The 105,091-nt window shown below is 70.4% G+C and carries 68 protein-coding genes, 1 tRNA gene, 2 rRNA genes and 4 pseudogenes (2 of these 75 cut by a window edge); 27 read left to right on the top strand and 48 right to left on the bottom strand.

Translation table 11 applies throughout. The features are described from left to right. The 3 genes from AS594_RS05590 to AS594_RS05580 form a co-directional block, all read left to right on the top strand. Positions 1-2,211, top strand: a 23S ribosomal RNA gene (locus AS594_RS05590) (it extends 914 nt beyond the left edge of the window). A gap of 74 nt (positions 2,212-2,285) precedes the next feature. After that, positions 2,286-2,402 (top strand): 5S ribosomal RNA (gene rrf / locus AS594_RS05585). 115 nt (positions 2,403-2,517) lie between these two features. Next, the gene (locus tag AS594_RS05580; RefSeq protein WP_069933376.1) at positions 2,518-3,483 is read left to right on the top strand and encodes a YihY/virulence factor BrkB family protein; all 966 of its coding nucleotides are present in this window, start codon (positions 2,518-2,520) and stop codon (positions 3,481-3,483) included. 81 nt (positions 3,484-3,564) lie between these two features. Here AS594_RS05580 and AS594_RS05575 read toward each other — a convergent pair whose 3' ends face one another. Next, positions 3,565-4,488, bottom strand: a complete 924-nt coding sequence (locus AS594_RS05575; protein ID WP_069933377.1) for a TetR/AcrR family transcriptional regulator — start codon at positions 4,486-4,488, stop codon at positions 3,565-3,567. Positions 4,489-4,767: 279 nt separating this feature from the next. Here AS594_RS05575 and AS594_RS05570 point away from each other — a divergent pair, with 279 nt between their 5' ends. After that, the gene (locus AS594_RS05570; RefSeq protein ID WP_141747152.1) at positions 4,768-5,868 is read left to right on the top strand and encodes a terpene synthase family protein; all 1,101 of its coding nucleotides are present in this window, start codon (positions 4,768-4,770) and stop codon (positions 5,866-5,868) included. On the opposite strand, the gene AS594_RS05565 is transcribed toward AS594_RS05570, so the two are convergent. From AS594_RS05565 to AS594_RS05540, 6 genes are all read right to left on the bottom strand, one after another. Continuing rightward, positions 5,843-7,390 carry a cytochrome P450 gene (locus AS594_RS05565; protein ID WP_069933379.1) on the bottom strand — a complete coding sequence of 516 codons (1,548 nt, stop codon included), beginning with the start codon at positions 7,388-7,390 and terminating at the stop codon, positions 5,843-5,845. The genes AS594_RS05570 and AS594_RS05565 overlap by 26 nt on opposite strands. Positions 7,391-7,420: 30 nt before the next feature. After that, a complete protein-coding gene (locus AS594_RS05560) occupies positions 7,421-8,026 on the bottom strand; it encodes a GTP-binding protein (protein ID WP_069933380.1) in 606 nt (201 codons plus the stop codon). Continuing rightward, entirely contained in the window at positions 8,007-8,372 is a 366-nt protein-coding gene (locus AS594_RS05555) for a DUF742 domain-containing protein (RefSeq protein ID WP_069925954.1), read from the bottom strand. Before AS594_RS05555 ends, AS594_RS05560 begins: the two co-directional genes overlap by 20 nt. Next, positions 8,369-8,776 carry a roadblock/LC7 domain-containing protein gene (locus AS594_RS05550; RefSeq protein ID WP_069925953.1) on the bottom strand — a complete coding sequence of 136 codons (408 nt, stop codon included), beginning with the start codon at positions 8,774-8,776 and terminating at the stop codon, positions 8,369-8,371. Before AS594_RS05550 ends, AS594_RS05555 begins: the two co-directional genes overlap by 4 nt. Further along, entirely contained in the window at positions 8,773-10,356 is a 1,584-nt protein-coding gene (locus AS594_RS05545; RefSeq protein ID WP_069933381.1) for an ATP-binding protein, read from the bottom strand. The genes AS594_RS05550 and AS594_RS05545 overlap by 4 nt, the downstream gene beginning before the upstream one ends. A gap of 320 nt (positions 10,357-10,676) precedes the next feature. Next, positions 10,677-11,099: a DUF350 domain-containing protein gene (locus AS594_RS05540; RefSeq protein ID WP_069925951.1), complete on the bottom strand. Its 423-nt coding sequence runs from the start codon at positions 11,097-11,099 to the stop codon at positions 10,677-10,679. Positions 11,100-11,234: 135 nt separating this feature from the next. Here AS594_RS05540 and AS594_RS05535 point away from each other — a divergent pair, with 135 nt between their 5' ends. Beyond that, entirely contained in the window at positions 11,235-11,546 is a 312-nt protein-coding gene (locus AS594_RS05535) for a hypothetical protein (RefSeq protein WP_069933382.1), read from the top strand. An 84-nt stretch (positions 11,547-11,630) separates the two neighbouring features. Here the strand turns inward: AS594_RS05535 and AS594_RS05530 are convergent, their stop codons facing one another. Continuing rightward, positions 11,631-13,172, bottom strand: coding sequence for an RNA polymerase sigma factor (locus AS594_RS05530; protein WP_069934974.1), 1,542 nt, complete (start codon positions 13,170-13,172; stop codon positions 11,631-11,633). A gap of 176 nt (positions 13,173-13,348) precedes the next feature. On the opposite strand from AS594_RS05530, the gene AS594_RS05525 reads away from it, so the two are divergent. After that, positions 13,349-14,134, top strand: coding sequence for a cobalt-precorrin-6A reductase (locus AS594_RS05525; RefSeq protein WP_069933384.1), 786 nt, complete (start codon positions 13,349-13,351; stop codon positions 14,132-14,134). Here AS594_RS05525 and cobF read toward each other — a convergent pair. Further along, positions 14,103-14,867: a precorrin-6A synthase (deacetylating) gene (gene cobF / locus AS594_RS05520; protein WP_069925947.1), complete on the bottom strand. Its 765-nt coding sequence runs from the start codon at positions 14,865-14,867 to the stop codon at positions 14,103-14,105. The two genes, AS594_RS05525 and cobF, sit on opposite strands and share 32 nt — an antisense overlap. Beyond that, positions 14,864-15,406: a DUF309 domain-containing protein gene (locus AS594_RS05515; RefSeq protein ID WP_069933385.1), complete on the bottom strand. Its 543-nt coding sequence runs from the start codon at positions 15,404-15,406 to the stop codon at positions 14,864-14,866. The genes cobF and AS594_RS05515 overlap by 4 nt, the downstream gene beginning before the upstream one ends. 147 nt (positions 15,407-15,553) lie before the next feature. Between AS594_RS05515 and AS594_RS05510 the strand changes: the two genes are divergently transcribed. Continuing rightward, a tRNA-Pro gene (locus tag AS594_RS05510) sits at positions 15,554-15,630 on the top strand. 95 nt (positions 15,631-15,725) lie between these two features. Here AS594_RS05510 and AS594_RS05505 read toward each other — a convergent pair. From AS594_RS05505 to AS594_RS05490, 4 genes are all read right to left on the bottom strand, one after another. Further along, positions 15,726-18,194, bottom strand: coding sequence for a SpoIIE family protein phosphatase (locus tag AS594_RS05505; RefSeq protein ID WP_069933386.1), 2,469 nt, complete (start codon positions 18,192-18,194; stop codon positions 15,726-15,728). Beyond that, on the bottom strand, positions 18,191-20,752 hold the full coding sequence (locus AS594_RS05500) for a SpoIIE family protein phosphatase (protein WP_079148275.1): 2,562 nt from the start codon (positions 20,750-20,752) through the stop codon (positions 18,191-18,193). The genes AS594_RS05505 and AS594_RS05500 overlap by 4 nt, the downstream gene beginning before the upstream one ends. A 7-nt stretch (positions 20,753-20,759) precedes the next feature. Continuing rightward, on the bottom strand, positions 20,760-23,690 hold the full coding sequence (locus tag AS594_RS05495) for a helix-turn-helix transcriptional regulator (protein ID WP_069933388.1): 2,931 nt from the start codon (positions 23,688-23,690) through the stop codon (positions 20,760-20,762). Between the two features lie 178 nt (positions 23,691-23,868). Beyond that, complete coding sequence (locus AS594_RS05490) at positions 23,869-25,668, bottom strand: S8 family serine peptidase (protein ID WP_240508946.1); 1,800 nt, start codon at positions 25,666-25,668, stop codon at positions 23,869-23,871. 365 nt (positions 25,669-26,033) lie between these two features. Between AS594_RS05490 and AS594_RS05480 the strand changes: the two genes are divergently transcribed. Both AS594_RS05480 and AS594_RS05475 read left to right on the top strand, forming a co-directional pair. Beyond that, complete coding sequence (locus AS594_RS05480) at positions 26,034-26,840, top strand: sulfite exporter TauE/SafE family protein (protein ID WP_069933390.1); 807 nt, start codon at positions 26,034-26,036, stop codon at positions 26,838-26,840. Between the two features lie 97 nt (positions 26,841-26,937). Next, positions 26,938-27,468, top strand: coding sequence for a DoxX family protein (locus AS594_RS05475; RefSeq protein WP_069925940.1), 531 nt, complete (start codon positions 26,938-26,940; stop codon positions 27,466-27,468). 127 nt (positions 27,469-27,595) lie between these two features. On the opposite strand, the gene AS594_RS05470 is transcribed toward AS594_RS05475, so the two are convergent. Continuing rightward, positions 27,596-28,495: an oxygenase MpaB family protein gene (locus AS594_RS05470; RefSeq protein WP_069933391.1), complete on the bottom strand. Its 900-nt coding sequence runs from the start codon at positions 28,493-28,495 to the stop codon at positions 27,596-27,598. 330 nt (positions 28,496-28,825) lie between these two features. On the opposite strand from AS594_RS05470, the gene AS594_RS05465 reads away from it, so the two are divergent. Both AS594_RS05465 and AS594_RS05460 read left to right on the top strand, forming a co-directional pair. Continuing rightward, complete coding sequence (locus tag AS594_RS05465; protein ID WP_069933392.1) at positions 28,826-30,610, top strand: N-acetylglutaminylglutamine amidotransferase; 1,785 nt, start codon at positions 28,826-28,828, stop codon at positions 30,608-30,610. Further along, positions 30,583-32,769, top strand: coding sequence for a S9 family peptidase (locus tag AS594_RS05460; protein ID WP_069934973.1), 2,187 nt, complete (start codon positions 30,583-30,585; stop codon positions 32,767-32,769). Before AS594_RS05465 ends, AS594_RS05460 begins: the two co-directional genes overlap by 28 nt. Positions 32,770-32,842: 73 nt before the next feature. On the opposite strand, the gene AS594_RS05455 is transcribed toward AS594_RS05460, so the two are convergent. Then, positions 32,843-33,799 (bottom strand): GlxA family transcriptional regulator, encoded by a 957-nt coding sequence (locus AS594_RS05455; protein ID WP_069933394.1) that lies wholly within the window; start codon positions 33,797-33,799, stop codon positions 32,843-32,845. A 110-nt stretch (positions 33,800-33,909) separates the two neighbouring features. Here AS594_RS05455 and AS594_RS05450 point away from each other — a divergent pair, with 110 nt between their 5' ends. From AS594_RS05450 to AS594_RS05440, 3 genes are all read left to right on the top strand, one after another. Further along, a complete protein-coding gene (locus AS594_RS05450; RefSeq protein ID WP_069933980.1) occupies positions 33,910-34,842 on the top strand; it encodes an NADP-dependent oxidoreductase in 933 nt (310 codons plus the stop codon). Positions 34,843-34,858: 16 nt separating this feature from the next. After that, on the top strand, positions 34,859-35,533 hold the full coding sequence (locus tag AS594_RS05445; RefSeq protein WP_069933395.1) for an alpha/beta fold hydrolase: 675 nt from the start codon (positions 34,859-34,861) through the stop codon (positions 35,531-35,533). A 148-nt stretch (positions 35,534-35,681) separates the two neighbouring features. Further along, positions 35,682-35,930 carry an SCO4226 family nickel-binding protein gene (locus AS594_RS05440; RefSeq protein WP_069933396.1) on the top strand — a complete coding sequence of 83 codons (249 nt, stop codon included), beginning with the start codon at positions 35,682-35,684 and terminating at the stop codon, positions 35,928-35,930. 201 nt (positions 35,931-36,131) lie between these two features. Here the strand turns inward: AS594_RS05440 and AS594_RS05435 are convergent, their stop codons facing one another. Further along, positions 36,132-36,743 (bottom strand): hypothetical protein, encoded by a 612-nt coding sequence (locus AS594_RS05435; protein ID WP_069933397.1) that lies wholly within the window; start codon positions 36,741-36,743, stop codon positions 36,132-36,134. Positions 36,744-37,972: 1,229 nt separating this feature from the next. Between AS594_RS05435 and AS594_RS05430 the strand changes: the two genes are divergently transcribed. Next, positions 37,973-38,896: an LLM class flavin-dependent oxidoreductase gene (locus tag AS594_RS05430; protein WP_240508945.1), complete on the top strand. Its 924-nt coding sequence runs from the start codon at positions 37,973-37,975 to the stop codon at positions 38,894-38,896. A gap of 72 nt (positions 38,897-38,968) precedes the next feature. Here the strand turns inward: AS594_RS05430 and car are convergent, their stop codons facing one another. Beyond that, the gene (gene car, locus AS594_RS05425) at positions 38,969-42,487 is read right to left on the bottom strand and encodes a carboxylic acid reductase (RefSeq protein ID WP_069934972.1); all 3,519 of its coding nucleotides are present in this window, start codon (positions 42,485-42,487) and stop codon (positions 38,969-38,971) included. Positions 42,488-42,559: 72 nt separating this feature from the next. After that, entirely contained in the window at positions 42,560-43,951 is a 1,392-nt protein-coding gene (locus AS594_RS05420; protein WP_069934971.1) for an MFS transporter, read from the bottom strand. Positions 43,952-44,376: 425 nt separating this feature from the next. Between AS594_RS05420 and AS594_RS40865 the strand changes: the two genes are divergently transcribed. Next, positions 44,377-44,829: a hypothetical protein gene (locus AS594_RS40865; RefSeq protein WP_240508944.1), complete on the top strand. Its 453-nt coding sequence runs from the start codon at positions 44,377-44,379 to the stop codon at positions 44,827-44,829. A 6-nt stretch (positions 44,830-44,835) separates the two neighbouring features. Then, positions 44,836-46,188, top strand: a complete 1,353-nt coding sequence (locus AS594_RS05415; RefSeq protein WP_069933400.1) for a hypothetical protein — start codon at positions 44,836-44,838, stop codon at positions 46,186-46,188. Positions 46,189-46,282: 94 nt separating this feature from the next. Here AS594_RS05415 and AS594_RS05410 read toward each other — a convergent pair whose 3' ends face one another. The 3 genes from AS594_RS05410 to AS594_RS05400 form a co-directional block, all read right to left on the bottom strand. Continuing rightward, positions 46,283-48,976 (bottom strand): helix-turn-helix transcriptional regulator, encoded by a 2,694-nt coding sequence (locus tag AS594_RS05410; protein WP_167367984.1) that lies wholly within the window; start codon positions 48,974-48,976, stop codon positions 46,283-46,285. Further along, entirely contained in the window at positions 48,973-50,415 is a 1,443-nt protein-coding gene (locus AS594_RS05405; protein ID WP_069933402.1) for an aminopeptidase P family protein, read from the bottom strand. Before AS594_RS05405 ends, AS594_RS05410 begins: the two co-directional genes overlap by 4 nt. A 134-nt stretch (positions 50,416-50,549) precedes the next feature. Then, positions 50,550-51,986, bottom strand: coding sequence for an aminopeptidase P family protein (locus tag AS594_RS05400; RefSeq protein WP_107357976.1), 1,437 nt, complete (start codon positions 51,984-51,986; stop codon positions 50,550-50,552). A 534-nt stretch (positions 51,987-52,520) separates the two neighbouring features. On the opposite strand from AS594_RS05400, the gene AS594_RS05395 reads away from it, so the two are divergent. Beyond that, positions 52,521-53,114 carry a hypothetical protein gene (locus AS594_RS05395; protein WP_240508942.1) on the top strand — a complete coding sequence of 198 codons (594 nt, stop codon included), beginning with the start codon at positions 52,521-52,523 and terminating at the stop codon, positions 53,112-53,114. 212 nt (positions 53,115-53,326) lie between these two features. Here AS594_RS05395 and AS594_RS05390 read toward each other — a convergent pair whose 3' ends face one another. Continuing rightward, complete coding sequence (locus AS594_RS05390; protein WP_069774122.1) at positions 53,327-53,719, bottom strand: hypothetical protein; 393 nt, start codon at positions 53,717-53,719, stop codon at positions 53,327-53,329. An 83-nt stretch (positions 53,720-53,802) separates the two neighbouring features. After that, positions 53,803-54,240 carry a hypothetical protein gene (locus AS594_RS05385; RefSeq protein ID WP_069933404.1) on the bottom strand — a complete coding sequence of 146 codons (438 nt, stop codon included), beginning with the start codon at positions 54,238-54,240 and terminating at the stop codon, positions 53,803-53,805. Between the two features lie 679 nt (positions 54,241-54,919). Here AS594_RS05385 and AS594_RS05380 point away from each other — a divergent pair. The 3 genes from AS594_RS05380 (at position 54,920) to AS594_RS05370 (ending at position 58,070) form a co-directional block, all read left to right on the top strand. Continuing rightward, positions 54,920-56,125, top strand: a complete 1,206-nt coding sequence (locus tag AS594_RS05380; RefSeq protein ID WP_240508941.1) for a PP2C family protein-serine/threonine phosphatase — start codon at positions 54,920-54,922, stop codon at positions 56,123-56,125. A 296-nt stretch (positions 56,126-56,421) separates the two neighbouring features. Further along, complete coding sequence (locus AS594_RS05375; protein WP_069933406.1) at positions 56,422-56,922, top strand: MarR family winged helix-turn-helix transcriptional regulator; 501 nt, start codon at positions 56,422-56,424, stop codon at positions 56,920-56,922. 239 nt (positions 56,923-57,161) lie between these two features. Further along, on the top strand, positions 57,162-58,070 hold the full coding sequence (locus tag AS594_RS05370; protein WP_069934970.1) for a helix-turn-helix domain-containing protein: 909 nt from the start codon (positions 57,162-57,164) through the stop codon (positions 58,068-58,070). Between the two features lie 137 nt (positions 58,071-58,207). Here the strand turns inward: AS594_RS05370 and AS594_RS05365 are convergent. Next, a pseudogene (locus tag AS594_RS05365) lies at positions 58,208-58,879 on the bottom strand (ABC transporter ATP-binding protein); the annotation flags it as partial. Beyond that, positions 58,876-59,964 carry an ABC transporter permease gene (locus AS594_RS05360; protein WP_069933408.1) on the bottom strand — a complete coding sequence of 363 codons (1,089 nt, stop codon included), beginning with the start codon at positions 59,962-59,964 and terminating at the stop codon, positions 58,876-58,878. The pseudogene AS594_RS05365 and the gene AS594_RS05360, both read right to left, overlap by 4 nt. 181 nt (positions 59,965-60,145) lie before the next feature. Between AS594_RS05360 and AS594_RS47200 the strand changes: the two are divergent. Together AS594_RS47200 and AS594_RS05350 are read left to right on the top strand one after the other, a co-directional pair. Next, positions 60,146-61,363, top strand: a pseudogene (locus AS594_RS47200) (sensor histidine kinase); the annotation flags it as partial. 10 nt (positions 61,364-61,373) lie between these two features. Next, complete coding sequence (locus AS594_RS05350; RefSeq protein WP_069933410.1) at positions 61,374-62,012, top strand: response regulator; 639 nt, start codon at positions 61,374-61,376, stop codon at positions 62,010-62,012. A 342-nt stretch (positions 62,013-62,354) separates the two neighbouring features. Here the strand turns inward: AS594_RS05350 and cimA are convergent. The 9 genes and pseudogenes from cimA to AS594_RS05305 all read right to left on the bottom strand — a co-directional run. Further along, positions 62,355-63,923, bottom strand: a pseudogene (cimA, locus tag AS594_RS05345) (citramalate synthase); the annotation flags it as partial. Positions 63,924-64,270: 347 nt separating this feature from the next. After that, positions 64,271-65,278: a 2,3-diaminopropionate biosynthesis protein SbnA gene (gene sbnA, locus AS594_RS05340; protein WP_069933411.1), complete on the bottom strand. Its 1,008-nt coding sequence runs from the start codon at positions 65,276-65,278 to the stop codon at positions 64,271-64,273. 97 nt (positions 65,279-65,375) lie between these two features. After that, positions 65,376-66,446 (bottom strand): 2,3-diaminopropionate biosynthesis protein SbnB, encoded by a 1,071-nt coding sequence (gene sbnB, locus AS594_RS05335; RefSeq protein WP_069933412.1) that lies wholly within the window; start codon positions 66,444-66,446, stop codon positions 65,376-65,378. Next, positions 66,443-67,462: a TauD/TfdA family dioxygenase gene (locus AS594_RS05330; protein ID WP_069933413.1), complete on the bottom strand. Its 1,020-nt coding sequence runs from the start codon at positions 67,460-67,462 to the stop codon at positions 66,443-66,445. Before AS594_RS05330 ends, sbnB begins: the two co-directional genes overlap by 4 nt. A gap of 12 nt (positions 67,463-67,474) precedes the next feature. Further along, positions 67,475-70,804 carry a non-ribosomal peptide synthetase gene (locus AS594_RS05325; protein WP_069933414.1) on the bottom strand — a complete coding sequence of 1,110 codons (3,330 nt, stop codon included), beginning with the start codon at positions 70,802-70,804 and terminating at the stop codon, positions 67,475-67,477. A gap of 17 nt (positions 70,805-70,821) precedes the next feature. Beyond that, positions 70,822-73,374: a Pls/PosA family non-ribosomal peptide synthetase gene (locus AS594_RS05320; RefSeq protein ID WP_079148277.1), complete on the bottom strand. Its 2,553-nt coding sequence runs from the start codon at positions 73,372-73,374 to the stop codon at positions 70,822-70,824. 255 nt (positions 73,375-73,629) lie between these two features. After that, positions 73,630-75,138, bottom strand: a complete 1,509-nt coding sequence (locus AS594_RS05315) for a glutamate synthase subunit beta (protein WP_069933415.1) — start codon at positions 75,136-75,138, stop codon at positions 73,630-73,632. Between the two features lie 354 nt (positions 75,139-75,492). Continuing rightward, entirely contained in the window at positions 75,493-75,762 is a 270-nt protein-coding gene (locus tag AS594_RS05310) for a hypothetical protein (protein ID WP_069933416.1), read from the bottom strand. 97 nt (positions 75,763-75,859) lie between these two features. Continuing rightward, a complete protein-coding gene (locus tag AS594_RS05305) occupies positions 75,860-76,489 on the bottom strand; it encodes a hypothetical protein (RefSeq protein WP_069933417.1) in 630 nt (209 codons plus the stop codon). Between the two features lie 265 nt (positions 76,490-76,754). Between AS594_RS05305 and mscL the strand changes: the two genes are divergently transcribed. Continuing rightward, the gene (gene mscL / locus AS594_RS05300; protein WP_079148483.1) at positions 76,755-77,228 is read left to right on the top strand and encodes a large conductance mechanosensitive channel protein MscL; all 474 of its coding nucleotides are present in this window, start codon (positions 76,755-76,757) and stop codon (positions 77,226-77,228) included. A 301-nt stretch (positions 77,229-77,529) separates the two neighbouring features. Beyond that, positions 77,530-79,182 (top strand): N-6 DNA methylase, encoded by a 1,653-nt coding sequence (locus AS594_RS05295; RefSeq protein WP_069933418.1) that lies wholly within the window; start codon positions 77,530-77,532, stop codon positions 79,180-79,182. 9 nt (positions 79,183-79,191) lie between these two features. Here the strand turns inward: AS594_RS05295 and AS594_RS05290 are convergent, their stop codons facing one another. From AS594_RS05290 to AS594_RS05250, 9 genes are all read right to left on the bottom strand, one after another. Further along, positions 79,192-81,348, bottom strand: coding sequence for a UvrD-helicase domain-containing protein (locus AS594_RS05290; protein WP_069933419.1), 2,157 nt, complete (start codon positions 81,346-81,348; stop codon positions 79,192-79,194). 40 nt (positions 81,349-81,388) lie between these two features. Beyond that, entirely contained in the window at positions 81,389-82,633 is a 1,245-nt protein-coding gene (locus AS594_RS05285; RefSeq protein WP_079148278.1) for an McrC family protein, read from the bottom strand. Continuing rightward, positions 82,630-84,477, bottom strand: coding sequence for a DUF4357 domain-containing protein (locus AS594_RS05280; protein WP_240508940.1), 1,848 nt, complete (start codon positions 84,475-84,477; stop codon positions 82,630-82,632). The genes AS594_RS05285 and AS594_RS05280 overlap by 4 nt, the downstream gene beginning before the upstream one ends. 104 nt (positions 84,478-84,581) lie before the next feature. Beyond that, the gene (locus AS594_RS05275; protein ID WP_141747150.1) at positions 84,582-86,234 is read right to left on the bottom strand and encodes a hypothetical protein; all 1,653 of its coding nucleotides are present in this window, start codon (positions 86,232-86,234) and stop codon (positions 84,582-84,584) included. Positions 86,235-86,259: 25 nt separating this feature from the next. Continuing rightward, positions 86,260-86,655 carry a hypothetical protein gene (locus tag AS594_RS05270; RefSeq protein WP_069933420.1) on the bottom strand — a complete coding sequence of 132 codons (396 nt, stop codon included), beginning with the start codon at positions 86,653-86,655 and terminating at the stop codon, positions 86,260-86,262. Further along, the gene (locus AS594_RS05265; RefSeq protein ID WP_240508939.1) at positions 86,652-88,913 is read right to left on the bottom strand and encodes an AAA family ATPase; all 2,262 of its coding nucleotides are present in this window, start codon (positions 88,911-88,913) and stop codon (positions 86,652-86,654) included. Before AS594_RS05265 ends, AS594_RS05270 begins: the two co-directional genes overlap by 4 nt. Positions 88,914-89,322: 409 nt before the next feature. Continuing rightward, the gene (locus tag AS594_RS05260) at positions 89,323-90,570 is read right to left on the bottom strand and encodes an McrC family protein (protein WP_069933422.1); all 1,248 of its coding nucleotides are present in this window, start codon (positions 90,568-90,570) and stop codon (positions 89,323-89,325) included. Continuing rightward, complete coding sequence (locus AS594_RS05255; RefSeq protein ID WP_240508938.1) at positions 90,563-92,674, bottom strand: AAA family ATPase; 2,112 nt, start codon at positions 92,672-92,674, stop codon at positions 90,563-90,565. Before AS594_RS05255 ends, AS594_RS05260 begins: the two co-directional genes overlap by 8 nt. 210 nt (positions 92,675-92,884) lie before the next feature. Then, on the bottom strand, positions 92,885-93,346 hold the full coding sequence (locus AS594_RS05250) for an ATP-binding protein (RefSeq protein ID WP_069933424.1): 462 nt from the start codon (positions 93,344-93,346) through the stop codon (positions 92,885-92,887). Between the two features lie 167 nt (positions 93,347-93,513). On the opposite strand from AS594_RS05250, the gene AS594_RS05245 reads away from it, so the two are divergent. Both AS594_RS05245 and AS594_RS05240 read left to right on the top strand, forming a co-directional pair. Next, positions 93,514-94,365: a helix-turn-helix domain-containing protein gene (locus AS594_RS05245; protein ID WP_069933425.1), complete on the top strand. Its 852-nt coding sequence runs from the start codon at positions 93,514-93,516 to the stop codon at positions 94,363-94,365. Continuing rightward, positions 94,362-94,547 carry a DUF397 domain-containing protein gene (locus AS594_RS05240; RefSeq protein ID WP_069933426.1) on the top strand — a complete coding sequence of 62 codons (186 nt, stop codon included), beginning with the start codon at positions 94,362-94,364 and terminating at the stop codon, positions 94,545-94,547. Before AS594_RS05245 ends, AS594_RS05240 begins: the two co-directional genes overlap by 4 nt. A gap of 32 nt (positions 94,548-94,579) precedes the next feature. Here AS594_RS05240 and AS594_RS05235 read toward each other — a convergent pair whose 3' ends face one another. The 4 genes and pseudogenes from AS594_RS05235 to AS594_RS05220 form a co-directional block, all read right to left on the bottom strand. After that, on the bottom strand, positions 94,580-95,722 hold the full coding sequence (locus AS594_RS05235) for an EcsC family protein (protein ID WP_069934968.1): 1,143 nt from the start codon (positions 95,720-95,722) through the stop codon (positions 94,580-94,582). 68 nt (positions 95,723-95,790) lie between these two features. Then, positions 95,791-99,827: pseudogene (locus tag AS594_RS47875) on the bottom strand (Eco57I restriction-modification methylase domain-containing protein). Continuing rightward, positions 99,827-102,775, bottom strand: a complete 2,949-nt coding sequence (locus tag AS594_RS05225) for a helicase-related protein (protein ID WP_069933429.1) — start codon at positions 102,773-102,775, stop codon at positions 99,827-99,829. Before AS594_RS05225 ends, AS594_RS47875 begins: the two are co-directional and overlap by 1 nt. 48 nt (positions 102,776-102,823) lie before the next feature. Next, positions 102,824-105,091, bottom strand: the end of a protein-coding gene (locus AS594_RS05220; protein WP_079148280.1) for a protein kinase domain-containing protein. 4,023 nt of this gene lie beyond the right edge of the window; only the last 2,268 of its 6,291 coding nucleotides appear in the window; its start codon lies beyond the right edge, outside the window — the gene reads right to left on this strand; it ends in the stop codon at positions 102,824-102,826.

Genomic DNA, 105,091 nt, shown 5'->3' with positions numbered 1-105,091 from the left:
TTCTCCCCGAAATGCATTTAGGTGCAGCGTCGTGTGTTTCTTGCCGGAGGTAGAGCACTGGATAGGCGATGGGCCCTACCGGGTTACTGACCTTAGCCAAACTCCGAATGCCGGTAAGTGAGAGCACGGCAGTGAGACTGTGGGGGATAAGCTCCATGGTCGAGAGGGAAACAGCCCAGAGCATCGACTAAGGCCCCTAAGCGTACGCTAAGTGGGAAAGGATGTGGAGTCGCAGAGACAACCAGGAGGTTGGCTTAGAAGCAGCCACCCTTGAAAGAGTGCGTAATAGCTCACTGGTCAAGTGATTCCGCGCCGACAATGTAGCGGGGCTCAAGCGTACCGCCGAAGTCGTGTCATTCCAGCATTAAGGGCCAACGCCCGCTGGGATGGGTAGGGGAGCGTCGTGTGCCGGGTGAAGCAGCCGCGGAAGCGAGTTGTGGACGGTTCACGAGTGAGAATGCAGGCATGAGTAGCGATACACACGTGAGAAACGTGTGCGCCGATTGACTAAGGGTTCCTGGGTCAAGCTGATCTGCCCAGGGTAAGTCGGGACCTAAGGCGAGGCCGACAGGCGTAGTCGATGGACAACCGGTTGATATTCCGGTACCCGCTTTGAAACGCCCAGTATCGAATCCATTGATGCTAAGGCCGTGAAGCCGTCCTGGAGCCTTCGGGCAAAGGGAAGTGGTGGAGCCGCCGGTCCAAGGTGGTAGTAGGTAAGCGATGGGGTGACGCAGGAAGGTAGTCCAGCCCGGGCGGTGGTTGTCCCGGGGTAAGGGTGTAGGCCGAGGGGTAGGTAAATCCGTCCCTCGTTAAGGCTGAGACCTGATGCCGAGCCGATTGTGGTGAAGTGGATGATCCTATGCTGTCGAGAAAAGCCTCTAGCGAGTTTCATGGCGGCCCGTACCCTAAACCGACTCAGGTGGTCAGGTAGAGAATACCGAGGCGTTCGGGTGAACTATGGTTAAGGAACTCGGCAAAATGCCCCCGTAACTTCGGGAGAAGGGGGGCCATCACTGGTGATCGGATTTACTCCGTGAGCTGGGGGTGGCCGCAGAGACCAGCGAGAAGCGACTGTTTACTAAAAACACAGGTCCGTGCGAAGCCGTAAGGCGATGTATACGGACTGACGCCTGCCCGGTGCTGGAACGTTAAGGGGACCGGTTAGTGCGCTTTCGGGCGTGCGAAGCTGAGAACTTAAGCGCCAGTAAACGGCGGTGGTAACTATAACCATCCTAAGGTAGCGAAATTCCTTGTCGGGTAAGTTCCGACCTGCACGAATGGCGTAACGACTTCTCGACTGTCTCAACCATAGGCCCGGTGAAATTGCACTACGAGTAAAGATGCTCGTTTCGCGCAGAAGGACGGAAAGACCCCGGGACCTTTACTACAGTTTGATATTGGTGTTCGGTTCGGCTTGTGTAGGATAGGTGGGAGACTTTGAAGCATGCACGCCAGTGTGTGTGGAGTCAATCTTGAAATACCACTCTGGTCGTGCTGGATGTCTAACCTCGGTCCGTGATCCGGATCAGGGACAGTGTCTGATGGGTAGTTTAACTGGGGCGGTTGCCTCCTAAAGAGTAACGGAGGCGCCCAAAGGTTCCCTCAGCCTGGTTGGCAATCAGGTGTTGAGTGTAAGTGCACAAGGGAGCTTGACTGTGAGACCGACGGGTCGAGCAGGGACGAAAGTCGGGACTAGTGATCCGGCAGTGGCTTGTGGAAGCGCTGTCGCTCAACGGATAAAAGGTACCCCGGGGATAACAGGCTGATCTTCCCCAAGAGTCCATATCGACGGGATGGTTTGGCACCTCGATGTCGGCTCGTCGCATCCTGGGGCTGGAGTCGGTCCCAAGGGTTGGGCTGTTCGCCCATTAAAGCGGTACGCGAGCTGGGTTTAGAACGTCGTGAGACAGTTCGGTCCCTATCCTCTGCGCGCGTAGGAATATTGAGAAGGGCTGTCCCTAGTACGAGAGGACCGGGACGGACGAACCTCTGGTGTGCCAGTTGTCCTGCCAAGGGCATGGCTGGTTGGCTACGTTCGGAAAGGATAACCGCTGAAAGCATCTAAGCGGGAAGCCTGCTTCGAGATGAGTATTCCCACCCCCTTTGAGGGGTTAAGGCTCCCAGTAGACGACTGGGTTGATAGGCCAGATGTGGAAGCCCGGTAACGGGTGGAGCTGACTGGTACTAATAGGCCGAGGGCTTGTCCTCAGTTGCTCGCGTCCACTGTGTTAGTTCTGAAGTAACGAACTGTGCCGATTCCGGTTTGTTCAACTTCATAGAGTTTCGGTGGTCATAGCGTTAGGGAAACGCCCGGTTACATTCCGAACCCGGAAGCTAAGCCTTTCAGCGCCGATGGTACTGCAGGGGGGACCCTGTGGGAGAGTAGGACACCGCCGAACAATTTTTACGCCCCGGCCCCCGGACTTATGTCCGGGGGCCGGGGCTTTTTTGCGTCCAAAATGCTCGTAGTCTCTGTGCGGACAACAAACAGGTTCGAATGAAAGCTGGCGTCCGATGGGAACTGTGGTGCATGTCCCCCAGACTCGGGACATGATCGGGGAGGAACTCTCCGGCGACGAAGCCCTCACCGCTCTACGGCACTACGGGGGACGCAAGCTCTTCCTCGATGCCTTTGCGCGGTTCCGGTACGCCGACGGGTTCAGCCACGCTCGGTCGTTGGCCTTCCAAGTCGTGCTGGGTACTGTGCCGTTCGCCATCGCCATGGTGGGCGTCGCCGCGAGTGTGCACACCGAGAGCGTGGGGCGCGTCGTCGAGCTGACCCTGGGACACATCGTGCCCGGGGCGAGCACCGAGCTGGTCCAGGAGGCACTCGCGGACACCCGGCGCAGCGCCGGCGGCAGTACCTCGATAGCGGTCGCGATGTGGCTCGGCCTGGCCTTCGCCGTACTGAACCTCACTTCTGCCATGGGGCAGATCGAGCGCGGCAGCAACCGCATCTACGGGATAGAGAGAGACCGTCCCTTCCTCGCGAAGTACGGACGGAGCCTGCTGCTGGCTCTGGGCGCCGGGATCCCCATGGTGCTGGGCTTCCTCGTGCTCATCGCCGGAGAAGCGGTGGGGGACGCGCTGGTGGAGGCTCTCCGGTGGCCCGAGTCGCTGCTCGACCTGTGGGGTCCGTTGCAGATTCCGGTGGGTGTCCTCCTCGCCCTGCTGGCGTCCGCGGTGATCTTCCGCTGGGCACCGCGGCGTGACCAGCCCGGTTACACCTGGCTCGCTGTCGGATCCGCCGTCCACCTGGTGCTCTGGGTGGTGGCTACCTGGCTGCTCGCCCTGTACGTCGCCGAGAGCGGCTCCTTCGGCGCGGTGTACGGACCGCTCACCGCCTTCGTCGCCCTGATGCTCTGGGCGAACCTCACCGGCATAGCGCTTTTCCTGGGCGTCGCGTTCGCCGCCCAGCTCGAAGCCGCCCGCGCGGGGCTGCGCGAGCCGGTGAGGCCCGATCCCGGTCCGGGAGCCTGAGCGTCACACGGCGGTGATCGAACGACCCACCCAGGTCGGCGGTGAGGCTGACGATGCCGGTGCCGGTCTCCTCGATCTGCCCTACGACCGCGCGGCAGAGCCGCGGGACGGGCCCGGTGCGGTCAAGGTGACGTCCACGTAGGCGAGCAGCGCCGCCCGCATGTCCGCGGGGCTCGTGCCGGCCGTCGCGCCCGGTGCGACGGCCAGGACCTGGGCGGCCAGGCCGTCGATCAGCGCCGTCAGCCGCAGCGCGTCGGCGTCCGGGTCCGTGGTCGGACGGAAGACGCCCTGGCCGACGCCGCGCCGCAGGACGTCGGTGACCGTGGCCCGCCACTGCCGGTGGTAGGCGTTGTGCAGCCGGCCGACGGCGGTGCCGCGGGCGGCTTCCGCCCACAGGTCGAGCCAGACGCTCCACTGCCGGCGCCGCTGCGCGGTGTACGGCGTCCGGAGCTCGATGAGCCGGCGCAGCTCGTCGGCCGCGTCACCGGCGTCGGCGATCCCCGCCGCCCGCCGGGCTGTGTCCTCGTCCATGCACCAGCGCACCGCCGCTTCCAGCAGTTCGTCCCGGCCTGGGAAGTGGTAGTGGACGGCGGCCGTACTGGTGGCGCACGCCTCGGCGATGTCGGCGACCCGTACCGCGTGGAATCCGCGCTCCGCGATCAGCCGTACGGTCTCCCGGACGATCTGGAGCGGCCTGCCGCCCTCGGGGGGCGCGGCGGCGGCGCCGGGGCGGCCGCGGCGTACGGCGGAGGGCTTCGCGGAAGTTCCGCCGGGGGAGCCGAGCAGCCATCCGACGTCCACTTCGGCCGTAGCGGCGATGCGGACCAATTCGGCCACGGTGAACCGGCGCACACCACTGAGCGAACGTGACAGTTTTGACGCATCCATGGCGACCCGTCGGGCGAACTCGCGCTGGCTCACTCCGGTGGCGCCGATTACCCGGCGCACCCGCTCGGCGACCTGACCGCCGGAGTCACCGACTCGGCTTCCGGGTTCTGGCTGCATGGTCGGCGACCGTACCGATGCGTTGAGAGGAACACAACACACGGGACCGCGATGACCAGGCACCGCAACGAAAATGGACCGTTGTTGAGACCCTGACTGATGGATCAGTCAGCTTTATAGCCGTGAAAACCCCCGGCACAGCGGTGATAGTGGCCTTCTGCGACTTTGGGCAACTGCCGATCAACTCAGCTCAGGCAATGGCCAGTTGCATTGTTATTGATGGTCGGACATGGGCATATACGCCCCAGCGTACGCGGGGTATCCAAGGGGAGGCCGAACATGACCGTAATCTCGCCACATCGACTGGGTCAGCAACTACCGATCGTGCCGTTCTACTGCCCGGTGCCGTCCGTCGTTCACCCGGCGGCCGAGGCACTCAACGACGTGACGGTCCGGTGGATGCTCCAGCAGAGTCTCGACGCGGACGAGCATCAGCGCGGCCGGCTCGCCCTCTGCGACTTCGGCGGACTGACGGCGTCCACCATGGCGTACGGGCAGCTCGAACCGCTCACCCTGATGGCCAAGTTCCACGCCGTGCTCTTCTCGCTCGACGACGGCGTGTGCGACGAGTCCTACGTCACCGCGGACGTGCTCGCTCAGGAGACGTCCCGGATCATGCGCGCCATTGAGGCCCCTTCCGCACGCCGGCCGGACGACTCGCCGCACACGGCGGCGCTGCGCTTACTGCGCATCGAGCTGGAGCGGTACGCCTCCCGGCAGCAGATCCGCCGCTGGACCGATGCCATGCGCGTCTACACCTCGGGGCTGGTCTGGGAGGCGGCCTGGCGCCGCAGCCCGGAACTGCCCTCGCTGAACGACTACGTCACGCTGTGGATGCGCGCGATAGGGATGGCCCCCTCCACCGCGATGATCGAGATCGTCGCCGGATACTCCGTACCCGACAACGACCTGGAGGACCCGCGGGTGCGGGCCCTCACCGAGATCACCTGGACCCTGGTCAGCTGGGACAACGACCTCTACTCCCGCAACAAGGAGCTGCTGCGGGCGGACGACAACCTCAACCTGATCGACGTCCTGTGCCAGGAACTCGGCTGCGACCCGCACCACGCACTCCAGGAGGCGGTGGAGATGCGGGACCGCGTCATGGTGCTCTTCCTCCGGTTGCGCGACCAGGTGCTCAGGGACGCGGGAGGTGCTCTGCGCAGGTACGTACAGGGGCTCGGCCAGTTCATCCGCGGACACCTCGACTGGGCCTCCGCCTGCCCGCGTTACAAGGTGCCCTCGGCCCCGACGGACATGCCGGACGAGGGGTGGTGGAAGCAGCGTCCGGCCGACGACAGCTTCGAGCCGCTTCCCCTCCCCACGATCGCCTGGTGGTGGGACCAGCTGTCGGTCAGTGACCGCGCCACCATCGGGTGACCGCCTGCCACATCCGCTTGGGTGCCACCGGCCTGCGCTGCGAGGGGATCACGACCGGCGTCCGCATCGCGGCCGGCTGCGGCAACGCGTGTCCCGGCGACTGGGCGGGCTGCGGGGAGGGCGACGGTACCCGGGCGGGGGGCGGGGCGCTCGATCCCCCCGGCGAGTCCACCTGCCAGTCCGGCTGCGGTGTGGTGCGTGACGCCGTGGTCAGGGGGCCGACGGTGTCGGCCTCGGGCGGTCGCGCAGCGAACTTCACCGGAAGCGCGGTCAGATGCCTCGACATGAGGGCGCTGCGGTACCGCAACTCGTCCTCCTCGACCGCCAGTTGTACGTCCGGAAGTCGCATCAGCAGCGCGTCGATGCCGGTGTCCGCGATGGCGCGCCCGATGTCCTGCCCCGGGCACTCGTGCGGCCCGCCGCTGAAGGCGAGGTGGGCGCGGTTGCCCTGCATCGATGCGTGCGGGTCGGGACGCACCACCGGGTCCACATTGGCGGCGGCGATGCCGACGATCAGGGCGTCGCCCTTCTTGATCTGCTGGCCGCCGAACTCCGTGTCGCCGACGGCCCAGCGGCCGAGGATCGTGGTGAACGGGGGCTCGTCCCAGAGGGTCTGCTCGACCGCCTCGGGCAGTGTCATGTGGCCGCCGCTGAGCTGGGCGCGGAAGCGCGGATCGGTGAGCACCATGCGCAGTACGTTGGCGATCAGATTCGCGGTGGTCTCGTACGCCGCGATCAGCACCAGCCGCAGATGCTGGCTGACCTCGTCGTCGGTGAGACCGGCCCGGTGCTCGACGAGCCAGGTGGTGAAGTCCTCCTGGGGGGCGGCCCGCCGCTTGGCCACATGCCGGTTCAGTACGCCCATCACATAGGCGTTGCTGGCGTTCGCCGTCGCCGTGCCCTTGATCATGTCGCGGGCGGACTGCACCATCCGCTCGTTGTACTCCTCCGCCATGCCGAGGATCTGGCACATCACCATCATCGGCAGGTGCTCGGCGAACCGGCTCACCAGGTCGGCCTTGCCGTCCTGGCAGAAGCTGTTGACGAGCCGGTTGCTGTACCGGTTGATGTGGCGGCGTACACCGCGGGTGTCGATGCGCGCGATGCTGTCGGTGACCGCGCCGCGCAGCCGCTCGTGGTCCCGGCCGTCGGCGAAGACGCAGATGGGCTGCCAGGTGAAGACGGGGGCCAGCGAATGGTCCGGGGGCACGGTGCCGTCGGCGACCAGGCGCCAGCGGCGGGAGTCGCGGGAGAACTGCGACGGCGTACGGGTCATGTGCAGGTTCTCGGTGTGGCCGAGCACCAGCCAGGCCGGTACGTCGTCGTTCAGCAGCACCGGGGCCACCGGGCCGTGCTCCGCGCGCAGCTTCTCGTACACGGCCATCGGGTCGTTCTCGTGTTCCGGCCCGTACAGCCGGCGCAGGCCGCCCGGGCCCGTACCGGTGGTGGCGTGGGCCGGGCATCCCGGCGGCGGAACGGCCCCGCCGTCCGCTCCGGGCAGATGGTGGAAGGGGGTTGTCACGGTCACTCCAGGGATGGGGAGGTCGGGCGATCAGGCCGTCAGGGACAAGGAGTGCAGATAGCGCATCAGCGTCAGCAGCACGTCGCGGCAGGACCCGCGCCCTCGCGCGTCGCAGTCCACTATCGGTACTTCCGGGGGCAGGTCGAGGGCGCTGCGCAGGGCGTCGACGGGATGCCGGGGCGCGTCGGGGAACGTGTTGATCGCGACGACGAACGGCACGCCACGCTCCTCCAGGCGCCCGATCACGTCGAAGCTCACTTCGAGGCGGCGGGTGTCGATCAGTACCACCGCGCCGAGGGCGCCCTCGAAGAGGCCGTTCCACAGGAACCAGAAGCGCTCCTGGCCGGGGGTGCCGAAGAGGTACAGGATCAGTTCCTCACTGATGCTGATCCGGCCGAAGTCCATGGCGACGGTGGTGGCGGTCTTGCCCTCCAGGTTGTCGTCGACGCCGACCCCGGCCTGGGTCATGGTCTCTTCGGTGGTCAGCGGGCGGATCTCGCTCACCGAGCCCACCATCGTCGTCTTGCCCACACCGAACCCGCCCACGATGACGATCTTCACCGCGGCCGTGGCCGTGTCGGGGAGAACGTCCTCGCTGCGCGGGCCGGTGACCGTGTCAGAGCTTCTGAAGTCCATGCATCACCGCTTCGAGGAGGGACCGGTCCGGCAGGGCGGCGCGGACGATGGGCGCCCGCGATTCGATCAGTTCGGTGGCGAGCAGATCGGTCAGTAACGCCGTCACGACGCTGAAGGGCAGGCTGAGGTACGCCGAGACCTCTGCAACGGACAACGGGGCCCGGCACAGCCGCAGGATGGCGGCCTGTTCGGGCTGGACCGTCGGTGACGGTTCGGTGCGGGAGACGACCATCGTGACCAGGTCGAGCGGGGCGCGCTCGGCTCCGTCCGGGCCGCCGGTGAGCACGTACAGCCGCTCCGGGTCCTTCGTCCCGGGTTGTCGCCGTTCTCGTTGGGGGGGACTCATACGGTCTGCCCGTCATGGCGCGGAGGGCTCGTCAGATGGGCGCCGATACGGATGACCAGGTCGCGCATGCGGGTTCCCATGAGGCCCGCGTCCACCGTGTCGTCGGCGAGCACGGCGAGGTACGCCCCGGTCCCGGCCGCCATCAGGTAGAAGAGGCCGCCGTCGACTTCGATGACGACGAGCCGCATCTTGCCCTCGCTGTACGGGATTTCCGCCGCGACGGCCCCGGCGAGGCTCTGGAGCCCCGCGCAGGCGGCGGCGAGCCGGTCGGCGGCGTCGGGGTCGCCGCCGTGCCGGGCGATCCGCAGTCCGTCCGCGGACAGGACGACGATTTGCTGGACCTGCGGAACCCCGTCGGCCAGCTCCTTGAGCATCCAGTCGAAATTTGCCCGTTGCTGGATCACTTGAGATCTCCCTTGTCCAACGCGTCGTCAGGTTCGTCATCGGCGGACGGGTCCGGCGCCGTGCCGTTGAACCCCTTGGTGAAGGCTTCGAGCCAGAGCCCCGGCTCCGGCTCCTCCTTGGCCGGGCCGTTCGGCCGACCGTTGGCCTGGCCGTTGGCGTACCCGTTCGGCTGCCCGTTGAGCGGTGGGCGCTGCTCGGGCGGCAGGTTGTGGGAGCCGAGCGGCGCCCGGCCCCTGCTGCGGCGCTGCGGGAGCCCCTGCGACGTCCATTCGGTCACCTCGGGGACGTCCTCCTCCCTGGCGACCGGTACGTGCACCGGCCGCTTCGGCTGGGCGACCGGCCGCGGCTTGCGCCGGGGGACACGCGCCTCTTCAGCCTCGGACAGGCCGGACGGGCCCTGCCGGGGAACCGCGGTGGCGCCGATGCCGTGGGCGATGCCGGGGGCGGGGCCGGTGGTGATCACTTCGCGCGGCACGATGAGCACCGCGCGGACGCCGCCGTACGCGGACTGGCGCAGGGAGACCTTCAGGTCGTACATCTGCGAGAGCCGGCCCACCACGGCCATGCCCAGGCGCGGGGTCTCGCCGAGGTCGTTGAGGTCGATGCCCGCCTGGGCCTGGGCCAGCATGCGTTCGGCCCGGCCCCTGGCCTCCTCGCTGAGGCTGACGCCGCCGTCCTCGATCTCGATGGCGATGCCGGTCTGGACCTCGACCGCGGTGACGTGCACCCGGGTCTGCGGGGGCGAGTAGCGGGTGGCGTTGTCGAGGAGCTCCGCGCAGGCGTGGATGAGCGGTTCGACGGCCGTGCCGATGATGGCGACCTTGGCGATCGAGTGCAGATCGACCCGCTGGTACTCCAGGATCCGGGACATCGCGCCGCGCAGCACGCTGAACAGCGGTACGGGCTCGGGCCATTGACGTCCGGGGCGCCCACCGCCGAGTACGGCGATGGAGTCGGCGAGGCGGCCGATCAGCGAGGTGCCGTGGTCCAGACGCAGCAGGTCGTCGAAGACCGCAGGGTTGCGCCCGTGGTCCTCCTCCATCAACCGCAGCTCGCTGGACTGCTGGTGGACGATGGCCTGCACGCGGCGCGCGATGTTCACGAAGGCGCGCTGCGCGGAGTCGCGCATCGCCTCCTCGTTGTCGACGATTTCGAGGACCGAGCGCACCAGGGCGCGCTCCGGCTCCGGAAGGTCGCGGTACGTCGGGTCCGCGTCGACCATGTCCCGCATCACCTCGGCGGGCGACTGGCCCTTCCGCAGGCGGCGGATGGTGGCCGGCAGCAGCTCGTTGCTGAGGCGCAGGGTCTGCCGGTCGTGCCCGGTGACGCGCTGGTCGAGGAGGGCCAGGCGCTGTGCGTACTCGGCGCGCAGCGCGCGCATGGCCCGCCCGCGGCGGACGACCTGGGCGGTGACGACGACGGTCGCCAGGACGCCGAAACAGGCGACCGGTATCCGGGCGGAGCCCGGCACGACGACGAAGGCGACGGCGGTGGCCGCGGCCATCAGGAGGACGGGTGGCACGAGCGCGCGGAAAAGGGCGGATTCTCGGTCAGTCGGAGGCGATTCAACGCGAACCATGTAAACCCTCTGGCGGTCGATTCGGGGATTTCTTCGAACTATCGGACACTTGCGAACAAGTGCGTGATTTCATATCAACTCGGCGCGCTTCGAGCGAGCTTAGCCAGAACGGATCAGTGCGGTGGCATATTCGCGTAACCCTCTGCACGGGCCTTCCCGGCCGGTTTAGACTCGCCAATTTTGCACACTGGGCTCACGCGTGTGCGCAAGGAGTAACCGATCGGGTGACGTATGGGCCTTGTGTACGCACAAAGGCCGCTCCCGCGCTAGCGGAAGCGGCCTCGGCCGTGTGTGGCGTGCTCTGTGCTCGCCCCCCCGGGTCAGGCGATGGACGCCGAAATGATCGCCGCCACCGCGACGTTGCACGACGCGGTCACCCACACTGCCGGGTGCGGTTCCTCCTGGACGAGCGTCTCGCCCAGCTTCCCCGGCGTCACCACGTCGACGACCCAGAACGCCACGGCCATCATCACGAGCCCCAGCAGGCCGAACGCGGCCGTCGACGCGAGTCCCTTGCCGAAGTCGGTGTACGTCGTCCAGATCGACGTGAAGACGATGCCGCCGATCCCCAGCAGCGCCGAACTCAGCAGCAGCGCCGCGTTGCGGTTGCGCTCCTGCCAGATCTGCCGGCCGAGCTTGCCCGGCGTCAGGGCGTCCACCAGGAATATGCCGAGCGTCAGCAGCACCACGCCCAGTGCGCCGTAGGCGGCGGAGCGGCCAAGTCCGTTGACGATGTCTTCCATTGGTCTGTGTCTCCGCGCGTGAAGTGGGTCGTGGTCAAGGAGAGGCAAAACCTATCGCACGGGTGTCCCGCGGCGGGTGGACGGGCTCCGGGGCGGCGCAACGGCGTCGTGGGTGAGCGATTACGATCCGAACTCATGAGCGCATCTGACCAGGAACAGGCAGTGACCGAACCGTCGTCCGTGCAGGCCGGCGGTACAACGCCGCGTCAGGCCAGACGGATGCGCGTCGCCGCCGCGTCGGTACTGATGGTGGCCGTGGCGGCGGTCCTCGTCGTGCGGCTGGCGAGCCGGTCGTCCGTTCTCGTGGTCGGTGTGTACGGCCTGGCCCTGATCCTGTGCGGGATCGTGATCGAGCTCAGCCGGCGCGGCCGCACCCGCCTGGGCACCTGGCTGCTGGGCGCGGGCCTCGCGGCGGCGGTGGCGGCCGACGCGTTCCTGATCCCGTGACCGGAACGCGGCTCGGCGCCACGGGCGAGTGATCCGCCCGAGGCGCCGAAGCCGGTGACCGGGGGCCCCAGGGGCCCGGACCTCTTAGTCGAGGTAGTCGCGCAGGACCTGCGAGCGCGAGGGGTGGCGCAGCTTCGACATGGTCTTCGACTCGATCTGGCGGATGCGCTCACGCGTCACGCCGTAGACCTTGCCGATCTCGTCCAGCGTCTTCGGCTGACCGTCGGCCAGACCGAACCGCATCGAGACCACGCCCGCCTCGCGCTCCGAGAGGGTGTCGAGCACCGAGTGCAGCTGCTCCTGGAGGAAGGTGAACGAGACCGCGTCGGCAGGGACGACCGCCTCGGAGTCCTCGATGAGGTCACCGAACTCGCTGTCGCCCTCCTCGCCCAGCGGGGTGTGCAGCGAGATCGGCTCGCGGCCGTACTTCTGGACCTCGATGACCTTCTCGGGGGTCATGTCGAGTTCCTTGGCCAGCTCCTCCGGGGTGGGCTCGCGGCCCAGGTCCTGGAGCATCTGGCGCTGCACGCGCGCGAGCTTGTTGATGACCTCGACCATGTGCACCGGGATACGGATGGTGCGGGCCTGGTCGGCCATCGCGCGGGTGATCGCCTGCCGGATCCACCACGTGGCGTACGTCGAGAACTTGAAGCCCTTGGTGTAGTCGAACTTCTCCACGGCGCGGATCAGACCGACGTTGCCTTCCTGGATCAGGTCCAGGAAGAGCATGCCGCGGCCGGTGTAGCGCTTGGCCAGTGAGACCACGAGACGGAGGTTGGCCTCCAGCAGGTGGTTCTTGGCGCGGCGGCCGTCCTCGACGAGGATCTCCAGCTCCCGGCGGAAGACAGGGTCCTGCTCGTCCTCCTCCTCCAGCTTGTGCTCGGAGAAGAGACCCGCCTCGATGCGCTTGGCCAGCTCGACCTCCTGCTCGGCGTTGAGCAGCGGCACCTTGCCGATCAGCTTCAGGTAGTCCTTGACGGGGTCGGCGGTGGCGCCGGCGACCATCACCTGCTGCGCGGGCGCGTCGTCCTCGTCCTCGTCGGACAGGACGTAGCCGTCGCCCTGCTGCGGCTGCTTCACCGGCTTCTCGTCCGCCTCGTCGGCGGCGACCGACTCGTCGGCCCAGGCGTCGCCCTGCGGCTCCTCGGGGGCCGCGGCGGCCTTCTTGGCGGCGGTCTTCTTCGCGGTCGTCTTCTTCGCGGCACGCTTCGCCGGGGCCGCGGGGGCGTCGGCGCCGTCGGTGGAGTCCATTACCGATATTGACGCGGGAGCCGCCTGCGACGTCGCCGAAGCGGTCTTCTTGACGGTCTTCTTGACTGCGGCCTTCTTGGTCGCCGGACGCTTTTCCTCGTCCCTCGCGACGGTCTTGCGCGCACGCTTGACGGGCGCCTTGGCCGGAGCCTTGGGCGCCGTGACCATAAGGGTCACGCCCTCTTCGTCGAGGACCTGGTTGAGGCTGCGCAGCACCCGCTTGAGCTGGTCCGCGGGAATGCTGTCCGCCTCGAAGGCGTGGCGTACGTCGTCGCCGTTGATGTGACCCTGCTCCTTGCCACGCTCGATGAGCGCGACCAGGGAAGGGGATTCCGCAATCTCCTGTGGGAACGGGCGGGACGGACTGACCGACACGAGGAGCCTCTCGTAGCAAAAATGATGACTAGGCGAGGTCGCATGACGTAAGGGGCAGCGCGACGACACCTGTGGGTTCATCGCACGCTCGCGCCATTTCGTTACGCCTTGAATAGAGTGACCTGAACCACTTTTCCGAAACGGCCCGCTCGGGGCCCCTCCGGTAGCGTGACGGCATGATCACCGGCACTGGCCATGTACTGATACTCGGCGGTACGACGGAGGCCAGGCAGCTCGCGCGGACACTGGCTCCGGTCCCCTCCCTGCGTGTGACGACCTCGCTCGCAGGACGGGTGACACAACCAAGGATGCCTGATGGTGAGATTCGCGTCGGAGGCTTCGGCGGCCCGGGGCCGATGGCGGCCTGGCTCAGCGAGCACCGGGTCGCCGCGGTGATCGACGCCACGCACCCGTTCGCCGCCCTGATCAGCGCGAACGCGGCGATCGCGGCGGCCGCCGCCGGCATCCCGCTGGTCGCGCTGCGCCGTCCGGGCTGGCAGCCGGTCCCCGGCGACCGATGGCACCACGTGGACGACCTGGCCGCGGCGGCGGCGCTGCTGCCCGCCCTCGGCCGCCGGGTCTTCCTGACCACCGGCAGGCTCGGCCTGGCCGCCTTCGCGGGCCTGGAGGGGCTCCACTTCCTCGTACGTTCCGTGGAGCCCCCGGAGCCGCCGCTGCCGCGCCACACGCGGCTCCTGCTCGACCGCGGCCCGTACACCGTCGAGGGCGAGAAGGAGCTGCTGCGCGCGTACGCCTCCGATGTGCTCGTGACCAAGGACAGCGGCGGCCCCGCGACCGCCGCCAAGCTCACCGCGGCCCGGGAGCTCGGCCTGCCGGTCGTCGTCGTGCGGCGGCCGCCCACGCCGCCCGGTGTGCGTACCGTTCCCGACGTGGCCGGAGTGGTCGCGGAGCTGGAGCGGCTCGGGTGCCTCAGTCCCGGCGCAGCAGGTACGTGTCCATGATCCAGCCCTTGCGGGCGCGGGCCTCGGCGCGCAGCCGCAGGATCCGGTCCGAGACCTCGGAGAGCCGCCCGGACACGAGGATCTCGTCGGCCGTACCGATGTAGGCACCCCAGTAGATGTACGGGTCCTCCTCGGCGTACCGCTGGAAGACCTGGTGCGCGTCGAGCATCACCACCACGTCGTCCGTGCCCTCCGGCCAGCCCTCGGCCAGCCGGCGGCCGGTGGTGATCTGGACCGGCTTCGCGACCTGGTTCAGGCCTGTGCGGTGGCGTGCGACCAGTGCTGACACGCTGCTGACACCGGGGATCACGTCGTACTCGAAAGCCACCTTCCCGCGCTCCAGGATCTCCTCCAGGATGCCGAGCGTGCTGTCGTACAGCGCCGGATCGCCCCACACCAGGAACGCGCCGGTCTGGTCCCCGCCCAGTTCGTCGGTGATCATCGCCTCGAAGATGTCGGCCCGGCGGCTGCGCCAGTCGCCGACCGCGGGGGAGTAGTCGGCGCCCCCGGCCCGGCGGTCGCGGTCCGGGTCGCGCCCCTCGACCAGCCGGTACTCCCGCCCCCGCGCGATGTGACGGTCGAGGATCTCGTGCCGCAGCCGGATCAGGTCCGACTTCTCCTCGCCCTTGTCGAGGAGGAAGAAGACGTCGACCGTATTGAGCGCTTTGACGGCCTGGATCGTCAGATGGTCCGGGTCGCCCGCGCCGATGCCTATGACATGAATCTTTCTCACCGGACGGAGTCTGCCCCATCGGCTCCGCCGGCCCCCTGCCGCCCGCGCAGGCGCGGAGCGCTCCCGGCGGCCGGTACGGGCTCCTGCCGGACCACGACCCGGTCGACCAGCTCCGTCGCCCACGCGACGAGTTCCACGAGGGCGATCCCGTACGGACGCACGTCGCCGTAGGCGGCGAGACCGGCGGCCCCGCGCCGCAGCAGCGTCGCGCCGCCGTCGCTGTTGCCCCGGGCCGCGTGGGTGAGACCGACGGCGAGCTGGGCGAGGCCGCGCCACAGGGCGCGTTCCTCCTCGGGGCCCGACTTCCAGGCGTCCTCGAAGACCTCGTGCGCGTGGAACGGCATACCGGCGTCGAGCAGCCGCTGCGCCTCGACGACCGTCTCGTCCCCGGTGCGCTCCACCCCCTCGGGCTGCCGGGCCACGCCCTCGGCCCCGTACGGCAGTGGCCTGCCGAGCCCGTCGCGCGGCCGCGCGTTGCGCGCCCGTCCCTCGGCGTCGCGGTCCCTCCTGTCCCGCTTGTCCTGTTCCCTGTCGTCCATGCGCCCATTGTCACTTGTCCCGGTGCGCACTCACCGGACCCGTGGGCGAAAGGCGTTGGCCCCCACGGCGCAGTAGGGACCACGCGCGGAGTGCGGTATTGTTCTGGTGCACGCCCAGCCAGGGGAAACCCCAGGTCAGGCGGGCACCGGGACGTGGCGCAGCTTGGTAGCGCACTTGACTGGGGGTCAAGGGGTCGCAGGTTCAAATCCTGTCGTCCCGACCAGCGTTTACGCGGGTCGAAGGCCGTGTCGGAGCATTCCGATACGGCCTTTTCGGTTTTCCGGTGCCAAGTCGCCCGCACCCGGGCCGCCGTACGGATCAGAACTCCTCGTCTCCTCCCCAGTCCGGTACGAGCGACTGCTCGGCCCAGATGGTCTTGCCCGTGGGCGTGTACCGGGTACCCCACTGCTGCGTCATCTGGGCGACGAGGAACAGGCCCCGGCCGCCCTCGTCGTCACTGCGGGCATGACGCAGGTGGGGCGAGGTGTGCCCGGTGTCGGAGACCTCGCAGATCAGGGTCCGGTCGCGGATGAGCCGGAGCTGGATCGGGCCGGAGGGAGCGTGCCGGAGGGCGTTGGTCACCAGCTCGCTGACCACCAGCTCGGTGGTGAAGGAGAGTTCCCCCAGCTCCCATTCGCCGACCTTCTTGGTGGCGGCCGCGCGGGCGAAGCTCACCGCCTCCGGGTCGGCGGTCAGGTCCCACACGGCCACCTGGTCGCTGCCGAGCATGCCCGTACGTACGAGAAGCAGCGCCACGTCGTCGTCCACCGAACCGGGCAGCAGCGTCCGCACCGTCCGGTCGCACAGCTCGTCCAGCGGGCGCCGGTGGTCGGCGAGGACCGAGCGCAGGCCGTCGAGCTGTTCGCCGAGGTCCCGCTCGCGGCTCTGCACGAGGCCGTCGGTGAACAGGGCGAGGAGGCTGCCCTCCTCGAGTTTCAGCTCCGCCGTCTCGAAGGGCAGGCCCCCCAGGCCGAGCGGCGGGCCCGCGGGCAGGTCGGGGAAGGTAACCGAGCCGGCCCCGGGGTCGACCACCGCGGGGGCCGGGTGGCCGGCCCTGGCCATCCGGCACAGGCCCGACACCGGGTCGTACACGGCGTACAGGCAGGTCACGCCCAGCGCCTCGTCGTAGGGCATCGTGTGGCCGCCGACGGGGACGGCTCCCTCGTTCGCCGCCTGCGCGACCAGGTCGTCGAGCCGGGCGAGGAGTTCGTCGGGGGCCAGGTCCAGCCGCGCGAGCGCCCGCACGCTCGTGCGCAGACGGCCCATCGTGGCGGCGGCCCGCAGACCGTGACCGACCACGTCTCCCACGACCAGGCCCACCCGCGTGCCCGACAGCGCGATGACGTCGAACCAGTCGCCGCCGACACCGGCCGTGTTGTCGGCGGGCAGGTAGCGGTGCGCCAGCTCGACTCCGGTCAGCTCGGGGAGGCTCTGCGGCAGCAGGCTGTGCTGGAGCATGAGGGCCGCGCTGTGCTCGCGGGTGTAGCGGCGGGCGTTGTCGATGCTCACGGCGGTCCGGGCGACGAGTTCGTCGGCCACGGCGAGCTCCCCGGCGTCGAACGGATCGCGGCGCCCGTCCCAGGCGAACGTCACCACACCCAGCGTGGCGCCCTCCGCGCGCAGGGGAACCGCCAGCCGTGCGCGCGGCGGCGGCCCGCCGGGGCGTTCGGAGGGGTCTTCCCGCACGGAGCGGCCCGAAGCCAGGCAGCGGGTCTGCGGGGAGTCCGGCGGGTAGGCGATCCGCGGCCGCTCCCCGGGGGCCAGCGGGGCGCCCGGTCCGCCTTCCGGCCTCCGGACGCGGACGAGGCGGCCCGCCGGAGCGATTCCAGGGGCGGGCGATTCGCCGTCCAGCACGTCCTCCAGCAGGTCGACCGTGACCTCGTCGGCGAACTGCGGGACGGTGACCTCCGACAGCTCCCGCGCCGTACGGGCCATGTCGAGGGTCGTGCCCACCCGGCCGCCGGCCCGCACCAGGAGATCCAGCCGCTGCTGCGCGAGGTAGCGGTCGGTGACGTCCATCGTCTCCTCGCACACCCCGAGCGTCGCGCCGCCCGCGTCCCGCAGCCAGTAGTACGAACACGACCAGACGTGGTCCCGTTCCGGGTCGAAGGGCGGGCGGCCGCGGTACTGGAGGTCGATGACGGGCTCGCCCGTGGCCATCACCCGCCGCATCATCTCCTCCAGCGTCGGCGGGTAGCCCTCGGACAGCACCTCGCCGTGGGTGACCATCTCGTCCGGGCCCAGCCCGCTGTACTCCGAGGGCCCCATCTCGTGGCGCAGCGCGGCGTTCGTCCACACCACCCGCAGGCCGCTGTCGTAGATCGCCAGGCCCACGGGCGACTGCGTGGCCAGCCCCCGCAGCATCGCCTGCAGGGCCTCCCACTGCTCCGTCTCCCCGGCGTCGGCCACCACCAGCAGCCGGGCGGGCCCGGTGCCGGCGGGCGACAGCGGGAGCATCGCCGTGGCCACCCGCAGGACTCGGCCGTCGCGGTGACGCATCCGCAGCACCCGGCGGCTGACGGACGCGGTGTCCGGCGGGCCCGCGGCCGTCCCGGTTCCGTCCGGCCGGCTCTCGTGCGCCTCGTCCTCGCCCCCGTCCTCACCGCCCACCAGAAGGGCGGCGACGGGCTGCCCGAGCACCTCCTGCGGCGGATGTCCCAGCAGCCGCTGCGCCGCCGGGCTCCATCCGACGACCGTGCCGTCCGCGTCCAGCACGGCGGTGGCCGCTCTGGAGACGTCGAGGGGACCACCGAGGCCCGCGTCGCCTGCTGCGTATACCGAGGTCATGGCACCTGCCTTGTCGGTTCCGCCCAGCGGGCGGCGAGCAGAAGCGCGATGTCGTCCAGCCGGTCCGCGGCCTGCCTGGCTTCCCGGATCAGACGGTCCGCCGTCGCGTTGAGGGAGGACGAGCCGATCTCGGCGAAGGTGGCGCGCAACCGCTCGATGCCCAGGTCGATGTCGATGCCCGGCTGCTCCACCAGCCCGTCGGTGAACAGGGCGAGGACGGCTCCCGGTTCGAGGTGCAGTCCGGTGACCGGGTACGTGGCCTTCGGGTCGACGCCCAGCACGATGCCGCCGGCCAGGTCCAGCACCTCCGTACCGCCGTCGCTGTGGCGCAGCAGCGGCTGGGGGTGGCCCGCGCGTACGGCCTGCGCGGAGCCGGAGACCGGATCGAGGACGATGTAGCAGCAGCTGGCGAACTGGCCGGGGTCGATGTCGATGAGCAGGCGGTTGGTGTTGCGCATCACCTCCTGCGGGGCCTGTCCGGCGAGCGCGAAGGCCCGTACGGCACTGCGCAGCTGGCCCATCGTGGCGGCCGCGGCGACGCCGTGCCCCTGGACGTCGCCCACCACCAGCGCAAGTCCCTTACCGGTGTCGACGACGTCATACCAGTCGCCTCCCACCTCCATCCCCTGGGTGCCGGGCAGGTACCGGGCGACGGTGCCGACGTGCTCCATCACGGGCAGCCGGTGCGGCAGCAGCGCGCTCTGGAGACCGCGGGCCAGCGCCGCTTCGGTGTCGTAACGCTGGGCCCTCTTGAGGGCCTGGGCGATGAGCCCCGCCAGAGCGGTGAGGACCGTACGCTCCTCGGCGCTGAAGCCGCGCGGCTGGTCGAAACCGAGGATGCAGGAGCCGACGGGACGGCCTGAGGCGATCAGCGGCAGGAAGGCCCTGGCCCCGACATGGGAGTCCATCGGGATTCCGGGGTAGGCGGCGGCCAGGTGCTCCATCGACTCGAAGAACAGGGGACGGCCCGAGGTGAGCGTCTCCACACCGGGCAGCCGGGCGTCGAGCGCCACGCCGTCGAAGCGGTCGAGGAAGCCCTGGGGGAACCCCGTTTCCCAGGACAGGTAGAGGTGCCTCTCGTTCAGCAGGTAGATCGCCAACTGGCGGCCGCCGAAGGCGGGCAGCAGCTCCTCGGTGACCACGGCGGACACCTGGCGCGCGGTGACCGCCTCGGTCAGCGCGATGGCCAGGGCGACCGGGCGGTACAGCGCCGACGCGCGGTCGGCCGGGGAACCGAGCCCGACGCCCGGCCTGGCGACCGACCCCGGCGTGTACGCGGGCTCGTCCGCCGGGGCGAGCGTGGCGGTCAGGCCGCCGTGGCCCGGATAGAGGGAGACCGACAGCCACTCCTGCGGCCCGGGCGCGCGCCGGGCCTCGAAGTGGACGTCCTTGTCGGACAGCAGCGCGGCCCTGAAGTGCTCCTCGTAAGCGGGGTGCCCGAACCACGGCAGGACCTCCCACAGGACCCGGCCCATCAGATGGGACCGCGCGTGGCCGAGCAGCGTCTCAGCGCTGCGGTTCAGGTAGGTGACCCGCCCCACCCGGTCGAGCGAGAGGATGGCGCGCGGCAGCCGGTCGGTCGCCTCCGCGACGACCGGACCGGTGCCGAAGTCCACCAGGAACCCGGTCAGCCGGCCCCCGGGGCCGCCTCCGGGCGGCCGCGCGCGGGCGGATAGTTCGAGCAGGTGGGGACGTCCGTCCGGGCCCCGCAGCCGCATCCTGCGCGTCGCGGGAGCACCCGACTTCGCCACATGACGGGCGACGGCCCACAGCCCGTACGCGTCCTCGGGAGCCAGCCGCGCCGCCAGAGCGCCGATCGTGCCGGGAAACGACCCCGGGGGAGTGCCCAGGATGGCGCACAGCTCGTCGTCGGCCGTCACCGTGCCCGCGGCCAGGTCCCAGTCGAAGTTCCCGATCCGGACCGGCGGCGTGGTGACCGACGGCAGGTGCACGCAGACCGGCTCGCCCTCCCACTCCACCGCGTGCCCGGCCGCGCGGAGCCGGGCGAGATCGCCGGTGAGCCGCTCCCCGGCCTGCCGCATCCGGCGTCGGTCCGTCTCGTCCACGGGCACCCCGGTGGTGGCCGCCCGCAGCACCACCAGTACGCCGAACTTCTCGCGGCCGTCGGCGAGGGGCACGTACAGCGAGCCGAAAGGGAACGGCAGGCCGGCCATGAGCTGCGGGAAGCGGCGCATGGCCTCCTCGGCGTCGCCGAGGTGGACGGCCCGGCCCGAGCGGTACGCCTCGGCCACCGGGAACGGGCGGTTCACGTGCATGCGCCACCAGGGCCGGAACAGCCGGCCGGGCAGTCCGCCCAGTACCGCCATGCGCAGCAGGCCCGGTGTGCGGGAGCGCAGGTAGACGCCGCCGGCGAATCCGCCGGCGGACTCGATCGCGTTCACCGCGGCTTGGGCGAGCACCAGGGCCAGTTCGTCCGGAGCTTGGCCGTCGCTGTTCGCGCTCCCGGTTGTCGCCCCGCTCTCACTCGGCGGTGCGGGCCCGGCCGCGCCGTACCAGGTCACACAGCAAGGATGCTCCCCGGCTGCGGTGCCGCGCATCTTCGCGTCAGCCGGCCGCCGGGTTTTCCGCCGCCGCGGACGCCGGCAGGTGGCCCTGCCGGGCGGTCAGGGCGGTCGCCAGCTGGGCGCGCGAGCGGACGTCCAGCTTCTGGTAGATGCGGGTCAGCCGGGCCTCGACCGTCTTCACACTCAGGTACAGCTTGGCCGCCGCCTCCTGATTGCTGGCGCCCTGGCCGACCAGCAGGGCGAGGCGCAGCTCCGCGTCCGTGAGGGACGACAGGTTCTCGCCGCGCGCCGGGGCGGGTTCCGCCGTACGGGACGACGTCTCCGTGGTCAGCCCCAGCCAGGGCACCGCCCCGGCCCGTTCGAAGACGGCGGCCGCGGCGTGCAGCGCGCTCTGGGCCGCCGACCGCCTGCGGCGGCGGCGCTCCACGCGCGCCAGTGCGATCAGGGCCCGGCCGCTCTCCAGCGGCAGGCCCGCCGCGGCGAAACTGTCCGCCGTGCGCGACAGCAGATCCGCGGCCTCGTCCGGTTTGCCGCTCGCCGCCAGGTACAGGGCGTACGCCCGGTCGCAACCGAGGAGCACCGTCGTACGGCCGAGGCGCTCGGCGACCGGCCGTACGCCGGCCAGCAGCGCCGCGGCCTCCTCCGGGGCGTCGTTGGCGAGCAGTGCCTCGGCCAGCTCCTCGTGCCAGCGCAGCATGGACGGGTCGACGGTCGACTGGGCGCGCTCGTCGGCCTGTACCCGGCGCAGGCTCTCCAGGGCGGACGCCACGTCGCCGTTGATCAGCTGGACCCGGCCGAGCGCGTACCGGCTGCGGGAGAGGAAGACGTGGTCCCCCTCCTCCTCGGAGGCCCGGACACTGCGCCGGGCGTAGCTCGCCGCGCGCTCGAAACTGCCGCCCGCCGTCTCCGCGAGGGCCAGGGCGTACCAGGCGGGCCCCGGTGAGAGACCCGCCTCCAGGGTCAGGGCCAGCGACCGGCCGGCGTGCGCGAGCGCCGTCGCGCACTGGCCCTGCCGGGCGCCGATCTCGGCGAGCGTGCGGAACAGCTCGATGGCGTCCTCCACCGGGCCGCGGCGCTCGACCAGCGGCAGCAGGGCGTTGACCTGGTCGCGGGCGTCGGTTAGCCGGTCGTCGAACAACGCGTGGCGGATCGTGAGTATCTGCGCGGCGTTACGGATGCCGAGCGGGCGCTCGAACACCTCCAGGGCGCGCGCCTCGGCCAGCACCCGCTCCGCGTCGGGCGAGCCCAGGACACGGTCCATGCGCGCCTGTACGGTCAGCGCCCTCGCCGCGGTCCTGCGGTCGCCGACCGAGCCGGCCAGCGCGGCGGACTCGACGGCGGCGGCGCGGGAGCGTACGGGATCGCCGTCGGCGAGCACGTACTTCACCGCGAGCCGCAGCTGCACGGCCGCGCGCAGCGCCGTGTCGCCCTCGGAGTCCTCCATGGCGTGGACGTAGATCTCCTCCAGGTCGCACAGGCCCTGGCCCGCCGTGTCCAGCACCGCGAGGCGCGCGCGGACCCGGTCGGCCGGTGCGGCGTCGCGGGCGAGCAGGTCGGTGGCCGCGCGCATGGCCAGGTCGGCGCGGGCGGCGCGGGCCGCCTCCTCGGCCGCGTCGACCAGCCGGGCGATCCGCTTGGCGCCGTGCTGCACGGGTGTCGATTCGGCTGCCAGGAGGGCCAGTTCGGCGGCCAGCGCGCTGTTGCCCCGGCGACGCGCGACGTCGGCGGCGTCGGCGACCTCGGCGGCCAGCGCCCCGTCGGGGATGTCGGTGGCCAGGGCCCGGTGGCGGACCTCCTCGACGGGGTCATCGACGACCCGCGCGAGGGCGGCGTGACCGGCGCTGCGCTCGGTCCAGCAGGCGTCGTGCACGAGTGTCGACGGCAGTACGCCGGCTGTGAAGCCGACCGTCCCGTCCTCGTCGAGGGAGACCAGGTTCGCCCGTTCGGCGGCGGCCAGATCGGCCTCGGCGGTGGGGCGGCCGGCCCGGCGTATCAGTGAGGCCGTGGGGCGCAGGGCGAGGGCGGCGAGCAGGAGCGTGGCACGTACGCCGGGCGAGGCGGCGCCCAGGAGCTGGCGGGCCAGGTCGCGGGCGCGCCCGGACAGCGACAGCGCCTCGGCGTGGTGCACCGGCGTCCGGGCGTCGGCCAGCGAGCGGCCGACGGCGAGGGCGAGGCGCGGATTGCCGCCGCTGGCCCGGTGGATGCGGCCGGCCATCCGGGAGGGCAGCCGGTGGTGGATGAGGAGTTCCGCTATCTCGTCGGCCTGGAGCGGCGGTACGAACAGGACGTCGGCCTCGGAGGGGACCCACAGGGGTTCCGGGCCGGCCGCCGGGTCGGGTCGCGGCGTACCGCCTTCGGAGGGCTCGGAGCCGTACGGGGACGGGGTCTCGACGGCCAGGACCCGCAGGGCGGGCGGGGCCAGGTGCAGGGCGAAGCGGACGAGGTCGGCGCTGGTGTCGTCCACGCGCTGCACGCCGTCGATGACCAGCAGGACCGGTCCGCGCGCGGCGAGGGTCCGCAGGATCTGGGCGAGGCCGAGCCGCAGGGCGATGGCGTCCCAGCCGCCGTCGGGGATGAGTGCCTCGCGGCACAGCATGGCGACGGCGGTCCGCTGCGGGCCGGGGAGCCCGTCGAGCAGGTCGTACGTACCCGGTCCGGCCGGGTCGCCCGGCCCGCCGGGGCCGCTGTGGGCGGTCCCGGCGGCCGGCCAGGACACGCAGGCCGCCACCGAGGCGACGAGGGCGGCGGCGGCAGCACCCGGTATGTCACGGTCGGCGGGGAGGGTCGCGAGCCAGATCACGGCCTCGCCGCGGGACTCGGCGCGCGCGGCGGCGGCCAGGGCGAGTTCCGTCTTGCCGACCCCCGCGGGGCCGGTGAGCAGGGCGCGGCCGCGGGAGTGCAGGACCCGTTCGAGCCGTGCGAGGAGCTCGGCCCGCCCGACCGGCGCGGGCCGGTACACCGCCGACGTCACGAACCCACCACCACCCTTTGGCGCGCGCGAGCCCTCTGCCCGTGCGAGCAGAGAATACGAAGTCGGCAGCCGCCGTCCAGACCACTTGTCCGGCATGCGGACAAACGCCGCGCGGGGCGCGCCCGCGATATGCCGCGGACACGCCCCTGAGCTGGGGTTATGCGAAGTTTCTGGGTGCTCAGAAGGTGAGACTCCAGCTGTCGATGTAGCCGGTGTCACCCGATGCCACGTCGCGGACCTGAAGCTTCCAGGTGCCGTTGGCGACCTCGCTGGACGCGTCGACCGTGTACGAGGCGATGACGTTGTCGGCGCTGTCCGAGGACGACGACGCCTTCAGGTTGCGCACGGTGCCGTCCGGAGCGACCAGGTCGACGACCAGGTCGCCGCGCCAGGTGTGCTTGATGTCTACGTCGACCTTGAGGGCGGCGGGGGCGTTGCCGGTGCGGCCGGTCACGGCCAGCGAGGAGGCGACGGTCGCGTTGTCGTTGATCGTCACGTCCGCCGCGTTGGTGAAGGTGGCGCCGCCCGGGGTGGTGGTTCCGGTGACGGCGTTCACGGTCTTCGTGGTGTCGGCGATACCGGAGCCGCAGCCGCCGGTGCAGGTGCCGGGCAGCGGGCGGGCGTTGGCCTTGATCGCGGACTCGATCTCGGCCGGGGTGAGGGTGCTCTTGGCCGACTTCAGCAGCGCGGCGAGACCGGCGATGTGCGGGGCGGCCATCGAAGTGCCCTGGTAGGGCTTGTAGTTCTCGGTGGACTGGGTCGTGGTGCCCGAGTTCAGCGTCGAGAGGATGCCGTTCTCGGGGGTGGTGATGGTGCCGGGCGTGTCCGTGGCGCGACGGGTCTCGCCGCCGGGCGCGGAGACGTCGATGCTGGTGCCGTAGTTCGAGTAGAACGAACGGTTGCCCTCACGGCTGGTGGACGCCACGTTGATGACGCCGGAGCAGTTGGCGGGCGTGAAGCCGGAGGCGTTGGCGTTGCTGTTGCCCGCCGCGACGACGACGGTGGTGCCGCGCGAGACGGCGCCGTTGATCGCGGTCTGGTAGACGCTCGGGCAGGTGGCGCTGGCGCCGCCGAGGCTCAGGTTGATGACCTTGGCCGGGGTCGCGTTGGCCGTGACGCCCGGGACGGTGCCGCCGGACGCCCACGTGATGGCGTCGGCGATGTCCGCCGAGGAGCCGCCGCACTTGCCGAGGACGCGCACGGGCTGGATCTTCGCGCTGTACGCGATGCCCGCTACGCCCTTGGTGTTGTTGGCCGTGGCGCCGATGGTGCCGGCGACGTGCGTGCCGTGCCAGGAGGAGTTGCTCGCCTTCGAACCGGTGCCGCACTCGCCGTCGGTGGCGTTCCAGTCGCCCTCGTCCTTGGCGTTGTTGTCACGGCCGTTGCCGTCACGGGCGTCGGCGGAGGAGGAGATGAAGTCGTACCCGGCGACGACGTTGCCGGCCAGGTCGGTGTGGGCGGCGTAACCCGTGTCGATGACGGCGACGGTGACGCCGCTGCCGGTGGTCTTGTCCCAGGCGCCGGGGACGTTCATGCCGCCGGTGGCCTCGAACAGATCCCACTGCTTGGCGTAGTCGGTGTCGTTCGGCGTGACCGCCATCGCGTAGGCGCGGATGTCGGGCTCCACGGACGCGACCGAGGTGTCGGCGCGGAAGGCGGCCATGACCTCGCTCAGGTCCTTCTTCGACGCCTCGCCGCCCAGGTCGACCAGGGCGGCGCCGCCGGCGAGGCGGCGCTCGAACGACAGGCTCTCGCCGGTCTCCTTGCCCTTGGCGGCGGCGTCGGTCTTGGCGGCGGCGTTGGAACCGGCCTCGGCTGCCTTCGACTTGTAGGTGACGATGACCTTCTCGACCGGGGCGGCCGGCAGTTCGGTCATGGCCTGCGAAGCCGGGGCGGGCTTCGGGGAGGGGCCCGCGGCGGCGGCGGACGCCACGGTGGAGGTGGCAACGACGCCGGCGATCGTGGCGGTCGCTGCCACGACGGATATGAGTCTCCGCCTGGAACCGTTCAAGGTGTTCCCTTTCATGACGTACGTGCGGAGCGCCTGGCGGGCGGCGCGGGAGCCACGCGTGGCGTGGGGGCCACTGGTGCGCGGTTCCTGGGCCGGGTGAGCCCGTGCGCCGCCGCCGGCGCTACGACCCTGGGTCAAGGCCGTCCCCGGCGTACCCCGCCTTCTACATGCACCTGACAGTCACTTCAGGAGACGGGATTCGCCGGTGCGGCAGACAGTAGGGAACGGCGAGATGAACTCGATACGGGGAAAACCCTTGTCGCCCCCGCGAGGGGTGAGGGCGGGTCTGGCCGGGGGTCCGCCCGGGGGTGGCTGTAGCGTCGGTCCCCGGTATGGACATCACCCTGTGGCAGTGCGCGGCGCTGGCCGCCGCGTCGGCCCTGGTCGGCTTCTCCAAGACGGCCGTCAGCGGCGCCAACACGGTCAGCCTCGCGGTCTTCGCCGCCGTGCTGCCGGCGCGCGAATCGACCGGCGTACTGCTGCCGATCCTCATCGCCGGGGACCTCATCGCGGTCCTCGTCTACCGGCGGCACGCCCACTGGCCGACGCTGCTGAGGCTGTTCCCTGCGGTCGCGGTGGGGGTGGTGGGGGGCGCGGTCTTCATGCTGTGGGCCGACGACGACGCCGTACGCACGTCGATCGGCGCGATCCTGCTGCTCATGGCCGGGGTCACGCTGTGGCGCCGCCGCGCACCGGCCGGGGCGGGGCCCGTGGCCGGGTCCGGGTCAGGCCCAGGTGCTCCCGCGCCGCCCAACCCCCCGGAGGCGGACGCGGGGCCGGGCGGTGGCCGCTTCAAGGCCCGTTCGTACGGTGTGCTCGGTGGGTTCACCACGATGGTCGCCAACGCGGGCGGCCCGGTCATGTCGCTCTACCTGCTCTCCGCGGGCTTCCAAAAGCTCGGCTTCCTCGGCACGTCCGCGTGGTTCTTCCTGATCGTCAACACCTCGAAGGTGCCGTTCAGCGTCGGTCTGGGGCTGATCGACGGGCGGTCCCTGCTGCTGGACGCGGCCCTCGTGCTGTTCGTCGTCCCGGGCGCCTGGCTCGGACGCGCGTGCGTCGACCGGATCAACCAGCGGCTCTTCGAGCGGCTGGTGATCGCGGCCACCGTGCTCGGCGGCCTTCAGCTGTTGCTGCGCTGATACGTCGCACGTGCCGTGGCGGGCGAAATGGTGCGCATGGGGCGTCCCGTAGCGAGAGTGGAGACGTAATCCCACCCCTTTCACGCTGGGAGAGACCATGGCTCAGATCAACCGACGCGACCTCGGCCTGCTCGTGCTGCGCGCGGGCACCGGCGTCGTGCTGGCGGCGCACGGCACGCAGAAGCTGCTCGGCTGGTTCGGCGGCGGAGGCGTGGAGGGCACCGCTACGGCCATGGAGCACATGGGCTTCAGCCCCGGACGGCAGAGCGCGGTGGCGGCCGGGCTCGGCGAGGCGGGCGGTGGGGTGCTGCTGGCCCTCGGGCTCGCGACTCCTGCGGCTGGCGCGGCGGCGGCCGGAGCCATGGCCGGGGCCGTCGCCGTACACGCGCCCGCTGGGTTCTTCGCCCAGTCGGGCGGCTACGAGTACCCCGCGTTCCTCGGCTTCACCGCGGCCGCCATCGGCCTCGCCGGGCCCGGCCGCTACTCGCTGGACCACGCCATGGGCCACCACTTCGACCAGCCCTGGACCGTGGCACTGGCCTTCACCGGGTGCGCGCTCGCGGCGGCCGGTGTCCTCACCAAGCGCCGCAAGGCACAGACGGAGGACGCGGCCGGCGACGCGACGTAGACATCGCGCGGGCGCCGTGTCCCGTGCGGGCGGCCGACCGCCGTGGCGGCGCCCGCCACGTCCGCGGCGCCCTCGCGGCGCCCGGTGCGACGCGGGCGGCGGCCTCGTGGGAACAGGTGCCGGGGAGTCAGGCCGCGCCCGGAGAGCGCGCGGGCGGCAGCGTGGGCGGGGGTGGCACCATCGCCCACCGGATCGTCCGGGTCAGCGCGTGTCCGGTGAAGCGCACGCAGGTCTTCTCCAGCGCCGGCAGTCGGGGCAGCCCGAGCGGCTCGCGGGCCCAGGGCGGAAGCATCGCGACGGCGTTCGCGGCCAGAACGGCGTAGGGCGCCCGGGCGATCCGCGGCAGGGGCGGACGCAGCAGGATGTAACGGGCCGCCTCGCGGGCCTCCGGTGTGGCCCGCAGCTCGGGCCGGTAGGCGTCCAGCCGGGCCGCCAGTTCGGCCCGGGTGCGCGGCGGGTCGCTCACGCCGAGCGCGGCCGCCACCCGCGACGTATCGCTGACGTACGCGTCACAGCCGTCGGCGTCCAGTGGATGGGCACCGTAGAGCTGGTGCGCACGCAGGAAGCTGTCGACTTCGGCAACGTGGACCCACATCAGCAGATGCGGGTCGGCCGCGTGGTACGGCTCCCCGGCGGCGGTCGTCCCTCTCACCCGTTCGTGCACGGCCCGGACCTGGTCCACCGCCTGCTGCGCGTCCTGCGCCGTGCCGTACGTCGTCACCGCCAGGAACGTACTGGTGCGCTGGAGCCGGCCCCACGGATCGCCCCGGTAGCCGGAATGGGCCGCGACGGCGGCCATGGCGAGCGGGTGCAGCGATTGCAGCAGCAAGGCACTCAGTCCGCCGATGAACATCGAGGCATCCCCGTGCACCGCACGGATGGGCCTGTCCGGACCGAACCAGCGCGGCCCCGGAGTGCCGTGAATGCGCGCCCGCGTGTCCGCGCCACGGGGACCGGCGACGCGGCTGAACAGGTCGCTGCCGATCCGCGAGCGCAGGGACGAGAGGACAGGCGGGGACACGTCCATACGACCAGTATCCGTCGGCGGGAATCCTTGCCCAGGACGGCCCAGGACGGCCCGGACAGCGCATACGCCCCGGACGCCCGACCGGCCGGGGCAACGGCGGGTGATGGAGGCCGTACGGCGCGCTGGAAAGACGCGCCGCGCCCGCGCCGGATCCGCAAGCGTGCTTCGATTGAGAATGTTGCACGTGTGACATAAGTGGCCGGCCCCGGGGAACCCGGAGGTCGGCCCGGGGCCCGAGGGGCTCCGGGCACCACAGTGAGGCACACCTGTGAGGGAGAGGACCGTGAGCGTTCCTGATCCGTTGCCCGCCGCCGGCCGGGGCGGTGCCGTATGTGCGGACTGAGCGGAGAGATCCGGTTCGACGGCGGGCGCCCCGACATCTCCGGGGTCGAACGCATGACAGACCGGCTGGCGGCGCGTGGTCCCGACGGACGGGGGCTGTGGTCACAGGGCGCGGTGGCTCTGGGGCACCGCAGACTCAAGATCATCGACCTGTCCGAGCACGGCGCCCAGCCCATGACCGATGCGGAAAGCCGGCTCACCGGCGTCTTCAACGGCTGCATCTACAACTACCGTGAACTCCGCGGGAAGCTGGAGCGCCTCGGGCACCGCTTCTTCTCCACCTCGGACACCGAAGTGCTCCTCAAGGCCTACCGGCAGTGGGGCGCAGACTGCGTCGACCACCTCCTGGGGATGTTCGCCTTCGCCCTGGTCGAGCAAGACACCGGGCGTCTGGTGCTGGGCCGCGACCGGCTCGGCATCAAGCCGCTGTACCTGGCCGGGGAGACGGGCCGGCTGCGATTCGCCTCGTCCCTGCCGGCGCTGCTCGCGGGCGGCGGGGTGGACACCTCCCTCGATCCGCAGGCGGTGCACCAGTACCTGAGCTGGCACGCCACCGTGGCCGCGCCGCGGACCGTACTCGCCGGCGTGCGCAAACTTCCCCCCGCCACCGTCCGGACCGTGGAACCGGACGGCAGGCACCAGGACCACTGCTACTGGCAGCCGTCGTACACCCGAAGACCCGAGCACGCGGGCATGGACGCGGCCGACTGGTGCGACGCGGTACGGGACGCGCTGCGCACGGCCGTACGCCGCCGCATGGTGGCGGACGTGCCGGTGGGCGTCCTCCTGTCGGGCGGCCTGGATTCCAGCCTGATCGTGGCCCTGCTGGCCGACGAGGGTCAGGCGGACCTGGCGACCTTCAGTATCGGCTTCGAGTCGGAGAACGGGGAGGAGGGCGACGAGTTCACCTACTCGGACCTGGTGGCCAAGGAGTTCGCCACCGACCACCACCAGCTCATGGTCCCCTCCGACCGCGTGTCCGCCGGCCTGGACGGGGCGATCGCGGCCATGAGCGAGCCCATGGTCAGCCATGACACGGTCGCCTTCCACCTGCTTTCCGAGCAGGTCGCCAAGCAGCTGAGCGTCGTACAGAGCGGACAGGGCGCGGACGAGATCTTCGCCGGCTACCACTGGTACCCCGACCTGGCGGCCGCCCCGCGCGAGCGGGAGCCCGAGACGTACGCCGACGTGTACTTCGACCGGCCGCACGCGGACCTCGCCCGGATGCTGCAACCGCACATGCTGGCCGGCCACGACGTCTCCGGCGACTTCGTCCGGGCCCATATGGCGGAGCCGGGCGCCGAGACCGCACTCGACGCGGCCCTGCGGCTGGACACCCACGTCATGATGATCGACGACCCGGTCAAGCGCGTCGACAACATGACCATGGACTGGGGCCTGGAGGCCCGCGTGCCGTTCCTCGACCACGAGCTGGTCGAACTGGCCGCCGCCTGCCCGCCCGGGCTCAAGCTCGCGCAGGACGGCAAAGGCGTGCTCAAGGACATCGGCCGTCAGGTGCTGCCCCACTCGGTCGTCGACCGGCCCAAGGGGTACTTCCCGGTCCCCGCGATCCGGCACATGGCCGGACCGGTCCTCGACCGGGTGCGCGAGGCGCTGTCCGCTCCCGAGGCCCGGCGGCGCGGCATCTTCCGCGAGTCGTACGTGAGCGAACTCCTGGCGGCGCCCGACACCCACCGGACCAAGCGGGGAGCCAACGCCCTGTGGCAGGTAGCTTTGCTGGAGATATGGCTCCAGACGCACGGAATCCGCTGATCGAAGAGCGGCGCGGGCGACAGCCGCGGACCGCTCCCGCCGCACCCGCCCGGGCCGCTGCCGTGCCGACCGGCACGCCGGGGCCGCCGGGCCGCCCCGCGTCCGGCGGGCCTCCGCCGTTCACGTCGACGGCGCCGGCCACGGTGCCGCTGCCGGACGCCCGGGGGCTGAGGGACGCGCCGGCGCCGCTGGTGGTGCACGGCTGCTGGTACCCGTCGGCCGACCCCACCGGCGAACACGTGGCGTTCATCTGCGACCGCGGCGGCGTCCCGCAGCTGTGGACCTCGACGGCCGACGGCACCGAGGCCCACCTCCTGGACTCCGATCCCGACCCGGTGACGGAGGTGTCCTGGTCACCGGACGGGCACTGGATCGCGTACACCTCCGCCCCGGGCGGCGGCGAGCACACCCGGGTGCTCTGCGTACGCCCCGACGGCACCGGCCGCAGGGTGCTCGCGGGCGCCGAGCCCGGCCAGTTCGCCCACCTGGGCTGCTGGACCCGCGACGGCGCGGCGCTGGCCGTCACGGTCGCCGAACCGGCCGCCGCACCCCTCGAACACGGCCCGGCCGCCCACGTGCCGGACGAAGCCCCCACCGACGTGTACGCGGCTGCCCCGCCCCCGGGCTGGGCGGAGCGGGACGGCCGCGCGACCCTGCTCGGCGCCGGGGGCCGGGGTGAGGCGGGACCGGCAGCCCCTCCGGCGAACGGCGGGCTGGCCGCCTACCTCGTCGACCCCGAGGGGACGGTCGCCCCCGTCCTGCTGGCCGCCGAGGCCGGGGCCGCCTCCCTGCGGGTGTGCGACATCAGCGCGGACGGCCGGCTCGCGCTCCTGCGGCACGGGCCGCGCGGACGGCGTGAGGCGATGGTGGTGCGGACCGCCGACGCGCGGACCGCCGGCGTGGTGCCGGTGGCCGACGGCGATCCGTGGATCGGCCGCTTCGCACCCGACGCGCGGACCCTGTGGCTGCGCAGCGACGCGGACCGCGAGTTGCCGGTCCTCCTGGCCGCCACGCTGGGTGCCGACGGCGAGTGTCTGGGCCTTCGCGCCGCGGCCGAACGCGAGGCCGCGGGCCTCGAACTGCTGACCGTCTGCGCCGACGGCACCTCCGCCGTACTGGCCTGGAACGTGCACGGTGCCAGTGAGCTGGAAACGGTCGCGCTGCCCGGCGCGGGAGACGGCGGCGCGTCGTCGGCCCGGGCCGTGCCGCTGCCGCACGAAGTCGTCACCCGTATCGCCGCGTCAGGCCCGGACGGCATGTTCCTCGCCCTCTCCGGTTCCCGGCGCAGGCCGGGCGTGTGGCGGCTCCCCGACGGCGCGACGCCCGTACGCACCGGGTGGTCCGCGCGCGACGAGGACGCCGCGCCGCCGGGACGCCCTCCGGTGCGGCCCGAACCGGTCCGCCTGCGGGCCCGCGACGGACTTCCGCTCGGCGGCTGGTACTACCGGGCGCCGGGCCGCGATCCCGGCCGCCCGGCGCCGTGCGTGATCCACCTGCACGGCGGGCCGGAGGAACAGGAACGGCCGGTGTTCAATCCGCTGTACCACGAACTGCTCGGACGCGGACTGGACGTCTTCGCGCCGGATGTCCGCGGCTCGTCGGGCTGGGGCCGCTCCTTCGTGGACGCCGATCTGGGCACCGGGCGGTTCGCGGCCATCGACGACGTCGCGGACTGCGCCGCGCACGCCGTCGGTGCCGGACTCGCCGACCCCACGCGGCTGGCGGTGATGGGACGTTCGTACGGCGGCTATCTGGTGCTGGCGTCCCTGGTGTGGCACCCGGACCTGTTCCGTACCGGGGTCGCGGTCTGCGGCATGTCGGACTTCGCCACGTTCTTCGCCGGGACCGAGCAGTGGATCGCGCAGTCGGCGGCGGCCAAGTACGGCCATCCCGAACACGACCGGGAACTCCTGCGGGCGCTGTCCCCCATGAGCCGCGTCGACGCCCTGCGGGCCCCGCTGCTGGCCGTCCACGGTGAATACGACACGAACGTCCCGCCCGGCGAGTCGGAGCAGATCGTACGAGCGGCTCGCGAACGGGGCGTCCCGGCGGAGCTGCTGCTGCTGCGCAACGAGGGGCACGACTTCCTGCGGGCGGACAACCGGCGGCTGTTCCGCCGCGCCGCGGCCGACTGGATGGAACGACACCTCAACGACTGAGCCCGGCGGACGACGGGCCCGGCGGGCCGCCACCGGGAGGTGGGCCGCTTCCAGGCGTGGGTGAGCCGGGCCCTCACCCCGTGCGGAAAGCCTGGCGGTACGCCGTGGGGGAGACCCCGATGGTGGCGGACAGGTGCTGGCGGAGCGAGACGGCGGTGCCGAAGCCGGCGTGGGCGGCGACCTGGTCCACCGGCAGATCGGTGGTCTCCAGGAGCCGCCGGGCGTGCTCGACCCGTTGCTGGGCGAGCCACTGGCCGGGCGGCATTCCCACCTCGTCCCTGAAGCGCCGGCAGAAGGTCCGCACGCTCATGCGGGCGTGCTCCGCCAGCTCGGCGAGGGGCAGGGGCCGGTGGAGCTGCCCCAGGGCCCATGCGCGGGTCGGCGCGGTGCCGGCGGTCGACGGGCGCGGTACCGGGCGCTCGATGTACTGGGCCTGGCCGCCCTCCCGCCACGGGGGTACGACACAGAGCCGGGCCACCCGGTTGGCGATGTCGCTGCCGTGGTCGCGGCGTACCAGATGCAGGCAGAGATCGACCCCGGCGGCGACACCCGCCGCCGTGAGGACCTGACCGTCGTCGACGAACAGGACGTTCGCGTCGACCTGGATCTGCGGGAAGGCCCGCTGGAAGTGGTCGGCCTCGTTCCAGTGGGTGGTGGCGGGACGGCCGTCGAGCAGGCCGGCTGCGGCCAGGACGTAGGAGGCGGTGCAGATCGAGACGATGCGCGCCCCGGCGGGCAGCAGCCCGAGTGCCTGGGCCAACTCGTCGGAGAGCCACTCCCGTTCCTCGCCGGGGCCGCAGGTGAAGGGCGGCACGACCAGGGTGTCCGCGCGCCCGAGTGCCTCGCTCCCGTGGGCCACGGCGATGGTGAAGTCGGCGCTCGTGGTGACGGGCCCGCCGTCCAGGCTGCACGTGGACACCTCGTACAGCGCCTCGCCGTCGGGGCCGGTGGCGGTGCCGAAGATCCTTACGGGAATGCTCAGTTCGAAGGGATAGACCCCTTCGAGGGCCAGGACCACAACACGATGCATGGCAAGATCCTTTCAAGTAATGGCAATCTTGCCACTCGTTCCTGTCGCCGGAACGCGCAAACCTTGATCCGGGCGGGCCGGAACCGGCCCCGGTGAAAAGGGAGATGACGATGCGTGCGATCGGTCAGGATGAATTCGGCGGGCCAGCGGTGCTCAAGGTCGTCGAGGTGGAGCGCCCGGAACCCGGGCCGGCCGAGGTGCTGGTGCGGGTGCACGCGGCGGGAGTCAACCCGACCGACTCCTGGCACCGGGCCTCCGGCGGGCTGGCCGGCGCGGTGATCCGGCTCGGCTGGGACGTCTCGGGCGTGGTCGAGGCGGTCGGCCTCGGGGTGACCACGCTGGCCCCCGGCGACGAGGTGTTCGGCATGCCGCGCCACCCTCTCCCGGCGGGCACGTACGCGGAGTACGTCACCTCCCCCGCCCGGCACCTGGTCCGCAAGCCGGCCCGCCTGACCCATGTGGAGGCCGCCGCGCTGCCGTTGGCCGCGCTCACCGCCTGGCAGGCCCTGGTGGACGTCGCGGACGTGCGGCCCGGCCAGAGAGTGCTGATCCACGCGGCGGCGGGCGGCGTCGGCCACCTCGCCGTACAGATCGCCAAGGCCCGAGGCGCGTACGTGATCGGCACGGCCCGCTCGGCGAAGCACGACTTCCTGCGCGGCCTCGGCGCGGACGAACCGGTCGACTACACCCGGACCGACTTCGAGACCGCCATCGAACCGGTCGACGTCGTCATCGACGCGATCGGCGGCGCGTACGGGCCGCGCTCGCTGCGCACCCTCCGCCCGGGCGGCGTACTCGTAGCCCTCGCCTCTCCGGCCGAGGCGTACCTCGCCGACGAGGCCCGTCCGCTCGGCCTGCGCGCCGCCTTCATGGCGGTGGAAGCGGACCACGCGGGTATGCGGGAGATCGCCGCGCTGGCCGGGAAGGGGCTGCTGCGGCCCGAGATCGACACGGTCTTCCCGTTGGAGCACGCGGCCAAGGCGCACGAGCTCGCCGACGGCCGGCGCACCACCGGCAAGATCGTCCTGTCCGTCACCGACTGACCCCAGGGAGCTCCCGATGACCGATTTCGTCCTCGTACCCGGCGCCTGGCACGGGGCATGGACCTTCGAACCGCTGGCCCGGCAGCTCCGGGCACACGGCCACCAGGCGTACCCCCTCACGCTCACCGGAGTGGGGGACCGCAGGCACCTGATCAGCGCCTCGGTCAACCTCGACACCCATGTCGACGACGTCGTCAACGTCCTGACGGACCAGCAGGTCACCAACGCCGTGCTGGTCGGCCACAGCTACGGCGGCATGGTGATCACCGGCGCCGCCGACCGCGTCCCCGGGCGGGTGGCCGGGCTGGTCTACGTCGACGCCGTGGTTCCCGGGGACGGGGACTCGTGCTGGTCGCTCGTCACCGAACGGGAACGCGCCTGGTACCTCGACGGCGCGGGCGAGACCGGCTACACCAGCGCGCCGCTGCCCTTCTTCGACGCCCGGGCCACCCCGCACCCGCTGGCCTCCCTGCTCCAGTCGATCCGCCTGGAGGGCGGTCTCGACCGGTTCCGGAGCCGGGACTACGTCTACGCCACCGGCTGGGACGGGCGGTCCCCGTTCAGCGGCCTCTACGAACGGCTCCTCGGCGACCCCGCCTGGCGCACACACGCGGTGGCGTCCGGTCACAACGTGATGGGGGACGCTCCCGACGAGCTGCTGAAGATCCTCCTGACGGCCGGGCGGGACTAGGCCGCCACCGGGAGGCCGGCCGGGGTCGCCCCAGGGTGGTGCAGGGCGCACGATGGGGGGAGGAGCGTTCCGGCAGCGGGGGCGGGACACGCGCCCGCCCGTCCGTGCCGAAGCCTTGAACCGACGAGACGAACCGGAGGTGGGGGCGATGACCACATTCATGGACGTCCACCACGGAATGAAGGGCATCACGTCCGACGAGCTCTCGGCGGCCCACCGGGCCGACCTGGAGATCGAGGCGGAGGAAGGCGTGCACTTCGAGAGGGCCTGGGCCGACCCCGAGGCCGGAGTCGTGTACTGCCTCTCCGAGGCGCCCTCCGCCGACGCGGTGCAGCGGGTACACGAACGAACCGGTCACCCGGCTTCCGAAATCCACCCCGTGCCGCTGTCCGTCTAGGACCTGGTCCCCGACCGCCGGGGGCCGTGCGCGGTCGGCGGGCGACGAAGCCGAGCGGCACCGGCAACGGTGAAGGCCCTCCCCGGCGTCGGCACTTTCCAGGGGGCGTCCGCGGGGGAGGGCCCTCACGCGCGGGTGCCGCGTCGTGCCGGTGGTGGGCGCCCGGCCGGTTCAGGTGACCGGTCGGTCCGGGCGGCCCGGTCAGCCGGCGACCGGCCATTCCAGCGGTTCGTTGTGGAAGCCGCGCGTCACTTCCACGGCGGTGGGCTTCTGGCCCTCCGGGATGAGGAAGGCGGTGCAGATCTTTTCCGACTGGCCCGGGCTCAGCTTCTTCTCGGTGTCCGGCTCCGGGCAGTTGGGCCACTTCGCCGCGCCCAGCATCACGAGCAGGGCGCGGGTGCGCAGGCCGCTGTCCGCCCTGATGACGAGGTCGTCGTCCATGTCGCCGACCTCCATGGCCGGGCCGCTCTTGTGGGTGAGCGTCGACCAGACGTAGACGGGTATCTGCGGACCGTCCTCCTTGTCCTTCCTCAGCCCGGAATTGTCCATGTCGGCCTTCGTGCCGGTCCGCACCTCGGTCGGCGTGACCGTGTACTTGGCACCGGACGACTTCTGCATGTCGCTTTCCTGCTCCGGGCCTTCCTCGCCCAGGCGGAAGGTCTTCTTCTCGTCCGCGTTCGTACCGGAGCCGGACGCCTGGGAGCCGGAACCACCCCGGTTCTTGCCCGACCCCAGGTCGTTGCAGCCGGTCAGCGCCAGGGCGAGGGCCAGAGCACCCATCGCCGCCGGTACGGCGCGAGTCCACGTACGCATCGCATCTCACTTTCCCCGTTGGATGTCACCGTTCGCCCGGCCGGGGCAAGTCGCCCGCACGGCCGGACCTTTGACGTGCCGCCAATCCTGCCAGAGAAGGATCTTCGATTCGCGCGGGGGTGGGGTCGCCCGCGGGACGGTGGGACACGGGGCGTATCCGGCTGATGGGCGGGCGATAGAATCCCGGGTTTCCCGCTGGGAGGAAAACTGTCGTGACGGTAGTAGACATTGGCGCTCAGTGGGGTAGGGTTTTCCTCGTAGCCAAGACAGCGAGTGAGGCGCGGCAGAGACGAACTGCCGCGCATGCAGGTTCAAGCGAGTTGTGGCACGGCGGCGGAACCTCAGGGCCGGATGTATGCGGGGGTCCTGAGGTTGGCGGCCGGGCCGGACGGCCCAGAGGGGCGGATTGTGGCACGGCAGTGGAGCAACAGGGCCGGACGCATGCAGGGGTCCTGTCGCTGACTGCCGGGCCGGCGGCCCAGAGGGGCCGCGAGCAGTCCCGCGGTTCCAGCAGTACGACAGATTGATCGCAAGGAAAAGGAGGCAGACGCCATCAGGATCGCCCGGGCGAGGAAGAGTCCGCTCGGGTACCGAAGGCCCCGGAAAGAAGGTGGTCCCCGGTCACGCATCCGCGATCCCCGCATTCCCGTCCGTCCCCCCGGCGGAGATGCGGAAACAGAAATCCGGCACAGAAGTAGCCGGTAGATGGTGTTGAACCCCCGGGAGCCTGGTGCCATGCGGCACCAGGCTCCCTTTACGTCCCCGGCCGTGTGCACGATGCGGCGGCCGGGCCCGGCCGCCGATGCCGCTCGCATCCAGTACGTCGGCCTCGCCGGCCGGGGCGCGTATGCCCCATGGCCTGTCGACGGCGATGAACGTGGTGGTGCCCGCCGTACGCGGCGCCCTTGTCCGCATTGGCCGGATTCGAGGGTGCGTTGTAGAGAATTCCTGCCTCCGCGCCGAGGCGGGAACTCAGTACGCTCTGGAGCGCCAGGTGACGGGGGAGGGGACAGCGTGGTGCTACGAACACCTGGCTTGCCGTGTGTCCGGGCCGGGGGCCCGGATCCGGGCCGGTCGAGGCCCCGGGCGTCCGTCGGGCGAGTGACCCGGTGTCCGACGGGGAGTGATCGGGTGCCGCGCGGCGGCCGCCGACGTCTTGAGCGGTGCGGCTCCGCCTGAGTGGCTTCCCGTGCCGGTGACCACCGGTCACCGAGGTCGAAACAGAAGCGATGAATCTGGAGTCCGTTGTGCGCGTCAGCGTCTGCATCCTGCCCGACCGTCCGTTCCGGGAGGCGGCCGAGACCTGGCGGCGCGCCGAGGAACTGGGCTTCCACGCCGCTTACAGCTACGACCACATCACCTGGGCCGGGCTGCCGGACAGTGCCTGGTACGGTGCGATGCCCACGCTGGCGGCCGCCGCCGGGGTCACCTCGCGGATCAGGCTCGGCACGTTGGTGACCTCGCCGAACTACCGGCACCCGGTGCCGCTCGCGCACGACGTCATCACCCTGGACGCCATCAGCGAGGGCCGGTTCGTACTCGGCTACGGCGCCGGCTCGCCCGACGCCGACGCCTTCGTGCTCGGCCAGGGCGAGCGCGGCAAGGGCTGGTCGGTGCAGGAACGCGGCGGCCGGTACCGGGAGTCCGTGGAACTGCTGGACCGGCTGCTGACCGGGGCGCCCGACGGCCGGAAGCAGACCACCTTCCTCGGCCGCTACTACGAGGCGATCGACGCCCGGCTGGAGCCGGGCTGCGTGCAACGGCCCCGCGTGCCCTTCGTGCTGGCGGCGAACGGTCCGCTGGGGATGCGGACCGTCGCGCGGTACGGCGCGTCGTGGGTCGTCACCGACCAGGGGGACGTCCCCCGGCACGAGCGGACGGCGGCCTGGACCTGGTCCGTCCTCGCACGCCGGATGGAGCAGCTGGACGCCGCGTGCGAGCAGGAGGGCCGTGACCCCAAGTCCCTGGACCGGACGCTGCTGACCGGGTTCTCGCTGCTGCCGACGATGGAGTCGGCGCAGGCGTTCGAGGACGTCGCGGGGCGGTGTGCGGAGCTGGGCTTCACCGACGTCGTGGTCCACTACCCGCGCGAGTCCGGGTTCTTCGCCACTCCCCGGCACGTCATCGAGGAGATCGCGCCCGCGCACCGCTGAGCCCTTCCCACCGCCTGCGGGAACCCGCGGCATCCTGCCCGCCCGATGGCCGGCAGGATGCCGCGGGGCGGTTCAGAGAAGTCCGTGCAGCCTCAGGTCGCCGACGCACTTGGCGATGAACTCCGGTGAGAGCGAGGGCACGACTCCCTCACCCGCGCCGAGATCGCGGACCGCCGCGGTGAACCGCGAGGCCGGCACCTCGGAGCCCGCCTTGGCTTCGCCCGGCCGGGCGTACGCCTGCATCAACGGCAGCAGCGACAGCCGGCGCTGGTGGTCGGGAAGGCCGCGCAGGGCGGCCTCGGCGCGCATGTGCCACTGCCGGTGGTCGTCGAACCGGGTGACCGGGTGTCCCGCGGCGATCAGCCAGTCCACGAACTCGTCCAGCGAGACCCCGTCGTCGTGGACGTTGACCGTGTTGTACGTGACGTATCCGTCCGTGCTTCCGGCGCTGAGCGAGGTGATCGCCGAGGCCGTGAAGTCGACCGGCAGGCCGCTGTAGTGGGCCCGCCGGCGATTGCCGTCCCGGTCGAGGCGGTAGAAGGAGCGCGGCGCCATGCCGGTCGTGAGGACGCTCAGGAGCAGCCGGGCGAACCGGTCGGTCAGGTTCAGCCGGCCGGGCAGGCGGCTGTGGGGCAGGATCATGTCCGGCCGGAACACGGTGACCGGCAGGCCGGTCCTCTCGTGCGCCTCGCGCAGCAGGACCTCGGCGGCCCACTTGCTCGTGGCGTAGCCGTTCGCGTCGGAGTCGTTCAGCTGTCGTACCGGGGCCGCCGTGCGGACGTCGGCCGCTTCGTCGAGGAACGAACCGTCGGGCAGCATCGCGGCGGCCACCGTGGAGACGTGGACGAACCGCTTCGTCCGACCGGTGAGCGCCAGCTCGATCAGCTCCGCCGTCGCGACGACGTTCGGCTCGAACAGCCGGTGGTACGGAAGTACGTGGTTGACCAGCGCCGCGGCGTGCACGACCTGGTCGGTCCCGTCGGCCAGCATCTCCCAGGCCGCCTCGTCGAGGCCCAGCCTGGGCGCCGACACGTCCGCGGCCAGGACCGTCAGATGCCGGGCCGCGGCGGCGTCGAACCAGTCGGTCCTGTCGGCCGACGCGGCGCGGAGGCACTGGACCACGCGCTGGCGTGCGGCCGCGTGGTCGGCGGCCCGGGCGAGGCAGGTCAGCTGCCCGCCCGTCTCGGCGACGCGCTGGAGCCATTCGACCGCCAGGAACTGTCCGAGGTACCCGGTCGCGCCGGTGAGCAGGACGTTGCGGACGGGGGCGGCGCTGTCCGGGACCTTCGGCGCCCCGGCGAGGAGCCGCCCGTCGACGAAGTGGTCGAGAGCCAGATCGCCCGCCCTCACCTCGTGCGCGTCGCGGCCGTGGACCGAGGCGAAGGTGGGGCGGGACTGCCGGGCGCTTCGTGCGGAGCCGAGGTGGTCCGCGATGCGGGTGAGCGTCGAGGACGGCTGGAGTACGACCTGGATGGGCACCTCCACGCCGACGATCTGCTCGAGGACGGTCGAGAAGGTGTGCGCCGACAGGGAGTCGCCGCCCAGATCCGTGAAGGCGGCCTCCGCCCGGACCAGCGACGAGGGGCAGCCGAGGGTGATCTGAGCCGCGGCGAGGACCGCTTCCAGCGGTTCGACCTCTGCGCCCCTGGCCCTGAGCGCCGCGACCTGGCCTGCCCGGCCGGCCGAGATGTCCGCGTACAGCCGCTCCAGCCGGGGGCCGTAGTGCTCCTTGAGGGCGGGGCGCAGCAGCTTGCCGACCCCCGACAGCAGCCCGTTCGTGACGGTGAACGGCTGCTGCTCGACGATGACGTCGTGCGGGACCTCGTACGCGTGCAGGCCGGCGCCGTGGGCGAGTTCCCGCATCGAGTCCAGGACCTTCGCCCGTACGGTGGCCTCGTCGGCCGGTCCCAGGCGTCGGGCGTCGGGGACCACCACCGCCAGCAGGAACGCCTGCTCGCTGCTGCCGTACACGTAGATCTGCGCGATGTCCGGACTGGTCGCGTACAGCGCCTCCAGCGCGGACACGGCGACGAACTCGCCCTGGGAGAGCTTCACGACGTTGTTGATCCGGTCGACGTAGACGAGGCGGCCGGGTGCGGTCTCGGCGAAGACGTCGCCGGTGCGGTAGTAGCCGTCCTCGTCGAAGGCCCGGGCGGTGACGTCGGCCTGCTTGTAGTACCCCGGGAACAGTCCGACCGACTTGACCCGCAGCTCGCCCCGGGGGTGCGGCTTGTCGGTCGTGAAGTACCCGAGCTCGGGAACGTCCGCCAGCCGGTAGTCGGTCACCGGCGGGCAGCGCACCTCCTGGTCGACGACGATGGCGCGGGTGGTCTCCGTCGACCCGTAGCAGTCGATGACCGGCGTACCGAGGACGGCGGCCGTGAAGGTGTGCATCGCCTCGGACAAGGGCGCGCTACCGCACAGGGCGATGACGATCCGGCCGCCGAGCATGCCGTCGCGGACCTGGACGGATGCGGCTGCCTCGGCTTCCGGGCGGGGGGTGCCGGTGTGGCAGAGGCGGTCGGCTTCGAGCACGTACCGCTGGTACACCATGTCGCAGATCCTCGGCACCAGGCTCAGGACCGTGGGACGCGACAGGCGGATGTCGTCGAACAGCGTCGACATGTCGCTTCGGGCCGCGAAGTAGCCGGTGCCGCCGGAGGCGAGGCCGTTGACCAGCCAGGCACGGCCGTTGACGTGGCTCATGGGCATGTAGTGCAGGACGAGCACCGGAGTGCCGCTGCCGCCCCCGGCGTTCAGTCCGCCGCGGCCGTTCTGCCACATTCTCGTGATCATCGAGGCGGTGTAGATCGCCCCCTTGGGTGTGCCCGTGCTCCCGGAGGTGTAGATCAGGCCGACCAGCCGGTCCGGATCGCCGTCGTCGTACGGCTGACTGGCGGGCAGGTGGCCGCCCCGGTGCAACTCGTCCTGGAGAGCCACCACTTGGGCCCGTCCGCTCAGCTTGCCGGCGGCTGCCTCGAAGGCTTCCCGGTGGTCGTCCACGCGGGGGTCGTGGTCGAAGACCACGAGGCGCTCGATGGAGTCGGAGGCCAGGACGGCGCCGACCGCGGCGTCGAGCGAACCGATGTCGGCGGCGAGGACCCGCGGCCTCGTTTCGGCGACGACCGGTGCCAGCCGCGCGGCGGACGAACCGGTGGGCAGCGGCACCGACACGGCGCCCAGGTACATGCAGGCCAGGTCTATGGTGGCGTAGTCGACGCCGGTGAATCCCAGCGTCGCGACGAAGTCACCGGCGCGCAGACCGTCCGCGCCGTCGGCCCAGGCGGTCGCGAGCCTGCCGACCCGTTGCCACAGCTCGGCGTAGGTCAGCGTCTCGAAGGCGGGGAGGAGTTCGCGGGTGCGGCGGCCGGTTGCGGGGTCGCGGACGACGCGGCCGGCCCTGCGGGCGAGGGCCGGCCGGTCCGCGTACCCCTCCATGGCGGCCGCGATGACACCGATGAGGCTGCCGTCGCGGCGCTGGATGGCGTCGGCGACGTCAGGTGACGGAACGGCCCGGGCGAATTCGGGATCGTTCGCGTGCAGTGCCGCGATCCGGGACGCGACGTCGTGTCCTGTCTGATGCTCCGACATGAATGCTCCGGTGTGTGTGGACTGCGATGAACCGAGGCCCCCGGCGGCCTGTGCCGCCGGCCCGCGCGTCCGCTAGGAGGCGTCGGCGGACAGTGCCCGGCCGCCGAACCAGGCGGCCAGCCCCATCAGTACGTAGATGGCGACGAGGGCGAACGCCGGGGCGGCGATGCCGCCACCGGACTGGAGGCCGGCGAGCAGGGCGACGCCGATCAGCGAGCCGGTCGACCGGCCCGCCGACATCAGTCCGCCGGCGATGGCCGAGCGGTGTGCCGGAGCCGCCGCCATGGCCAGGGTGATCTGTGGCACGGTCACCAGGCCGAAGCCGAGTCCGATGAAGGCGAGCCCGGCGCACGTACCGATCGGGGCGCTGCTGCCGACGGCGGCCAGCAGCACACCGCCGAGCAGGGACAACAGGATTCCGGCGCCCAGCACCGACCGGGAGCCGAATCTGGCGTCGAAGCGTCCCGCGATCAGGGGCATGAAGGTGATCGGCAGGGCGGAGGACAGGAAGAACAGCCCCACGGTGACCGGGTCGTATCCGCGTACCTGCTGGAGGAACACGCTGAGCGTGAACATCAGCCCGTTGTATCCGACGAAGAGCAGCAGGCCGACGGTGACGAAGCCGCGGAACCCGGGGGCCCGGAACAGGTCGTCCGGGATCATCGGGAACGCGTACCTCCGCTGCCGGACGACGAAGGCGGCGAACGCGACCACGGCCGTCAGCGACGCCACCACGGGCAGGGGCCGGGTCCAGCCCAGGTGCTGGCCTTCGATGAGCGCCAGTGCGAGGCCGCCGAGGAAGACGACGGACAGCAACTGGCCCAGTACGTCCTGCGGTTCCTTGTGCGCGGACTGCTGGTCACGGGGCATGTGCCGGGCCGAGAGCCACAGGACGAGCAGGACGACGGGCACATTGATCCAGAAGATGCTCCGCCAGCCCACCGTCTCGACCAGGGCGCCCCCGAGCGTGGGACCGAACGCGACCGGACTCCCCGCGACCATCGACCAGATGGAGACGGCTTTGGCGCGCTCGCGGGGCTCCCGGTAGGTGTCGGTGAGCATCACCAGGGTGGCCGGCATGATCAGCACCGCACCCAGCCCCTGCGATGCCCGCATGGCGACGAGCGCGGCGCCGCTGGGAGCGAGAGCGCACAGGACGGAAGACACCCCGAACAGCAGGACGCCGAGCCGGAACATCCGTACCGTGCCGTGGCGTCCGACCGCCGCGGCTCCGGCCAGCATCAGACTGGCGATGACCACCACGTACGAGGTGACGACTAACTGCATCGTCGGAAGGCTCGCGCGGAGGCTTTCGCTGATCGCAGGTATCGCGACATGGACGATGCTGGTGTCGACAACGATCATCCCGTGCGCCAGGCAGGCCACCGTCAGGACGCGGCCGGGCCGCACGGTCGCACCGCCTGTGTCCGACGCGCGGCTGTCAAAACCTATGGATTCGGCCATGGCCTGCCATTTCAAATGAGGCGGTGAATTAGTGACGGTAATGCTGCGAAAGCCTAGTGACGAAAACCGGGGCGTCAACCGCGAAGTCCGCCGGTCCGGTCCGGGCGTCCGAATGGCCCGATTCCAGGGTCAGGTATAGAGGGCCGTCCACTTCCCGCGGGGCCTGACGCTCCGTAGTCTCGAAGCGGCTGCGAACCGCGAGAGAGTGCGGCGTGGCGTGCAAGGGGGGAACACCATTGACCTTTCCCGGAGAGTTCCAGGGAATTTCACATCGTCTGTCGTCCATGCCGTTACCTCGCTGTGCGCGGGGCCCGTCGGATTCCCCTTCCGGCTGGTCGCGGCGGTGGCCGGACAGTACGGTCTACCGTGCTCCGGTGTGGGCGCCGGTAGATCTCCGGGACGGGAATCAGGCGCCGGCCGCTCCCATGGACGTGCGCCGGAAGAAGCGGATGTTCGGTCTGCTCGCGGCGACCGGCTTCAAAGACATCGAAATCGGATTTCCAGTGGCCGGCGCGCTCGACTTCGATTTGGTCCGAGAATTGGTTGTAAAGCGGGAAATTCCGGGCGACGTGACGATGCCGGTTTTCACGCCGGGCCGTCCGGAACTTATCGAGCGCACCACGGCGCGATTCGCGGGGCGGAACGCGCCACGGTGCATTTGTGCCACGCGACGGCGTGCCCGGGGCGCGAGGTCGTCGACGCCGCACCGGGCCGGCCACGCGTACTCGACGGGACGCGGGCGGCCGCACGCTCCGGGGCTCGGTCCGGCAGCCACCGCCGCTGACGCGGCACACGGATCGGCCCGTTCCGCGCTGCGCCGGGCGCGGCGGGAGAAGGACGGCGCGCTGCCGTCCGCACAAGCCCTCAACCAGGAGTAGAAACACATGGAACACACCTCGACGGCCGCGCAGGGAACGGCCGCACCGGCGCTGTACGCGACGGACCCGCGCCTGCTCCTCAACGCGTTCGACCACCAGTTCCGGGGCTTCAGATCCTTCTGGTTCGACCGGATCGCCCCGGCCGGCCCCGTCGTCCGGCCCGCCGCGCAGGGCGAGGAACTGGAGCGTGCGAGCGCGTACTTGGCCGGCCTGCTGCGGCGGGCGGTGCGGAGCCTGGGCGGCGACTGCGTGACCCGGCACCGTGCCCTCGGCCTCGACGAGCGACTGACCGACTTCTACGCGGACGAGGAATTCGAGAACACGTACGCGACGGTCATGGGCCGGCCGGACGTGATCCTTACCGAATCCGGGTGGAAGTTCATAGAGTTCAACTTCTGCTCGTCCACCGGCGGTCAGGTCTACGCCCACCTCCTCAACGAGCTGTGGCGGCAGTTGCTGCCCGACACGGCCCTGGCCACGCTCACGCTCGCGGATCCCCTCAAGGCACGCGGCGACATGCTGCGTACCGTCCTGGAGGACCTCGGCCTGGACCCGTACGTGGCGCTCGTCGGCTACCTCCCCGACGTCTTCCTCACCGACACCGGTGGGAGCCGGAGGTACTACGAGATCGAGGTCGACTCACTGCGGAAGTCGGGCATCAGGGCGGAGTACTTCGACACGGACGAGTTCATCGAGGCCCTCGGCACCCGCAGGGGCGAGTTCCCACTGGTCCTCGAACGGACGGTGCCGCAGGAGTGGATCGACGCGGGGCGGGGGCTCGATCCCCTGCTCAGGATCAGGAAGTGCGGCTCCGCGGTGCTGACGCCGCAGAGTTCCTACCAGGCGGCGAACAAGCAGCTCTTCGCCCTGCTGTCCAAGGGACAGGAGTGGATGACCGACCGGGACCGGGCGTTCGTGCAGCAGTACATTCCCTGGTCGCGAGGGACGCGGGAGGAAACAGTCGAATTCGAGGGCGAGTCCTGGAAACTGGACGAGTTGCTGAGGGAACGGCGAGCGGACTTCGTCCTGAAGCGCTCCGACGGCGACCAGAACTTCGATGTCCACATCGGCTCCAGGACCGACGCGTCGGCGTGGGAGGACGTCATCGTCAAGGCCAGGACAGCCGGCACGTGGATTGCCCAGGAGGCCGTCCACAGTACCGAGATGCACGCGGACGTGTTCGACTGCGACCGGGGCGAATACCTCGGCATATCGACGCGCGCCGTGTTCGGCCCGCTGTTCATGGGCGGACGGATGACCGGCTGCGTGGTGCGCTACGACGTCCCTGCGCCGGGCAACGCCGCACCGGGGACGGCGGGTTCGAGCATCCTGGGCTCCGTCGGCTGGTACGCGGACTGACACCGGTGCGTCCGCCCGGGGCCGGGGCGCCCGGGTCGCCGGCGGGAAGCCGCACGCGTCCCGGACCCGGCCCTGCCCCGGCCACCGGTCGCTCTCACCGGCACGCGTGGTGACCGTCCTTCTGGACGAGTGCCATCAGATGGACCCGTGACCGCACGTCGAGCTTGCGGTAGATCCGGGTGAGGGCCGCCTCCACGGTCTTGACGCTGACGTACAGGGCGGCCGCGATGTCGCGGTTGCCGCGCCCTTCAGTGACCAGTTCGGCGACCCGCCGCTCCGCGTCCGTCAGACCGGCCAGCCAGACCGGTACCCGGGCCCCGTCCGGCCGGGCCGGCGCCCACAGCGGCGCGCCCGCCCTGCGGAACACCCCGTCGGCCGTCGCCCGCAACTCCCTGGCGCGGGCCGGGCGCCGGCGCCGCTGCTCGACGGACGAGTGGGTCAGCAGCACCCGCCCGCACTGGAGCGGGTGTCCGAGCCGTTCGAAGGTACGCATGGCGCGCTTGAGCAGTTCCTCGGCCGGACCGAACTCGCCTGCCGCCGCGTGACACAGCGCCTCGGCCCGGTCGAGGGAGGCCAGCACACCGCGCCGTCCCAGCTCCTCGGCCCGGCGCCGGGCATCGGCGACCGTACGCATGGCGGCCGGGATGTCTCCGGCGGCGAACAGCGCTTCGGCGAGGTCGGCGTCGTAGCGGACCTCCGCAGGGTCCACGATGCCCAGGCCCTGCACCAGGTCCCGGACCCTGAGCAGATCGGCCAGGGCTCCGCCGACGTCCCGCAGCAGCAGCCGCGTCATGCCGGACAGGTGCAGGCAGTGCGCGGTGCAGACGGAGTCCGCGTCCTCCTGCGAAGCCGTCGAACCGAGTTCCGCGTACGTGAGCGCCTGCTGGAGGGTGCCGCCCGCGAGTTCGGCGGTCGCCGCCGCGTACCACGGCGGGCCGGGAGAGGCACCGAGGTCGCGGGTCAGAGCCAGCAGGCGGTGGGCCTCCTGGCAGGCGAGCGAACCCTCGCCGCGGTGTGCGTGGATCTGGACGGCGCTGCCGAGCAGCCACAGCCGGTCGGCGGGGCGGTCCGCCGGGCGCAGTTCGTCCAGCAGCCGCCCGGCCTCGTCCAGCCGGTCATCGAGCAGGGCGAAACCGACGGCGACCCGGCGCGGCTCCTCGGGGACCGGGCCGATGCCGGCCGGCGTGCCCGCTGCCAGGGCGCTCTGGAGCACCGCGGCATGGTCCGGCGTACCCCGGCTCTGCTCGATCCGGGCGGTCAGGGCCACGGCCGAAGCACGGGTCACGGCGTCACCGGCCCGCTCGGCCCACTCCTCGGCCGACCGGGCGTGCGCCAGTGCCTGGGCGTGGCAGCCGCGGTGCCACCGCAGGCCCCGGGCGAGACGCAGATGCGCCGCCGAGATCAGCGCGGGCTCGCCGGCGGCCGTGGCCTCGGCCAGCGCCCTGGCCGCCACGTGCTCCACCAGTGCGGCGCCCCGCCCGGCGGCGTCGACGACGGCGAGCCGCGCCCGGGCGCGGGCCGTCGGCGCCGCCCGGTTGCGGTCCAGCTCGTCAAGCGCCGTGCGGGCCAGGTCGAATCGCCCGGCCGACTCGGCGTCCAGGGCGGCCGCGACCAGCAGGTCGTGCCGGGCGTCGTCGGCCCGGCCGCCCGCCAGCAGGCCGAACTCGGCGGCCCGGGTGTGGTCGCCGCTCTCCCGCGCGGCAGTGGCGGCATCGGCCAGCGAGGTGACCAGACCTGCGGGAAGCCGGGCCGGGGACAGGGCGGACGCCTCGTGCCAGATACGGTCGCCGGCCTCCGACGCGGCAGCGGCCAGCGCCAGGTGCGCCTGACGCACCGCCAGACCGCCGGCCTCGGCGAGGACGGCCTCCCGTACGACCGGGGCCGGAAAGACCACGGTGCCGGTCACCCGGATCAGCCCGGCCGCCTCGGCGTCGGCGAGGGCCGCGTCGGCGGACGGTCCCGCGGCCCGGCGGACGGCGTCGAGGGACGGGTCGGCCGCGAGCGCCGCCAGGAGCAGCACCCGATGCACCGGCGCGGCCAGCCCGGCCTGCCAGGCTCGGAGCGCCTTGCGCGCGTACGGGGCCAGCGGTTGCGCGTCCAGTACCGCCGGCGCCCCGGAGCGAGCCAGTCCGGCGGCGATGTCCGAGACCAGGCGGGGGTTGCCGCCCGTCGCCGTGTGAATGCGCGCGGCGGTCCGCAGCGGGATCCCGAAGGACCGCACGACGGCCGCCGACTCCTGCGGGCTGAGCGTGGGTACCGCGATCTCCACCGCGTCGCCGCCGAGCACGTCGTGCGGCAGCGGGCCGTCGGGACGCAGCGCCGCCAGGAGCGACACACTGCCGCGGCTGCGGCGTGCCGCGAAACCGAAGACGTCCAGGCTGTCCGGGCCCCACCAGTGCATGTCGTCGGCGGCCAGCAGCAGCCGGGCCCTGCGCCCCCACGCCCGCAGGCACGAAAGGACCGTGACGCGGAGGATCGCGGGGTCGGGTTCGGGTCCGGTGACACGGCGCAGTACCCAGTCGATCGTCGATCGCTGGACGTCCGGCAGTTCGCCCCTCACGTCCACCGGGCACACGGTGAACAGGTCCACGAGGGGTACGTACGGCAGGTGTGCGTCAGCGGGCGCCGAGCTGAGCCTGACCACGGGGTCGCCGGAGGACTGCCACACCGTGCACACCGCGTCCAGCACCGCGGACTTCCCGAACCCGGTGGGTCCGACCACCGCCACCGCACCGGCCTGCCGCAGCTGTCCGCAGACCTGGTCGACCAAGGGGCGGCGCGTCCTCACCGCAGCGCGTCCATCCACGCCTCGACTTCGTCGGCGCCGCGGGGCAGGCCCGACGACAGGCACAGGGCACCGTCGGCCGTGATGACGAAGTCGTCCTCGATCCGTACGCCGATGCCGCGCAGCTCCTGCGGGACCGTCAGGTCGTCGGGCTGGAAGTACAGGCCGGGCTCGACCGTGAGCACATGGCCCGGCTCCAGCACACCGTCCACGTAGGTCTCGCTGCGGGCGGCGGCGCAGTCGTGGCAGTCCAGGCCGAGCATGTGGCCCGAACCGCAGACGGTGTACCGGCGGTAGAGAGCGGCCTCGTGCGGCATCGCCCCGCCCGCGGGCCTGAGGCCCCACGCGTCGAGCCCTTCGGCGATGACGCGCATCGCGGCGTCGTGGAAGGCGCCGTACCGTGCGCCGGGCCGCAGCGCGGCGATGCCCGCGGACTGGGCGGCGAACACCAGGTCGTAGACGCGGCGCTGGACATCCGTGAAGCGTCCGCCGACCGGCAGCGTCCGGGTGACGTCCCCGGTGTAGAAGGAGTCGGCCTCGACACCGGCGTCCAGCAGGAGCAGATCCCCTTCCCGCACCGGGCCGTCGTTGCGCATCCAGTGCAGCACGCACGCGTGCGCGCCGGCCGCCGCGATGGTCTCGAACCCCAGCCCGTAACCCTCCAGCCGCGCCCGCCGGTTGAAGGTGCCCTCGATCCAGCGCTCACCCCGCGCCAGGAGAGTGGCGTGGGGCAGCTCCCCGACGACGTCGTGGAAACCGGCGACGGTGTACCCCACGGCCGCGCGCAGCTGTTCGATCTCCCAGTCGTCCTTGACCAGCCGCAGCTCCGAGAGGAAGGCGAGGAGTTCGGCGTCGGCGGGTGCGGACGGCGGTACCAGCGCGTCGACGAACGCGTCCTCGCCGCGCACCACCCGAGTGGGGACTCCGCCGCCGAGTGCCCGTTCCAGACTGTCGCGGGCGGCGGCCTCGATGCCGAGGGCGTCGGCGGTCTCCCGGAGCGTACGGCGCCGGCCGACCCAGAACTCACCGTGCTGCCGGTCGCTGTAGAACTCCGCACCGTGCGGCCCGGCGTCGCGGGGTGAGCGCGGCCGGGTGAACAGGGTGACCTCGTGCCCGCCGCCGGTGGGCTCGAAGACGAGCACGCTGTCCGGAACCGCCTGCGTCCCCTGCTCGGCGGTGAGGTGGACGAACGCGGAATGCGGCCGGAACGTGTAGTCGAAGTCGTTGCTGCGGACCTTGAGCCCGCCCGAAGGGACGACGATCCGTTCCCCGGGGAACCGCTCCGACACCGCCGCACGCCGCTTGGCCGCGCACGCGGCTCCGGAGACGAGCGGCGGCCGCACGCTGGTGTCCGCCCACCCGTGCCGAAAGACCTCGGCCACTGCGGCCGGTACTTGACGATCATGACTCCGCACCCCGCGCAAGCCGTCCTGCCGTTCCATCGCACGCCTCCCCGTCGTGTGGTGGTCCGTTCTCCCAGAGGAAGAGAACGGAATTGGTACACGCCGCGGCCGACCGCACCCGGTGGTGCGGTCGGCCGTCGGCGCCGCTGCCCTGACGGGCGCGGCGGTCGCTGTCAGCCCCGCAGATTGGCCATCCAGGCCTCCACGTCGTCCGCGGCCCGGGGAAGGCCGCCCGAGAGGTTCTCGTTGCCCTCCTCGGTGACCAGGATGTCGTCCTCGATCCGGATGCCGATGCCGCGGAGCTCCTCGGGAACGGTCAGGTCGTCCGACTGGAAGTACAGACCCGGCTCGACGGTGAGCACCATGCCCGCTTCCAGCGTGCCGTCCACGTACAGCTCGGTGCGGGCCTTGGCGCAGTCGTGGACGTCCAGGCCGATCATGTGACCCGTGCCGGCCAGGGTCCAGCGGCGGTGCAGCCCGAGCTCGTACGCCTCGTCCACCGACCGGTCGCCGAACAGGCCCCAGGCCGCCAGGTGCTCGGCCAGCACCCGCTGGGCGGCGTGGTGGAAGTCCCGGTACTTGGCACCGGGCCCGACCGCGGCGATACCGGCCGACTGCGCCTCGTACACCGCGTCGTACACCTTGCGCTGGACCGGCGTGAAACGGCCGTCGACCGGCAGGGTGCGGGTGACGTCGGCGGTGTAGAGGTTGCGGCTCTCCACTCCGGCGTCGATCAGCAGCAGTTCACCAGGGCGGGTCTCACCGTCGTTGCGCACCCAGTGCAGCGTCGTGGCGTGCGGTCCCGCGGCGCAGACCGACGCGTAACCGACGTCGTTGCCCTCGATCCGGGCACGCATGTAGAACGTGCCCTCGATGGCCCGCTCCAGTGTCGGCGTGTCGGTACCGAGGACGCGTACGACGTCCTCGAAGCCCCGGGCGGTGGCCTGGCAGGCGTGGCGCAGGTCGGCGATCTCGAAGTCGTCCTTGACCAGGCGCATTTCGGAGAGGGCGACGCGGAACTCGGTGTCGCGCTCGGCGGTCACCTTGTCGTTCAGTGCGGCGTCGACGGCCGCGTCGTAACCGCGCAGCAGGCGGATCGGGCCGGTGGCCGCGGCGAGCCGCTCGGTCAGCGTGCGGACGTCGCGGCAGGGCAGGCCGAGGAGCTGCTCGTTCTCGGTGAGGCTGTTGCGACGGCCGTCCCAGAGCTCACCGTGGTAGTCGAGCCAGAACTCGCCGGACCCGTAGTCGGAGCGGGGGAGCAGGTAGGCGACCGCCCGGTGCCCGCCGTCCTGGCCGGGCTCCAGGACCAGCACGGCGTCCTGCGACTGGTCACCCGTCAGGTAGACGTAGTCGGAGGAGGGCCGGAAGGGGTAGTCGGTGTCGTTGGAGCGGACCTTCGGGTTGCCGGCGGGGATCACCAGCAGCTCGCCGGAGAATTGGGCGGAAAGCGCCGCCCGGCGGCGCGCGGTGTGCGCTGCCTGCGCGATGGGCTGGAGGTCGCGCCGCTCGGTGTCGGCCCAGCCCTGCTTCATGTTCTCCGCGAGTTCGGTGCTCACGCCCCCGTACAGGCCGTTCTTCCGGGCCTTGTTCTCGTCTGACTCGTCAGTCACAACAGCCTCCTGAGGCGAATCCGTCACGCACTTTCCTTCTCAAGTGAAGACAGCCGGGCAGCCGGCATCTCTGGGGGGCAACCGTCCGGGAACAATCCCAGGGGAAATGCGCCGTCCCGGCAATTGCTTTTCCGGGCAGACGTCCTGAACCGCGTGGGCGGGAGCGGCGTGCGGTGAAACCGGTCTCCGCCACGGGTCCGGGCGAGCCCCCACGGGCCGGACAGCAGCACACGAAACTCCCCCAAATTCCAAGGCCACACAGCTAGTTGCCGCGAACGGCACTCTCGCAGACCCCCACCCCTCCCACTTCATACATACGTATGAAAGATCACGTTTGCCTTTGTTCATCTGTCGATGGGCCGATCCCCGCCGATCCCCGCCGGTTCCTGTCTCCGAGCGGTGAACGGCCGCCGGACCGCCCCTTCATGATCACGTATGAGCATCGAATCGCGGAGCGTCTTGTACGAGGCGGCCTGGCGCGAAGATCCTTCTCATGACCTCCTCGAGCAGAGGAAGCCCTGAAGGAAGAGGCGGATGACTCGGCACGACGACACCCCCGCGCCGGTTCTGGTGACGGAGGACTGTGCGTCCACGAAACGGGTGGCGGGGAAGTGGGCGGCTTCGGGCCCCAAGCGCTTCGCACTGATCTCCGGGGCAGTCCTGGTGGTCGCGGCCGTGGCGGTCGGCGGCTGGGCGACCTGGTTCCGGCCGCCCTACTCACTGGCCGGCTCACCGTCGGTCGACGTCACGGTGAGGGCGGGGAAGTCCGGCCACCCGGACGTCGCGGAGACCGCCGAGGACGTCGACTCGCTTGTACGGGTGTACGTCCAGCGGCTCAAGGCCGAGGACGCCGCAGGGCTGGCGAAGCTCGCCGGCCCCGATTTCGACCAGCCGGACGCGGAGGCCCGCAGGCACGTCCGCGACTACGCCGTGAGCGCGCGGGGCCACGTGGAAGCCACCGTCGTGGAAGGCGTGGTGGACTACTTCAACCAGGTGGACCTGGTGTACGAGAAGACGGGCAAGCGCCAGGAACTCCTTCTCGTCCACGACGACGGGCACTGGTGGGTCGCCCTCGGCGACGGCGATCCGGCGGCGGGCAACCCGAACAGCGTCGACGGACCGGGGTAGTCCCCCCGGGGGCCATGGCCGCGTGACGTAGAGCCGACGCGGCCGGCCGAGGCAGGCGTGGGGCCTTCACCGGCCGCCCGGCTCCCGCCAGCCGGCGGTCCGTACGCGTCACTTGCCGCCCTCGTGGGAGGCGAGGCTCGGTACTGCGGCATGTGCACGCCCCGCTCACCGTGGAGTGAGCGGGGCGTGCACCGGGCGCGTCTGCCCGTCGGTCAGTCGTGGATGGTGACGCAGGCCTTGCCGTCCGGGTAGTTGGACCACCAGGCGCAGGCCTTGGTGCCGTCGGGGAACGACCTGTTGACGGTCAGCGGGCCCCAGGAGAAGCTGCGGGCCTCGCATATGTTCCCGCTGGTCTTCTTCCACGAGCCGATCTGGATGGTGGCCTTGCCGCAGTTGTCGGCGTGGTTCTTCGTGAGCGTGGTCTTGACCGTGTCGACGTGCAGCCGGGTGCCCTTGACCTCGATGCACTTCGAACCGTTGCTGCCGGGGTTACCGGTGCAGCCCCGGGCGGACAGCGGGCTGATCTCCGCCGCGGTCGCGGTCGACGTGGGAAGTGCGAGAGCGCCTGCGAGGAGAACGGTCGCGGCGGCGTAGCGAACGAGCATGGAGAAAATTCCCCCTAGCGAAGGGTGGTGCTTGTGTGGTCGCCACCGACGCTAGGAGGAGCGATCTTTCGCCCGGTAGATCGTTATCGGCCATTGCAGAAGTGAGCGTTGAGCGGGGGTGTGCCGTCCAGGTACCAGCGGCTGTCCTCCTCCGTGACCTGCCAGGGCACGCACACGGCCCCGTCGGCGCTCGTTCCCTTGAGCACCAGGACCTGCTGCTGGTCCTCTGTGCGGAGTGTCGGCGACACGTCGCTGCTTTCCGCTTCCTTGAGGCGCTCGAGCAGCGCCGTGGCGTAGCCGTCGGCGACCGTGTCCGGGTGGAACAGGTTCTGTAGCCGGTCGGCGTCCTGGTCCTGTACTGCCTTGGCGACGTCGCCGCGCAGACTCCGCGCGGACGCCGAGCCCTCGGGCGGCTCGTTGGCGATGGACACGCACACCATGGTCATCCAGACTACGAACCCGGCGATGAGGAAAGCGGGCAGCAGGCGGGTCTTCCATCGCTTCCCGGTCATGGTGGGCACGTCGTGTCTCCTTAATGCGGATGTGGCTATCACCGTAGGGTGAGGCGCCCTGGACCGGGTCACCCGGGTCGGCACACCTGCGCTCGGCGCGCGGGCAACTCGATCGGGCCGGCGCCTTGTTCCACCACTTTCCTCCACCCGTGCGCGCAAACGGGACCCGCCCGGGCAGGGTTGGCGCGCCAGTGCCCCGTTCGTACATGTGACGCAAAAACGCACGCATACTCTGCTCTTTTCGTGGCATGCCCGCTCGTCCGCCCTGTGTGTCTTCCCTGGAGTGGGGAGCTATGGCTTTCGCCGATGGGGGTACATGCAATTCCCTGAACCGAGATCGCGGTGTCGTCGAACGACGAAGCCGTGGCGAAAGGGAGGCGAGGGTATTCGCATGTCGCAGATCGAGGAGTTCGTCGAAGTAATGGGTCGGTGCGCTGCCCGATCCGCTTTACGCCTTACTTGAGCGATTCGATCTCTGTCGAGACCAGGCGCCGTGCCGAGACCGGCGCAGTGCGTGGGCAGTTGGACCGCCTGGCGCGGTGGTACCTCGGTAGAGTAAACATTTGCCATGGGGCAACAGTTGGGTGCTGCCCCTGCGGCCGCGACGGCCATTGAGGGTTGGACGCCGAGGCTGGGCCGGGCGCCCGCCCTCTTCGTGGCAGCATGTCTGCTCAAAATCCCTATATGTATGATTCTCGACGAAATGGCTTTTATCGTGACGAACATTCTGGCTGCTGGGCGCGCGGTGCGCACTGCGGCGCCCCATGCGCTCTTCGACGCGATGCGAGCCGCGCTGATCGCGTACTACGAAGCCGTCGAGGTCGACCTGCTGATGGCCGACTACAGTCTCACGTGCCTCCAGCCGGTGACGGCCTTGCCCCATACGTCGGAGCCGTTGCCGGTGGAATCGAGTCCCGAAGGCCGCGCGTTCGGGAGTCAGGAGCCGTTCGGTCAGTACGTGGCCCAGGGCGGGGCCGTGGATCTGCATCTGCCCGTGACCGTGCGCGGGGACAGGCTGGGCATCCTGACCGTGCGCCTGCCCAAACACAGATGCACGCCCGACACCGTTGAGGAACTGACCGAGCTGGCCGAACTGCTCGGGCATGAGATCGTCGTCGCCGAGCGCGATACCGACCTGTATTTGCAGGCGCGGCGTGCCAGTCGCCTCACCCTGGCATCGGAGATGCAGTGGCAACTGCTGCCGGCCCGCGCGTGCAAGCGCCCCGAGTACGCGATCGGCGCCCAGTTGGAGCCGGCCTACGACATCCACGGCGACAACTTCGACTGGTCGTCCTCGGCCGAGAGCCTGACTCTCAGCGTCACCAACGGCATGGGGGAGGGGATCGAGGCGTCCCTGCTCACCAATCTGGCCGTCAACGCCCTGCGCAACGCCCGCAGGGCCGGCATCGGCATCGCCGATCAGGCGGCCCTGGCCGACCAGGCCGTCTACGCGCAGTATCGCGGAGCGCAGTACGTGTCCACTCTGCTCCTGTCCTTCGAACTGGCCACCGGACGGGGGCAGGTGGTGGACGCCGGTTCACCTCAACTGTGGCGGCAGCGGGACAAGATGGTCGAGCACGTCGCCTTCGAGGCGCAGCTCCCGTTGGGCATGTTCGACGAGACCGCCTATACGGCCCAGGACTTCGAGGCGCTGCCCGGCGACCGCCTGATCTTCGTCAGCGACGGCGTCTACTCGGCCGTCTCGGGTGCCGGGGAGGCATACGGGGAGCGGGCTCTGGCGCGGGCCATCCAGGCCGTCAGCCTGTTGCCGGCTGCTGCTGTGCCACGCGCGCTCCTTCAGGAACTGGCCTCCTACCGCGACGCGGACGCCGAAGACGACGCGCTGGTCCTGTGCCTGGACTGGTTCGGCCGCGCCGATCCGTCCGCGAACTGAGCGGCGACCCTCGGCCCTGCCCGCCGACCGGACGCCCGGCTCGCGCGCCTGGCAAAAACTGAGGGGTGGGAAGGAATTTCCACCGACAGGGGACGTGCCCGCCGGCCTTTGCCGGGGCGACCTCCTCATCCTTTGCGCCGGCGGTCTCACCGGACAGCCGCGGAGATCCCGTCCAAGGCGCGCGGCGTCTCGTTGAAGCGGTGAGCAGGCACGCCGCAAGGCCGCTGGCACGAGCAATAGGCATGGTGAATTGGCGGGAGCTGACAAACCACTCTCACGAGTGAGAGGGTGGTCCAATGCCCCGCACTCTGCATTCCGCTGACCGTGAACAAGTGGCACACGCCGCGTGCGCGGTGTCGGAACTCTTGCAGCTGCTCTGGGGACGTGGGCAGGAAGCCGCGCCTTCCGGCCCGCTCTCGCCTTCTCAGTTGCGTGCGCTCACGGCGCTGGCAGGGCAGGAGGGTGTCAATCTGCGGGCGCTGGGCGAGGTACTCGGTACGCGACCGTCGTCCGTCAGCCGCCTGTGCGACCGCCTGGAAGCCGCCGGGTTCGTTGAGCGGTACCCGAGCACCACCAGCCGCAGAGAGATCGAAGTGCACCTCAGCCGGCGCGGACGCGCTGTTCTCGCCGAGTCCCGTGCGTTCCGGGCGCGTGAGGTCGAAACCGTGCTCCAGCAGATGACTCCGGCGAATCTGGCCGCGCTGGCCGAAGGTCTGGAAGCCTTTCAGACGGCCGCCGCACACCTCGGCCTTCCCGTCGAGTCAATCAGCCAGGAGCGCTCGGCGGACATCGCCTAGTCCTGCCGTCCGGCTCCTCGCCGATAAGACGCCGGACAGAACCCGATCCCGTCAACCCGTAAGCGATTCGCACCTCATGACGGTGCGACATCCCATTGATTCCCGTGGTTCTTGCCGGGGTCCTGAGCTCCTGACCCGGGGCTTTTCTCTCCTTCGCGTGATCGGCCGGTGAAGAACTCACGGGCTGTCGCACCGAGGCACTTGAGTCTCCAGCCGCCGGAGGGTTCAGGATCTTGCCCATGGACGACGAACGCCCCGACCTGCTCACCATTGGCCGGCTCGCGCAGCGCACCGGACTTCCGGTGCGTACCCTGCGCTTCTGGTCGGACGAGGGGGCGGTGCCGCCTGTGGCCCGCTCCGCGGGTGGCTACCGGTTGTACGACGCCGAGTCCGTGGCCCGCGTCGAACTGGTCCGCACCCTGCGGGAGTTGGGCCTCGGGCTCGACGACGTGTGCCGTGTCCTGAGCGGCCGCACCACGGTCGCCGAGGTCGCCGACGCGCATGTGGCCGCGCTCGACGCGCAGATCCGCTCCCTCAAGGTGAGCCGGGCCGTCCTGTCCACCGTGGCGAAACGGGGTTCCACCGTTGAGGAGACAGCACTGATGAACCGGTTGGCGCGGCTTTCCGCCGCCGAGCGCAAGCAGATCATCGACGAGTTCAAGGAGGAGGTGTTCAGCGGCCTCGACGACCCGCGCCTGCGCGACCGCATGCGCGCCTACAGCATCGAATTGCCCGACGATCCCACACCTGCGCAGGTCGACGCCTGGATCGAACTGGCCGAATTGGTGCGGGACCCCGGTTTCCGCACCCGGTTGCGCACATGGATGGAACTCAACACGCCCGTACCGGGGCAGGGCCGTCCCCCCCGGGCGTCCATCTGGTGGGCCAGGCAGATCGTGCAGACCGTCGCGGAGGTCAGAAACGGCGGGGTCGCCCCCGAGGGGCCGGCGGCGGCCGAGGTGCTGTCCGAGCTGTTCGGTGACGCCGATCGGGCCGCCGTGCTGCGCAGCCGGGAGGCCGGGATCGAGGCAGGAGCGGAGCACTACCGCCGGCTCGTCGCCCGTGTGCGCGGGCAGAACGCGTCGCCCGAAGCGACCGGGGAACTGGAATGGCTGGCGCGGGCCCTGCGCGCAGCGGATCAGACCTGACCCGGACACTGGCCGCGCGAATACGGACACAGCCCAATGGTGCGGGCCCCGACATCGCCGGGGCCCGCACCGTTTCGGGACCAACGTGCGCTGTCGGTGCACGCGTTGATGGTGCGGATCAGCGGATCAGCGGGTTGGGCCGGGAGGCGCAGGCGTCCGTCGCGGACTTCGGCGATCTGGTCGACCGCGGTGAGGTGGGTACGGTCGTGGGTGACCAGGACGGTCGCGGTGGCCTGCCGGTTGGTGAGGCGGGTGATCAGGTCGATGACGGCGGCGCCGCGTTCGTGGTCCAGGGCGCTGGTGGGTTCGTCGACCAGGAGGACGGTGGGGTCGCTCATCAGGGCACGGGCGATGTTGACGCGCTGGCGCTGTCCGCCGGAGAGCTGGTGGGGCCGCCGTGCGGCCTGGTCTGCCAGGCCGACGGCGTCCAGGAGCTCCATGGCCCGGCGGTGGGCGGTGCGGGGCCGGCGGCCGTCGATCTGGGTCATGACCTGGAGCTGTTCGGCGGCGGTGAGGGAGGACAGCAGGTTCGGCTGCTGGAAGACGATGCCGATCTTGTGGCGGCGCAGCTCCGTGAGTTCTGCGCGGGTCAGGCCGGTGGTGGAGGTGCCGTCGATGGTGACGGTGCCGGCGTCGGGCGTGATGAGGGTGGCGGCGACCGCGAGGAGGCTGGACTTGCCCGAGCCGGAGGGGCCGACGACGGCGGTCAGGCTGCCCTTCGGCACCTGGAGGGAGACCCGGTCCAGGGCGGTCAGGCGGTCCTCGCCGTCGGGGTAGGTGAGGGTGATGTCGGTCAGGTCAAGGCTCATCGGGCGCTCCCCAGGGCGGTCAGCGGGTCGACGGAAGTGATACGGCGGATGGACAGGGCGGCGCCGAGCGCGCCGAGCGCGATCATCACGACAGCCGGAACCAGGACGGTGGCGGGGGTGAGGAGGAACGGCACGGCTGAGTCGGCGACGAGGGCGCCGAGGCCGGCGGCGATGCCAGTGCCGATCAGGGTGCCGCCGGTCAGCAGGATCACAGCCTGGCCGAGCGCGTCCTTGAGCAGGTTGCCGGTGGAGGCGCCCAGCGCCTTGAGGACGGCGACGTCGCCGCTGCGCTGGATGGTCCACACGGTGAAGAAGGCGCCGATGACCAGGGCGGAGATCGCGAACAGGAAGCCGCGCATCAATTGCAGGGAGCCGTTCTCGGAGGTGTAGGAGCCGATCGCGGACAGCGAGTCGTCCTTGGAGACCGTCTTGGTGTCCGCTGCCTCGTCGGTGGCCTTCACATCGGTGCCGGAGGAGGTCTTCAGGGCGATGACCGTGGCGACCGGTCCGTCGTTCTTGCCCGTGGGGGGTGCGACCTGCTGCCAGGCGTCGAGGCTGGTCCAGACGACCGGGGTGTGGCTGAAGGAGGCGTCCCCGCTCACCGCGGCGACGGTCACCTTCTGTCCGGCCAGGGTGAAGGTGTCGCCCGCCGTCACGCCGAGGCCGTCGGCGGCGGCGGTGGACAGGACCGTCGCGCGATCGGAGATTCTGGTGCTGTCGGGGGCGAGCGCGGAACCGGGCTTCACGCCGAAGGCCGACACCCCGGTGCTCCGGTTGCCGGCGGTTGCCTTGGTGGTGGTGATGCCCAGCGGTTCGGCGCTGCTCACGCCGGGCGCCTCGGCCCACTGCTGCCACTGCTTCTCGGTGACGGTGGAGTTGGAGTACGACAACTCCTCGCCGCTGCCCGGCGTGCCGAAGGCGATCCTGTCCGCGGGCAGGTCGGTGATCGCGGAGATGTTCTGCCGGCCCAGCCCGGCAGTCAGCCCGGACAGCAGCCCGACCAGCAGGGTGATCAGCACGATGACGGTGCCCATCAGGGCGAAGCGCCCTTTGGCGAACTTGAGGTCTCTCCAGGCGACGAACACGGGCTTGGGCCTGCCTTTGCATGGTTGTCACGGGATGGAAGCGGTATGACTCCACCGTCGCCGTCAGACCCCCACCTGGGCATCTGGCCCAGGACAGCACTTGCCGCATCGAAAGGCGGCACGCGGCTTGCAACTTTCGATGGAGGCGCGGACCGGGGGGTGTCCTTAGCCTGGAAGAACTGTGAACACCACTGCCCCCGCCCTGACCCCGACCCCGCGTGCCCTGGCCTGGTGCCTGCACTTGCTGGTCATCGCCCTGCTCGCTCTGGCCGCCGGCCGGGCCGTCACCGACCACCGCCCGCACGCCGGACTGATCGTCACTACGGCTGCGGCGTGTGCCGTGATCTACGCGGCCGGGCCTATCCTGCCCCGGGTACGCCGCTCACGACGGGCCGCCGCACTGTGGCTGGCCGCCGTGAGCGCTGTCTGGCTGGTGCTGCTGGCCCTGTCCTCCGACGGGGTGTGGGTGGCGTTCCCGCTGTACTTCCTTCAGCTCCATCTGCTGTCCCGCCGCTCCGGTCTGGCCGCGGTGGTCACCACCGCGGTGGTGGCCACCACCGGCTTCGCCGCGCACCGTGGCTCGTTCAGCCCCGCGATGGCGATCGGGCCGGCCCTCGGCGCCGCTGTGGCGGTGGCGGTGGTGTGGGGGTACCAGGCGCTGTACCGCGAGAGCGAACAGCGCAGACGCCTGATCGAAGAACTCACCGCCACCCGTGCCGATCTGGCCACCGCGCAGCACGCGGCCGGAGTGCTGGCCGAACGTGAACGCCTCGCGCGCGAGATCCACGACACCCTCGCCCAGGGGCTGTCCAGCATCCAGCTGCTGCTGCGCGCTGCCGAACGCGCCCTGCCGCGGGCACCGGAGAACGCCGTCCGCTACATCGACCAGGCACGGCAGGCCGCCGTCGACAACCTCGCTGAGGCCCGCCGCTTCGTCGCCGCCCTCGCCCCGCCCTCCCTGGAGGGCACCACCCTCGCCGGCGCCCTGGAACGCCTGTGTGCCACCACCAGCACCCGCCACCGGATCACCGCACGCTTCCACCTCACGGGCGACCCCGTGCCGCTGCCGACCGCGTACGAGGTCGCCCTGCTCCGCATCGCCCAGTCCGCCCTCGCCAACACCGTCCGCCACGCCGGGGCCGCCACCACCGACGTCACCCTCAGCTACCTCGGTGATCACGTCGCCCTCGACGTCGTCGACGACGGACGCGGCTTCGACCCCGACCAGGTGCCCGCTCCCGACCCGGAGGCCGGCGGGTTCGGACTGGCCGCCATGCGCGCCCGCGTCCACGCTCTCGGCGGCACCCTCACCATCGAGACCGCCCCCAGCCACGGCACCGCCCTGGCCGCCCAACTGCACCTCGACCCCATCCCCGGCCCCACACCCGGCCCCACCCCGAGGCCCGCCCGTGACCGACACCCCCGTCCGCCTGCTCCTGGCCGACGACCACCCCGTCGTACGGGCCGGACTCCGCGCCGTACTGGAAACCGAAGAAGGCATGACCGTGGTGGCCGAGGCCGCCACCGCCGAGGACGCCGTCGCCCGCGCCGCCCACGGCGACATCGACGTCGTCCTCATGGACCTCCAGTTCGGCGAGGGCGTGAACGGCGCCGAGGCGACCGCCGCCATCACCGCCCGCCCCGGCGCACCTCGCGTCCTGATCGTCACCACCTACGACACCGACGCCGACACCCTGCCCGCCATCGAAGCCGGCGCCACCGGCTACCTCCTCAAGGACGCCCCGCCCGAGGACCTGGCAGCCGCCGTCCGCACCGCCGCCACGGGCCGCACCACCCTGGCACCCGCCGTCGCGGACCGGCTGATGAACCGGCTGCGTACCCCCGGCATCGCCCTGACCCGACGCGAGACCGAAGTCCTCGCCCGGGTCGCCGAGGGCCTGTCCAACCAGGCCGTCGGCGACCGGCTCCACCTCACCGAAGGAACCGTCAAGTCCCACCTGGCCCGCATCTTCGCCAAGCTCGGCGTCGATTCCCGCACCGCCGCCGTCGCCACCGCCACCGACCTCGGCCTCATCCGCCGCCAGTGAGCCCCGCCCCGCGCCCGTACGACTGGTCACCTGACGGACGGCAGCGGCTCACCGGGGCCGGGCCACCGAAACGGTGACGTCCAGTACGTCCACCATGCGGTTCAGCCTGCCGCGTGCACGTGCCACGTGGGCCCGGGGCACCCGGATCTCAGCGGTGGCCCGGGAAGCGCCCGCCGCCCCGTAGTGCAGGGCCAGCACCGGCATGCTGCTCAGCGTGGCGGCGATCCGACCCAGCGCTCCACGGCTGTCGCGGAGCGCCACGCTGAGCGTGCACGCCGCATCGTCCGGCTCCGGCGCTCCTGCGAGCGGCGAGGGGCCGCCGTGCCCGCCTGCTCCGCGCCGAGCGCGCAGGAGCCCGTAGGTGAGGGCCTCGCGAAGTGCCTCGCAGGACGCGGCGAGCACGTTGTCCGCGACGCCGACCGTGGACCACTCGTCGTTGCCGTCGCTGGTGGTGACGAGGACCCGGGTCGTGGACTCGGTGCCGTGGTGGCCGTCCAGGATGCGGACCTTGTAGTCGCTCAGCTCGAAGGAAGACACCTCCGGGTATGTCGACCTCAACGCCTGGCGCATCGCCCGGTCGAGGGCGTTGACCGGGCCGTTGCCCTCGGCGGTAACGACGGTCCTCCTGCCCTGAGCGCGGATTTTCACCGTCGCCTCCGCCTGGCGCGACACACCGGGCCCGCCCTCCGTGATCACCCGCCACGACTCCAGCTCGAAACAGCTCTCCGTGCGGCCCTCGGCCTCCGCACGAAGCATCAGCTCGAAGGAGGCGTCGGCCGCTTCGTAGGCGTAGCCCTTGAGCTCGCGCTCCTTGACGCGCTCGACGACGCGGCCGACGAGCTCGCGGTCGTCGCCCAGGTCGATGCCGAGTTCCTTGCCCTTGAGCTCGATGGAGGCGCGGCCGGCCATGTCGGAGACGAGCATCCGGATGTGGTTGCCGACCTGGCCCGGGTCGATGTGCTGGTACAGGTCGGGGTCGACCTTGATCGCGGAGGCGTGCAGGCCGGCCTTGTGCGCGAAGGCGGAGACGCCGACGTACGGCTGGTGGGTGGAGGGCGTCAGGTTGACGACCTCGGCGATGGCGTGCGAGGTGCGGGTCATCTCGGCGAGCGCGCCCGGCGGAAGGACCTGCTTGCCGTACTTGAGCTCCAGGGCCGCGACGACGGGGAAGAGGTTGGCGTTGCCCACACGCTCGCCGTAGCCGTTGGCGGTGCACTGGACGTGGGTGGCACCCGCGTCGACGGCGGCGAGGGTGTTGGCGACCGCGCAGCCGGTGTCGTCCTGGGCGTGGATGCCCAGGCGCGCGCCGGTGTCGGCGAGGACGGTGGCGACGACGGCCTGGATCTGCGCGGGCAACATGCCGCCGTTGGTGTCGCAGAGGACGGCGACGTCGGCTCCGGCCTCGTGCGCGGCTAGCACGACCGCCTTCGCGTAGTCCGGGTTGGCGCGGTAGCCGTCGAAGAAGTGCTCGCAGTCGACGAAGACGCGGCGGCCCTGGGAGCGCAGGTGGGCGACGGTGTCGCGGACCATCTCCAGGTTCTCGTCGAGGGTGGTGCGCAGGGCGAGTTCGACGTGCCGGTCGTGCGACTTGGCCACGAGCGTGATGACCGGGGCACCGGAGTCGAGAAGCGCCTTGACCTGCAAATCGTCAGCGGCCCGGACGCCAGGGCGGCGCGTGGCGCCGAAAGCGACGAGCTGGGCGTGCTTGAACGCGATCTCCTGCCGCGCGCGGGCGAAGAACTCCGTGTCACGCGGGTTGGCGCCGGGCCGGCCGCCCTCGATGAACCCCACGCCGAACTCGTCCAGATGCCGGGCGATGGTCAGCTTGTCCGCGACGGTCAGGTTGATGCCCTCGCGCTGCGCGCCGTCGCGCAGCGTGGTGTCGAAGACGTGAAAGACGTCGTGTGTCATGGCGGGTGTTTCCTGTCCAGGTCTGCCGGGCCGGGTAAGGCCGTTGCGTCAGGGCTGCTGATGAAGAAAACAAAAAGACCCCTCGCGGAACGCGAGAGGTCTGCGTGCGGGCGGTGAGCCGCCTGGGAGGGATCGCCCCCGGGTCACCTCGGTGCCGGCACGCTGGCGCTAATAATGAGCCGACGCTGCATGGCGGGCAGTCTCACACGAACCGGCCACCGCGGAAAGGTCATCTCACCATCCGGGCGCACCGTCTGAGCCGGCGCGTACTCCTACAGCCCCCGGCGTCACCTGCTCGGCCACGGCCGGGTGAGCGCGCGGCGCCCGGCAGACGGGCGCCGCGGCGGTCAGGCCGTTGCGGTGCCTCCTCCGCGCGGCCGGGAGCCGGCCGTCCGGGCGGCGGTGTCGAGTACGTCCTCGCCGTAGAGGGCCTGTAGCCAGTTGGTCTGGTAGATGGTGTCGAGGTAGCGCTCACCGAGGTCCGCGGCGATGGCCACCGCGGTGAGGTCGCGGGTGTCGTGCCGCTCTAGCCAGCCCATCGCGCCGCTGACCACGGTTCCGGTGGAGCCGCCGAAGAGGAACCCGTGTCTGGCCAGACGGCGGCAGGTACGGATGGTGTTCGCCTCTTCGACGTGGACGACCTCGTCGACGTACGACTCGTCGAGCAGCGGTGGACGCACGCTCATGCCCAGCCCGGGGATCATCCGGCGGCCGGGGGGACCTCCGAAGGACACCGAGCCGACGCTGTCGATCGCGACGACCCGCACCGGACGGTGCCGCTCGTGGAAGTACCGCGCGCAGCCCATCAGGGTGCCCGTGGTGCCCGCCCCGATGAACACGACGTCCACATCGGGGAACGCACGGGCGATCTCCGGCGCCGTCGTGCGGTAGTGCGCCTTCCAGTTGCTCGGGTTGGTGTACTGGCTGAGCCACACGTACCGGTCGTCGGAGTCGCACAGCGCGCGGACGTAAGCGAGCCGTGCGCCGAGAAAGCCGCCCTGGGCCTTCTGGGCGGCGATGACGTGCACCTGGCTGCCCAGCGCCTCCATCATCAGCCTGGTGGCCAGGTTGCAGCGGGGGTCCGTCACACACAGAAACCGGTAGCCCTTGCTCGCGGCGATCACGCTCAGTGCCACGCCCAGGTTCCCGGACGAGGATTCGACGATGATCGACTCGGGCGTCAGGATGCCGTCCCGTTCGGCGCCCTCGACCATTTCGATCGCGGTTTTCAGCTTGATCGAACCGGCGAAATTGAAGCCCTCGCACTTCAGGAAGAGCGACTGACCGAAGATCGGCCGGAGGTCGACGTACAGGTCCTCCTCGTTGAAGGCGTGGGGAACGGTTATGACGGGCACGATGGCCTCCTCGCTTGCGGTGGAGCACTCTCGTACGTCTGTCGGTGGCGGCCTCGCGGCTCTGTGACCGCCCGGCCTGCCGGGAACCGGCGGCTGCTCATCCGTGCCGCCGCAGTTCGTGGAAGAAGCCGTCGATGACGTGCAGTTCCCCGGAGCGGGCCACTTCGTCGTAGACGTACTTGCCCACCGCCAGGTCGAGAACGCCGAGACCGAACGGCGAGAACACGACCGGCCGGTCCCTCGGAACCGTCACCCGTCCGCCCAGCACGTCGTCCAGCGTGCCGTGCAGGAAGTCCCGGTTGCCCGTGCGCTGCTCGGCCAGGTGCGGCGAGGTGTTGGCCTTGAGGCAGTGTTCCACGTCGTCGACGATGTTGAACGAGCCGAGGATGATCTCCGGCGCCAGGTCGCGCAGCGACACGTGCAGCACCAACGGGTTGTGCTCGAACCACGACAGGTCGCTGACGTGCGGCTGCGCGGCGACGGTGGCGAAGACCACCAAGTCGCTGTAGTGGATGAGCTCTTCGGCGCTGTCGTGCACGGTGATCCGTGCGGTGGTCTGCGACTGCTCCAGGTAGCACCGGAGCCCGGCCGCGCTGTCGGCGGACAGGTCGTGCACGCCGATCTGGTCGAACGACCAGCCCGTGGCCGCGAGGAAGTCGTAGACGTAACGGGCGATCAGGCCCGCCCCGACGAACCCGAGGCGCGTCGGACGCGGCCGGCCGTCGCTGAGCCGCTGGGCCGCCAGGGCCGCCGAGGAGGCCGTCCGGGTGGCACTGATGATGGAGCCTTCCAGACAGGCGAACGGGTAGCCGGTGCGATGGTCGTTGAGGATCAGCACCGCCGAGGCCCTCGGGATGCCGGCCGCCACGTTGTCCGGAAAGCTGGAGATCCACTTCAGGCCGTCCACCCGCATCGGCTCCCCGATCGAGGCGGGCAGCGCGATGATCCGCGAGGACGGGCGGTCGGGGAACCGCAGGAAGTAGGACGGTGGGTTCACGCAGTCACCGGCGCTGTGCAGCCGGTAGGTGGCCTCCACCAGTTCCACGATCTGCTTCTCGCGCCCCTGCAACACGCCCTCGACCTGGGCGCCGGAGACGACGGCGAACGTCGGTACGCTCATCGGCTCGCGCAGGAAGAATTCCAGCGCGGAGGAACGCCTGGGAGTCATTCTGTGGTCACCTCCACGGACGGCGAGCAGTCGGCCAGGCGCACCGGATCGGCCATCCCGACCAGCACCTCGCGGGGTCCCTCGTAGGGCTCCCGGCTGTGTGCCGTGCGGACGTTGTCGACCATCATCAGGTCGCCGGCCTGCCACGGCTCGCGCACGGTCTTGTCCTCGTAGGTCGTGTTGAGCAGTTGTACGACGTCCGCGCCGATGGGATCGCCGCCGCCGTAACGGGTGTTGAACGGCAGGCCGTCGGCGCCGTAGACGTCCACCAGGTACTCGCGCACCTCCGGGGCCATCGTCCACTCGTTGAGGAACGCGATCTGGTTGAACCAGCAGCGCGCACCGGTGACCGGGTGGCGCACCACGGCGCTGCGGCGCTGCCTGGTGTGCAGGGACCCGTCCGGCTGCCAGGCGAACTCGATAGCGTTGGCGCGGCAGTAGCTCTCGACGGCGGCGCGGTCCTCCGTGCCGAACGCCTCGGCCACGGAGGCCCCGATGTCGTCGTTGTAGCTGCGGGTGAGCAGCCAGCCCTCCCGCTCGAACCGTTCGGTCAGCTCGCCCGGCAGCGCCTCCAGTACGGCCGACGAGTCGGACACGGCGGTGGCTCCGCCCTCGGTGGGGGCGCCGAGGCACGCGAACAGCATCAGCCCGGGGAACTCCAGGGCGTAACTCAGCTCGTGGTGCATGCACATCGGCTGGTTCGGCGGCCACTGGGCCGAGGAGTACACGCCGGGCGCGTAGGCCCGCCGGGCCGCGAAGGCCTCCTTCTCGGTCATCAGGGCCTTGGCCAGCCGGCGGAAGACGGTGCCGGTCCCGTCCGCGTCACGCAGCCCGAGGCCGCGTACCAGGACCGCACCGTGCTCGGCGACGAGGGCGTGCAGAGCGTCGTGCTGCTCGGCCGCCCAGTGGCCGGGGTCGCCGGGCGGCGTGCCGTCGGCGGCCCGGGCGTGCAGCACGGGGGGTTTGCCGGATCGCAGTTCGAGGTCGAGCGGTGACGCCGGGGATGAGATCGGCATCTCGGTCTCCTTTCAACTCACGTCGCTCGCGCCGGACACGTCGGATGCTCCGTTGCGCCGGCCGAGGACGGGAACCGGCCATTCGGCGGCGCGCAGCACGGCTTTCGCCGCTTCCGCCGGGCGGGTGCGCGGGAAGTGGTGACCTCCGTCGGCGAGCTCGTACAGGACGACCCGACCGGCCAGCAGCTCCCAGTCGCGGTGCTGCTCCCGGAACCCCGCGGTGAGCGGGTCGTCGGCGGCCACGACGACCGTGACCGGTGCGGCCGCCTTCACGGCCGGCGGGCTGTCCAGGGCGTTCGCGAAATAGCGGTGGGCGGACACCATGTCGTGCCGGTATGCGGCGGCGACGTGCTCGGCCTGCGCGGCATCGAGCCCCGGGAAGCCGCCCTCCCCGCTCGCGCTCAGTCCGGCGGCGATCCGGCGGTCGCTCAGCGCGGTCAGCTCGGCGGCGGCCGCGCGCCGGCCGGCGGCGTCACCGAGCAGCTGCGCTGCCACGAACACCCGCTGGACACCGACTCCCCGCTCCTCCAGCCTCCTCGCCGTCTCCAGGGCCGGTGCGGCGCCCGCGGAGTGACCCCACAGCAGGACCCCGGTCAGGCCGCGACGGACGATCTCGGCGCTGACGTCGTCCACCAGCTGCGCGATCGACGCGAAGGCTCCGCCCTCGGCCGTCACGTCGTGGCCGGGCGGCTCGACGGCGTACACCGCCGGTCCGGTGCCCTGCAAGGCCCGGGCCATCGGCTCGAAGCTCAGCGCGCTGCCGCCGGCGTGGGGGAAGCAGACGAGGGCGCCGGTCCGGGCGCCGTCCGGTACCGACAGGGGTTGCAGCAGCCCGGAGGACCGCTCGGCCCCGCCGTCGAGCAGCCGGGCCAGGTCGGCGAGCACCGGGTGACGTGCCACGTCCTTGAGGGACACCGCGCGGTCCAGGGCAACCGCCAGCTTCACCGCCGACAACGACGTGCCGCCCCGGTCGAAGAAGTGGTCCAGCCGTCCGATCCGGTCCTGCGGAACACCGAGCACCTGCGCCCAGGCGGCCGCCAGCCGCTGCTCGGCAGGCGTCATGGACCCGGCCGGCGCCGTCGGTGCGTCACGGTGCTCGCCGGCCGCGTCGAGATCGCCGGCCAGCGCCGTCAGCGCCTTCCGGTCGGTCTTGCCGTTCGCGGTCACCGGCAGGTTTTCCCGCCAGTGGAGGGCCGACGGCACCATGTACGCGGGCAGGGACTCGCCCAGCCGGTCCAGCACGACGCCGGCATCCAGGGGCCGCGGGCCGGTGCAGAAGGCCACCAGGTGCTTGCCGCGACCGGGCCGCTCGGTGACGACCACCGCACCGTCGCGGACGCCGGGAACCCGCATCAGGGCGCTCTCGATCTCGCCGATCTCGATCCGGAAGCCACGGATCTTGACCTGGCTGTCCCGGCGGCCGAGGAAGTCCAGCTTCCCACCGGGCAGCCAGCGGCCGTAGTCGCCGCCCCGGTAGAGGCGCCGGCCGTGGCCGTGCGGATCGGGCATGAAGGACTGCCGCGTGCGCTCGGGGTCGTTGACGTACCCGCGGCCGACGCACACGCCGGAGAAGACGATCGCGCCGGGTGCTCCGAGCGGCACCGGTGACAGGTACTCGTCGACGACGTAGGCACGCACGTTGTTGACGCACCGGCCGAGCGGCACCCGGTCGGTGTCCGGAACCCTGTCCATGACCTCGTGGTGGGTGTCGTCCGAGGTCTCGGTCAGCCCGTAGGCGTTGACCAGGCGGATCTCCGGCGCGGCCGCGAGCCAGCGTTGTACGAGCTCCTTCTTGAGCGCCTCGCCGGTGACCGACACGTACCGCAGGCCGGGCAGCGCTCGGGGGCGCTGCTCCAGGCAGGACAGTACGACGTCGAGGTAGGACGGCACGACCTGGAGCACCGTGACCCCGCCGTCGGCGATCTTGTCCACGAACCGCCGGGCGTCGAGGATCACCTCCTGCTCGACCAGCAGGGTCCGCCCTCCCGCCACAAGCGGGGCCAGGAGCTGCCACAGCGATATGTCGAAGCACTGGGGAGCGGTCTGGGCGACCACCTGACCCGGCCGGATCTCCAGGTCGTCGATCTTGGCGTAGAGGTGGTTGAGCATGCCCGCGTGTTCGCAGATCGCGCCCTTGGGCTCGCCGGTGGAACCGGAGGTGAAGTAGATGTACGCCGGCTGGCTGGCCGCCACCCGGACGCCGAGATCGGCGCCGGCGTGGCCCTCGGCGTACGCCTCGTCGACGTGGACCTTCCGGACTCCGGGCGACGGGCCGGCGGACAGCGAACCGAGAGCCCGGTCGAGCGTGCCGGTGCTGCCCCGTTCCGTCAGCACGAGCCCGCACCCGGCGCGGGACAGCGTGGCCGCGATGCGCTCGGCCGGGAAGTGCGGCTCGATGGGCAGGTACACCCCGCCTGCCTTGAAGACGGCGAGCACGGCGGCCGCCCAGTCGAGGTTGCGCTCGGTCACCACGGCGACGACGTCCTCGTGCCGCAACCCCCGTGCCAGCAGGGCCCGTCCGAGCCGGTTGGCTCGTTCATCGAGTTCGCGGTACGTCCACTGCCGGTCACCGTGCACGGCCGCGACGGTCTCCGGGTGGGCCCGTGCCCGCTCCTCGAACAGCTCGTGGGCCCTGCGGTCCGGCAGGTCGCGGTGCGGCCCGGCCAGTCCTTCGATCTGGAACCGGTACTCCTCGGCGCTGAGCAGGCTCTGCCGCCGGTGCTCCGCGTCCGGATTGGCGGCTATGTGGGCGAGCGCGGTGAGGTGGTAGCCGGCGATCCGGCCGACGGCGCCGGCGTCCAGCGCGTCGCGCCGGTACCGCAGCCGCAGCGAGCGACTCCCGCCGTCCCGCAGCGCCGCCAGCCCCAGGACGGCATCTCCGGGGAGGTCCGCGCCGCCGTCGGCCGGGTCGAACACCACCTCGGTCGACGGTCCGGCCAGGCCCAGCTCGCGCCTGAGCCCGTCGAGTGGGTAGTCCTTGTGCAGCAGCAGTTCCGACTCGGTCCGGCGGGTCCGTACCAGCAGTTCCCGCCACGATTCCGGTGCGGTCGTCAGCGGACAGGGGAGCGGCCGGCGGACCCCGGCGGCGATGTAGCCCGTGCTGACCTCGGCGTCACCGGACAGCGCCGCGAGCACCTTGGCGTGCGCCGCGAGCACCACCGAGCTGAACGGTACGGCCAGTTTCGCTGCGAGCCGGTGCAGCGCCGCCGCGACGTCGTCCGGGACCACCGCCTCGTGCGTGGCCGTCCCCGGCACCGGCTCCGGCGCCCAGCGCGGGAGCGCGGTCGAACCGCCGGCGGTGAGCACACCGCTCCAGAAGTTCCGGCCGGCCTCCGTCCGCATGTCCGCTCTCCCTCCGTTCACCGTCGCCGTGTCACGGGATCACCGCGGCTGTCACGCGCCTCCACGGCGCGCGGCTCACGCGCTTCCACCGCGGGATTTCCGCTCCAACGAGCGTGTGGCGGTACGTCCTCGCCCTTCATCAGGAAGGAGTCGGTGGCGAGCACCGCGCCGTCGCCCATCGTCACGCCGTAGTGGACGAGGGCACCGACACCCACGGTGCAGCCGTCGCCGATCGCGCTGTGGTCGGACTTGAAGGTGCCGTCCTCCTGCGAATGGCACTGGATCTTGCTCCCCGCGTTGAGAGTGCAGGCGCTTCCGATGGTGGTGAGCGTCCGCTCCGTCACGTAACAACCGTCGTCGAAGACCTTGTTGCCGATCCGGACTCCGAGCGATCGCCAGATCACGTTCTTGAATGGAGTTCCGTTGAAGATGTTCAGGTAGTGGTCGGGCACCTTCCACAGGCGCTCGTGCCACCAGAAGTACGGGTCGTAGATCGAGCACAGCCGGGGCTTCAGCGGGCGGAATCCGGTGAAGGCGCGCTCCAACAGGACGAAGTAGGCCGTGCTGGACACCAGGGCGAGGATCAGCGACGCGGCGATCACCACCTGGCCGAGTGCGCCGTGCAGGTCGACGGCGGCGAGGCCGAGGAGCGTGAGGAAGAAGAAATGGAGCCACCGTACGAGGAGGCAGCAGCCCATGGTGCGGATGTTGTAGCGGTTCTTCGCGGCCAGGTTCCGGCGCAGCCTCCGCCCGGTCCGCAGATGGTCGAACCGGGAATCACGTTCCACCGAGCGGGGAATCTCGAAGCACGGAGATCCGAGCAGACCGACACCTTCGCGTATCTCGCCGTCGAGAGGCACCATCACCTTCGTCCCGAGCAGGCAGTTGTCGCCGGTCCTCGCGCCGGAGGGATAAGCGATGTGGTTTCCCAGGAAGTTGTGCGGTCCGATCGACGTCCGGGACACCCGGAACGACGTGCTGGAGAATTCCGCGTTCATGAGGGAAAGCCCGTCGGCGACCATCGTCCCGCTGCCCACGGAGGCCAGGTAGGGGGTCTCGTGCTGCACGTCGGAGCCGAAGTTCGACCCGGTCTGCTCCACCCGCGACAGGTCGTATCCGAGACCGCGCAAGTAGTTGACGATGTACGAACTGTCTCCGCAGAGCCAGAGGAAGAACTTCACGTTCGTCAGGCGCGTGATCGCCCTGTGCACCGAGTAGTGGAAGCCGTACAGCGGATAGATCCTGTCGGGCGTCATCACCAGGTTCAGCAGTCGCGGCACGGTGAGCAGGGCGGCGAGGCCGATGACGACCAGGCCGGAGAACAGCGCAGTGGAGATGATCAAGGAGTCGAGGTAGAGCTGCGGTGACGTGAAGCCCGCTGTGCCGGGGTCGAGCACGTCGCTCAGCGCCGGGACCACCGCCGACAGCTTGTACAAGCCCCCCACCGTCAGGGGCACGTACAGCAGGAACAACTGGAGGACGGTGAGCGCTCCGTACCAGGTACGGCGCTGCGTGCCGCAGGGCGCCGGAGCGACCCGCACGTAGTCGACCTCGGTGCGCTGGGCGGGCGATCCGTGCCAGCGCTCGCCGTCCGGGACGCGCTGGCCGCCGTACAGCGCCGACGTATGGCCGAGCTGCGCGCCGTCACCCATCGACGTGTCGTTGTCGAGGACGGTCTTCTCGCCGACGAACACGTCCCGGCCCAGGGTTACCCGGCCGGTCTCGATACGTCCGGCATGCGCCCGGTAGCACAGGAAGTGCGAGTCCTTGCGGATCACCGTACCGGCGCCGATGGTGAGCAGGTCGGTGCAGACCGGAACGGTGCGGGAGAGGATCGTGACGTGCCTGCCGATCCGGGCGCCGAGTGACCGCAGGTACAGCACGTACAAGGGATTGCCGACGAAGAAGATCATCGGGTTGGCGTGGAGCAGTACCTTGACGGTCCAGAAGCGCAGGTACGTCAGTCCCCAGACGGGGAACTCACGGGTGCTCCACCGGCCGACCAGAATCCATTTGGCGACGACCGGGAACGCGCACAGGCCCACGAAGGCGACGCCGCCGAAGACAAGCGAGCGCAGGTAGACGCCGACTGCCCCCGAGCCGTTGGAGACCCAGGCGTAGCCGCGGGCGGTCACGGTCGCTGCCAGGAACAAATAGCCGAGGAAGAGTAGCAACTGGGCCGTTCCGCACAGGAAATACCGGAACGTGCCGACCGGTTCCACCACCTCGGCGCGCGCCGGGGCCGACGGCTGTACAGCGGCGGGGGCGGTTTCCCCCAGTGCCACCGCGAGACTTCGAATGGTCGAGTTCCGGTAGATGTCCTTCATCGAGACCGGCGGAAGGTCCGTGCGTTTCCTCACCTTCGCGCAGAAGTGCGCCATGACGAGGGAATTCGCACCCAGGTCGTCGAAGAAATGACTGTCCACCGAGACTCGCTCAACGTGAACGACGTCGGCCAGGACTTCGGCGAAGTCCCTCTCGGTATCGGTCGCCGGCTCGGTGTATCCGCGTTCGGCGCATGCGGGTTCGTCCGGCGCGGACGGCAGAACCTCGACGGATTCTTCTTCCATGCGAACCCCTGAAGAGAATTCTTCCGGTCGCGATTCATCACCTTCCAGTCTCGGTCGTTCGCCGACGGGATGCCACTCGGAGCGGATCGCGCGTCAAACTCTTTTGACCACGGAGAGTTGACGTGTGATCAGTGATAGTAGCGCCGTGACACGACGTCATCACACGGTTACGTCGTGACGCGGGCGCGCCGACGGCCAGTTACGTCGTGACGCGGGCGCGCCGACACGCAGTCACGGCGTCACGCAGTTACGGCGTCACGCCGTCATGGGCCGGTCCCTCGCGGAGACCGGGGCCGGGAGCGCCGTGGAGCCGGTCAGGTACCGGTCGGTGGCCGCCGCCGCGGCCCGTCCCTCCGCGATGGCCCACACCACCAGCGACTGGCCGCGTCCCGCGTCGCCCGCGATGAAGACGCCCTGTGGCTCGGCGCGTCCGGTCCCTTGCCGCTGATCCGCCGAGGCGGCGGCGAAGGCGGGGTCACGGGCGAAGTTCCCCCGCTCGTCCAGGGCGAGCCCGAGCTGCTCCATCAGGCCGCTGTCCTGCTCCGGGCCGGAAAACCCGAGGGCCAGAAGCACCAGCTCGGCCGGGATCGCCCGCTCGGTGCCCGGCAGCGGCCTTCTGGACACCGGCTCCACCTCCGTCACGAGCAGCGCGCGCACATGGCCGGCCGGTTCCCCCTCGAAGCGGAAGGTGGCGCTGGAGAAGACCCTCGGGTCCGTACCGTGACGCTCCCGGGCCTCGTGGTGCGCATGGGAGATCCGGTAGACCTTCGGGTACACGGGCCACGGCTCCGTCTCGCTCCGGGTGTCACCCGGCACGGGGTTGATGTCCAGCTGCGTCACCGAGGCGGCACCCTGGCGCAGCACGGTGCCCAGGCAGTCCGACGCGGTGTCCCCGCCGCCGACGATCACCACGTGCTTGCCCTCGGCGGTGACGGGCGATGTGACGTAGTCACGCTCCCTGGTCCGGTTGGACAGGGTCAGGTAGTCCATCGCCTGATGGATGCCGTGCAGCGCACGGCCGGGGACGGGCAGTTCACGGCGCGCCGTGGCGCCGACGGCGACGATCACCGCGTCATGGCGCCTGCGCAGGTCGGTGGCGTCCAGGTCCCTGCCGACTCGCACCCCGGTGCGGAACGTCGTACCCTCCGCCCGCATCTGCTCGATACGGCGGTCCAGGTACCGCTTCTCCATCTTGAACTCGGGAATGCCGTAGCGCAGCAGCCCGCCGACCCGGTCGGCGCGCTCGTACACCGCGACGGTGTGGCCGGCCCGGGTGAGCTGCTGCGCCGCCGCCAGCCCGGCAGGTCCCGACCCGATGACGGCGACGGTCTTCCCGCTCAGCCGCTCCGGGGGCTGGGGTGACGCGTAGCCCCGCTCCCAGGCCTGGTCGGCGATGGCTTGTTCCACGTTCTTGATGGTGACCGGCTCGGCGTTGACGGCCAGTACACAAGCGTCTTCGCACGGTGCCGGGCACAGCCGACCGGTGAACTCGGGAAAGTTGTTGGTCGCGTGCAGCCGCTCGGCCGCGGCACGCCAGTCGCCGTGCGTCGCGTACGCATTCCACTCCGGGATGAGGTTGCCCAGCGGGCAGCCGCTGTGGCAGAAGGGTATGCCGCAGTCCATGCAGCGCCGGGCCTGCTCGGACACCAGGGGAAGCAGCGGCTGGCCCGCGTGGACCTCGTTCCAGTCGCTCAGCCGTTCCTCGACGGGGCGTGCCGCGCTGGGCCTGCGGGGGATTCTGAGGAAGCCGTGAGGATCGGTCATGTGCGCCGCCTCCAGTGCTGGACTGCGGTGCATTACGACGCCCCTATTTTATGCCCCCTGTGCCGAGGTTGCACTGAGACGGGGGTGTGCGCCTGGCCCGGCGAGGCCGCACGGACGCCGCGTCCGGGCAGTCGTTCCGCAGGACGTCCCGGAGGAGCGGGACCGGGTGGCCAACACGGTGGCCGACAGGGCGGCCGACCCGGTGTGGCGAACTCGGGCCGGCCTGATTCGCTGCGATGAGAGAGCGACGTAGAACCGAGCGCCGCACGCATCTGTGTGCACGGTCTGTAGTGCACAGTCTGTAGTGCGCAATCTGTAGTGCACAGGGTGTGGTGCGCGGTCGGTGGTGACGTGTCAGCTGCCGACGGGTGTGACGCCGAACATCAGGGTGCGGCGGCCGATGTCGTAGTGCACGGTTGACGTCCCGGAGAGCAGGTCCTGGAGGACGTCCGCGTCGTCCGCGTCAACGGTGAGTACTTCTTCCGTCGCGCCTTCGTCGAGCACGAGCTGCAAGGTGATGGTCCCTGGCGCCCCGGGACCGCCGGCGACCCATGTGAACTGGTAGTGACTGAGCTGGCGCACCTTGATGCTGTCGTCGGTGACAGGCTGGGTGACCTTTGCCATGGACTTCTCCTTGGGTGGCAGTGCAGGGCTGGGAGGGGCGGGGGGAGGGTGCGCGAGTGCCGGATGATCTCGTGGAGGGGGCGGCGTCTCATCACGCTCAGCAGTGCCGTCCCGGCATGCCGTGCTCACGCGCCCGCCGAACGGCGGCCAGGCTGGTGCCTCCGGCCGTGACGAGGGGTGAGGCGGCCCGGCGGAGCATCCCCAGCCGTTGTTGCTCGGGGCGCTGCTGTTCACCGTGCAGGGCGTTGAGGACCAGTACGCCCGCGGTCAGAGCGGGCACGGCCCATTGCAGCAGGGCGAGCTGGCGCTGCGCCTGTTCGAGCTTGACCGGGTGCTCCGCCGCCATCTCGGCGTCCCTGGGGTCCGGGGACGAAGCGAGCTCGACCTTCTTACCCACGACGCGGGTGTAGGCGGTCGCGGCCAGGGCCGCTCCCGTGAGCGCCAGCTTGGCCACCGTGGAGGCACCCACTCCCTGCTGGTAGGCCACCCGGGCGCTGTTCGCACCCAGCAGGCCGGCCCCTCCCACCAGGTGAGCGCCGATCGCCGCCGCGTTCACCGGCGTCCAGGCCGCCCAGCCGGTGCTGGCGATTCGCGCGGTGGACAGTTCGTCGTCCCCGCACTTGTTCGCCGCCCCGTTGAGGCCGATGGCGCCCATCAGTGAGCCACCGAACCAGGCCGCCAGCCCGATGTCGTGCAGGCTGCGCAGAGCTGTGTTGCGTTCTGACATTCGAAGCCTTCCTCGATTCACGCCCTGCGATCCAGGGCACCGCAAACCAGCCTCGGCGTGATCACCGGCGCGGGCCAGGCGGGGCGCGCACACGGGCTACGACGCCGGGCCGCTGCCGCAAGGGGGCCCGGTCGCGGCGCTTTGGCGCGGCGGGTGTGGCGGCCCCGAATTCGGCAAGGTGTGCGAGGAGCGCAGCCGCCCGGCCGCCCGGCTGGCTGGGCGGCGACGGCGGGACGCGGAGGAGAGGGCTGAGCTGGTGAAGGATCTGTTGCACGGGTTCCGCAGCTTCGTGCTGCGCGGGAATGTGGTGGACTTGGCCGTCGGTATCGTCATCGGCGCGGCGTTCACGACGGTGGTCAACGGTTTCGTCAAGGCGTTCCTGACCCCCATGGTGGGCCTGGCCACGGGGGCGACGGGCGATTTCAGCCGCAAGACCTTCATGATCGGCGAGACGGTCTTCCCGTACGGCAACTTCATCAACGCCACGATCAGCTTCCTGCTCATCGCCTGCGCGCTGTACTTCCTGGTCGTTCTGCCGGTCAACAAACTCCACGAGCGTTTCGCCCCGCACCAGGATGTCCAGGCGGACAAACGGGACTGCCCCGCATGCCTCAACCCCGTCCCCGTCCAGGCGTACCGGTGCGGGCACTGCACCAGCGAGCTGACGTCACCACGCGGAGCGCCCGACGGAGACATCCCGCCCCCGGCAGGCCCGCCCGCGGACGCCGGCCGCCGATGAGCCCTCGCGCGGTTGGACGGCGTCGCATGCCACTCGTTGTACTGTGGCGAGGCCCCGCTTGACCTGCAATAACACAGGAAGGTAGCGCTCGGTCGGCAAGGCTCCCGGCTCGCCGACTTGAAGACCGCCGCGACGGGACCCCACTGCAGGGGTGCGCTCTGACGAAGTAGTGACCCGGCGGATACTCCTGCATTGCCACAGTTGTCCCCTGGTGGGGAGCAAGCCTGGAAGTCATCATCGTTGACGACGTCAACAAAAGGATGCATTGATAGCTGCGACCGCGCTGTGTACGGTTGTCTTTATGACGGACACCCCTGCCCGACAGACCAATTCGCTGGTCACCGGGTCCGAGATCGCCAGGCTTGCGGGCGTCACCCGCGCCGCTGTCTCGAACTGGCGGCGACGCTACGACGACTTTCCGAAGCCGTTGGGCGGCGGTGTCAACAGTCCGCTGTTCGACCTCGCTGAGGTGCAAGCCTGGCTCAACAGGCAGCGCAAGGGGCAGGAAGTGTCCCTGGAAGTACAGCTGTGGCAGGCGCTGCGTGGGTCGTACGGTGACGACATGCTCAACGGGCTCGTAGATGTCGCCTGCCTCCTCACCGGGGGAAAGAATCCTCGGAAGCTCCCGGCAGGCGTCGCACGGCTCGCGCAGGATCTGGCAGGGAGTGGTGGTGCGGCCGAGGCGGTGAGCGCCCTCGCCGAGCGCTTCACCGACTCCGTGCGCCGAGCCGGGTCGGATCAGATCACCTCACCGCGCATCATCCGCGCAGTACGCCACTTCGCCGGTGAGGTGGCGTCTGACGCCACCCTCTTCGACCCGGCATGCGGCATCGGTACCCTCCTGCTCGCGGTCGGCCCTGAGCGAGGCCCCAAGCGCTACGGCCAGGACTCCGACGCCCGCAGTGCCTTGTTCGCGCAATTGCGGGCTGACCTCACCGGGTACGCCGGTGTCCGCGTCGTCACAGGGGACTCCCTGCGTGGCGACCAGTGGCCGGAACTCAAGGCCGACCTGGTCATCTGCGATCCCCCCGTCGGTGCGCCCGACTGGGGGCGTGAGGATCTGCTGCTCGACTCCCGCTGGGAGTTCGGCACCCCGTCTCGCGCCGAGGGCGAGCTCGCCTGGCTCCAGCACGCCTATGCCCACACCGCGCTCGGCGGTCGCGTCCTCGTGGTCCTGCCCGCCTCGGTGGCCTACCGCAAGGCGGGCCGCCGAATCCGAGCCGAGCTCGTACGTCGGGGCATCCTCACGCAGGTCACCGCCCTCCCATCGGGCTCGGCGGCCTCGCACGCGCTTCCGGTCCACCTCTGGCACCTGCGCCGCCCTCGGACCCAGGGGGATGCCGTCACCAGTGTCCGCATGGTCGATCTGACGGCAGGCGACCCGGACGGTTCGCTGGAACCGGAGCCCCCGCAAGTGGCGGAAGTTCCCCTGATCGATCTGCTTGACGAAGTCGTGGACCTCACGCCCGGCCGTCATGTCGAGGGGTCCCATCGCGACTACGCGGTTGAATACCAGACCTTGCGACGGCAGCTGACCGATGAGGTGAGGCTGTTGGCGGAGCTGCTGCCGGCCTTGGTCGCGAGCGATGGCCCCAGCTCTCTGGAGGGGCCCACCGTCAGCGTCGCCGACCTTGCGCGCGCAGGCCTCGTCGAGCACGGCGATCCGGAACCGGTCTCGATCAGCGACCAGCTCGATACCGACTATCTGCAAGGCTTCCTGCGCAGCGCGGCCAACACCCGGCGCTCCACGAGCACCAGCGGCACCTTCCGCCTCGACGGCAAGGGCGCCCGTATCCCGCAGATGGACATCACTGAGCAACGGCGGTATGGGGCAGCCTTCCGCGCGCTTCAGGAGTTCGAGCAACGAGCGCGAAGAGTGGTGGAGCTGACCCGGGACGCGGCGACCCTGGCAAGGGACGGACTCGATAACGGCGCGCTCGCCCCGGAGAGCTGACAGGGGGCGTCATGCCACTTGTCCTGTACGCCGATGCGGTTGCGGCACGAACGCACTGGCCGACCCGCTCCACGTCACCGCCAACGCCTCCCGCGCACGCGTGCACGCCACGAACAGCAGACATCGCTCCCGCAGCAGATCCGAGTCGCGCTGCAGAGCGTCCACCATGGCCGGTGTCACCTCGCGGGCGAACGGCACCGCGCTTGCCGTCACCCCCAGCACGGTCACGCAGCGGAACTCCAGCCCCTTCATGGCATGCATGGTGGCAAGCCGCACCCCGTCCGTGCCGGGCCCAGGGTTGTCCCTGACCCGGACCACCGGGATCTTGGCCGCGGTCAACTTCTCGTACGCCTTGTCGAGCAGCACGTTGAAGCGGGCGCACACACCGATCTCCGACGGCCTGATGCCTTGGCCTATCCAGCCTTCGACGCGCTCGACGAGCGCCGCGACCTCCGCCTGCTCGGAGCCGTACCCCTCCACGCAGGGAGCCCGGCCGTGCAGCAGGGAGCGGTAACCGGCCAGGCTGTCGCTTCCCTCGCCGCCCAGATCGTCGACCGACACGGGGCTCAGGATGCCGGTCGACCAGCCGAGGATCTCCTCGGTGGATCGGTAGTTGATGCGCAGACGGTGGGTGCGGCCGGCCACCGAGATGCCCAGGGAGCCGAGCGAGACCTTCGAGTCGTAGATGCGCTGGTGCGGGTCGCCCGTGATAAACAAGTCGTCGCTGCCGGGTGTCACCGCGCCGCGCAGGACACGCCACTGCGCGGGGTGCAGATCCTGCGCCTCGTCGACCACGACGTGGTCGTGCGTGGGTGCCGACCCAGCCAGGAGGTCGGCCGCACGCGCACACACCTTCAGATGCGTCGTGGCCTGCTGGTCACGCAGCATTGACTCGAACTGCTCCATGGCCGACCACATTTGGTCGCGTCGTGCCGACGCCAACGCGCTGCCGCGCCCGCGCCGCAGGGCGTTGCGGTAGGCGTCACGTCCGCGCAGGTTTTGGGCGAGTATGACGTGTCGGTACTCCTGAGCCAGGAACTGCTCCGTCCACGGCAGCCCGAGTTGCTTGACGACCCGCTGCCACAGCTGCCGTTCCTCCCGGTCGTTCATGGGAGAGGGGGCCTTGCCTTCGAGACGGGTGACGACGCCGTGAGCGTAGGCGTTGACCGTGGTCACATCGACGCGGCCGAGCAGCGCGTCGTCACGGTCCAGGAGCAGGGACAGGTTCTCGCGCAGCGAGCCCGCCAGGGCGTTCGTGTACGTGGTCAGCAGTACGCGGGTGTCGGGCGAGCGCGTCAGGAGATGCTTGACGCGGTGCAGGGCCGCGACCGTCTTGCCCGTCCCCGGACCGCCCGTGATCTGGACCGGACCGCCGTACGACACCCGATAGGCGACGCGGCGCTGTGAAGGGTGCAGGAATACACGCCAGGCCGAGAACGGCTTCTCCAGGATGTCCGCAAGTTCTTCGGGGCCGGTGACCAGGGTGATGCGGTTCGTGGTGTTGGAGATGGCGACGGCGAGGCTCTCGTCGGGGTCGGGGCCCGCGTCGACCGGGCGCCGGACGGCGACCACGTCCCGGTACACCTCGTCGGGGCCGAATCCTTCGGCGAGGTACTGGAGCACCTCGCACTGGTCCTCCGGCAACAGTGTCTCGAACGCCTTGAGCTGCGCCTTGTCGACGATCGTCCGCACCGCACGCAACACCTGCTCGTCAATGCCCAGTTCGTGCAGCACCGTGTCCGAGCACTTCGCGAAGAGCAGGGAGTCGGCCGCGGCGGCCGCCTTTTCCAGAGCCGGGGTCAGCTGCTCGATGGCGACCACGTTGCGGACCTCGAGCGCGCGCGTCACGGAGTTCGTCGTGTACAGCCGCTTGGCGGCCCAGGTGTACGCGTCGTCGTGCCGTACGACGTTGACGAGCAGGAACACATCGCTGCCGTCGTCAGGGGCGAGGACGACACCGCGCCAGAAGTCGTTGATGCGGATGGTCCGCATGCGTGCGTCCCGCGCGTTGTGCACGGACTCGAGGTGGAGCCCTTTGTCCGCGTGCAGTTCGGGCACGGAGAGCAGCTGGAACTTCTGCATCGCCTTGCGTACGCCTGCCTTGACGGGCTTCTCCAGGACGTCGTAGCTCTCCCAGAAGCTGTTGGCGAACGCGAGTTGTGGCACGAGGTGAACTCCCCATTCTGGATGGACACTCCGCAGTCGATCATACGAGCCGGGTGTTCGCCAGCCGCTGGGCCACCTCCTCGATGTCCGTGAGCAGTCCGGGCGGTTCCTGGTCCAGGTCGAGGGCGTGCTGATGGATGACGATGCCTGCGTGGCGCACCTGGTGGGCCGTGTGCGGGCCATTGCCCTTCGCGTACACCAGGTGCCCTTCGCGCAGGTCGAGAGCCGTGCAGTACGCCAGCATCTGGTACAGGTCGGCGTCGGGATAACCGCCCGGTCGCTCGGCCTTGTACTTGGCGTCCGCCACCGCGCACGGGGTGCCGTCCGGCCCGTACAGTACGAAGTCCGGCTTCATGCGGATCGCGGCTGCTTTGTCGAGATAGTGAGAGTCCTGGAGCCGGGCGGTGTGGCCGCTGGAAGCCCGCCCCCGGCCTTGGAAGGTCTCCCGTAGGGCGATTGTCACGAAGTCCTCGAAGAGCTTGTTCATGTCGAAGAGGAAGCCGTTGATGCGCAGATCGCCGGGGCAGTGCTCGGCGGAGGCGCCTTCCAGGACGACACGGGAGAGACACAGGGCGTGGTGGTAGCGCGAGTTGAGGCGTGTGGGACGCCAGTCGGGGAGCGGCTGACCGCGCACGATCGCAGTGACGTCGGTCAGGCGGGCGCGCTGGTGCAGCAGCCTGCGGCGTACGTCGTGAGGTATGCCGGGCAGGCTCAGGAGACGTTCGACGGCCGCGCGGAGGATGCGGTTCTCCGCGATGTCGGTGGTGAACTCGTCGTATGCCACTTCGACCGGCAGCATCGCCCCAAAGCGCCGCCGTATCTGTTCGGCCTCCCTGACCCGGCCGCGGACGACGAGCGCGCATTCCTCAGCCACCCGGTACCCCTGCAACAGGCCCTGCCGCAGGGCTTGGTCCACCTGCCGTTCCACGGCGTGGGCGAGCGCGGGCACCAGATCACGGTGCTCGGCGACCTCGACCAGGCCGTCCCGCCAACTCCTGCTCGGATCGAGGCTGTAGCCGAGCAGGAAGAAGAGCCGGACGATGGGCACCTTGGGTCTGATGCGTACGGTGACCGGGTCGCCGCCGCCCGGTGCGGTGACGGCCACCGCCCCGACCTTGCTGCCGGCCCGCAGCGACCATTGCCCGGGCGTGTACGGGTCGGGCACCGCGTCCACGATGCCGGCAGCGGCGAGGGCACGGCCCACAGCATCCGGCAGGAGGAGAGAGCTCGCCGGCGCGTGCTCGACCAGTCCGACGGACCGCAGGGGTTCTGCTGCGGACGTCACCCCAGCGACTCCCGCAGAGCGGCCAGCCCGTACCGCTTCTCGATGTCCACGCCTTCCCCGTAGTGATGCTCCTCCATCAGGGGCAGGATCTTCGTCCGCCAGGTCCGCTCCAGGCCGCCCTCCCGGTACACGCCCTTCGTCATCAGGTACGAGGGCCCAATACGGAAGTCGGGATCATCGATACGGGAGTTCAGTGCCTCGAGCAGGTCGGCGGGCTCCGCGCCCTTGCCCTCCTTGGCCAGCCATCGGCGCAGCAGACCACGTGTCGGCTCAGTACGTGGCGACAGTTCGACGAAGGCGAAGCGGCGGCGCATCGCCGCGTCCACGAGGGCGATGGACCGGTCGGCGGTGTTCATCGTGCCGATGACGAACAGATTCGGCGGCAGCGCGAAGTCGTCGCCGGAGTAGGTCAGCCGAACCGATTTGTTGCGGTACTCCAGCAGGAAGTACAGCTCGCCGAAGACCTTCGCCAGGTTGGCCCGGTTGATCTCGTCGATGATCAGGAAGTGCGGGATGTGCCGGTTTCCCTCGCGCGAGGCGAGGTCGGCGAGTTCGCGCAGCGGGCCCGCGGTGATCCGGAAGGCGACCTCCCTGGTCTGCGGGTCCTCCTGGGGCCGGAAGCCCTCGAAGAAGTCCTCGTAGGCGTACGACGGATGGAACTGCACGAGCTTGACCTGCTCGGGTCCGCCGCCGAGGAACTCGGCGAGTTTCATTGCCAGGTACGTCTTGCCAGTGCCCGGAGGCCCATAGAGAACCAGTTGGCGTTCGTCGGCCAGTAGATCGCGTACTTCGCGCAGCCACGCTGTGTCGTGCACAAGGAGTTCGGCCGCCAGTTCATCCGTCGGGCCGGGCAGTTCTGGTTCACGGCGGGCGGTGATCGCCGGGATCTCCACGCTCGGGTCCCGGTCTATGGCCTGGGCCTCCCGAGCGAGGTCCTCGTCGCTCCGCCCGAGTCCCTCGACGAGTGCCAGCACAGAGGTCAGGTCGACGACGTCGTGTTGCACGGACAGCTTCTGCTGGAGCGCCTCCGGCAGCTCGTCGTAGGGGATACCGGCGGACCGCCACTCGGCCCTCCGTCGCACATTCGACAGCCCTCCCTCGGAATCGACCTGCTCCGCGTCTCCCGTGATCGTGCCGATGTACAGCTGCCCGTCCGAGATGGTGCAGACGGTGTCGCCCTGCCGCATCTGGGTCAGGAAGTAGTGCAGTTCGTCGGCCATCACCTGCTTCTGGCTGTACGAGGTGGTGGCGTCGTATCCCTCTTGCACGTACCGCCGCAGGACGCTCTTGGTCGGCGCGTCCCGGTCCACCTGAGGCAGGTGCGTGGCCGCGAGGGTCACCCAGCCCTCGGTCACCCAAAGTCGCTTGACCAGATCGCGCCCGGACACGTTCGAACCCCGCACCAGCCACGCCTTGTTCGGGGTGCGCCACGAGGCGCCGAGGTAGTCGACGAGGGGGAAGCCCTCTTCCGTGCGCCATTCCGAGAGGCCGTCGGAGCTACGCCCGGTCACCACCGATGCGGCTGCGGAAGGGGAGTTGCATTCGATGTCCCGGGTCGTCTCCCAATATCCCGGCCACCGGTCCGACGCCGTCCCGAGACCACCGTCCGCCAGAAGCCGTTCGCGCTGCGCCGACGGATGAGGCCCGATGCCGGGCATTGTCTCCGCACGCACGGGTGAGCCGGCGAGGACGAGGAACTTCAGGCTTCCGTTCATCCCTTTCTCGGGCAGGACCCGGCCCCGGGCCCGCGGTCCTCCATTGGGCAGGCGCAGCAGGAACTCCGGGTATCCCGTGTCGCTCCCGGCCCGCACCGCCTCGGGGCGGGCCTCGTCTCGCTCGTTCACTTCCACTCCTCGCCCCGGCGCCCGACAGCGCACAGCCCTCCGGATCCACTACGCGCGACCCTACCCGCGGGGTACGACGGCCGGTGATCCCCGCGGTCGATGCCTCAGGTCATGGTGTTGGTCAGATGTGGGCCCATGTAACCGACGAATATCCCGTGGTCGGCGCAGGCCCCGTCGTAATAGTGGAGACGCGGCGCGACGGTGTTGCCTCCGCCGATCCGCAGGTGGGCACCCATGAACAGCTTGCCGTCCGGATGCACGTGGCGGGGAACGGGGAACGTGCGCGCGCGGCTCCATTCGCCGTTCGCCTTCACGGACTTCGATTCGTCCCTGACGACCTTGCGTGGCGAGATGACGTGCGCTCCCTCGGGCGCGTCCGCACACCACTGCTTGAAGTCGCTGCTCGCCTTGCCGCTCGCGACAGCTTCTGCGAAGTCCTGGAGGGCAAGCAGGGCGTCCCAGGCCATCCGGACCCACGACGAGCCGTAGGCCTGGTCGTCGAGTTCCAGGGTGTACTTGCGCCGGCCGCTGAAGTGGAGGCGTCGCATGTCGTCGATCCGGTCCAGGATCTCGCGGAAGGATGTGGGAGCGTTCACCGAGGGGGCCACCGTCGCGTACGCCTGCTCGGCGGCGCCCAGTCTCAGAAGTTCTCTCTGCAGGCCCCGTATCTGCGCCTTCGCACGGTGGAGTTCCTTGTACTGCTCGTCGTAGTCGACAACGACCTGGGCCTCGTTGTTCTCGGCCTGACGTAGCTCCCGCTTGAGGTCGCGGATCTCGTCGGCTCTGACGCGCTGTTCGCTTGCCGCCTCTTCGAGGATCTCGTGCAGGGCGTCGTTCTCGTCGCGCAGCCGTTCCTGTTCGGAGCCGCCCACTCCGTCCCTGGCCCGTGTGCGCATGAGTGGCACGGAATCCAGGGCGTCGGGCAACGGCAGTCGGGTGGCGAGTCCCTGAGGAAGTTGATTCAGGATGCGGGCGGCCACGTGAGGGTTCTCGGTGATCAGCCGTTTCGACATCACACGGTGCCGCTGGCCGTCGGCGGGCCAGGCCGGGTCGACGCCGGAGAGGTAAGTGCGGATCCCTCCGTTGTACACGCGGTGGTGTTCCAAGGCCCGGTTGAAGACCGACTCGGCTCCTGGAGTGAGCACGTAGAGGATCGCCAAGCCGACCAGGGGCCGTAAGAGAGGATCGACCGTCCCTTCGAGCCAGGCGTCGAACTCGACGTCGTACGGTGTGCTCGCCATCACGACGGGGAGGCGTCGGTCGGCGTCGCACAGTTCGTCGATGACCGCCTCGACATCCTCCGCCTCGACGACTTGGGGCATGGCCGTCACGTCAGCCAGTCCGTCGTGTGCGTCGAGCGCTTCCAGCAGGTGTCTCGCGAGCCGGGGTGTCTTGGCGGGCACGGGGGCCGCCTCGGCGTCGTCGGGGAGGTGCTCGACGTCGAGCTGTACCCAGGTCGGCCCGTCGGCGATCTGCCGTGTTACGACGGTGGTCTGCCAGGTGCCGCCCGGCGCGGTTTCTCGGAGCCGCCATCGTCCGTAGGTGCCGGTGGCAGCCGTCACGGAGTCGTGGTCGAGGGTGACTCCCCGTGCTATCTCGTTGCGGCCTTCAGCGAATGCGTCGACGTTGTAGCGCTTGGGTGGTTGGGCCAGCCAATGGCGCAGTTGCTCGTCGACGAGTGCACCGGTCTGCACGTAATCGGTCCGGCTGGTGACCACCATGCGGTAGCGGCGGGCGTCCATCGTGTTGCTCCTCACGTGTACGAGGCAAAGGCGGCGTGGTTCAGGCGGTGGCGGTGGCCAGGAGGGGGAGCAGTTCACTCACGTCCTGATGCCAGGCACGTACCTCGGCGGGGGTAGGAGGCAGGTCGTACGTGTGGTAGTGACAGGCGGCGCTGAGACCTGACCAGACGGTGTACCACTGGCGAGCGACGGAGGGACTGACGTACCACTGCAGGCAGAGCATGCGGGTGCGTCCGTTGCGGGTCATACGAGGGCTGACCGACCGCCAGAAGGCGTCGAGGGTTTCGTCGAGTGCCAGGCGGAGCAGGGTGGCTGCGGCGCGCGCCCGGACACCGGGGGAGAGCGCGGTGTCCTCCGAGGGATTGAGCAGCATGTCCGCAGCCGCCAGGAGTGCGTGCGTGGGGAGAACCGGGGTGGAGGGCGCGGGAGCGGTCACCGGGCCAGCACCTCCTTCGCGAGCCGCTTCGTACGGTCGACCAAGGCCAGGCGATCACCGATTGGCGTGGCCGGCGCCTGGTGCGATGCCTGGTTCAGCCCATGGATCAACTCCCTGGCCCACCGTCCGTGGTCGCGGGCGACGGCGTCCAGTACTTCGCTCCGCTCCTTGCCCTGCATGCCCATCGCGAGGGCCGCGAGGCCGGTGAGGGGGCCCGGCCGGGTGACCCGCTCCTGGATGGCGCGCTGACCGATGCCGGCTTCGCGCAGAGCACGTCGCGCGGTGTCCTGGTAGGCGGCCTCCAGCGCCAGGCGGCACATCGAGGGGAGCACGCGATCGGCAACTTCCGGCGGCAGGTGCGGATCGAGGGCGATGGCCCGTGCCTCCGCCAGGGCCTGGCTCACGGGGTCGCTGACGGCGGAGACGTGGACGACCGAGTCGGTCTGCCGGGACACCCGCATGACCGTCGCCCTCAGACCGAGGCGCTGGATGGCCTCCTCGAGCCGGGTGTCGTGCGTGAAGACCACGACCTGCCGGTGCCGCGCGTACAGGTCGAGAACCTTGGCGAGGCCGTCGACCTTCTCCGGGTCCATGGACTGCACTGGGTCGTCGATGACCAGGAAACCGAAAGGGCTGTCCTGATGGGTGGCCCGCGGGATGAAGAGAGAGAGGGCGAGGGAATGCAGTTCGCCCTGGCTCATGACGCCGAAGGCCGGCGCGTCGGCATCGTCCACGGAGACGGGAAGACTGACCTGGCGCTGCGGACCCACACCGGTGAGCCCGATCGCACCCAGCAAGACACTACTGCGCTCGGACAACAGTCGCCAGATCTGCCCCGACTGGTCGGCGAACGGCTTGAACCGGGCTTCCCGCAACTCGTCGGTGAGCGCCCGCATCCACGCGCGTACCGTCTTGACCTGCTTGAGGGCGGGCTTGGCCGTCTGCGCGGCCTCCGCCTGTGCCAACCATGCGGCCAGACGTCCGGCCACGGGCTGCCAGCGGCCGTCCTGCGCTGTGACGCGTCGGCGGGCGTCCTCGCGGATCTGATCACAGGCATCACCGAGGACTGCCTCGGCGCGTTCCGCGCGGTCGGCCAGCTCGCGCGGGTCACGAACCGCGCGGCAGGCGACCAGATCCCGCCAGAGCGCGGCCAGGGAGGGCTCGTCGGCCTGGAGCCAGGCCGGGGCCGGACGCATCAGATCGTGCACCTCCCGCACCGCGTTCACGAGCTCGCGGTGTGCTGCCTCGGCCTCGGCGGCCTCCGTCTGGAGCCTTTCGACCTGCGCGCGCGTCCGTTCCGCCCAGGAGCGGTCCAAGAGGTCCGTGCTGCCGCATACGGGGCAGTCGGAGACAGCGGCACGGCGGCGGTGTTCCAGCGCGGCGTCGAGCAGTTTGATCAACTGCCGGGCATCCTCGGCGGATCCGCGGCGCGCGTCGTCGGCTGTGGCTGCCGCCGAGCGCAGCCGGGTCACGGCCTTCGCGACCAAGGGCTGGTCCGCGCGCTCGAGATCGGCCAGCCGACGCAGTCGGGCGAGGTGCGCCTCGTCGGCGGCGCCGTGGCCCCGCAACAGGGCCCGGACAGTGTCCAGGTCGGGGCTCCTGCCGGAGAGAGCCGTGATCGCTTCCTTGGCGCGCGGGTCGTCCACCTCCGACAACTCCTGGATCACCGTTGCGGTGAGGGCCTTAGCGGCGTTCTCGGTGTCGGTCAGGGTCTTGGCCCGAGCCCGCGCCGCCGCGTCGGTATCACTGAGCAGTTCGAGGCCGAGGATCCGGGAGATCTCGTCGTGCAAGGTGGTCAGCGGCCCGTTGATCACCGCTCCGAGCTGGGTGTACGGGAGAAACGGCCGGTAGAGCGACAGCTGCTCGGAGTCGATAACTTCGTGCGCGGCTTCACCGGTGGCCTGTCCGGCTTCCTCCACGACGGTGCGGGACTCCTCGAGCCCTTCGCCGTACCAGATCCGGCGTACGGTCACGGGCTCCTTGGCGCCCTCGCCGTCACTGCCGGCGTCAAAGCCCAGCTCCACCGCGACTTCGGGGGCGGAGTGCTCGTGGAGGTTGCGCCAGCCCTTCTTCCATACCTGAGTGCGCCCCTGCCAGCGGAAGTTGTCGCCGGTCAAAGCCATTTCCGCGGCCTCGGCGAAGCTCGACTTGCCGGACCCGTTGCGGCCCGCCACCAGCGTCAGACCGGGGCCGGGATTCAGCCGGACAGTGGCGGTGGGTCCGATTCCGCGCCAGCCGGAGGCCGAGATGGACCGCATGTACACGGTCCCGGGACGACGACCTCTCCGGGGCGGAGCGGGAGGCAGCAGATCGCGCAGCAGAGCTTGCTCATCGGCGGAGAGCCCTGATCCGGGCAATCGGGAGAGGAGAAGGTCACGGAGGCTGGTGTCGCTCATGGCTCGGATCCCTTGGGGCTCTGGGTGGCTGCGGCGGGCGTGCCCAAGGCGAGGCGAGGGGACGGTGGGCCGTTGTCAATTCGAGCATGGCGCAAGCGTGTTAGCGACGTCAACGCACTTCTGTGAATTCACTACGATCAGATGCGTGTACATGTGTTCGGGTGCCTGGCTCGTAACGGAGATGCGCTGGGCCGCCCGAGCCACCGAGCCGACCGCCCCGCAGGCACCTTCCCCCCACGGCTGCTGTCGCCAATCGGGCAGCGTGCGGTGGTCAGCGCAGTACTGAGCCGATCCATGCCGTCGCCTGCTCGGGCGTGCAGCGGGTGTCGACACCAAGGACGAGGATGCTGCCCAACCCGCCTTTGGGGCTCCGCACCCGGAGGGTCCGCCGCGTGTGACTGCCCGGCTGGGGATGGACGATGACGGCCGTCGGGGCGTCGGCGGACGCGTAGCCGCTGCTGTAGGTGAGGAGCTGGTGGACGTCGGCCGCGCTCACGCCGTGGCGGTCGTAGCGCTTGTACTTGGCGTCCACGGGCAGCAGCGTGCGTTGTGCCGTGTCGTGCCCTGGAAGTCCTGGAAGGCTGAGCAGAAGATCGGGCCGGAAGGTCGAGGCGCTGCCCAGGTCTCCGCGGACTGTGATGCCGAAGCCGCTTCCGCCGGGCACGGCGTGGCCGCCGTGCGGGCCGGCTGCCTCGGTGCCGAGACGGCGGACGACGGCCTCCCAGAGCGCGGGCATGGCGAGCAGGAGACCGTCCGCCGCGGTGCCGTGGTCGGTGAGCAGGTCGGTCACGCCGCCGCCGCGCAGCAGCAGGCGGGCCCAGGTGTGGGCGGGCCGGTAGCGGGCGTTCAGGCGCGTGTAGTGGGTGCGGTCCAGAGCGCGGAGGGCTGCGGTCGGGGTCGGGGCTTGCGGAAACGCGCCGGCAACGCGGTGCAGGGCGGGCGCGAGGTCGGGACTGGCGGTCAGGGCGAGCGCCGCCTTCAGCGCGCTCCCCAGAACGCGGTTGTCCCAGATGTCCGCCTCCCGGTCGAAGGTGCGGACGTGCAGGTGGTCCAGTTGCCCGTAGCGGCGGGTGGCCTGGGCTGTGATGTCCAGGCGTCCCCGGAGCACCGGTTCGACGCTCCGGCGGCGTACGTAGTCCCGGCGCGGCCCCTCCCGCAGCAGCCGCTCGCACTGTTCGAGCAGGGCGGCGGCGACCAGGTCGGCGTAACCGTCGGGGCCGGTGGGCCACCGCCTGGCCGCCGCCGGGACGGGCGTGGCGAGCGCGTAGGCGAGCCAGCTCATGAGCTGCTCTCCCGGAATGGCGAACTTGGGCGCGATGACCACGCGGACACGGTCCAGGACCAGGACTCCGACGGTCGCGTCGGCCTTGAGCCGCCACCCGGTGCGCTCCCCGGTCAGGGTGATGCAGCCGCTTGCCTGGAGGGCGTGCAGGCGGTCGACGTCCCGGGGCGTGAGCTGACCGGGTTCCAGCGGGGCGGACTCGTACTCGCCGAGCTGGACCGGGGTGCGGTCAGGCATCCGGGCCGGGTACGCCGCTGGTGAACTCGGTCGCCAGCGCGCCCGCCAGGTCCTGTGGGGGCATGAGGAGCGGACGCCCCGTGTCGGCGTCGACCAGACCGCCGAGGATACGGTGCAGCAGTTCCGCCCGGCCGAGGCAGTAGTCCTCCAGGAGCGGGATCACCTCGTGGTGGAAAGCCGCGGCGAGGTCCTCCTCGGTGGCGATCGGCTCACCGTCCCGCAGCAGGTAGGCGTGCCCGATCTGGTGGTCGGCGTCGAGGTGACGGGCGATGCGGGTGTTGAGGGACTCGAAGAACGCGGCCAGGTCCAAGGGGCCCACGGTCCCGGAAACCGCGTCCGGGTCCGGCCCCACGGGCAGGAACGCGAAGCGGCGGCGGACCGCGGCGTCCAGGTGGCTGATGCTCCGGTCGGCCGTGTTCATCGTGCCGATGACCCGGACGTTCGGCGGTACGGAGAAGCGCCGCTTGCTGACCGGCAGGGCGACCGGCAGGTTCCGCTTGTCGAGTTCGAGCAGCGTGATCAACTCGCCGAAGATCCGCGGCAGGTCACCGCGGTTGATCTCGTCGACGATCAGCAGGAACGTCTGGTCGGGACGGGCGGCGGCACGGCCGCACAGGGTGTGGAACAGGCCGTCCGTGAGGGCGAGGGTGAGGCCAGGGCCGGTGGCGCTCAGGTCCGGCTTGAAGCCTTCGACGAAGTCCTCGTAGCCGTACGAGGGATGGAAGGTGACCAGGCGGACCCGGTCGCCGTGCAGCATCTCGGCCTGCGCCTGGGCACGTTGGCGGCCGTCGGCGCCGAGCGCGTCCGCGCGGCCGTCCAGGGCGAGGGCGGCCCCGAGCGCGAGCCGGGTCTTGCCCGTACCGGGCGGCCCGTGCAGAATCACCTGCCCCTTGCGCTCCAGGGCGTCCAGCACGACCTGTACGTCGTCGGGCAGCGCGACCGGCGCGCCCGCCTGCGCCTGGCCCGTACCCGAGCCGGTGCCGGGGCCCGCGCTGTCCGCGGTGAACCCGGCGAAGAGCGACGGGTCGACCTTGGCGAAGGTGGACCGCCACCCGTGCTGGGGCTTCGGCAGTTTCCGCGCGTGAGAGAGGTCCCAGGCCACCGGGACGACGTGGTGGAACTCCGGCCGGTCTGGGTCGTAGCGATAGCTCCCGTCGACCCTGCCGGTGGCCAGGACTTCCTCCGTCCCGCGGTTGGCGACGACCCTGTCTCCCGCCTCCAGGTCCCGGAAGGCCAGCAGCCGGCGGGCGAGGGTCAGGCTGCCGCCACTGCTGCGCGGCCAGTGCGCGTCCAGGGCCTGCTTCAGTTCCGTGTCGCTCTGGTACTGACCGAGATCGCCGAGCTCGTCCCACGCGACGCAGATGAACCCGCCGTCCCGGCATTCCTCCCACAGACGGCCGCGCTCGCCGGGGGCGATCTTCCAGATGGTGCGTTGCCGGGGATTGAAGTGCTTGTACAGGAAGCGCATCACCTCTTGTCCCGTCCAGCCCTCGAACTCCTCACGAGACCGCACGAGTTCGCGCAGGTGGCGGTTCGTACGCGCGGCGGGGACGCCGGCCTGCGCCTCACCGCCGAGCAGCGTGACGAACGTCCTCAGATGCTCGGCCGCGTAGATCGGCAGGAAGTGCTGGGGGAAGTAGGTCGCCAGGGATTTCGTCACCAACGTCGGCCCGTACCGCAGCACTTCGAGGTCGTCCAGCGCCTCGAAGTCTCCCGCCCCGACGGCGTCGAAGGCCCGGACGAACTGACCGCGCAGTTCCGCCCAGGCTTCCTGCGGGTCCATGCCGCGCAGGGGAGCGGCCAGCCGCCATTCGCCAGAGTTGTGGTGGTACATGATGTGCTTCGCGGCACTGCCGCCCCTGATGCTGCCCAGATTCGGGGTGAGGAACTCCAGCAGCCGGCAGTACGTCGGCTCAGACCCGGGCGGTGCGGCCTGCCCGAGGGCGTAGCGCTCCAGCGGCAGCTCCGCCCACTCCTCCAACGGAAACTGGGCCAGCACCTGCTTGCGCTCGTCCTCGGCGGCCGACTCGGCGTCCGCCACGGCGCTCCGGTCGAACTCGGCCGCCGACGTGCGCACATCCACCGCGTTAGTCATGGAAGCCATGATGCCGGAGCGTGGGGTGGCGCTCCCGGGCTTTGAAGGCTTTGTGGGGTCTGGGCGGCCCCGCAGGACGATCTTCAGAAAGCGACGGTTTCTTGAAGACCGCAACGCCGCTTTGGCGCTGCGACTGGCGCCGTGATCCGTTGACGGAGCGTAGGTCGACCGGATGCCCTCGCTCAAAGCGTTTGGCCGTACTCAACGGCATTGGCTGCCTCATTGGCCGGAAACCGCCTCCAGCCGCTCACCGTGTTGGTCGATCTCCGCCCATACGGTCTTGCCGGAAGGCGGGCGGGGCTCCGTTCCCCAGCGGTCGGCCAGGGTGTCGACCAGAAGCAGTCCGCGGCCCGACTCGTGGTCCGGTCCCCGCTCAGGGGGGATCGCGGGGCGGTACTCGCCCCGCGTGTCGCTCACCGCGATGCGCAGAGGGCCGGCCGCGTCGTCCAGTGTCAGCGTCAACAGGAAGTCGCGCCCCTGGACGCGGCCGTGCAGCGCCGCGTTCGACGCGAGCTCCGCGACGACGTGTTCGGCTCGCTCGATGACTGCGGGTGACATGTCCCAGGCGGTCAGCCGTTCCACGGCCAGGAGCCGGGCCAGACGGGCGCCGCGGCGAGTGGAGGAGAGCCGCTGCGCGAAGGTGCGTACGGTAGCGCAGGATTGGGGCGTGGAGGTGTGCATGGGGAAACCGTGGCGGGCGTGCGGGGGCACTTACCAGTAGCGCGGCCCGTACGCTGCGTCAGCGTACGGGCACATTCTGTGGACGGTACGGCGATCTTGCCGTCACGCTGGGTGCTGTCGATCGCGGAGAAACCGCAGAGGACGTACGCACCTGGAGGTGGCCGCGTATGAGGGACAGCAGCGACGTGACGGCTTGCGACGTGGAGCGGGAGCCCGACCCTTCCGACAGTCTGCGGACCTTCGGGGCCGTCGTCCAGGCCCTTCGCGAGCATGCCGGGCTCAGCCGGGTGGACTTCGGGGCGCGGGTCAGGTTTTCCAAACACACCGTGGAGTCGGTGGAGTTGGGGCGACGAATGCCCGACGAGTCCTTCGTGGAGCGGGCGGAGGAGGCGCTGGGGAACACGGGGGCGTTGCGGAAGGCGGCCGGGCACCTGACGCGGGGCGAGGCGGGGCTGGCGGCCTGGTTCCGGCGGTGGGCCCGGCTGGAGAAGGTGGCGGTGAGCCTGTGTACGTATGAGTGTCGGCTGGTGCCGGGGTTGTTGCAGTCGGAGGGGTATGCGCGGGCGGTGTTCGAGGGCACGATTCCGGTGATCACGGATGAGGAGCTGGAGACCCTGCTCGCCGTCCGGATGGAGAGGCAGCGGATGCTGTACGAGCGGCTGACCGTGCCGTTCAGCTTCATCGTCGAGGAGCACGTGTTCCGGCGGAAGTTCGGGAACGTGCCGCAGATGCGAGTGATGCTCGACCATGTGCTGGAACACAGCGCACCGCGCAATGTGACGCTTCAGATCGTTCCGTTGGGAGCAGAGTTGCACGCGTGTCTGGATGGGCCCGTGCGGCTTCTGGAAACCCCGGAGGGGCGGCGGTTCGCGTACTCCGAAGGGCAGCAGAACGGGCGGCTGATTGCTGACGTGAAAGAGGTAAGTCTCCTTCAGCAGCGCTATGACACACTGCGCTCGCAGGCCCTGAACCCCAAAGATTCGCGGAGCCTGTTGGAGCTACTGCGAGGAGAGCTATGAGCACGAGGGAACTCACCTGGTTCAAGTCCAGCTACAGCGGGAGCCAGGGTGACGACTGCGTAGAGGTCGCAGTCACTGAACAGGCCATTCACGTACGGGACTCCAAGGACGTGACGTGCCCTCACTTCGCCGTAGGGCGTGAGGAGTGGGCCCGGTTCGTGGGGTTCGCGGCGGGGTCCTGAGCTGTGGTCACGTTCACCGCCGGGACACAGGGTCAGTGGAGGTCGGGTCCGCCCGCCTCGACGATCTCACTGAGCAAACTGATCTTTACGTCGGCATCGTCCGGGACGAGCGGGCCGGCGTCGGGAAACGATCCGGATGCCTCCTCGTCAGCGAGATGCGGGTACTTCTCCAGGAGGAACCGCCGTCGGTATGCCACTTCGGCGGCGTCGACGATCCCTTCCAGAGTGGTCCAGTTGAGGGTGCTTCCGACGACGATCCCGAATGCGGGTACGGCCTTGCCGAGCCCTTTCTTGGTGAGGCGGAAGCCGAACGCCTTCGCGAACTGCTGGGAAACCTTGGTGACAACCGCGTCGCTCAGGACGTCCCACGCCTTGCCGCGGAAGAGTGCTTGGGTGAGCCGGGAGATGTCGGCCATCGCGGCGTTCTTGGCGGTGGCCGAGCTTGCCGTCCCGACGTTGACGACGGACATCACGAAGAGCTTCTCGGCGGGCTCTTCGGGGTCGTAGCCGTAGAACAGCGAGACCTGGCCGACGGCGCGGGACGCGAGTCCGAGGACGACCGCGGTATCGGCGACGAAAGCGCCCGCGATCGCACCTCCCGAAGGCGCTGCGGCGGCACCGGCGGAAGTGGCGATGGCGAGCTGCCCTCCGGAGATCACCAGCCCCGCACCCGCTCCCGAGAGCGCTGCGGCGGCTGGGTAGTGCAGGCTCGCCGCCCGTCCACGGACTGCGTCGACCTGCTCAAGGTCGAGGCGGCGCAGGTCGCGCAGCGATTCGACGTCGTGCCCGCGCTTCTTGTGGAGCGCCACCACGCGCTTGGGGGAGAGGCCTGCGCGCGAGGCGCGGCCCACCGTCTTCCGTAGGGACTGAGCGGCAGTGCCACTCCAGTCCGGGAGGGCGTCGGCGGCTCCGCGCGCCCCCGCGCCGACCTTTTGAGCGCCCTTGGCGACGGCTTCCTGTCCCCGCGAAAGCGCAGACTTCGCCCGTGGGTGGTTCTCCAGTTGCTTCGCGGCACGCTTGCCGAGTTCCGAGACGCCGTTGGCCACTTGCTCGCCGGCGTTTCTCATCGCTCGGGACAGCGGGCGGCCCTTGAACTGCTGGACGGCACGCCATGCGTCGAGCTCATAATCCGAGGGCAGCTGATCGGGCTGCTGCGAGTACTGCGGGTTGCTCATGGTCCCCCCTGGGGCATGGATGGTGATGCACGAGTGCGTGACTCGTCAGGTCAGGTCGTCGAGAGCTGTCAGGCAGGGTGGCGAGGGCCGTGGCCTGGGGGTGGTGTGAGCGTGGAGGTGTAGTTCTCGCCGTCCACCAAGGGGTTGTCGAGGGTGAGCCCGGCCTCCGCCATGCGGTCGTACTCGGCGAGGATCAGTTCCTTGGTGCGGTATGAGCCGTACTTGGCCTCGTCCTTGCGGCGGACGATGGGGAAGGTGTCGAGGATGTAGTCGATGTCTTCGCGGGAGATGCCGTAAAGGTGAAAGAAGAGGGCGTCGAGTTCGGCGCGGATTTGCTGACGGCGGTCCTCGTCCCAACGGAAAGGAGAACCGACGTAGCCGAGGTCGGCGCCAAAGGAACTCATGTCGTACGTGGTGTAAGCGAGTTCAAGAACTCTGCGCCCGATGAAGTCTCGATGACGATCGGCCATGCTTGGTACCAGGAAAGGAAGTTGTGCGAACTGGAAGAAGTTCAGGTTAGTTCCCCCCAGTTTTTGGCGCAGAACATAGTCGAGCGCGAGCGACGCTGCATTGGCATACAGTAGGGGAGCTGGTTCTTCTGCAGTCGGCAAAATTAGGTTGCCGGAGTCGCCGATACCTCCCTTTGGGAAGGCGTAAGCGATGGTTGTCCGTTCATCGGTTGCCCTGCAAATCTTGCGGAATCCGATGAGGTATTCCTGTTCCCAGCCCTTGCTGATTAGGACTCTGGTGACTTCCTTTTCTGGTACCCAGTACCGGGGTGTTACTACTGATTCAGCGTCTTGTTTCTTTGTGAGGTTTACGTCGCGGGTGGCACCATCGCTGCCGTATGTAGCCCAGCGGTGATCGTAGTGGTGGAGCATTTTCGCCTCGTATAGAGGCAGCATCTTTGCTGTGTCCTTAGTGAAGACGTTGCCTAGCAGTCGCCAGCCTTCGTCTGTCAAATCTTCAGAAGGCCGGAAGAAGTGTGATTCGTGGGCCATGTGGAACATGTTGACTAGGGATACACCCCACGGATTTCCGTTCTGCCTGTTTTCATTGATGAGAACCGGAACGCGTCGATAGATGCCAATCGTGATTTCGGCATCCCTGCGAGACCTGAAAACGGGGAGTGTCCCGGTGTTTGGATTGAGAAGCTCGATCTCCTCTGGGGTCAGCGTAAATGCCTTGTTGGCATCCTCCAATTCGGTCGGGTCGTGAAGGAAGAACGCGAACCGCGCTGCCAGGTCGCGTAGCGAACGGCCCGTGATGGACAGGATGCTGAACTTGAACGAGCGGTGCACGCCAGGGAAGAGTGGTGCCGCGTTCTCGAAGTCGTACAGCGCTGCGATCGACCCACTCCGCACCAGGTCCTTGGAGAAGTGTTGCGTCCGCGCATCTGTAGCGATCCCGGTCGGAACGATCACCCCTGCCCGCCCCATCGGGCCAATCAAAATTCGATCAGTCTCCGCGAAGACTGCGTAGACGTTAATATTTCCTTTTCCGGTGAGAGGAACTCGGCCTGAACGTCGTAGGAAGTGGCTTTCCGCATATACGGCCCGTTTGGCCGCTGCATGTTCGTTGTAGAGGGGAAGGGTTTCGGATGAATCCTTAAGCTTGGCGATCAGCTTCTTCCGGGCATCAGCCTTGGTTACCGCAGCGATAGCAGGAGCACGCTGAGCGAAGAATTCTTGCTCCTTAAGCTCGACGCTCTCCCACGGCGGGTTTCCCACAACACAGTCGACCCCCCCCCCGCCCAACCGGTCGCCGGGGACACGCCCTGGCCGCTCTCCGGGACGGAAAAGACCTCGGGGAACTCCAGGTGCCAGTGGAAGAAGCTGTACTGGCAGCGCAGACGCGTGATTTCGGCATCGGTTTCCGCAGAGATACCCCCGCCGCTAGGGTCTTCTAGCGCCCTGAACGCCGAGTGCGTCACCGCGCGCGGACCCTCCGGCGTCTTGAGCCACACGAACGCCGCGCACCAGGCGTCGGCGACTCGCCTGGCGCGCTGGTACGCCGAGGAGCCGGCCCACTCCTCGTACGCCTGCTCCTGGCGGCGCACGTCCGCCAACTCCTCCGCCTGCGCCAGTGTGATGGACCGAAGCCCACTGGCGAAGGCGGTGTTCGCTACTTGGACCGCCTCGTTGCCGAGGTCAAAGAGGCTGCCCTGCCCGACCCGTTCCTGCTGGTTGATCTTCTCCAGCGCCTTGGCGTGCTTCTTGTCGTCGCCCTCGGTGGCGATGAACGCGTCGTCGGGAATCCCGTCCCGCAGCAGCTTCGGCGTCGCCCCGATCAACCCGTTGCCGTGCTTCACATGCGCGTCAAGAAATCCGAGCGGCTTACCCGGCTCCAGCGCCTCCAGCCACAGCGACACCTTGGCCAGCTCCACAGCCATCGGGTTAAGGTCCACGCCGTAAATACAGCGGGCGACGACCTCATGCAGCGCATGGCGCACCGCATCCAGCGTCGGCTCGGGGTTCCGCTCCCGTACAGCCGCCACCTGCTTGGCGATGCGCCTCGCCGATGCCACCAGGAAGTGCCCCGAGCCGCATGCCGGGTCGCACACAGTCAGGGACAGCAGCTCGTCCACGATCGAGTCCGCCGGGTCGGTCGCCCCCGACTTCGACGCCGCCTCCTCGCCCCGCTTCACCGCGTCCCGTATCACCGGGTCCAGCGTCGAGTCCAACAAGCACTCGATGAGCGAGGACGGGGTGTAGTAACTACCCGTCGTCTTACGGGTGTTACCAGCCACCTCAACCAGCGTGAACGTACGATCGGCGGTGCTGTGCTTCGGTTCCAGCTCCAGCAGCGACTCGTACACGGAGCCCAGCTCCTCCGCGTCCAGGTGCCGGTAGTCCACCGCCCGCCAACGCCCCGAGCTGCCGTCCCGCACCTGCGACAAGTGCCTTACGGCTGTCAGCAGGGCCTCGTTGGACAGCTTCAGCCCACGCAGCGGGGCGTCCGCGTTCGTGTCGTTGAAGAGGCCGCCGAGGCCGGGCAGGCCCAGCTCGGGGCGGCCCTTCTCGTCGCCGAGGGCGTCGAGGACGATGCGCAGGGCCTCGTACAGGTCACCGTGTGCCGTACCCCGCCGCTTCCTCGCGTGCGCGCGCAGCCGGGCCGATGAGAAGTACGCCTCGTACCGCTCACGTGCCTGCGGGTCCGCCTTCGGCGACAGCAGCGCGTCACGGTCCTCGGCCACGAAGACGAACAGCAGCCGGTACACGAGCCGCAGCAGCGCGGCCTGGAGGGCCTTCGGGCGGACGTCCTCGCGCAGGGCCGTGTTCTCCGGATGACGAAGGAAGCCCGTACCCAAAGCGGTGATCGCATTCTGGACGCCCTTGCGGAGCTGGTCCAGGGCGCGGGTGCCGGAGGCGATGGCCTCCGTGCGCCACTTCTCCAGCCGGCACGCGGACGGCGGCGCGTCCTCCGCCACCTCGAACCGCGACACGTGCAGCACCCGGTACAGCAGCACGAACTCGCTGAACAGCTCGCCGTCGAAGATCGACTCCAGGTCGAACTCCACGTACGACGCCGTGGCGAGCGCGCTGGAGTCGCGCAGCAGCCGTACCTGACGCCCGTTCGTCAGTACGCCCCACAGGTGGGCCTCCGCGCGGTTCAGGCACTCCTGGAGCATCGACTGGGGCGGGACCGTTCCGGCTCCACCGACTCGCTTGTCAAGGTTGGAGTTCCAAGCCGTCTGGTGGATGAGCGCGTGCCGCCAGCGATGGGAGACCGGGAACTTCTTCTCCCCGTCCGAGTCGGCGGAGATGCCCGCCGGGCCGACATGCGTCAGGGGGCCGAAGCCCAACTCCCGCCAGAGCGGGGCCAGCCAGTCACTGCCGGCGCGGCCGGTCGGGTCGGCCGCCGGGAGGCCCGTCTCGCGGTCCTCGGGGAGGTGCTTGCGCAGGTCACGCCAGAGCGGCTTCAGGTACTCCCAGCTGCGCTCGGCCTCGTCGCGTACCGAGCGCGAGGAGGGCAGGCCGTAGTCGGCCGACTTGGAGCCGGGGACGTCCTTGCCCTCGGAGATCCGTACCAGCATGTCGGCGGGCAGCAGCCCCCCGACCGTGTGGACGGCGGTGAACACCTGGTGGCGGGTGGTGGCGGACATCAGGCGGACACTCCAGAAGCGGCGGCCGGGGTGGCGGCAGGGGCGGCGGGCAGGTACACGTACGTGCCGAGGACGTCGGCGGGCTTCTGCACGGTGACGGACAGGCCACGCACGATCTCGCCGGACGCCTGGCGCACCCGGCGGTGGGAGGCATCCAGCTCGGCGGCCAGTTCCTCGCCGTACGTCTGCAGGTGGCCGTACACGTCCGGGAGCTGGGTGAGCAGGCGGGTCATCGTGCGCTCGGCGTAGTGGCGGTCCGTGCTCTCCGACGCGGTCGCGTCGAGCAGGTCCCGCGCCCGCTCCGGCGGCAGCCACTCCGCCTTTCTGGCCGAGCCCTCGAAGGCGATCAGCCGGGCGTCCTCCGCGACGAGCTGCTTCTCGCCGCTGCGGGAGGGCAGCGTGAGGTGGAAGCGGTAGCGGACCAGTAGCAGGGTGGTGAGGGTGCCGACCGCGTCCGTGGTGACGACCCCGCAGCGACGGGCCGGGCGGGCGCCGTCGGCCTGGGTGTCCAGGGCGGCGTTCAGGACGTGGGACGCGAGGGCGCCCACGACCGGGTCCGTCCGCACCAGGGCAGCCTCGCCGCGCGCCACCGCCGGGTCCGCGCGGAACGGGATCGGGCGGTCCTTCTCGATCACCTCCGCGCCGACCGTCGGCGCGAGCGCGTCCCGCAGGCCGACGGGCGTGCCGCCCACTTGGGCCGTGAAGTCGTCGCCGTCGCCGCGGAGGACGGCTCCGAGGGCGCCCAGCGACTCCCGTACGAACGTGCCGACCTCGCCCGCGCCGCCCAAGGCCTCCCGGACCGCCGCGACCTCGCGCGCCACCTCCTGCGGACGCACCGACCGCTGTGCGAACCGCGAGCGCGACGCCTTCTCGCGTTCGGCGGCCGAGTTCCAGTCGCTGTCCAGCTTCTCCGTGCTCACCTTGAACGCGTCCGCGCCGAACAGGGCGTCCTCGTCCTCGCGGCCGCGCATCAGCAGCCACTCGACGATCGCGTCCGTCACGCCCGTCGACAGCTCGTCGGGTACGGAGACGGAGATGCCGAGATCCTTCTTGATCTGGCGGTGCTTCTTGATGAGGACTTCGAGGACCTTGCCGTCGATGCCGTTGTCGTCGCCGTACAGGGTGATGACGCGGACCTGGTCCTTGCGCTGGCCGTAGCGGTCGACGCGGCCCTCACGCTGGTCGTGGCGGGTCGGGTTCCAGGCGAGGTCGTAGTGGACGACGGAGTCGAAGTGGTGCTGGAGGTTGACGCCCTCGGAGAGGCAGTCGGTGGCGATCAGGACGCGGCGGGCGGCGGCGTCCCCGCCGGCCTCCTCGGCGAGTTTCTCGATGCGCTCCAGGCGCTGCTGCGGGGAGAGCGTGCCGGTGACCGCCTTGACGACGGTCTTCGCTCCGAGCGGGCCGCGCCTGCCGGACTCCTTGTCGTTCTCCAGCTGGGCGGCGAGGTACTCGGCCGTCGGGATGTAGCGGCAGAACACGATCGGGTTGTGGCCGTCCGCGAGCAGCGCCTTGAGCTGCTTGATCAGCGCCTTGAGCTTCAGGTCCTTGGCCGGGCCTTCCAACTGCGCCGCGATGTCCGCGAGTTCGGCGAGGTAGGAGCGCGGGTCCTCGGTCGTCTCCGCGCCCGGTGCGACGTCCATGCCCTCCATCGCGTCGCTGTCGGCCGCGTCGCTGTTGAGCGGCGCGCCCAGCTTGTCGGCCTCCTCCGCCGACGCGGCGACCGCCGCTGCCGAACGGGTCCTCAGCGTCTGCGCGGCGGCGCGCGGCGACGACACCAGGGAGCGGAGCAGGGCGATCGCCGACCACCAGGCGATGCGCGCCTCCCGCCTGCCCTGGCTGCCCGCCTGCTCGACGCGCTCACTGGCGTACGCGATCGCGTCGTCGAGCAGGGCCCGGTACTCCGGCGACAGCTTGTACGTCTCGTCCTTGAAGTAGCGGTCCGAGGGGAACGCCGTCCGCTCCGCGAGGGAGTCGTCGGTGAGACCGTCCTCCTTGGTGAGGTACTGGCGTACGTCCGCCCGCTTGCGCGCCACGAAGTGCTGGGCGAGGAGCTTGCGGCCCGTCTCCGAATCCAGGCTCACGTCGGCCAGTTCGGGCTTGACCAGGCCGAGGAGGTTGCGGAACGCGGACTCCTTGCCGCTGTGCGGGGTCGCCGTCACGAGCAGGAGGTGCCGGGTCTCGTCCGCCGAGACGCGGCGCAGCAGCTCGTAGCGGAGCTGGTTCTGCGAAGCCGTGGAGGTGTCGTCGGCTACCACGCAGGTGTGGGCCTCGTCGACGATCACCAGGTCGGGGCAGTGGCGTACGAAGTCGTCGCGGTGGCGCGGGGACTTGATGAAGTCCGTCGAGACGATCACGTGCGGGTACCTGTCGAAGAGGGACTGGCCCAGGTCCAGGCCCCGTTCGAGGCGCGAGACCGTCGACGAGAGGACCAGCTCCGCGTCGATGCCGAACTTCGTGCGCAGCTCCCCCTGCCACTGCTCGGCGAGCGCGGGGGAGCAGAGCACGGCCAGGCCGGTCGCCTCGCCCTGCGCGAGGAGTTCGCTCGCGACCAGGCCCGCCTCGATCGTCTTGCCGATGCCGACGTCGTCGGAGATCAGCATCCGGACCGTCTTCTGGCGCAGCGCCATGAGGAGCGGCACGAGCTGATACGCGCGCGGCTCCACCGCGATGCCGGCCAGCGCACGGAACGGGCCCGCCCCCGAGCGGAAGCCGACGCGCAGCGCCGTACGCAGCAGGCCCGCTGCCCGCTGGTCACCGAGGTCGCTCGGGACCGGCGGCGCGAACTTCGCCTCGGCCACCGCCTCGAACGCCGGGAACACGGCGGCGATGTCGTCGTCCGAGCCGCCCAGCGGACGCAGGACCAGCAGATCGGGCTTGCTCTCGGGGAGCACGACCCATTCCCGGCCGCGGGCCTTCACCAGGGAACCGGCGGAGTACGTGAGTGCCATGTGAGTCTTCGAGTCCTCGTGTTGGGTCCGACCGGATGAGGTGGGCGGTCAGTTGGCGGCCGGAGAGCCGAAGTAGCGGGTGTTGGCGCCGGCGATGGCGTCCCAGTCGGCGCCGTGCACGAAGCGGATGACGTCCCAGCGGGCGTTGAACAGGCGGTCCTCGGCGTCCTCGTCCCGGAAGGTGTCCTGCTCCTGGTCCGGCGAGTCCACGAAGACCGCCACGTTCACGCCGGGCAGGCGGTACACGTAGTCGGGGGTGGCCATGGCCTCGGTGAGGAACGCGCCCGGTTCGTCCGGCAGCCGCAGGCCGCGTGCCTTCGCCCAGCCCAGGAAGTCGCCCTGAGCGGCCAACTCGGCTGCCGCTGTCTCGACCGCTGTCGGTTCGGCAGGGGACTGGTCGAGCAGCCGACGGTACTGCTCCGAACGCGACTCGCCACGCGACTCCCGCCGGGCCGTCGCTGTCGCGAACCGCACCAGCAGGTCCCGCACCGAGTGCCGGTTGATGAGGGCGTGGTTGAGCTGGTTGCCGTAGGTCAGCAGGCACTCGTAGCAGCCGAGCGCGCACGGCCGGTCCGGGTGCGGGCCGCCTTGGTCGGCGCCGTCGGCGTCGAAGTGGCAGATGTCCAGGGCGCGTACGGCCGCCTTCGCCAGGGCGTCGGGCTCAGCTTGGAGACGGCGCAGTACACCCGCGCCGCCCTCGGCTGCCTCCGTGAACAGGATGCGGTTGCGGGGACCGTCGTCCGGAGGCAGCAGCTCGCTGGACAGCTCGGCGTCCTCCAGCTCGAACGCGGCCTCGATGCCTCGCTCCAGGGCGTACATCAGGGAGAGGGCGACCGGCTCCGGCAGCGGCTCGTCGAGGGTGACGACGAGGATGTTGCGGCGGTCCTCCACGTACGGGATGACCCGCTTCTTTCGGCGCCGCTCATTGCCGTCCGCGTCGATCACGGGCAGTTCGCTGGAGTCGCCGGACGCCTCGGACGCGTCCTTGTCGTTCATCCATCGGCCGTCCGCGAGGTCCAGCCAGTACCCGGCCGGCTCGTTGCTCTTGGCACGTACCCGGCCGGTGTTGGTGATCCGGACGGTCGCCGAGTCGCCGTACGCCACGTCGGCGAGCGGCGTGCCGGAGGCGTCGGCGACCGCCGCGTTCAGGCGGCCTTTGCGGCTGCCGTGGTCCTGGAATCGGTACGACGTCTCCAGCTTGAAGCCGGCGCGGCGCCGCTCCTCCTCGTCGGACGAGATCCGCTCACGGCGGGTGGTGTACACGGTGTGAAGATGCAGCAGGCCATACGTCGCCGAGCCCAGTGGCTCGTGGCACATGGCGCAGCGGTCCTCCAGCTGCTCCGGATCGTGGTGGTAGCCGCACTGTGCGCAGCGGCGGGCCTCGCTGGTCGCCATGTCTCCCGAGGAGTCCGGCGGCAGCTGGATGCGGGTCACCTGGTAGCGGGCGCCCTCGTGATAGATCAGCGCGCCCGGACCGAACTCGCGGATCGCGAGGAATCGCGGCCGCTGGAGATAGTCGCCGTCCCCGCGGCGGCGGCCGATGGTCGGGATGTACGCGGCGAGAGGGAGCCGCGGGAAGCTGTAGCCGGGCAGGAAACCTTCGGACGCCAGATAGCGGTACGGGTTGAAATCGGAGAGGACCGACTTGCTGTCGACGCTCTCGTTCATCAGCAGATTCAGCTGTGTCTCTGCCTCACGGCGGCGGGCGTTGGCCCGGATGCGGTCGCCCTCGGTGAGGCTGTAGTCGAGGCGGCGCCTGTTCTGGATGTACTGATCGTCGAGCGCGGAGCGGAACAGCTGGCGCCAGCGGTCGAAAGCCCGGTCGAAGCGGGTCGCCACCGTCCGCACACGGTCCTGGATCCAGTCGTCGTGCCACCACGTGGTCTCGGCGAAGTCGGGCAGGAGCGGGCCGAGGACGCGCAGGGCGGCATCGATGGTGCGACGCCGGGCGCTCTCGTCGAGGGAGGTGGCGAGGATGTCCGGCAGCAGCTCCAGCGCGGGGTTCGGACGGTCACCCGTGTCCGGGTACGACACGTCCAGCACCTCGGGGATGGCACGGCCCAGTTTCAAGCCGGCCTCCGCGATCCAGATGCCCTGGAGGTGGGAAAGCACCAGGTCCTCGTTGGCCAGGTCCAGACGCGGCGGGGCGACGGCGCCCGCGACCATGCGCTCCGAGCGGCGGAAGTAGTACTGGTCGTGGCTGTTTCCCGTCGCGCAGTACGTGGTCACCAGGGCAGGCTGGCCGCTGCGGCCGGCGCGGCCCGAGCGCTGTGCGTAGTTCGCCGGTGTGGGCGGCACGTTGCGCATCATCACCGC

The sequence above is a fragment of the Streptomyces agglomeratus genome (assembly GCF_001746415.1).
GTDB classification, from domain to species: domain Bacteria; phylum Actinomycetota; class Actinomycetes; order Streptomycetales; family Streptomycetaceae; genus Streptomyces; species Streptomyces agglomeratus.
Note: the sequence above shows the minus strand (reverse complement) of the source record. Positions and strands in the feature narration are given on the sequence as shown.

Coding starts and splice junctions, on each gene's coding strand:
- AS594_RS05580 (WP_069933376.1), top strand. CDS start 2,518: ATGGGAACTGTGGTGCATGTCCCCCAGACTCGGGACATGATCGGGGAG.
- AS594_RS05575 (WP_069933377.1), bottom strand. CDS start 4,488: ATGCAGCCAGAACCCGGAAGCCGAGTCGGTGACTCCGGCGGTCAGGTC.
- AS594_RS05570 (WP_141747152.1), top strand. CDS start 4,768: ATGACCGTAATCTCGCCACATCGACTGGGTCAGCAACTACCGATCGTG.
- AS594_RS05560 (WP_069933380.1), bottom strand. CDS start 8,026: ATGGACTTCAGAAGCTCTGACACGGTCACCGGCCCGCGCAGCGAGGAC.
- AS594_RS05555 (WP_069925954.1), bottom strand. CDS start 8,372: ATGAGTCCCCCCCAACGAGAACGGCGACAACCCGGGACGAAGGACCCG.
- AS594_RS05545 (WP_069933381.1), bottom strand. CDS start 10,356: ATGGTTCGCGTTGAATCGCCTCCGACTGACCGAGAATCCGCCCTTTTC.
- AS594_RS05540 (WP_069925951.1), bottom strand. CDS start 11,099: ATGGAAGACATCGTCAACGGACTTGGCCGCTCCGCCGCCTACGGCGCA.
- AS594_RS05535 (WP_069933382.1), top strand. CDS start 11,235: ATGAGCGCATCTGACCAGGAACAGGCAGTGACCGAACCGTCGTCCGTG.
- AS594_RS05525 (WP_069933384.1), top strand. CDS start 13,349: ATGATCACCGGCACTGGCCATGTACTGATACTCGGCGGTACGACGGAG.
- AS594_RS05515 (WP_069933385.1), bottom strand. CDS start 15,406: ATGGACGACAGGGAACAGGACAAGCGGGACAGGAGGGACCGCGACGCC.
- AS594_RS05505 (WP_069933386.1), bottom strand. CDS start 18,194: ATGACCTCGGTATACGCAGCAGGCGACGCGGGCCTCGGTGGTCCCCTC.
- AS594_RS05500 (WP_079148275.1), bottom strand. CDS start 20,752: ATGCGCGGCACCGCAGCCGGGGAGCATCCTTGCTGTGTGACCTGGTAC.
- AS594_RS05480 (WP_069933390.1), top strand. CDS start 26,034: ATGGACATCACCCTGTGGCAGTGCGCGGCGCTGGCCGCCGCGTCGGCC.
- AS594_RS05475 (WP_069925940.1), top strand. CDS start 26,938: ATGGCTCAGATCAACCGACGCGACCTCGGCCTGCTCGTGCTGCGCGCG.
- AS594_RS05470 (WP_069933391.1), bottom strand. CDS start 28,495: ATGGACGTGTCCCCGCCTGTCCTCTCGTCCCTGCGCTCGCGGATCGGC.
- AS594_RS05465 (WP_069933392.1), top strand. CDS start 28,826: ATGTGCGGACTGAGCGGAGAGATCCGGTTCGACGGCGGGCGCCCCGAC.
- AS594_RS05460 (WP_069934973.1), top strand. CDS start 30,583: ATGGCTCCAGACGCACGGAATCCGCTGATCGAAGAGCGGCGCGGGCGA.
- AS594_RS05455 (WP_069933394.1), bottom strand. CDS start 33,799: ATGCATCGTGTTGTGGTCCTGGCCCTCGAAGGGGTCTATCCCTTCGAA.
- AS594_RS05450 (WP_069933980.1), top strand. CDS start 33,910: ATGCGTGCGATCGGTCAGGATGAATTCGGCGGGCCAGCGGTGCTCAAG.
- AS594_RS05445 (WP_069933395.1), top strand. CDS start 34,859: ATGACCGATTTCGTCCTCGTACCCGGCGCCTGGCACGGGGCATGGACC.
- AS594_RS05440 (WP_069933396.1), top strand. CDS start 35,682: ATGACCACATTCATGGACGTCCACCACGGAATGAAGGGCATCACGTCC.
- AS594_RS05435 (WP_069933397.1), bottom strand. CDS start 36,743: ATGCGTACGTGGACTCGCGCCGTACCGGCGGCGATGGGTGCTCTGGCC.
- AS594_RS05430 (WP_240508945.1), top strand. CDS start 37,973: ATGAATCTGGAGTCCGTTGTGCGCGTCAGCGTCTGCATCCTGCCCGAC.
- car (WP_069934972.1), bottom strand. CDS start 42,487: ATGTCGGAGCATCAGACAGGACACGACGTCGCGTCCCGGATCGCGGCA.
- AS594_RS05420 (WP_069934971.1), bottom strand. CDS start 43,951: ATGGCCGAATCCATAGGTTTTGACAGCCGCGCGTCGGACACAGGCGGT.
- AS594_RS40865 (WP_240508944.1), top strand. CDS start 44,377: ATGGACGTGCGCCGGAAGAAGCGGATGTTCGGTCTGCTCGCGGCGACC.
- AS594_RS05415 (WP_069933400.1), top strand. CDS start 44,836: ATGGAACACACCTCGACGGCCGCGCAGGGAACGGCCGCACCGGCGCTG.
- AS594_RS05405 (WP_069933402.1), bottom strand. CDS start 50,415: ATGGAACGGCAGGACGGCTTGCGCGGGGTGCGGAGTCATGATCGTCAA.
- AS594_RS05395 (WP_240508942.1), top strand. CDS start 52,521: ATGACTCGGCACGACGACACCCCCGCGCCGGTTCTGGTGACGGAGGAC.
- AS594_RS05390 (WP_069774122.1), bottom strand. CDS start 53,719: ATGCTCGTTCGCTACGCCGCCGCGACCGTTCTCCTCGCAGGCGCTCTC.
- AS594_RS05380 (WP_240508941.1), top strand. CDS start 54,920: ATGATTCTCGACGAAATGGCTTTTATCGTGACGAACATTCTGGCTGCT.
- AS594_RS05375 (WP_069933406.1), top strand. CDS start 56,422: ATGCCCCGCACTCTGCATTCCGCTGACCGTGAACAAGTGGCACACGCC.
- AS594_RS05370 (WP_069934970.1), top strand. CDS start 57,162: ATGGACGACGAACGCCCCGACCTGCTCACCATTGGCCGGCTCGCGCAG.
- sbnB (WP_069933412.1), bottom strand. CDS start 66,446: ATGACTCCCAGGCGTTCCTCCGCGCTGGAATTCTTCCTGCGCGAGCCG.
- AS594_RS05330 (WP_069933413.1), bottom strand. CDS start 67,462: ATGCCGATCTCATCCCCGGCGTCACCGCTCGACCTCGAACTGCGATCC.
- AS594_RS05325 (WP_069933414.1), bottom strand. CDS start 70,804: ATGCGGACGGAGGCCGGCCGGAACTTCTGGAGCGGTGTGCTCACCGCC.
- AS594_RS05320 (WP_079148277.1), bottom strand. CDS start 73,374: ATGGAAGAAGAATCCGTCGAGGTTCTGCCGTCCGCGCCGGACGAACCC.
- AS594_RS05315 (WP_069933415.1), bottom strand. CDS start 75,138: ATGACCGATCCTCACGGCTTCCTCAGAATCCCCCGCAGGCCCAGCGCG.
- AS594_RS05310 (WP_069933416.1), bottom strand. CDS start 75,762: ATGGCAAAGGTCACCCAGCCTGTCACCGACGACAGCATCAAGGTGCGC.
- AS594_RS05305 (WP_069933417.1), bottom strand. CDS start 76,489: ATGTCAGAACGCAACACAGCTCTGCGCAGCCTGCACGACATCGGGCTG.
- AS594_RS05295 (WP_069933418.1), top strand. CDS start 77,530: ATGACGGACACCCCTGCCCGACAGACCAATTCGCTGGTCACCGGGTCC.
- AS594_RS05265 (WP_240508939.1), bottom strand. CDS start 88,913: ATGCGGTCCATCTCGGCCTCCGGCTGGCGCGGAATCGGACCCACCGCC.
- AS594_RS05260 (WP_069933422.1), bottom strand. CDS start 90,570: ATGCCTGACCGCACCCCGGTCCAGCTCGGCGAGTACGAGTCCGCCCCG.
- AS594_RS05255 (WP_240508938.1), bottom strand. CDS start 92,674: ATGGCTTCCATGACTAACGCGGTGGATGTGCGCACGTCGGCGGCCGAG.
- AS594_RS05250 (WP_069933424.1), bottom strand. CDS start 93,346: ATGCACACCTCCACGCCCCAATCCTGCGCTACCGTACGCACCTTCGCG.
- AS594_RS05245 (WP_069933425.1), top strand. CDS start 93,514: ATGAGGGACAGCAGCGACGTGACGGCTTGCGACGTGGAGCGGGAGCCC.
- AS594_RS05240 (WP_069933426.1), top strand. CDS start 94,362: ATGAGCACGAGGGAACTCACCTGGTTCAAGTCCAGCTACAGCGGGAGC.
- AS594_RS05235 (WP_069934968.1), bottom strand. CDS start 95,722: ATGAGCAACCCGCAGTACTCGCAGCAGCCCGATCAGCTGCCCTCGGAT.
- AS594_RS05225 (WP_069933429.1), bottom strand. CDS start 102,775: ATGGCACTCACGTACTCCGCCGGTTCCCTGGTGAAGGCCCGCGGCCGG.